This is a genomic window from Nostoc sp. (genome assembly GCF_036917675.1).
Lineage (GTDB): Bacteria > Cyanobacteriota > Cyanobacteriia > Cyanobacteriales > Nostocaceae > Nostoc.
Window position 1 is genome coordinate 57,672 of sequence record NZ_JBALCT010000067.1, and the last position, 115,343, is coordinate 173,014.

The window sequence follows — 115,343 nt, forward strand, 5'->3', positions numbered from 1 at the left end:
ATCGTGTTTTTCGCTCACCGTCATCCCATCAGCCACTACCGCCGATAGCAACGATTCAATACTTCCCAGTGCTGCTAAAGCCAAAGCTGGATTAATCAGTTCCCGAATCAACCTAAAATTATTCCAGTGGGGGATACCGTGGGGCATCGGTAAAGATTGCGGAATGCTGCCAATTGTAGGTACAGCCAGATGAAAATAAGAAGCGATCGCAGTTGCCAACACCAACCCCATTAAAGAACCCGGTATTGTAGAATTGATTCTAGGCCACAAAACGGTGGTTGCAATCACCACCATTGCCAACCCAACAGCAGCCCAGTTTAAAGCTTCTACATGAGTTACACTTTGCCAAAGTCCTGGCAGAAAATGTTCACTACGCGGTAGTTGTAAGCCAAAGAAATTATTTAATTGACCACAAAATATAATCACGGCAATACCATTGGTAAAGCCTGCCGTCACTGGATAGGGAATAAACTTCACTAGCTGTCCAAGTTTGGCAACCCCCAAGGCAATCTGGATAATCCCAGCCATCACCCCAGCAATCCAAACTTTCTCAATGCCGTACTTGCCGACAATTCCCACCAAAATTACAGCCATTGCACCTGTTGGCCCTGTAATCTGGACTGAGGAACCACCAAAAATTGCCGCTACAATTCCCGCTACAATAGCCGTGTAAAGTCCAGCTTTTGGTTCTACTCCACTTGCCACCGCAAAGGCTAAAGCTAAAGGCAAGGCTACCACTGCTGCTGTCAGTCCTCCCGTCAAATCGCCACGCAGTCCACTAAATAAGCTACCCAGACGCTGTGGTTCTTGGAGGATATCAGATATTGCCATATTCCATTTCAACTCTTATAGACAATTTGTTGATAGACAGATAGATGTCATATGATATCCGGGCAATTAAGCATCATACCCGGAACCTCAAAGAGCCTGGAGGGAAAAGCTCCTTTATTATAGACATCTCTGAAAATAGTCAAAATTATATTGTTATTAACTTGTAGCAGCGATCGCAGTCTTGAAGAATCCGCCCGTTTTGGTTTTAGATGAAGCTACCTTGGCGGTGGATAATTAAACCAATTCGCAATTACGTTTTGTAACGGGGATTTAACCCCGACACGCAGCCTCTTGATTTTTTTTGAGTAAATTATTCTTTGGTAGATATTGAGTCGGGGATGTCGGCTCAATACTATATTCGATATCACAAAATTAGACTTATGTAAATACTATTTTGTCAATAGTAATTATAATAACTACCAATATCATTTGTTGTTAATTATTTCCAAAAATAGTATTTACTATAATTTAATACTTGCGATATAAGTTGAGGTTCTGGTAAGTCAATTCAGAAAAAAATCCTGATATCCAAAATTTAAAGCTAATAAGATTTTTTTATAAATCTACTTTAAATTTACTTATCAATCCATTTGAAAATCGCAATGAATTTTTTCACTATTTTATCAGTGTTAGGAGTTCTCATGGCAAAATATCTACTAGCTTCTGCTAGTGGGATGGGATTATTATGTTTAATTGCTGGGTTATCACCTGTGCAAGCCCTTCCCGGTTTAAAAATTGCAGATAAAAATGTAGCTGTTAATCAAGATGATGGCAGCTATCAAAAAAATGATTCTCATCAAAGCGATTTAACAAATAATATCTCCAGTAAATTGCTGATCGCTATAGCTAATGAAACTCAAAAAAACTTACCCTCAGTCAATCAACAGCAAAAAATTCAAGATATAGGAGTAGATTCTGCTGTTAACTTGTGGCAGCCAATCATACCACAACCTGCAAGTTCATCTCCAACCTCATACAAACTTGCACAAGTAACATCCGTATCCCAATTGTCTGATGTACAGCCGACTGATTGGGCTTTTCAGGCACTCCAATCTTTAGTCGAGCGCTATGGTTGTATCGCAGGTTATCCCAATCAAACCTATCGCGGTAATCGGGCGATGACTCGCTATGAATTTGCTGCTGGCTTAAATGCTTGTTTAGACCGAATCAACGAACTGATTGCGACTGCAACTGGTGATTTGGTCAAGAAAGAAGATTTAGCCACGTTGCAGAAATTACAAGAACAATTTGCGGCAGAATTGGCAACATTGCGGGGTCGAGTAGATGCTGTAGAAGCTCGCACAGCAGAACTAGAAGCAAATCGGTTTTCTACTACGACCAAACTCAATGGGGAGGTAATTATTGCTGGTGTTGGTGCTAGCGGTGGCGCTCGTAATCAGAGTGACCCAAACATCATCCTAGTCAATAGAGTGCGGTTAAATCTCACCACTAGCTTTACTGGTAAAGATTCATTAATTACTGGATTGCAAGCCTATAACTTTTTGGGTGGAGCCGATGGACAGGGTAGCCTGCAACAAAGTTTAGGATTAGCTGCGCCGCTTTTAAGTGCAAGTAGCGCTCGTACCAGTTTTGAGCCGCAATTTCCGGGGTTAAATGTCAATACTTTGTCGAGTGTTGGCGCAAACAGTGTTCAGCTTTACAAATTGCTGTATGTCTTTCCCGTCGCTAATAAATTAACCTTGTTTGCGGGAACTGCGGCAGAGACATCAGATGCTTTCCCAGTAATTACGCCTTTTTATGGTGAAGGACAAGAGTCAATTTCTCGTTTTGGCGGCTTGAATCCTGTGCTACGGGTTTCTGGTGGGACTTCGGGTACTGGTTTAGCATCGGCGGCGGGATTTATTTTTAATATTTCGCCAAATTTGGATTTAAGAGCTTTATACGGCAGTGTAAATGCCAATTTACCCGAAAAATCTGCTAGTGAGGCAGTACCAGGAGTTTCTACTACACCTTTGGGAGCAGGTTTATTTAGTGGTAGTAGTATTATTGCCACACAGTTAACCTTCAAGCCAAGTCCTGCTCTGGATATTGGTTTAAACTATGCCCACAGTTATCACGAAATCAATATTTTGGCTACAGGATTAGTTAGTAGTGATATCGGTGCTTTAGCAGGGGTTGCAGTTGGAACACCGCTCACACTCAACTCTGTTGGCGGTACGGTAACATGGCGATTGTCTCCCAAAATAGCATTATCTGGCTACGGTGCAGCAATATTTGTTGATGCTGCTTCAAATAGCGTGAATGCTTCCACCACCTTTACAAGTTGGATGGTGGGAGTTCACTTCAGAGATTTATTCAAGTCAGGAAACACTGCCGGGATTCTTTTTGGTCAGCCCCTTTACCGTACTGATGCTGGTGGTTCTGCTCAACTTACGCCCACAGGCGACAATCGGGCGACTCCTTACCATTTAGAAGCCTATTACCGCCTTCAAGTTAGCGATAATATCAGCATAACCCCTGGTGCGTTTGTTCTCTTTAACCCAGAAGGTAACAGCAACAATGAGACTACGACTGTAGGTGTACTTCGGACTACTTTTACATTTTAAGAGATTGGGAGTAGGCAGTCAAAATCCCCCAAGGAATTGGGGGATTTTGAGATTGGATAGAACCTATCCCACTATTCTAAAAATCCCTACTTCTTTTCGTAAAATATGCTTGAAAACCTGGATTTTTTGTTTTCATTTCTTAATAAGCTTAGGCTTTGTAGCACAAATATTAGGCTCTCCAACAGACTGGCTCCTCAGGACTTTATTCTGTGTTAATATCAACTGCACGAAACCGCAAAAAGCCGTGACTACAGTATTAAAATCTCATCGGGTATCAAGAAGGCGTAAACATTCAACGCATCCTCTCCAGCGCTTGCTTGAGTATGGACACCAGTATGATAAACAAATTTGGCTGGCGACTACTTATTCTATCCTCAATAAATTTTTCGACTTGGCACCACCTGGCTTAATTGGTGTGGCGGTGGATGTCGTAGTCAAGCAGCAGAATTCTATAATTGCCCAGTTAGGGGTACGCGATGTATTTCAACAGCTTTTGATTATTTCCTTCCTGACTGTGATCATTTGGATACTAGAATCTATTTTTGAGTACGCCTACGCTCGACTTTGGCGGAATTTGGCTCAGAATATTCAGCATGACTTGCGTTTGGATGCATATAAACATTTACAAGAGTTGGAATTGGCTTATTTTGAAGAACGCAGCACTGGCGGTTTAATGTCTATCCTCAGTGATGATATTAACCAATTAGAGCGGTTTTTGGATGGAGGAGCGAATGATATTATCCAAGTTTCCGCAACTGTTCTGATTATTGGCGCTGCTTTCTTTATTTTGGCTCCTAGTGTAGCGTGGATGGCTTTGTCACCGATGCCATTTATTCTCTGGGGTTCCTTTGCTTATCAACGATTACTTGCGCCTCGCTACGCTGATGTCCGGGAAAAGGTAGGTTTTCTCAATTCGCGTTTGTCAAACAATATTAGCGGAATTACTACTATTAAAAGTTTCACCGCCGAAACTTATGAAGCATCTCGTTTAGAATTAGATAGTGATGCTTATCGCCGCAGTAACTCTAAAGCAATTACTCTTTCTGCTGCTTTTGTACCGTTAATTCGGATGCTGATTTTGGTGGGTTTCACGGCATTACTGTTGTATGGCGGGATGGCTGTAGTTTCTGAAAAAATGTCTGTAGGTACTTACAGCGTCTTAGTTTTTTTAATCCAGCGCTTGCTGTGGCCTTTAACAAGGTTAGGCGAAACTTTTGACCAATATCAACGCGCAATGGCTTCGACTAATCGAGTCATGAATTTGTTGGATACTCCTATCGCTATTCATACAGGTGATGTGGCATTACCTGTGGATGAAGTGCGCGGTGAAGTCCAATTTAAAAATGTTTATTTTGCCTATAAAGATAGATTTCCAGTTATTAAAAATCTGTCTTTGGATATTCCGGCGGGGAAAACCATCGCAATTGTCGGTTCAACGGGTTCTGGTAAAAGTACTTTAGTCAAACTTTTGTTGCGGTTATACGAGGTGCAAACTGGAAGCATTACTCTTGATGGCATTGACTTGCAAAGTTTGAATTTGCAAGATTTACGTCGTTGCATTGGTTTGGTGAGTCAAGATGTCTTTCTATTTCATGGCACTGTAGCAGAGAATATTGCTTATGGCAGCTTTGAGACTACAGAGCAAGAAATTATCACGGCGGCGAAGGTGGCGGAGGCGCACGAATTTATTATTGAATTGCCCGAAGGTTATGAGACAATTGTGGGGGAAAGAGGACAAAAGTTATCTGGTGGACAAAGACAACGGATTGCGATCGCCCGTGCAGTTCTCAAAAATCCGCCCATTCTGATTTTAGATGAAGCGACCTCAGCAGTGGATAATGAGACAGAAGCGGCAATCCAGCGATCGCTCGAACGGATTACAGTCGATAGAACTACAATTGCGATCGCTCATCGTCTTTCTACTATCCGCAATGCCGATTGCGTTTATGTCATGGAACATGGGAAATTAGTAGAGTCGGGAACCCATGAGGAATTGCTGGAGAAAGATGGGATTTATTCTAGTCTATGGCGTGTACAGTCGGGTTTGAAATAACTTCCGCGCATTGTTTTGTGTCTTCATTACGAATTATTTATGTTCTTTGGTAATAGTCAACCAGAATCAGGTGATAACAAATGGCGTCGCCAGTTGGATAAGTTTGTCAAAGCAAATCAGCAGGAATTGGCGGCGCTGTTTTGGGGATTGTGGTTAGCAAATGGTGACAGTCAGGGTACTGTTGGTATTGATTTACAACCAACGCCACATTTTGTTTATTGTCCGAAAGAGCAGATAGAGAAGTTAAATAATCAAGTTGAAAATCGACTTCAGGAAATTTTGGGAATTGTCGATAATCATCAGCCGGAAGTGGAAGTTGTGATGATTGGGATTGGGAAGGGTGAAATTAAGTTAATTCAGTTTATACCGGAACCAGCACCACCGATTTGTTTTGAGCAAGCTGGGAAGGATGTAGATGGGTTATTGGATGTGTTGGAAGAGAGGATGAGGGAGGAAATTGTTTTTTAACGCAAAGGGACGCTAAGGGAAGCGCAGAGGGACGCAAAGGAAGAGGAAGAACTCTGCGCTTATTGTTTAGTTGATTGCTTTGGAGAAATCTGGGTAAGTTAGATTTTGGGCACAATGCCAGATGATGTTAAATACGGACTCGTAGTGATAAGAACTATTTTTGTATAACTGGTTACTCAGAGTTTTAGTAGCTTTTGCGGCTTTGCCAATCCCTGGTGTAACGGTAACGGCTAGCAGCTGTTTGGGACAATGTGGCAATGGGCCAATGGTGCTGGTATTACCCGATATGCTTTGGTATAGCAGCGTTCAACCCGATGAAGTATCTTTACTGGTAGAAGATCATTTGCTAAGTGGCCAAAGAGTCAAACAGATGCTCTATTATCGGTTTCATCCCCAGAAATAAAGCTAAATTTTCAATATCAAGGTCTGCAATCTTGTTGACTGAAGTGAGGCATCCAATGAATATCCAGCAGTTGCGTCAAGAACTAAAACAAAAGTGGCTGATTTACTACGAGCAAAATATTCCCTGGCTGGGCAAAATACGAATTTGGGGCACTTATGATGGTCTGCGGCGTCCTTTGTCGGGTTTTATTTTGGCAACACTGTCTGTTTTGGAACCCCAGTTTGATGAAATACTTTCTTTTATGCTGGATCTGAATAACGATCCAGATAAAATAGTCGCCGCTTTAGGTCTTAACTTCAATCCTGATGAAGAGTTACGTTTAATAAAATCAGAACATTCTATGACTAGAAGCCAAGCTGAAAGCGAGTCGCCAGATGAGAAGCATTCTGAGGATAAACTTATGTCATCGGTTGTAAGTGCCAGCAAAATTGCGCCTCATTCTCTTGCCAAGACTTTACACTCGAAGTTACCACGCGCCGACCAAATAGTGCCATTTTTTACAGGTAATACTGAGGTATTTGACACATACAGACCTGAGCTGTTAGGTGTATTTGGCACTAAAATTGCTCCAGATACTCCCGTAAAAACTTCACACTCAGCCAAGCTACGCTCCAGTTTATTAAGCGAACAGAAACCAGTACATAGCTGCTTGGCATTTTTTCGTCAGACATCGCACCTTGAACGCCTCCCTTCAGAACGATCGCTGACAATGACCACTGAGGTTAACAGCAAAGCTAAAACTATGTCATCTGTGGCATTAGCTAGCGAGGCTTCTAGCAACGACAAAACACTGCGATTGACATCTGGGCGACTCCCTTTAGGCGCATCGTTGGCCATTACCACCGAGATTAACAGCAACGGTAAACCAGTGCGATCGCTAGCAATTACTACCGAAGTTAAGAGCAACGGCAAACATCCGAATATCCAACTAGAACATGTTAAAAGTAAAGTAGATTTACCAACTACTAATGCCCGTAGTCTAACTTCTTGGGTAGATGAATTTTGTCAAGGTACTAAATGGGACGGGGAAAAGGATATTTTTATTTGAACAATTATAACAATAGATAGAGCGCCAAAAAGCAATTACCACTAGAGACGCGAAGGCATTGCGGCACAAACTGCAATTTTGCGTCTCTACTCTTTTAGAATTACGAATTACAAATTACGGATACTCGTGAGAAACAAACGGGATTTCTAATATTTCCCCCTCAGTTTCTCCCACTTGGACTTTCAAGCCTACGCCACCTGCTTTGGTGCGAATGTAACCTAGTCCAAAATAACCATCAGCAGTTTCTGTATAACTGGTAAGTTTGCCGACCTTTTCATCTCCAACTGCGATCGCACTTCCAATTTCCGCAGGGGCACTGAGACGGATACCCAAAAGGTGTTGTTTTACACCTTTATATGTATTTAACCGAGCAATGGTTTCTTGCCCAATATAACAACCTTTATTAAAAGAAATTGTTTGCCACAAACCAACTTCCAGAGGATTGTAATCATCTGTGAGTTCAGCATCTGGGGCGGGGCGGCCTTGTAAGATTCGCAAGGTATCCCAAGCGCGATCGCTCATCTCTACCGCCCTAGCTTCTAATAATTTGTTCCACACCGTTGCTTTGTCAGTATAGGGGAAAGTTAAGGTGTATCCGGGCGCAGCTAACCCACTACCCACAGCAATCCGCACTCCTTCGGCGGGAGCAATTGTGTATACTTTATGACTAGCGTAAGGTTGGCCGATCAGTTCGCCAATACCCAACTTTTCTAAAACAGCGTCGCTTCCTGGCCCAATCAGGCTGAAGGTATTGGTGTATTTTGTGATATCAGATAATTCCACCTTGTCAGCAAAGAAAATATATTTATCCAGCCATTCCATGAGGTACTGGCGGCGGTTGGGTGAAACTAGCAGGATTACCGCATCTTCTCTAACGTAGGCGGTTACTAAATCAATTGTTCTGGCTGTAGAGGTGACGAAAACCGTATCACAACCTTGTCCTGGCTTGAGTATTTGGAAATTGTTAGTACTTTGGTTGTGCAAGAAATTGAGGCGATCGTCGCCAGAGACTTTGATGCGTCCCCAGGAAGTGCGATCGTATATTGCAACTGTTTCTTTTGCGGCTTGGATAGCTGCTGCGTCTTTATCGTCAATTATAGATGTTGGCATGGTGATCAGAAGTAGGTATCGCTTTTTTTCCAGATTACATTATTTAATGATGAAATTAGCGATCGCTATAGTGGTATCGCGCCTGAATAAACTCAACTCGGTCATCACTTACTACGTAAACAATCCGGTCAGTTTGAGTGATTCGGCGCGACCATACATTTACATCTTGATGTCTCAATCTTTCAGGATTACCTGTCCCTTCAAAGGGATTACGCCTAATCTCTTCAACTAAAGATAAAATGCGGAGTGCAGTTTTTCTATTTGTCTCTACCCAGTATGTAAGGTCTTCCAGAAATCTCCGGTCAAAAACCAGTTTGCGTTCTAAATTCTCCTCTTGAGAAACTTCAGATTGGGGAAGTGCTTTTGGTTCTAAAATATCAGACATTGAATTTATTTACTCCTCTTCGTAGAGCGAGAATTCTTTACGCAACTCGTCTATAGTTTGGGGCATATTAGTCTTAGCCTTAACACGTTGTAAAGCATCTAAAAGACGTGCTGCATTCTCAGGTGATTGGAATAAATATGCTGTCTCTATGATGCTATTAAGTTCCGCAGTCGGAATTACAGATACACTTTCCGCACCTTCACGATTAACAACTACAGGTTCACGAGTGCTAATTGCCTCTTCGTAAATTTTGTCAAAATTATTGCAAGCTTCAGTGTAGTTTGTTTGGTTAGACATTTTTTGTTCCTCAATTTATCTGTTACTTTTTGCGGTAAGTTGACTAGAGAGTTGTTTCGGCTTGAATTTCTAGAATTATAGTTAAAATTTCCTCTTTCGATTCGATGTGCCTTGCTAGAACTTCAGCAGTTGATTCCAGTACCCGCTCAGAAAATAATTTAGCTAAATCTTGCCGCAAACTCTGCCCAATGTAAAACTTGAGTAATGCTTCAAGTGTCATATCTCGATTATCTGCAACTTTTTCGAGCGATCGTAATGCATCTGTTGGTATTTTTATTGATACTGTTTCTGTGGTACGGGGTTTTAAGTGTAGTTCGAGTTCTTCATCATGCTTGTTCATATAACTTTCTTTCTGTGCGAGTAGTTGGACGGGCAGAAATAATGCATCTTTGCCTAATATGTTGTATCTAAAAACGTTCCATCTATTAATGCTTATCCATTAAAATTTTTCCAAAATAACTAAGAAAGTCTTGAAGGACTTCCTTGAAATTAATGGATACCTTCCACATATTCCACTTATCATTAAAACGCTCGTCGTAATTGACTACTAAGTAAGTGCTACCATCACTCAAAGTTTCCGGGTTAAATTCCTCTAAGGTGATGCTGGAGACAGCAATGTATTTGGTTTCGTATTCTTTATAACGAATCATAGTATCCCACATTATTTCAAGTGGAACATCTTTCTTATAATATGTATTTATGCAACAATCGCCCACTGTTTTACCTTCAACTTGCAAGATGTGCCAATAATTAAGATGGAGTGATTCTAAAAAAATATCTTTTTTATTAGGTAATACCCAAAAGCTTTCCTTTGTAAAAAGGCATATCTCTCCTACGGCATTACTATATTCCCAATACTTCAGGTTGAGTAAATGTGGTTCTAAAATATCTAAGGGCATAGAAATAGATAAACGCTCTTTCTGTTTTAATAAAATAAGTTGATAAGGATTACTTCCTTTTTCAGGATTTTTAAGTCGATAGCCTATATATTGCGATTTCTTACTCATCTTAAACTTCTGCTCAAAACCGAGCGCCTCAAGTATATTGATAGCCAAAAACATCAATTCCTCCCCAGATTCTTCAAAAATTTCGTCATGTGACGGAACTAAAGAAGCCACGCGGCTATAGTTTATCTTTTCCGATTCATTGCTAGCTTCATTAGTAATAGCAGGAGAGCAATTACTTACCCACTCAGGTTTGTACTTGAGAAATAGAGCCTTTAACTTGTCCCTTAAAGCAGAATCGCCTGTAAATTCACTTTTAATACCAAAATCCTTATACAGATTTGAGATTTGCTTGCGTACAGTTCCTTCCGCACGTCCTCTAGACTGAGCAATCTCATCATTAGTCTGTCCAGCCAGCAACAACTTCAACACCTCTACCTTACGAGGTGCTTTCCTTAGCTTTTCCAGAGCTTCGTTAAACTGCGGACTATTCATAGTTTTTAGAATACCGCATTTACCTTAATCTGCGTACTTTGCGTATTGCGCGTATTCACATTTATTTTATGGGTGTCCATTGCTTTGCGTATCTGCGTAATGAGCATGATAAACATAGGAGCGTTTGAGTGAACCAATGGAAAATGATTCTAGATTTGTTCAATTAGAAATACCAGGAATACAGCAATTTCTTGTCCAAAAGAAAACTGTCTCAGAAACAACCAAGATGACTTTACAAGCTATCACAGATATTTCGGCTAACAATGCAGACAATCAAATCACATTCCATCAATTAGAAATACCAGGGATGGAAGAATTCATTGTCAAATTGAAAACACAGTCAGAATCTACCAACTCACTTGACTACAGCGAAACTATTACCATAGGCGATCGCATGATTGAAGATTTTGCTGCTTGAAGAAAAAGCGATCGCCTTACCTCATTAACCCACGTTCGCGTAGCTTCCGTAGGAAAGGTGGGTTTCGTTTGTATAGCCCCAGAATTATATTCTGAGGGCATTTTATTTGTTACCCTTCTGGCAATTCAGCAAACGCCTGCTCAACTAACTCCTTTGCCTTAGCATCCAAACGCAGCCAATCGACTTCACCCAATTCATCAATTAAACTAGTATCAATATCAGCAGCTTCCTTGTGTGGCGTGTATTTAATAAAACACACTTGATAACATAGTTCCCACAAATCGATACTAGCTTGTTGCTGTTGACGCTCCAAACGTAGATGATATCCTGGATGGGGCATCGGCAGACGAGCCAGAGTCTCTCTGATTTCATCTGCTTCTTGGGGCGTTGCAGTTTCCATTGCTTGCAACAGCTCAGTCACCAATGCTTTGATTTCATCAGTGGTGCTAGCCGGCCAAATCAGGACATCGTGGTAAGTTCCCGTCCAGGAAGATTCATCAAGCAGCTTGCGGATATTGTCGATAACGCGAATGAAAGCAGGTTGCATGAGGATTTCAGCCTGCTGCCATGCAACTGAGTTTGTTATTTTAGGTGGCATTGGTAGTAAACAGGGACACTAAAAGAAAAATAAATAGTCTGTGTTTATTAAAAAGCTGTGTTTTTAATCTAAATCTTTTCTCAAGATAGCGGATTTCATTGAAGAAAATTTGGAGATATTTATTACCAGCTAGAAAATTAGGTAATAACTCTGGTGAGGGAATATGATCGGTAAGCTACTAGACCATCGTTACCAAGTAATTCGAGTCCTCGCTATGGGAGGATTTGGTCAAACCTATATTGCCCAAGATACTAGGCGTCCCGGCAATCCTATTTGCGTTGTCAAGCACCTTAAACCCGGAACTGACCCCAGAGTTTTTGATACTGCTAAACGCCTATTTAACAGCGAAGCCGAAACCTTAGAAAAACTGGGCAACCATGATCAAATACCCAGGCTGCTAGCGTACTTTGACGAAAATCAAGAATTTTATTTAGTACAAGAATATATTGAAGGACATACCCTAGCTGAAGAACTTATACCTGGTAAGCGCTGGAGTGAAAGCCAAGTAATTCAACTGTTGCAAGAAGTTCTGGAAATTCTCGAATTTGTCCATCGCCAAGGCGTGATTCACCGCGACATCAAACCGGATAATATCATCCGTCGCGCCTCAGATAATAAGTTAGTTTTAGTGGACTTTGGAGCAGTGAAGCAACTGCGTACACAACTGGTAACAGTGGGCGGACAACCCTCTGCTACAGTAGTTATCGGTACTCCTGGCTATATGCCCACTGAACAAGGGCAAGGTAAACCCCGCCCCAACAGTGATATCTATTCACTCGGCATCATTGCTATTCAAGCATTAACAGGATTACAGGCAACAGAATTGCAAGAAGACCCGCAAACAGGGGAAATCATCTGGCGCCATTCAACAACCGTTAACCATCGACTGGCAGCAGTGTTGTCCAAGATGGTACATTATCACTTCAAAGACCGCTACCAAAACGCCACGGAGGCACTGCAAGCATGTAAAGACGCGATTAATCCTGTAGCTGCACTTTCCACACCTCAAGTATCTCGGCTGCAAACTGTTGCAGTTGCACCAGCAAATCCTGTCGCCGCTAAACCTGCCCCTAAAGACTCTAGTAAATCCGACCCATGGCCGATATTAGTTGGCATATTCTTGGCAGGTGGTACGGCTGCCTTGGTCGCAAATGTATATCCAAATGTAAAAAATTTAGCTGCTAATCTTACAGGTAAGGATACCGCCTTAGTAAACAAATGCTCGGCTGTTGTCGTCGGAAATTCTAATATTCGTTCTGAACCTAGTTCGATTAATTCTGATAATGTTTTGCAAACTGTTACTGATAATACCAGTTTCGAGGTAACAGGCAAGCAAACAAAACGGGGTTGGATAGAAGTTCAACTTAAATCTGGTCGTTTGGCTTGGGCATACTCGGATGTGATAAGCAATAATCAAGAATGGGGTTCTTGCCTGCGCGAAAAAGGCATTGCAACTAAGATTGTAGATGATGATACCCTGATTGCAACTCGACCAATTCCCAAGCTAAAACCAAAATCAAGGGATGTAGTAACCCCATTACCCGAAAAGTCGAAGGGAGCAACTGACGATGCGGGGAAATTAGAGCGATCGCAGTCTACTGATAATAGTGCCAATATTATAGAACAAGCTAGACATAAATATGAATCAGGAGATATAGTTGGAGCGATCGCACTTTTGAAATCAATTCCGGCAAACGCTGCTTCTAGTATCCAACAGACAGGTAAAGTAATTGCCCAGTGGCAGCTAGATTGGGCTAAAGCGGAGGCGATATCTAATGAGATAAACAAAGCGCTGGATGATGGGAAATGGGATAAAGTTTTAGATTATAGAAACCATCCAGAAAAGTTGCCTAATACTCAATATTGGCGAAACAGAATCGAACCATTATTTAAACAAGCAGCTGAAAATCTGGCAAAACAGGCACTATCTAAACTAGAAAATCAAGGTAGTCAGAAAAATACCCAACACAAACTTCCCGATACTAAGCAACCTGCCACTACAGAGATTCCTAGTACCACAGAAACTCCGAAAGGCCGCTTTTAATAGTTAGAGACTTCCAAGAAATAAATTATCCATCTTGTGGGGTAGGCATCCTGCCCGCCCTGAATATGGCATGGGTGTCCTCACCCGTCCCACAAGAAAATTTGGGATGTTTTTTTATTTGTCAGTCCCTTACGAGTTAAAAGGGCAGTTATTAACCGCACGCCAGATGCAACAAGAGTGGCTCGCCGCCCAACGCACTGGCTCGTCTACACGAGGCTTTACCCACCGACCTGGGTTTCAAACCCTAAATATAAAAAGCTTTGTTGAATGATTTTAAACCACAAATGCACATAGATAATTCATCTGTGTCCATCTGTGGTTTTATTTACCCTATCCGTGCATTTCGTCGTATTCTGGGGCTTCAACTCGTCTTGCTTCCATCCGCGAAGCAGGTAGAAACTCAGCGCGACGGACTGGAACCAAGGACGGTGTATTTCCTTGGTAAGGGTGAATCACTTGTACAGTACGGGCTGGACGCTGCCGTGGTGAGAATAAAGCCAATACTCCAGCGACGACAACACCACCACCAATAGTGAGAGTTGCGCCTCCCACAGCCCAGAGCATGGGTGAAGACCACCAAGAAGGATTTTGCGGCTGGAATGCTGCTGCTTTTGGTTGGTTATTCTGCTGGGCTAATTGCCACTGCTGTTGAGTATTGAAATTTTGGACTTGGGCTTGGAGTTGTTGAATTTGCAACTTCTGCTGTTCATTGTCGCTTTTAAAACGCTCCAACTGCATCTGCGTGTTTAGCTTCTCTACCTCTAGGTGCTGGTCAGTATTGGGAGTAACTGACTGCTGATTAGGATTGGGATACATTGGTTGCCCATAAGGCCCGTAAGGATACATTTGTGGCTGCATTCCCTGAGGCGCTACTACAGTCCCTGGCATTTGGGAAGCAACAGCAAAGTTAGGTTGTAGGGGGGTATTTGTTCCTTTGAGCAATACGAGAGCCGCCAGCCCAGCTACGGCGACACCGCCAATAAACGCCATACTCTCACTCATCGCCTTTGCTCCTCAATTGCGACGTAACTATAAACATTCGTGACTGACTCACTCTCACACTCATAAATTATGCCTACTTGATTTCACATAATACTCGAACTATAAGCGACTGTATCAGCTAGTTTTTTTACATGATGATATCTGATGTTAATATTCAAGACCATAATGGTCAAATTGTCTACTAAACAAGGATAAAAAACTACAGTGTTATACTTTTTTAATCTACTTTCCCGGTCTAATCAAGAGGAGTATTTGTGCTGGTGTTGTTAGTCGTGATGGCTGCCTTGAGACTTTGGCAAAATTGGGCGATCGCATTTAGTCCCTGCTCTGGGCTATCTTGGGCTAACCGTTTCACAAAAGCGCTACCCACGATCACGGCATCTGCGCCCCATTCCCTTACCTGACGGGCTTGTGCAGCTTCGGAAATCCCAAAGCCTACACCGATAGGTTTATTAGTAACAGCACGAATTTGTTTGAGTAAATCGGACACGCGGTTTTCCAGTTGCGATCGCATCCCTGTAACCCCTGTGACGCTGACTAAATAAATAAATCCTTGGGAAGAGCGAGCGATCGCTTCTATCCGTTCAGCAGAACTGGTGGGAGCGACCAACAAGATTACCTCAATTCCCATTTTATTAGCTGGTTGGAGCAAGCTTGTCGCTTCTTCTAAGGGTAAATCTGGTACTACCAATCCTGCTACCCCAGCCGCAGCAATTGAAGAGAGAAATTTGTCAATTCCCCGGTGCAAAATTGGGTTGTAGTAGGTAAATAGGATAATAGGCGATCGCAATTTGGGAGTAATCCCTTGCAGCATTTCTAGCACCTGCTCCAATTTCGTTCCCCTTTGCAGGGCGCGGGTAGCAGCAGCTTGAATTACTGGCCCATCAGCTAGAGGATCGGAATAGGGTATACCTAGTTCAATTATGTCTGCCCCGCTACAATCCAGAATCTGCAAAGCTTTTGCTGTTGTTTCTAAATCTGGATCGCCAGCAGTGATAAACGGAATCAGAGCGCACTCACGATTGCGCCCAAGGGTTTCAAAGCAATCAGAAATCGCAGTCATTTAGTCAAGTATCAAGAGTCAAATGTAAAGAGTCAAGAGTCAAAATCTAGATTTTGGCTCTTGACTCATCAATGATAACTTTACACCTGAGATTGCTCTTCTTGTTCTATTTGGGCTTGAATTCGTGCTAGTTCTTCGGGAGTAAGCTCATCTAGCCGCTTTTGCAGAAAGTCTTGCTCATACTGTTCCCTCTGCTGATGGTAGGTCATTTTTTGTCCCACCGCCCGGAAAAAATAGGTGGCTAACCAGCCAATTAACCCACTGACTAGTAAGACTTGGCTCCATATACCAGCTTGCTGATTATCCAAACCGACTAGCTGTAATCCTACATATGCCAAGCCGCCGGCAATAAAAACACCCAAGCCAATTCCAATAGCGTCAATCCGTCGCATGAGAGTTATGACCTACCAATCTCGTTAAACTTGAATTTGTCGCCGTTGGGGTCGAAAATTTACAAACGGCGATAGAACCAACAAACCCGGAAAGAAGAAAAACACCAAAAAGTACATCAAGAGACGCTCGATGGAGCTAGCGACATACCAACGCTGCTTCAGATACAGCAAAACAGCGATCGGGATTACCAGAAGGTAAGCTCCAGCCAAAACCAGATACAGCAGGGCTACAATCATAACTTTTAAGTCTTAAGCATCTGTTTTCCATCATAGGCTGAAGAGCCAGACTCAGCGAAGTAAGTCATAAATGCTTTCAACATAACTGCGCCAGAATTCCTCGCCTATGTCCAGATTGACAGATAAAAGATAATATCATGTCATAATGGTATATCCACTAGAAAATAATGGTCTAGTCAGACCAGATCGAAAACTCATCCAGATTGATTAGGAGGAAACAAAAAAGACTTCCAACTGTGCCTCTGGAAAAAATATTTTCAATCTAGTTGGACAAAAGACACAATTGATGGTGGAATAGATGAGGAGGTATTTACTGTCTCCAGAAAATAACTAGTTATACTAGTTGCGAAAGACCAATGGGGGTGTGGCGGAATGGTAGACGCTACGGACTTAGAAAACTGAGCCTTGAAGGAGAAATCCCTCAAGTGGAAGCTCTCAAACTCAGGGAAACCTAAATCTGACAACAGACATGGCAATCCTGAGCCAAGCCGAAAAAAGTCGTGAGTAGTGAGTAAATTAAAACTCCTAATTCCTGTACAGACGGGATTAATCGCGTCAAACGATTCGGAAGGTGCAGAGACCCGACGGGAGCTACCCTAACGTCAAGTCGAGGGTAAAGGGAGAGTCCAATTCTCAAAACCTGAGTTGGTTATTGCCATCAGGTAGCAGTGAAAACTGCGGGAGAATGAAAATCCGTTGATCTTAAACGGTCGTGTGGGTTCAAGTCCCTCCACCCCCACTAAAAATTTAAAATGCTAAAAGACTCCTATTGTGACTTTACCCATAACTTTGCCGCAACGGCAAGCTTATGCTTCCAATAAAGGGTGGCAAGGTTATCGTTCCAAACCAATTTCTATTCGCGCTGCCCTTAAAGCAGCGCGAACTTGTTTGTCACGAAAACATCCTGGTTTAGCCAATAGCCTTGAAATAGATGCCTCACAAAAAACTCACTGAACGGCACGGAAGCCACTTGACTGCTCTGCTGTGGAGGAAGTGCCAACGGCAAATTTATTTGCCGTCAATATTATCCGTGATGAGGATCTTCAATATACCTTTTAATTACATCTGCTGAAACCTGTCCAGCAGTAGAGTAAAAATAACTATTAGTCCATAGGCTAGGCAATTTTAATAATTGTGGAAACTCTTTACGCAACATATAAGATGAGCGACCCTTAAATGCTTTTACTATCTGATTTATAGCAATATCCGGCTGATGCTCCACGAATAAATGTACATGATCGGGAGCGACTTCTAAGGCTAAAACATCCCAGTCTTTCTCCAGTGCAAGCTCATTGATTATTTGTCGAAGACGTTTAGCAATCTCTCCCATTAAAACTCTTTTCCTTCGTTTTGGTATCCAGACTAAATGAACAACAGCATTACCTTTTGAATGATTCCCTAACCTGTACTCTAATGTCATTTTCATGTTGAAGGCTAAAACCTATTGACAAATACAGCTTATCTCAGATACAGTAATTAAGTCAAACATTGCACTATATTCATGCCAATCTCTTATGGCTGCCAGCAAATTTTAATTACCCCACACAGAGAGTTAAAAGCTATCTTAGAATATGTTTGTTCGGTGTCCAATAGTCTTACTAACTGTGGGATTTATTATAGCCGCCAATTATACTTTAAGTCTGGGAAGTTTCCATCATCAGCAGACTTGCATAAACAGTTAGGTACTATCCAAAAAAACAAGCATTATCAAGCTTTGTATTCAGATACAGCGCAGCAAATATTAACAACCGTTGCTGAGTCTTTTAAGTCCTATATTGGACTGTTAAAAGGCATTAATTCGGGTACAGTTACTCAAAAGCCAAGACTACCAAATTACCGTAAACCTGGTGGTTTAGCGCTTGCAACTTTTACTCGACGCTCTATCAAATTGAAAGACGGGATGCTTTGCTTTCCTCTAGGAACCAAAGTAAAAGCTTGGTTTGAAATAGATGCCTTCTATCTCCCAATGCCTTCAAACCTTGATTTTAAAGACATCAGAGAGATTAGGATACTACCGAGATCAGGCATATTCTATGCAGAATTTATTTATGAAGTGTCATTCCTTCTTGTTGATGTTGATAAAAGTAAGGTCTTGGGAATTGACCACGGCATAGATAACTGGTTGACTTGTATATCCAATGCTGGAACATCTTTTATTGTTGACGGGTTACATCTTAAAAGCATTAATCAGTGGTATAACAAATCAGTTGCAAAAATAGCATTGGGTAAACCTCAAGGCTTTTGATCGAATCGACTCGCAGCAATTACAGAGGAACGTAATCGTACAATGCGAGACGCTGTAAACAAAGCTGCAAGAATTGTAATTAACCATTGTGTAGATAATAAAATCGGCACTGTTATTTTTGGATGGAATTATAGGCAAAAAGACAGCGCTAATATGGGCAAGAAAAATAATCAAAAGTTTATTCAAATACCAACAGCTAAACTCAAGGGACGTATCGCCCAATTATGCGAACAATACGGTATTAATTTTATTGAAACCGAAGAAAGCTACACTTCCAAGACATCGTTTCTCGATAATGATGTCCTACCTACAATCGGTGCAAAACCCGATGGGTGGAAAAGTAGTGGGACTCGAATTACTAGAGGTCAATTTAAAACCTCAACTGGAATTAAAATAAATGCAGACTGCAACGGGGCAGTCAACATAATCAGAAAAGTAGCTGCGATATTTAAGTTTGACTTAAGTGGAGTAGGTAGAGGCATTTTAAGTATGCCTAAGAAAGTCTATCTGTGGACTTGTGGCATTTCTCTAAAAAGCTGTCGGCAAAGTCCTCCAGTTGGGTTATGAGGTTGTTTTCTTGATCTGCCCAGTAGAAGGTTTGTTTAAATTCTTGTTTGCGGTTGTTGGCGTAGTAGCGGGTATTGACACCGTTGGAGATGACGAAAATTTGGACATATTGGAATAGTCCATTGTCTGCGCCGTAGGAATGACGTTGGTAGCGGTTGATTTGGTTGAAGGCTTCTTTAAGTTCCAGTCCTCGGCGTTTCAGTTCAATTTGCACCAGGGGCAAGCCGTTAATCAGCAGGGTTACGTCGTAGCGGTTTTTGTAATTGCCTTGCTGGGTGACTTGGTTGGTGACTTGGTATTGGTTTTGACACCAATGTTCGGTGTTGAGGAATTCTAGGTAAAAGGTGGTGCCATCGTCGCAGTTGAGTTCCATTTTGTCGCGGAGGCGTTTGGCACGGTCAAATACGTTGCCTTTGTCGAGGTGGTTGAGGATGCTTTTAAACTCGGTGTTGCTGAGGGTGATACCGTTATGTTTTTCCAGTTGGGTTTTAAGGTTGGCTTTCAGGTCTTCGGCATTGCGAAGGGTGACGGGTTCGTAGCCTAGTCCAGTTAGACGTTCAATCAGCTTTTGTTCAAGTTCGCCTTCGGTTTGGGTCATGGGGAATGGGTGGGATTATAAATGTTTAAGCCTTGGATGAAGCGAAAATCTTTAAGGTTTAAGGTATAGAGGATAATGTTATGGGTTAGGGCAGTGGCAGCAATCAGGGCATCGGGAATTGTGAGTTTATGGCTTAGGGAATATTGCGCCATGAGTTGAATAAATTTCTCTGAGATGGGCTGATCGATAGGGATATTTTGGAGTAGGTCTAGGTGTTGCTGAATACGATTAAGTTCGTTTTTATTAATTGCGCCATAGTACAGTTCGGCTCTAGTGATTACGCTAATGGTTAATTGATGAATGCCAATTTGACGTAATTCTTGAATGATGGCGGTATTATTTTTATAGAATTCAATGAGAATATTGGTATCACATAAAATCATTGATTTTCTTCACCCCATGCGTCTTTGCGGATGGTGTCTAGGGTAATGTTTTTGCCTTCCCACATTCCGGCTAGGGCGAAAAAGTCTTGATCCTGTTGGGGAGGTCTTTCGGGTTGTTGATCTTGTTGTTGGCGATCGGCTTGAAATTCTAGAAATTCCACAAATTCGATCACTTTTTTTTGTTGTTCGGGGGGGAGTTTTTGGATTTTTTGGATTACGGTTTCGAGGGTTAGCATATTTATTGGGCGTTAAGTAATGGGTAGTAGGTAATGCTTTGATTCTATTCCCCATTCCCTGGTTCAAGGGTTAAACCGCGATAGACTTGTTCAATGGGAAAATTGAGGTTAATGCTTTTGAGTTCGATTGTCTCGCCTGCTTTGTAGTTGATAATCAACCAGTCGCCTGCGTCGTTTTTGTGATACAGGTCGATTTCGATCGCAGTGGAACTAACTAATAGGTAATCTTTAAACACGGGGTTATTTTGATACATTCTGAACTTGCCACCGCGATCGTAGGCTTCGGTACTTTTTGAGAGAACTTCAACGATTAAGCAGGGGTAGGTAATATATTGGGTTGTGGTTTTATCGCGATCGTCGCAGGTAACGCTGACATCGGGATAAGTATAATTACTGGTTTCAGCAATATTAACTCTCAGGTCTGAGTTACCTGTTATGCAACTACTAGTGTCTAAATGGGTATCAAACATAGTCGTAAATCGAATTGCAATGCGGCTATGATTAACGCTACGGCCGCCCATTGCATAGACTTGACCGTTGATATATTCATGTTTTTCTAGTTGCTGTTCTTCCCAAGCAAAATATTCTTCTGGGGTTAAGTTTGTGGGTTTGTCTTTGGCTACGATCACGATGGAGTTAGCTCCTGTGTAGCGAAATTGATGTTATTACCTTATTTTATACAAACATTTTTTGTAGTAAGCCTTTTTTGAATTGTTCGGTTTGGTCGATTTGGCGGGATATGGCTTCAATTTTGCGATTAATCGCAGTTAGGAAGTTGGCTATTTTTTCTTGTTCTTCAAGACAAGGAAGCAAAGTTTTACAATTTCCAATTTCTCCTAAATTAATTTTTTTAGGAAAAGCAACGTGGATTGTTCTTTTGTGTAGTTCTTTCTGGAAGTAAACACTTGATATAAAATGAGCTAAAAAAGCTGAAATAGTTATTTTGTTGGCTTTGATAAGGGCAAGGCTTACATAAAATGATGCTCGAACGTCCCAGTCAATTAATCGACAGGTTCCAATATCACCAATTCGAGTCATTAATATATCTTCTTTTTCTAAACAAACTCGCTTTTGTTCTTGTAAAAATATGTCTTCTGAAATAAACTTTGTATCTGTAAAATTGTTAGAAGTTAAATGTTCTACGCTATAAAATGGAACACCTCTTTCTACATAATTTGGTGTCTGATGGGTTCCATCATAGATTTTAGTAATATCGCCTAAATCCTTCTTTTCCCAATCAGGAAACTCCCAGCCGATCGCACCCTTAAAACGAATCTCTTGAGTGAAAAGTTTTTGCATAACGCCGCGCTTGTAGGCTTGCAGCAGTTCCCGTTTGCGGCGGAGTTGGGTTAGTCGCGCATCCACCGCCCCCAAAAAACTAGCGATCTTCTCTTGTTCGGCGATCGAAGGTAAGGGGATTTTGTATTGTTTTACTAATGCTGCTGACAGGTTTTTCTGTGAACCGTCATTTGATAGCAGCTTTAAACTCTCGTATTCCCTAGATAGAAAATGATAGGTAAATTCTGGATTGTAATTATCTTTTAGAGCGATGGCTGCACAAGCCTGATTAGTTGTTGCTTCAATTCGCAAAATAGACACTTGCCCACGAGTTTTTCCCTGTCCATAGATTGCCATCAAAATTGTATTTTTCTCAACAATCTTCGCTGAACAATTTTTTAGACCTTTTCGCGTAATTTTTTCGGCAGTGTCGAATATTTCAGTTTGACTAATCTCACTTGTTGTAACCCAAGGAATATCTCCACCCCAAAAGCTGGGTTCTGTTCTGCTGGGAGTTCCACCCGATGATACTGAAGCAATTTCTTCAATAGTTAAAATTTCCCAATCTCCCTCAAAATCAGGAAACCGCAACACAGGCACATTTTTCTTTAACTTCTTACCCATTACCTAACTTTCCACTGGCAAAGAAAGAACTTTTACTTGGCTGATTTTGGACAACTGCTTATCATTCGTGATCAACACCGCATCACATTCCCAAGCACTAGCAACAATAATGGCATCAGGCATCTTTAGGCTATACTGCCGCCATAATTGAATCGTTTTTTCTGCAATAGTTGTACTTAGATATACCTGAACGAGACCTTGTAGACTTGATCGAATTAAACTTTCTTCTTGTGAAGACAAGCCCTTAAAAGATAAAACTTCAATATTTGTAATGACAGAATAACCGATCGTTCCATTTGGGACTGGTTGAGTTAATTCTTGATTGAACAATGAGATTAAGATATTAGTATCAATGAGATAATCCATCTTCATCCCACTCACTCCTAATTTGCTGTTGCCAAGCTAAAGCATTAACCCCTTGAAAAGCTTTGATTTTTCCTGAGAGTTGGTTAAGGGGATGCTGTGCGCCTTGTGAATGGGGATTAGTCTCACCTTGTTGGCTATGGAGTTTTTGACTGAGATATTGCAAAACCTCTTGTTGTTCTGTATAAGACAATTGTTCAAGTAAACTAAACACTTGATCTTTCGTAATTTGCAAAGTCAGCATAGCCTAAACCTCCATGTTTTATATTAGGTAATCAGTGAGAAGTAATGCTTTTATTCTATTCCCCATTCCCTATTCCCTAAAACGGCGCATCAATCGCCAACTTCTCACAAAACCCCCGAATCAGCCGATCCGTCTCCACCATATCGCGATCAATTTCTCGAATCTCACGCGCCACCGCGTCTAAATTAATTTCCTCCTCCTCCTCAAAGGTATCCACATAACGGGGAATATTTAAATTAAAATCATTCTCGGCAATCTCCGCTAACGGGGCGCGATAACTATACTTCTCCTCCTGCAACCGTTGCCGATAGGTAGAAACAATTTTGTTAACATCCTCATCCCGCAAATAATTCTGATTCTTCGCCTTCTCAAAATAGGCACTCGCATCAATAAATAAAATATCTTCAGGATTTTCCCGACACTTCTTAAACACTAGAATGCAAGTCGGGATACTCGTCCCATAAAAAATATTCGCAGGCAACCCAATCACCGCATCCAACCAATTGCGTTCCTTGATCACATACTGGCGAATGCGCCCCTCTGCCCCGCCGCGAAACAAAACCCCGTGGGGCAACACCACCCCCATAATGCCGTTCTCATCCAGGTGATGCAGCATGTGCTGCACAAAGGCAAAATCCGCCTTAGAAGCTGGAGCCAATGACCCATACTGGCTAAAGCGATCATCTGACTCAAATAGCTTATTGGCGCTCCAATTCGCTGAAAACGGCGGATTGGCCACCACTGCCTCAAACCGCATTCCCTCATGCTGCGGATGCTCCAGCGTATCCTCTTGCCTAAGATCAAAATTCCGATAATGCACCCCATGCAAAATCATGTTCATCCGCGCCAGGTTATAAGTCGTGCGGTTCATCTCTTGCCCGTAAAAATCCCCGACTGATTCCACCTCCCGCGCTACCCGCAGCAGCAAAGATCCCGAACCACAGGTGGGGTCATAAACCGACTTTAGCCGCTCCTTTCCCGTCGTCACAATCTTCGCCAATACCTTAGAAACCTGCTGCGGCGTGTAAAACTCCCCCGCCTTCTTCCCCGCACCACTGGCAAACTGCCCAATCAAATACTCATAGGCATCCCCCAGAACATCGCTCTCGGTGTCTCCCAAGCGAAAATCAATCTTATTTAGATGCACTAAAATCTTGGCAATTAAAGCATTTTTCGCCTTCGGAGTCCGCCCCAACTTCGTCGAATTAAGATCCAGATCCTCAAACAAATGATCAAAATCTTCCTCACTTTCCTTGCCCATTGTGGAGCGTTCAATACTGTTAAGCACCTGGGCGAGATCGTCCAAAATAAAATTAGATGACTCAAAATCCTCATCCGCTAGATTTTCTTCATGGGCTTTTTTCGCTCCTAATGCCCGCTCCGCCAGAGAACTAAACAACTCTGACGGCTTGAGAAAATATCCCAGTGTGGCAATAGATTCCTCTTTAATCGCCTCTAAATATTAGACCTCTTGCAAAAGTCCCTAACACCACACCCTCAGCCTACCCTCAGCCCCTCCTCGCTTGCGGGGAGGGGAGACAAAGCGTAGCTTTGGCGGGGGTGGGGTTCTTATTTTTGATTTATGCAAGAGGTCTATTCTTGCCCATCTTCCGACCCTTCATCAAGCTTCAGAAAATCAATCCCATCCTCAGCCAAAATCTCATTGGCATAAAGATTCTGACGCTCAGACAGGTATTTATAGAAAATAAACCCCAAGCAATAATCCCGAAACTCATCAGCATTCATCTTGCCCCGAAGCAAGTCGGCAATATTCCAAAGCTGGGTTTCTAATTTTTTCTTTTGTCCGTTTTGTCCGTTCGTCATTTATCTCTCGTACTGGGCGATCGCTAGCACCGCCAAGAAGTGGTGTCTAAGGCAAAGTATAGACTAACAGATAAAATGATTCGTTTATACAATGCGTAAGTCCTAAAATGATTAATGCTCTGGAAAAATCCTTCTATGCCACTGGCAGCAAGGCTGGGAAAGATGAGGATAGGTATAGCTATTTCGATCTGATACGCGATCGCGCCATCAATTATATTGTGCTAGATGAGCATGGCAAGTTTATAGTCATTAACCCGCGAGACAAAACGCCGCTAAAGATACTAATGGCTTACCAGGAATCAAAATCTCAACTTTGCGATCGCATTTTTATTCATAGCAAGGCAAAATCCGCAAGTTTGGACTTCTGTTGATCAGAATGAAAACTAAATGACTTTTGGTGCTTCAGCGTCAGTTTTTCTAAAGGAGGCTCACTTTCACTACAGATAGGTAGCCGAAAATTTCTATCCCACACCCCACAGCACAACAACGTCAGTTCACCATCACCCTAAAGGATCTGACTGTTCAATCTCTGTTTTTGTAGGTTGCGTAGACGCTCTTAGCGGCTTGTCGCAAACATCGCTCATATCTGAATCTCTCTATCAAAATTAACTAGCTAGATAGCTGTGTATCTTATCCTTATGTCTTCGTAGAGTACCCAAAGCTTTTTGTTCTATCTGTCGCACTCGTTCTCGACTAATACCCATACGTTGACCAATCTCCACTAAAGAAAGTTCATTTCCATCTGTTAAACCAAAACGTAAAGTTAATATTTCTCGTTGCTGGGGAGTTAATTTTGACAATAAGTTTTGAATATTTTGTTGGAGGAACTTTTGGTCAGCATATAATTCTGGAGAGAGTCCATCATCCTCCAACATATCTTGTAATTCTGTATCTTTTTCTGAGCCAACTCGCAATTCTAGAGAGACAGGTTGACGTGCTAAGAGTAAATAATCTCGAATCTGTTTGGGATCTAAAGATAGTTCTTCGGCGATATCAACTGCGGTAGGAGTACGACCTAATTTTTGAGTTAGTTCGCGTTGAATACGCTTGATTTTATTGAGTTTTTCTGTAACATGAATAGGCAAGCGGATAGTACGTCCTTTTTCGGCGATCGCTCGTGTAATTGCTTGACGAATCCACCAATAGCCATAAGTTGAAAACTTGTACCCTTTAGTAGGGTCAAATTTCTCAACTCCTCGCTCCAAACCTAAACTTCCTTCTTGAATTAAGTCGAGAAAATCTAGGTTATGTCTTTGATATTTTTTAGCAATAGACACCACAAGTCGCAGGTTAGCCTGAATCATTTTCTGCTTGGCTTGATGTCCCTGATGTAGCTGTTGCAGCAGTAATTTTTCACCAATATTTATATTTTCAACCCACTCTTCTTGTGTCGGTTGACGTTTTAATTGAATAGCTAATTTTTCTTTCGCAGCAAGTAAAGCCATCATCTGTTGAACTTGCTTGGCAAAATTAATCTCTTGCTCATAAGTTAATAAAGGTATACGTCCAATCTCGCTAAGATAAGTACGCACTGTATCAGCAGTATATAAAGGTTTTTCATTTTTATTATTTACTTCTACAGACTGATGAGATAGATTATTCATAGTTATTTGAACCTTCAGAAAAACTTGTTGATTTAGAGGTAAAGAAATTTTAATCCGAGAGAATTACGGTGAAATTCATAAATTAAATTAGAACGAAATTCTTAATTTTGATAATTAAGATGCTGAGGTTAATTGTGATTGGAATCGGTTTGTAGTTTGACTTTAAAAGGTAAAAATCAAGAATTTGGGAAGATTTTTCTGGTTGTTGTCACATATAATTATTTTGCCAAAACTAATATTTATTTTTAAGTTAAGAGCTTGATGTGACAGGAGCTTGTCAAAGAATTGAAAAAGTTATGTCTGTCCAAATTTCAGCAGATGTCAAGGAAGTTGAATTATACAACCTAAGTCTTAAAACCAGAGATAAAGCCTGTTTTACTTCAGAATTCTGCTGTAAGTAGCCAGACATGATGTAGACTATGACGCATAAAAGTACTTTTTCCTTCCTTGTGTCTTTTTACAGTTTTATCGTAAGTGAAGTCGCGTTCTGGGAATCTAAGTAACGTGGATTAAATAAAATGCAAACCTTCATCCTATCTCTAGCTTCCCTCTCCAATATATCGGAGAGGGATTGAGGTTGAGGTAAGCCAGGGACATAAATTGTATGTTATTTAATTCTTATTTCTAAGCAAAAAAAATCACCACCTGCGTGTGTTGCTACGGTGTACATACAAGTTATCGAATTACCCAAAACAAAAACCTCACCCTGTCCTGACGGACATCCCTCTCCGTGAGTTCGGAGAGGGACAGGTTTTGCGTAGCATAACTAGGGTGAGGTTTTCTTGAGCTATTCGAGAAACAGTAGACTACGCAAAACTCCAAGGTTAGCTGCAATACTAGTTAACAATGTTACAGCAAGCGGTAAAGCCAAAATAATCGCCAGAGTCCGGTGTACTTGCCAAATGAACGCATTTATCCAAATTCTTCAGTGGAAATTATAGCAGTTTACAACTTGATGAGGTACAGAAGTATTCATCTCAAAGTCAGATTTAAAGCTTGTTTTTTTTACTGTCTTTTGACTCCTGCTGATATGTTAATTAACCTTTAGAAACAGTGGCAATATTTGTGTCAAGTGTTTGTAACCCCTTAAGAGCTTTCGTTTTATCTTTTGCTTTCAGCGCACCCTTCACCTGAGTCGCAGCATCTTCGATCGCATTATAGGTTTTTGAAGATTTAGTTTTGACACCATCCTCAACCTTAGACCAAGAGTTTTCAAACTTATCAAATTCCTGTTGAGCTTTGCCAAAGTTTCCGGCTGACACCGCAGTTTTTGTATTTGAAACTACACTGACCAAAGTATCAAAACCTCCCTGCGTAGCACCAGTAGTTTTGGATACTGTTGTTGCCGCAGTGGTTTTAGTGGCAGCAGGAGTCTGGGTAGCAGATTCTTGAGGGCTGTTGCATCCTACCAATGTCAGTAAGCCAATTACAGTAACGGGGATGATGTAGATTAAGCGTTTCATAATACCTCTGGAATAATAAATCGTCAAGTACTGACGGTATCAGCTACTAGATTAGCAAACCTGTGGTCTAAAACGATGTTTGTAAAGTCTAATTTATCTTAAAATAAAGGGTTTAAATCTCGCGTAGAAAGCCTAAACCTCACCCCAGCCCTCTCCTTAGTAAGGAGAGGGAGCAGAAATCTTGTTTTTCCTATGGTGTATTTGCAAAACTAAGATGCTCCCGAAGAAAATCTTTCTTTTCGGTTATTGTTTGCGTCAGTCCTGAAATTGTTAAGCTCTATAATTTTTGATTGGTTATAAGGTGTTATTTATTACTATTATTTCTGATTAAAAAGTCTTGAAGGCGGTTGACAAATTCTTCTAACTCGGAAATTAAGTCGGTAGTACCCCTACGTTCTTGATAGTAAGCCAATTGTTCTAGTTTGTTACATGCTAGGTACATAGCTGTAGCTCCAATGTTGGTACTAGCACCTTTAAGTTGATGAGTTTCTCGCGCAATTTGTTCAAAGTCATCAGATGCGATCGCTACTTTAATTATTTCTAAACGGGATTTCATATCTTCAAAGCATACTTGCAATAGATTTAATTCAAATTCTCGATCATTTCCCGATATTTGATGTAAGTGTTCCCAATCAATTGCTAGATCAGTGGAAACTGTCTGTTCATAGACAACTGCCTCTTGTTGTGAAATGATCACGTCTGTCCAATGCTCTAGAGTCGCAGCCAATTTTTCTTTAAACACTGGCTTACTCAGATAGTCGTCCATTCCGGCATTGAGACACATTTCTTCGTCTTGTTTCATCGCATTAGCCGTCATCGCAATCACCACAGGACGACGACGCAGGGCAAAGCTGCTTTTTTCCCAACGATGAATTTCTTTTGTGGTTTCTAAACCGTCGAGAATTGGCATTTGGCAATCCATGAGAATCAAATCGTAAGGAATTTTTTCTAATAGCTGCAAAACTTCCTTTCCATTGGCAACGACATCGGCTTTATAGCCCAAACTCTGGAGTTGCTTCAAGGCTACTTTCTGATTCACCAAATTATCTTCAGCTAAGAGAATTCTTAACTTGAATTTAGTAGAGGGGTTAGGAAATGAGGAAGTCAGAATGCCTGAAGTTTGTGTACTCTGAATTTTTTCAGTCGCCTTTAGCTTCCAGTCTCTAGCTCCTTGTTCTGATTCCGGGTGAGTTTCTAAAATAGTTATGATGGTATCGAAGAAGCGTGATGGCTTAATGGGTTTGACCAAATAAGCAGCAAATCCGATTTTGAGCGCCTGCTGTGCTTCATCGCGTTGATTACTAGAGGTGAGCAGAATCAAAGGTATCTCAGCAATTGCCGAATTAGCTTTAATTTGTTCGCCGATTGTCATACCATTTATTTGGGGTATTTGCATATCAACCAAGGCGACATGATATGATTTCCCCTGCTCACTAGCTGAGTGGATAGCTTTGAGAGCAGCAGTAATACTGTCAGCGTGATCTACCTGCATTCCCCAATGAGTAGCTTGATGAGAGATAATTTTGTAATTAGTAGTGTTATTATCCACCACTAACAAGCGGCGATCGCGCAAAAGTCCGCGATCGCATTTTGGCAAAACAGGCTCAACTTGCTTTGTAAAAAGTACCTCAAACCAAAACGTAGATCCTTTCTCCATTTGACTTTCTACCCCAATCACTCCTCCCATCAAGGTTACAAGTTGTTTACAGATGGCTAATCCCAAACCAGTACCACCGTACTTGCGGGTGGTAGAAGCATCCACTTGGGTAAATGGCGTAAAGAGTTTGCGTTGGTCTTCAGGGCTAATGCCAAGACCGGTATCTGTGATGTCAAAATGGATAGTGGCTGTAGTAGAGGAAAGCGATGGTTCTGCCAATGCCAAGGGCGAACGCAATTCGGCTTGCACTAAAACTTCACCAGCGCTGGTGAACTTGATCGCGTTGCTGATTAAATTCATCAGAATTTGCCGCAGCCTACCAGCATCTCCTTTGAGGTGGGTGGGGACGTTGTGATCAATTAGTACGGCAATTTCTAATCCCTTTTTATGGGCTGAGGGGGCTAATAATTCTACCACTTCTTCCACACAAGTAGATAGGTCAAAATCTAGAGTTTCCAGAGCCATCTGTCCAGCCTCTAGTTTGGAAAGATCCAAAATCTCGTTAATTAAACTTAAAAGGTCGTCTCCACTACTACGAATTGTTTCAATAAAATCTCGCTGTTCTGCATCTAAGGAAGTATCTAACACTAAACCTGTCATTCCCAAGACAGCATTCATCGGAGTGCGAATTTCATGACTCATATTCGCCAAAAAGGCACTTTTCGTCTGAGAAGCTAATTCGGCTTGGCGACGGGCAATTTCAAGTTCTTGTCGCTGACGAATTTCTACTGCTAATAGTTGGGCTTGGGCTAAGGCAATACCTACTTGGTCGGCTATTTCCCGCAAAAGACGAGTTTCAAAGCTAGACCAGTGGTGGGAATCGTCAGACTGATGAACTACGAGCAAACCGCGAAGTTCTTCTTTGACCAGAATGGGCACAACCAAATTGACTTTCACTCCAAACTGTTGCATTAATTCCAGATGGCTTTGTTCAACTTCCGGCAAATCTAAGTTAGCCAGCCCGAAAATCTGTCCTTGACGGTACTGCTGTAGATAGTATTGTTGTAGATATTCCGCTTGTAAGTAGTGGGTAGTGATGTTTTGCTCTTTGATTACTGGTAAGCCTGAAACTACTGCTTCAATAACGGTGGGTGCAGACTCATCTGGGAAAATCTGATAGATCAAAACTCGGTCAGTTTTGAGAATCTTTTGGATCTCCTGGACAGTGATTTGGAGAATTTCTTCGATTTGCAAAGATTGGCGAATCTTGAGAGTGATTTCGGTAAATAATTGCGATCGCAAGTTTTGGCGTTGTATTTCCTCTTCAGCCTGCTTACGCTGAATAAACTGCCCCACTTGCTCACCAATCGAATTCATCGTTTTTACCAAATCTTGGTCAGGCGGCTGGATTTCCCGGTTGAAGCAGGTAATGACACCGATAATTTTGTTACCACTGCGGATCGGAAAACCAAAAGCTGCACGTAGTTCTATTTGAGCGCTGATTTTGAAGCGGGAGAAACTGAGTTCTTTAACGACATCAGTGATCCAAATAGGTTCAGAACTAGCCCAAACCTGGCCGGGTAGTCCAATTCCTGGGGGAAATGTGGTTTGCCGATTCAGTGCTTCAAATTCTTGCACCTCAAGGGATGCTTTATGCCACATATCGAGAAAACGCAACACATTTGCTTGCTGATCTACCATCCAAATTTCACCCAAATCCCATCCCAAACTCTCGCAGATTCCTTGCAGGATTTGGCCAGTAGCTTCGGCCGTCGTGGTGGACTCCGCTAAAATGCGGGTTGCAGCATATTGTGCGGTCAGATGCTGTTGTGTACGTTTGCGTAAGCGAAGCTCGTCGGAGACATGGGTGATGTCAATGCCAGTGCTAATAATGTATTCCACTGATCCTTCATAGTCTTTTAAGAAGGTATTCGACCAGGCAATCAGTCGGCGACTGCCATCCTTCATTACCCAATAGTTATTGTACTCATTCAGGACTTGACCAGAACGCAACTGCTCAAAAACTGCTTTGAACGACTCCACCTCTTCAGGAATTAGCAACAAGTTCCAGCAATACCTACCCCTTACCTCATCGAAGGAGTAACCCGTTATTTGCTCACAAGCTTGATTGAAGCGAACAATTTGCCCTTGAGAATCGAAAACTATTACCAATGCGCCGACTGTATCAAGGACTACTGAGATAAAGTTGCGTTCTTGATTTAAGGCTTCTTCTGTCTTCTTCCGCTCAATAACCTCACGATAGATAAAGTAGTAGACTACAGAAAGAACGATAAAACTTAGGCAGATAGCGATCGCAAGTGTCAGAATTGTTTTGCGATCGCCATTTGCTGCGTGTGACTGCTGCTGAAGCCACTCCCTTTCCTCATTTTCCATCTCATTGATGACTTTGCGGATATCATCCATGAGATTTTCTTTATCATTTCTCATTAGTACTTGCAACGCCGCATCTAATCCCTTGTTTTCGCGCAAGTCAATAGTCTGTTTTAGTTCACTAAGTTTAGCGGTTATCAGAGATTCAAGTGTTGCAATCTGCTTTTGTTGATTCGGTTGATCTGCTGTTAAACTCTTCAGCTTGGCAATTTCTTGATTGACGTTTGCAACTGCTGATTGATAAGGTTTTAGATAAATTTTTTCTCCACTAAGGATGTAACTACTTTGTCCAGTTTCGGCATCCTTAATCTGGGACAGTACTTCGTCTAGACTTTTGATTTTTTTATAAGTATTTTTTACTATACTGCGATTATTAGTAGATACTCTTATATTTTCATAAGCAACCACACCAATCACAACTAAAATTACCGACGCCAAACCAAAACCTGCGACAATCTTTTTGAAAAATTGCTTGCGTTCCCCCTGTGTCTGTTTGCCTTTCTTGGTAACAAGTACCAAACTTGCTAAATTTCGGCGCAATTCCAGTTGTTTGATAACTTGACGACCTAATATTCGTAATGCCTCCACTTGTTCTGGAGTAAGTTGCCGTGGTATGTAGTCAATCACACATAGGGTTCCGAGCGCGTATCCTTCAGGATTGATCAGAGGTACACCAGTATAAAACCGAATATTTGGGTCAGATGTTACCAGTGGGTTTGTAGCGAACCCTTCGTCATCTGTTGCATCAGGCACAACAAAAACATCAGGCTGTAAAATAGCATGGGCACAGAATGCGACATCTCGGTGTGTTTCTAGGGCATCCAAGCCGACTTTTGACTTGAACCACTGACGGTTTGTATCAACTAAGCTAATTAAGGCAATAGGAGTCTGACAAATATATGAGGCTAAACGGGTGAGGTCGTCAAAAGCGGCTTCAGATGGCGTGTCAAGAATCTTATACTCCAAAAGCGTCTGGATTCTCTGTGCTTCGTTATCAGGTAATGGTGCTTTCATCTTCAGCCTTATCTATATTCTGGGAACTGGGGATTGGGGAGCAGTAAATAACCAATGCCCTTCAGGAGTGCTATTAGCGGATAGCTAGGGTTTAGCCCGTGCTGAGTTAGGAATCTTACTTCTTCACTCAGAACTCACAACTCGGAACTCGGAACTGTTTTGTCCAATGCCCAATGCCCAGTTCAACAAACTTACTTCAATTAATGACAATAGTTTAGTTAAAAGCGTTAGCGTAATTTTACTGAGTTCGACTTATTAATTAATCGGTCAAATGATTAAATCCCTGCTGTATTTTTTGTGGGCTGGTTTATTTGAAATCGGGGGCGGCTACCTGATCTGGTTGTGGTTGCGCGAAGGTAAGCCGTTCTGGTGGGGCATCTTCGGGGGAATTGCTTTAGTTTTCTATGGGGTGATTGCAACTCTCCAATCGGCAAATTTTGGCAGAGTGTATGCGGCTTACGGTGGCGTATTCATTGCAATGGCAATGCTTTGGGGTTGGAAGGTAGACGGGGTAACTCCAGACCGCTACGATCTAATAGGAGCTTGTTTAGCTTTCCTGAGTGTTTTAATTATCATGTTTGCACCCAGAAATTAAGTAAATTTTCTATATTAAGTAAGTCGAAGTTGGCAAGAAAACTTCAATGCCTGTAAACAAATATAAATTAATGTCGGGTGTGTTAGACGAGAGTATGGCATCATCTATAATTCAAGATTTGGTATTTCTTGTGAATGCGTAAGTTCTAATAACTAAAAATTTGGAATTTTGTAGGGCTTCAATAAAATGGTAATCTTCAAAAAAAGATGGGATGATTCGCTTAATACACCCTTATTTAAATTTTGGCAACTACAATCAGGATTATATTTTTGTTAACATTTCCAAAAAATTCAGGTTAAGTATCTTTCAAGACAAAAATGTGTCAATAAAAGTAATCAAATGTAGTTAAGAATACAAATCGTTAGTCTTAGGAAGAAAAAGAAGTGTTGAAGAAAGTTGTGATGATTGGGGCGATCGCCCTACTGTTTTTGGGAGTACCTCTGATGGGCAATGCTTTCGCCCAAACACCAGTCGCTGCTGTGCCTACTGCTGATACTGGAGATACGGCATTTATGCTGATTTCAGCAGCACTGGTGCTACTAATGACACCAGGATTGGCGTTTTTCTATGGTGGATTTGTGCGATCGCGCAACGTCTTAAACACATTGATGATGAGTTTTGTGTTGATGGCGATCGTGGGAGTTACCTGGGTTCTATGGGGCTATAGTCTTGCGTTTGCGCCAGGTTTACCGTTTATCGGTGGATTGCAATGGTTGGGGTTGAATGGTGTCGGTTTAGAGATAACCGATTATCTCAAAGGCTCAAATCCGGCGGAAGTCGTCTCCTATGCTGGAACGATACCCCACCAAACCTTCATGATCTACCAAGCCATGTTTGCCATTATCACCCCAGCCTTAATTTCTGGGGCGATCGTAGAGCGGATGAGTTTTCGCGCCTATGCGCTGTTTGTCCTACTGTGGTCAACCTTTGTTTACGCTCCCCTCGCCCACATGGTATGGGCGAAAGGTGGATTTTTGGGTTTGTATGGTGGTTTGGGTGCCCTTGACTTTGCCGGTGGCACAGTAGTTCATATTAGTTCCGGTGTTTCAGCCCTGGTAGCTGCGATCGTTATTGGTCCTCGGAAAACCCATCCTGATCGTCTTAGCCCGCCCCATAATGTTCCGTTTATTTTGCTAGGTGCTAGCTTGCTGTGGTTTGGTTGGTTCGGTTTCAACGCTGGGAGTGCTTTATCTGTTGCTGGTGGAACTTCTGGTAACTTAGTCACAAATGTGGCAACAACAGCCTTTGTTGCCACCAATGCGGCGGCGGCGGCGGCGGCTTTAATGTGGCTAATCTTGGAAGCAAGTTTACGGGGTAAACCAACCGCCGTGGGAGCAGCTACCGGAGCCGTTGCTGGTTTGGTGGGCATCACTCCCGCCGCCGGATTTGTCACACCGCTATCAGCGATTTTAATTGGTTTCATCACCGCCTTTGTTTGCTTCTATGCGATCAGCTTCAAGCACAAGCTAGAAATTGACGATGCTTTAGATACCTATCCCGTGCATGGCGTTGGTGGTACAGTGGGGGCAATTTTAACAGCCATCTTTGCGACGACTCAAGTCAACGGCGGAGGTAAGGAAGGAGTACTACGTGGAAATTTTGGTGAATTGGGAATTGAACTAGCAGCAATTGCCGTTGCCTATGCGATCGCAGGTATTGGTACGTGGATTATTCTTAAGGTGATCGATGCTACAGTCGGGCTGCGAGTCAAGGAGGAAGCTGAATTGCAAGGTTTGGATATCAACGAACACGGTGAAGAAGGTTACAATTCCGAGTTTGGCGATCGTCCTACTCAGTAGGGAATTAGAAGAGACGCGATCAATCGCGTCTGTTTGGAGTAGAGACGCGATTAATCGCGTCTGTACAGGAATCAAGATAATTATCCCGATCTCCCTCATCCCCCACTCCCCATTTAAGATTGTGTTATTTGCGATCGCTAGCGTTAAAATTTGATTCAAATAATTGGTAAATTTGGCTAGTCGTGTTTACTTCTTTTAAAACCTTTCCTATCTGGGCATTTTTCTCGCTGTTAACCAACGGCATCCTAATGTTGGCGGTCATTTTGTTAATTTGGCAACAGCAAAGATTGGCCGCTTTTTTTGGGATAATAACATCCCAGGAGCAAATCAACCTGAACAGCGATCGCCAAATTGCTACCCCTGATTTGGGTCGCCGTCACCAACTCACTTACCAAGAGTGGGTAGATATCCTCAAGCAAGAAGCCAAGGTCGCAGCTGACCAACGTCCTCCACATTTAACTATACTGGCGGGAGATTCTCTGAGTTTGTGGTTTCCCCCTGAGTTATTACCCGAAGGTAAAAATTGGCTCAATCAAGGAATTTCTGGCGAAACCAGCAATGGACTTTTGAAAAGATTGAATATATTTGATCGCACCCAGCCAGAGGTGATTTTTGTAATGATTGGCATTAATGACCTAATTAGGGGGATGAGCGACAGGGTAATTTTAGATCATCAGCGCCAAATTATCAGTTACCTACGAAAAGTCCATCCCAGAGCGCAAATTGTTGTCCAATCGATTTTGCCACATGGCGCAGAGGAAGCAAGTTGGAAAGGACGCGAAAAACTGCTGGTTGTTGCCAATAGTCGCATTAGTGACTTAAATCAGCAACTGCAAAGCATATCTACCAAAAAAGGTGCCAAATATCTCGATTTATATCCCCTGTTTACCAACAAGCAAGGTAATCTCCGCCGCGAATTTACTACTGATGGCTTACACTTAAGTCCTGAAGGCTACATAGTTTGGCGTTCTGCATTGCAGATTTATAGCGACATCGAATTAAAATCCCAACGTTAACGTCCTTCGGGGGAAAAAGGCTAAAGCACAAAAAGAAGTAATATCTTTGAATACAACTCCGTATAAATCGCGTATTAGCGCGAGAAAATAAAAAATAGTGGTTTAAGTAGACAAATCTAATGGATACAAAAGCTTTTAAGCGCAGCCTCCAACATTCAGAAAATTACAATCGTAAAGGCTTTGGTCATCAAGCAGAAGTTGCTACCCAGTTGCAATCTGAGTATCAGAGTAACTTGATTCAGGAAATTCGCGATCGCAATTACACCCTACAACGCGGTGATGTGACGATCCGACTAGCACAAGCCTTTGGCTTTTGTTGGGGTGTGGAACGGGCTGTGGCAATGGCCTACGAAACCCGTCAGCACTTCCCCACAGAACACATTTGGATTACTAACGAGATTATCCACAACCCTTCTGTAAACCAGCGGATGCAGGAGATGGAAGTAGAATTCATCCCCATTGAGGCAAATCAAAAAGACTTTTCGGTTGTGGGAACTGGTGATGTAGTCATATTACCCGCTTTTGGGGCTAGCGTTCAAGAAATGCAGATACTTCACGAGAAAGGCTGCAAAATTGTTGATACAACTTGTCCTTGGGTATCTAAAGTTTGGAACACAGTAGAAAAGCACAAAAAAGTCGATTATACTTCCATTATTCACGGTAAATATAAGCATGAAGAAACAGTCGCTACTAGTTCATTTGCTGGCAAGTATTTAATTGTGTTGAACTTGCAAGAAGCAGAATATGTTGCTGACTATATTATCAATGGTGGGAACCGGGAAGAATTTTTGACAAAATTTGCTAAAGCTTGTTCAGCAGGATTCGACCCCGCTCAAGATTTAGAAAGAGTTGGCATTGCCAATCAAACTACGATGCTTAAAGGCGAAACTGAGCAAATTGGTAAGCTTTTTGAGCGGACTATGTTGCAGAAGTATAACCCTACCGAGTTAAATCAGCATTTCCAAAGCTTCAACACTATTTGTGATGCTACCCAAGAACGGCAAGATGCCATGTTGGAGTTAGTGCAACATAATTTAGATTTGATGGTAGTAATTGGTGGGTTTAATTCATCGAATACTACTCAATTGCAACAAATTGCTTTTGAGCGGGGAATTCCTTCTTATCATATTGATACTGTTGAACGCCTTAAATCAGGATATTCCATTGAACATCGGCAATTAAATGGGCAGTTAATAACTACAGGAAACTGGTTGCCAGATGGAGAAATTGTTGTGGGAATTACTTCTGGTGCTTCCACGCCCGATAAGGTGGTAGAAGATGTGATTGAGAAAATTTTTGCTGTGAAAGCAACAGCAGCACTGGTTTAAAAGTTCTCAGATGGACTTGGAAATAAAAAAACATTCAACTACTTTTTGTGGGGTGGGCATCTTGCCCGCCCGCAATTAAAGATGGGCAAGATGCCCACCCGACAAGATTGGATAATTTATTTATTATAAATTCCTCAGTTATCGATTTCACTTTTGGCGAAACACCACACCAATATCAGTAACTATAGCGGTTCTCGAATGGAGGCAATACACTTTGACCTCACTTCCATTCCTCTCTCGTAAAAGGAGAGAGGCTTTGAATTTTACTCCCCAACGCTTACTAAGGAAGGGGCTGGGGGTTAGGTCTGTATTGCGCTCAATTGAAAAGCGCTGTAGTGTTCACTAGTTACTGATGACTGTCCACTGTTTGAAGAATTTGTGAGAAACTTAAACAAATGGCTGTTTATGAGCAAATTGGCAAAGGCTATGATTTGACTCGTCGCGCTGACCCTGACATTGCTGTCCAATTAGCTAAACACCTTCAGGTGAAATTAGATTCTTCATATCTAGATGTGGCGTGTGGCACAGGAAATTACACCCTGGCTTTAACAAAACACGGTGGTGCTTGGCATGGAGTAGACCAGTCAAAACAGATGATTGATGCTGCTATAAATAAGAGTAATGTTGTAGCTTGGCAAGTTGCAGAAGCTGAGAAGTTACCTTATGCTGATGGAAGTTTTTCTGGCGTGTTATGCACGCTAGCAATTCATCATTTTGCTGCACTAAGTCCGGCTTTTCGAGAGATTTATCGTGTCTTGGCGGCTGGTCATTTTGTACTATTTACTGCCACACCGGAGCAAATGAGCAAATATTGGTTAGTCGAATATTTTCCAGAGGCTATACATAAATCTGCTGAAGAGATGCCAACTTTAGAAAAGGTGAGATATGCTCTCAATGATGTCGGTTTTAATTCAGTAAATATCGAACCTTATTCTATTTCCGAAAACTTACAAGACCTATTTTTATATAGTGGAAAACATCGTCCTGAAATATATTTAGACGAGAATGTACGTTCTGGAATTTCTACGTTTGCTTTGTTAGCTTCTGCCGATGAGATCGCCGCAGGGTGTCAAAGGCTAGCAGCAGATATTAACACAGGACGGATCACCGAGATTGTCAAGAAGTATGAAAATAATCAAGGAGATTACTTATTTGTAATCGCCGATAAAGTATAAAAATCAGCTAACCACTGCTCTCTATTTCGATTTTTTTACATTTTGAATGTTTAATCTAATTTATTAATAATTCTGGTGCTACCAATCCTTTTTGGATAGCTAAAACTGCGGCTTGAGTGCGATCGCGTACTTCTAGTTTCTGCAAAATAGCATGGACATGAACCCGCACTGTACCAGGAGCAATGTAGAGAATTTCAGCAATTTCTTGATTGCTTTTCCCAGTTGCTACCAATGCCAAAATTTCTTGCTCCCGCTTCGTTAAGGGATTTTCTAAGGATTCCTCTTTTGTGGGCAACACCGCCACAGAATTGACATCAAAAGCCGCTCTAATTTCTGTTGTTGCTGTTTGATCCCACCAAGAAGCCCCGGCTGCAACCGATCGCACTGCCAATATTAGAGACTCAGCTGGAATACCTTTGAGACAGTAACCTTGCGCCCCGGTAGCAATTAACCGTGAAATCAAGGGTTTTTCCGAACGAGACGTTAAAACGAGAATTGGTAAATTTGGGTGCTTCTGCTTGATTTGGCGACAAGCCTCCATCCCACCAATTCCCGGTAAACCTATATCCAGCAAGACCAAATCCAGGGGATAGCGATTTGCTAATTCTACAGCTTGTTCCCCATCTTCTGCCTCTGCGACAATCTCCAAACTGCTTTCTTGTTGCAACCGCATCCGCAGACCAAGCCGAAATAATTCATCATCTTCAACGAGCAAGATTTTTGTCATTAGTAATTGGGCATTTGTCATTGGTCATTTGTCATTGGTCATTTGTCATTTGTCATTGGTCATTGGTTAATCTGCCTCACTCCTGAGTATCTAATCCCCACTCAGCACTCCCCACTCCCCACTCTCTCAACTCCCTGGTGGTGGATAAGCTGGGAGTCGGAAACCAAATAGTGCGCCTCGTGGTGAGCGATTTTCTGCCCAAATTGTACCCCCATGAGCTACTATAATTTGCCTGGTCAAATAAAGTCCCAGTCCAGATCCTGAGACGTGGCGATCGCTATGTCCTTGATAAAACCTTTCAAATAAGTGGGGTAACTCTTCTTCGGTAATACCGGAACCAGTATCGAGTATTTTTACTACTTGATCGCTAGAATAACCTTCAAATACTACTTCCACTTTACCGCCACGGGGGGTATGATTAATGCCATTACTCAGGAGATTGGTGAAGACTCGCCCAAGTTGCAAAGAATCGCCATTTACCCAGAGAAAGCTCCGAAAATCTGATTCGCCATAGTGCAGAGAAATATAAATCTGACGTGTTCTAGCTAGTTCAGCCAGGGTAGCGATGATCTCCTCCGCCACTGTCACCAAGTTAACAGGTGATATCTCTAGTTTTAACCCTTCGGCATCATTGCGGTAGACATCTAAAAGAGTTTGGACTAATTGCAGTGTACTCCGATGACTACGAGCCATTGTTTGGAGGACTTTTGCTTGCATTGGCGTGATTTCACCAAATTGCTCATTTTGAAAATATTTCAGCGTTTCAATTGCTCCTAATAGGGGTGTTTTTAAATCATGCGTTAGGGTAGAAACAAAATCTTCACGCATGATAGCTAGTTGTTCTTGGGAAAGTAATTGTGCTTGCGTATAAGCGATCGCTTCTTCATTGCGGTGGTTGCGATCGCTTAACCAACCCGTTACCATCAACGCAAATACTGCAATCAACCTATTTGCTAACGTTGGCAGATGAATTATTTCTCGTCCAGGTACAAACAAATTTAACAATGTTAATCCTGTAGCTGCAAGAGTAATCCCCAAAACTGCTCCCCGATTCAATCGAGAGTCTGCTAACAAAATCGTCCCTATATAGAGGTAGCCAAATACGTACTCAGGGGGTGTCAAATATTCCAGCACTATCACGATACCAAAGGCGATCGCGATTAGCCCATATGTTTCTCCACGCTCACTTATAGCTTCTTTCATAGTCAATAATCGACTTAACATCGTCATTTAGGATTAAGCTAAAAAATCGTTATTCTACAATCTTTACAACTATTTAATTCAACAATTATGATCTATCGGTAATCTATAACAACTATCTGGAAAATAGTAATAACTAAAAATATTCAGGAGTGCTGTTAGCGGGGCGTTTAGCCGGTGCTGAATGAAAAGGAGTCAGAAGTCAGAATTCAGAAGCAAAGCAAGGAAAGCTCCGCCGAGGCGTCAGAATACCGCATATCTAAAGTCAGGGGTTTCAAGCAAGCTCTTTAATTCTTTTCTTCTCCTGGACGACTGAAGTCGCTTGCTCTACACCACGATTCATCCACTTTTTCGTTCAGAATTAAATTCTGAATTCTGGCTCCTGAATTCTCCTTCGGTAAAAAGTAATATTTAATTGAGCGCGAAATATATGGGACAAGGTTTTTTGCAAATTGGCTTAACGCTGTGTATCGTCATAGCAATCACTCCGGTATTCGGTAGATACATAGCGCGTGTCTTTTTGGGAGAAAGAACACTGCTTGATTTTTTAATGAACCCCATAGAGCGAAGTATGTTCGTACTAGCGGGTGTTCGGAGAAAAGATCAGATGACGGGTTCGCAATATATCCGGGCTGTACTGTATAGCAACTTCCTTATGGGTATTTCAGTGTATTTACTGATATATTTTCAGAAACTCTTGCCCTGGAATCCTAACGGCTTCGGTGCTACTACATGGGATGTATTGCTGCACACAACCATTTCATTTGTGACGAATACCGACCAGCAACACTATGCTGGTGAGACAACCTTAAGTTATTTTAGCCAGGTAGCGGCTTTAGGCTTTTTGATGTTCACCTCCGCAGCCACAGGATTAGCCGTGGGAATTGCCTTTATTCGCGGGTTGACGGGTAGAAGACTGGGCAACTTTTACGTCGATCTCGTCCGTGGGATTACGCGAATATTGCTGCCGATTTCGATTATTGGAGCGATCGCCTTGCTTGTATCAGGTGTACCACAAACATTAGCTGGGACTATGGATATGAGAACCTTAGACGGTGGGACACAATATCTTGCCAGAGGTCCGGTGGCATCCTTTGAAATGATCAAACTTTTGGGGGAAAACGGTGGTGGCTTTTTTGGCGTAAACTCAGCCCATCCCTTTGAAAATCCCAATGGCGCTTCTAATTTGATAGAAATGATCGCCATGATTTCTATACCAGCAGCCTTGATTTACACCTACGGTATATTTGCCAACAACATCAAACAAGCTTGGCTACTTTTTTGGATGGTGTTTGTGATTTTTGTGGTTCTGGTGGGGGTAACAGCCGTGGGAGAACTGCAAGGTAATCCCCTGGTTAATAATACCTTTGGATTAGAACAGCCCAATTTAGAGGGGAAAGAAGTTCGATTTGGCTGGGCACAAACTGCATTTTGGGCCGTGATGACTACTGCTACTATGTCTGGGGCTGTGAACGGGATGCACGATTCTTTGATGCCGCAAGGAATATTTTCGACTCTCTTCAACTTGTTTATCCGCGTGATCTGGGGTGGCCAGGGAACCGGAACAGCTTACTTATTTATTTACTTAATTCTCACAGTGTTCCTAACTGGACTAATGGCAGGACGCACCCCAGAGTTTTTAGGACGCAAAATTGAAAAGCGGGAAATCATTCTCGCCGGTGTGGTGCTGTTGATTCACCCAATTCTAGTTTTGATTCCCAGTGCGATCGCCTTGGCTTATCCCATCTCCCTGTCTGGAATTAGCAACGCTGGCTATCACGGCATTTCTCAAGTAGTTTATGAATATGCCTCAGCAGCAGCAAATAATGGTTCCGGCTTAGAGGGGTTGAGGGATAACACCCTCTGGTGGAACTTGAGTACTTTAGTTAGCTTAATCGGAGGACGCTACATTCCGATGATTGCCATCCTACTGTTAGCTGATGGGATGTCTCGTAAACAACAAGTACAAGAAACCCCTGGTACCTTGAGAACTGATTCTCTGGTATTTATTAGTATCACGGCTGGAGTCACACTGATTTTGGGAGTGTTAGCTTTCATCCCTGTTCTGGCTTTAGGCCCCATAGCTGAGGGTTTGAAACTAGCATCTGGCAGTTAAAAGTAGAGACGCGATTAATCGCGTCTGTTATGAGTTATGACTTTGGAAGTGAACTACTCAGACTTGCCTACGGCTGAAGTTGATCGCTCCCAATTCATCGGCAATAGCCTTAAAAACTCCGTAGTTTTTTTGGTCTGACATTCCCTCCTCTTGTCAGGAGTCCTGGTTCCCAAGACCCAAATCTTTCTCTTGCGACATATCGTTAAGAGAATACCAAAAAATAAATAAATTATCCGGTTTCGTAGTTTCGTAGAGTATGTTAGCAATAGCGTAACGCCCCATCTGATGAAGGTGAGTTAGTAACGCACCCTACAGGTTGGATCTGTTTTTTATTGTAAGTTCTTAATAACTCCAAACTCCTGTACAGACGCGATTAATTGCGTCTCCTACTTCTTAACTTTTAACTTTATTTATAAATCAAGTGGCAACTAACTTCAAAGCTAGACGCCCAAATTCTCGTTCTGGCGATCGCCGCCAAGCACGTAAAAAGGCCAGGGCAAGTCATAAGTGGCTGTACTTCAGGGCAATTAAAGATGCTTTTGTCAAGCTAAATCCTAAGTATGTAATCAAAAACCCAGTGATGTTTGTGGTTTGGGTAGCGACAATCATCATCTTATTGCTCACAATTGATCCCTATCTATTTGGCCCAGCCCTGCAAAAGAACCCGCAACTGTTCAACGGCTTGTTATCGGGGATTTTATTCTTGACAGTTTGGTTTGCTAATTTTGCCGAAGCACTGGCAGAAGGGCGGGGGAAAGCCCAAGCTAATGCCTTGCGATCAAAGAAATCAGAGGCGATCGCTAAAAAACTTGCCGCCGATGGCACAATTATTGAAGTTTCATCCACCAGCCTGAAACAGGGCGATACCATCTACGTCGTTGCTGGCGATATCATCCCCGCCGATGGCGAAGTAATCATGGGTGTCGCCTCAGTAGATGAATCAGCAATTACTGGAGAATCAGCACCAGTATTAAAAGAATCAGGCTCCGACGTTGCTAGTTCGGTCACTGGTGGAACGCGGATTATCTCAGATGAACTAATTATCTACATTACATCAGACCCAGGCAAAGGTTTCATTGACCGGATGATTGCTTCCTTAGAAGGGGCAGAACGCAGCAAAACACCCAATGAAATTACCATAACAGTATTGCTGACAGTTCTCAGCTTAATGTTTTTGTTCGTCGTGGTAACTCTGCCTCCACTTGCCTACTATGTCAACAGTCCAGTCAGCATCCCAATTTTGATTGCCCTATTAGTGGCGTTAATTCCGACAACCATTGGCGGCTTACTAAGTACCATCGGCATTGCTGGGATGAATCAAGTTGCCCAACTGAACGTCATTGCCACTTCTGGACGAGCAGTTGAAACTTGTGGTGATGTCAACACTTTAGTTCTCGATAAGACAGGTACAATTACCCTCGGCAACCGTTTGGCAGAAGAGTTTATTCCAATCAACGGTCATTCAATGTCGGAAATTGCTAATGTTGCCTGGGCGGCTAGTGTTTTTGATAATACACCAGAAGGTAAATCCATTGTCCGACTGGCAGAAATGTTAGTAGCACGGTTGGATTTTGATTTCAGTCAGGCAGAAGCAGTCGATTTTTCCGCCACAACACTCATGAGTGGCACTAACTTACCTGGTGGATATGAGGCCAGAAAGGGAGCAGTCGGAGCCATTAAAGGATTTGTCCGTTCGCGCAACGGACGCGATACCCCAGAATTGGATGCTGCCTACGAACAAGTTTCTCGCCTGGGAGGTACACCCCTAGCAGTCAGCCTAGATAACGAAATCTATGGGATTGTTTATCTTAAAGATATTGTGAAACCTGGTATCCGCGATCGCTTTGAGCAACTGCGACGGATGGGAGTGCGTAGCATCATGTTGACTGGAGACAACCGAATTACAACTTCTGTCATTGCCAAAGAAGTTGGGGTGGATGACTTCATTGCCGAAGCCACACCAGAAGACAAAATCAGCTTCATTAAAGGCGAACAAGCAGCAGGCAAACTGGTTGCCATGACGGGAGATGGGACTAACGATGCTCCAGCATTAGCCCAAGCTAACGTCGGGGTGGCGATGAATACAGGGACGCAAGCTGCAAAAGAAGCCGCCAACATAGTCGATTTGGACTCCGATCCGACAAAGTTGATCGATATCATTAGCATTGGCAAACAATTGTTAATTACTCGCGGGGCATTGACGACATTTTCCATCGCTAATGATATTGCGAAATACTTTGCAATTATCCCAGTGATATTTGTCGCTGTTAACCTGCAAAGCCTAAATATTATGAATTTGACCAGCCCTAAGTCTGCTGTACTATCGGCGCTGATTTATAATGCTTTAATTATTCCCGCTTTAATTCCCTTGGCATTGAAAGGTGTGCGGTTTAGACCCCTGACAGCTAATCAGCTAGTCCAACGCAATATCTTAATTTATGGCTTAGGTGGGGTGATTGCGCCATTTCTCGCCATTAAGTTGATCGATATACTAATTACAGTTGTGGGCTTGGGTTAAGAAGGCTGGTAAGGAATGTGGATTAAATAAAATGCAAAACCTCATCCTGTCTCACGATCCCTCTCCTTTATAAGGAGAGGGATTGAGGGTGAGGTAAGCCAGGGACATTAAATTGTATGTTATTTAATTCTTATTCCTAAACGAGATTTAGCAGGGGTCTTAAACCCACTTATTCATTTGCCCTTCTCCTGTCAAAGACGCTACGCGAAGCTTGCTTCCCCGTAGGGTACGGCTACGTTAACGGCAGTCCGACTCCAATTTATTCTGAATTCTAACTCCTGAATTCTGTTTAGATAAAAAATTAAAAATAAAATATTAGCAGCAATTGGAAAATTTTTATGGCTATGATTCGAGAAACCATCAGAGCAATTTTCATAACTCTGATGCTTTGGTTGTTGACTGCAATTATCTATCCTCTGATAATCTTGGTAGTGGGTCAAGTTTTTCTGCCCTATCAAGCTAACGGCAGCATCATACGGAATCTAAATAATGAACCAATTGGTTCGGCTTTGATTGGGCAGGTGTTCACATCTGAGCGATATTTTCATCCTCGTCCCAGTACTGTTAGATATAGCCAAGGAAAAAAAGCCAAGCCAACTGGCATATCTGGAGCCAGCAATCTCGCTCCTAGCAATCCAGAGCTACTAAAGCGGATTCTAGAACAGGCAAATCAATTGCGAGACGAAAATCTTCAACCGATCGCTGATCTAGTTTATACTTCTGGCTCCGGTTTAGATCCGCATATTTCCTTCAAAGCAGCACGGCAGCAATTGACGCGGGTTGCTGGTGCGCGGGGAGTAAAAGAAGATGAGATCCTACGTTTAATTAATAAGTATACTGATGACAGATTCTTATGGATTTTTGGCGAACCAGGAGTCAATGTTCTGCGATTGAATTATGCTCTTGACTTGCAAGATATTAATCGTCAGCAAAATCAATAAATGGGTATGGGGCATTGGGCATTGGGCATTGGGCATTGGGCAAAACAGTTCCTCTTTTCCGAGTTAAGAAGTGAGATTCCCCACTCAGCACTCAGCACTCAAAACTCAGCACTGATGAGGGGCATTGGTAAAGTGTCGTTTTCTGATGAAATAGGATTGCTATAGGAACCAAGAATGAAATGTCAGATAATAGTAATACTAGTTCGACTGGCACTGCACCTTTAAATTGTGCAAATTACTCGCTTTATCCGGCACGACGGCGGGGCAAGCATAAAATTTTTATTGGCATGGCTCCTGGAGTAGGCAAAACCTACCGGATGCTGGAAGAGGCACATTCACTCAAACATGAAGGGATTCATGTCGTCGTTGGGCTTTTGGAAACCCACGGGCGCAAGGAAACAGCTGAGAAGGCACAGGGACTGGAGATTTTACCCCGCAAGGAATATCTTCGGGATGAGTTGATGCTAACCGATATGGATACAGATGCTATTTTAAAGCGATCGCCGCAATTAGTCTTAATCGATGAACTTGCCCATACCAACGTCCCTGGTTCCCCACGCGAAAAACGCTACGAGGATGTAGAAGTAGTTTTGGCAGCAGGTATTGATGTCTACTCCACAATGAATGTACAACATTTGGAAAGTCTCAATGACCTAGTAGCACGGATTACTGGGGTTGTAGTCCGTGAGCGAGTTCCTGACAGGATTGTGGATGAAGCAGATGAAGTAGTGTTAATAGATGTCACACCGGAAACTCTGCAAGAACGGTTATTAGAAGGCAAGATTTACGCACCCCAGAAAATCCAACAATCCCTCGATAACTTTTTCCAACGTCGTAACCTGATTGCTTTGCGGGAGTTGGCTTTGCGGGAAGTCGCAGACAACGTGGAAGGAAATGCCATCGCTTCCATTCCCAACGGGCAATCCTGTAATATTCACGAGCGGGTTTTGGTTTGCATATCCACCTATCCCAACTCAGTGCAACTCTTACGTCGAGGCGCGAGGCTGGCTAACTATATGAATGCTCCACTTTATAGTTTGTTCGTTGCCAATCCAGAGCGCTTCCTCACCAAGGAGGAAAGCTTACACATCTACACCTGTGAGAAACTCTGTAAAGAATTTGAAGGTACTTTTCTTCATATTACCAACAGTAATGTAGCCAATGCGATCGCTGAAGTCGCTGAGAAATATCGGATCACTCAAATTGTAATTGGAGAGAGTCAGCGATCGCGCTGGCAAATGTTCCTCAAAGGATCTTTGACGCAAAAATTGGTACGCTTGCTCAAAAATATCGATTTGCATATCATTTCCAGCGAAAAAATGGTTTCACCCAAACAGGGGATCAAATTTCTCCAAAAATCTCACAAGTAAAGCTTCCATGCAGACCATAGGGGATATGATGCTTAAGATGTAGCCGAGCGATCGCTCCTTTAGAGAAATCACTAGCATCCAAAATTACCAAATCTGAGCGGTGATCGGTAGCATCATAAACCAAACCTAATACCCAACCATCATCTTCCTTTTCAGAACCTGGGCGCGGGACAAAAATCGGTTCCCCTACAAAACCACGGGGTGCAGCACTCCAAAGTTGTCTTTCTCCAGACTCTAAATCAATTTTCAGCAATGCTTGTAAGGGAGCATTACCAGTCTCTCCATGAGCCGCAGCTATATATAAATATCGATAAGAGCGTCCCACATTCGCCGGATGTATGCTGGGAAATTCACAACAACGGCCATCAATCAATTCTCGCCGGACTGTCCCATCCTTTAGATTCAGATAAAATCGCCAAAGTTGCCCAGGTGAAAGCGCCTCAAAATCAACTTGTCGAAAATCGCTTTTAGGTTGGACTTTTGATAAATCTTGGTAGCAAATGGAGTCAATCAAAACTTCCTCTCCTAACTCAAAAGCATTAACGTGGTGGAAGACGAAACCCGATTCAGTTTCCAGAATTTTTATCTCTTCTTGCCCTTCTTTGGGGAAGCGGGGAATAATTATAATTTGAGTTGGCTGATTTGGCTTAAATTTGATACATTCTCCCGCCGCACGTATTCCCAAGGCGAAAGGTATGGGATTAAAGGTGACAGGATTTTGAAAGAAGATGCAGTAATTGCGAGTAATCACAAAATCGTGAATGAAAGAGAAACCTGGAACCTTATAAGCGTGCTGTCTGACAATTTCACCCGCTTGGTTTAGCTCAAAAATAGTAATTTTTGTAGATAATCCCGGCTTAATCGAGAAGTTTACCAGGCAAGGTGCGCCCCCATCTTGGTAACAACTATTTTCAAGGCGGGGATGTGCAGCGAAAGCTTCACCTGCTGACAAAACACCATTAAAATATTCATTCCCCAACGTTTCAAGAGTGTAGGGATCGAGGCGATATGCTTCAGAAGCTTCCCACAGGGCTAGCAATTTACCACCCCAATAAATAACATTTGTGTTGGCGATATTTTTGAGTTTTAAGTCAAAGATATTAGCTAACCAACCGCCGGGTTTTTGAGTACCAAAAGTACCGCGATAGAGAATTTTTCCCGCCTTTTGCTCTGCCAAATAGCCTGTTGTGTGGACAAAGCGGTTGCGAAAATGGGCACGGCCATTAGTAAAGGTGATTTTGCTAATCATCCCATCCCCATCAAATGGGTGATGAAGAAGTTGCCCATTCACATCCAGCAAACCGGGGCCATTTCTAAACAGCGTACCTTGTAACTCTCCGGGAATTTGTCCTTCTATATCATCAATCCAATAATCAAACTCTTGGGTGAGAGATTTATATCCTCCTTGCCAGTCTGCACGAGTGTAGGATTTTTCTGTAATTGGGCTTTCTTGACTTTTAAAAATCTGCACTTTGTTTTTTCTTGTTACTTTGGACGAAAATATGTAGCCGCTAAAAACAATTTCTTTGCGACTTTGCTCTGCTAGAATAGTAGGTTGGGTTGAGCGACAGCTAAACCCAACAAAGCTTTGATAATGTTGGGTTTCGTTCCTCAAACGCCAGTTGCTACAACGGGGGAACCCCCGCAACGCACTGGCTCCCCAACCTACGCCAGTTTTAGTTTTTAGCCTTAACCCAAGCGTATTGCGCTAAAAACAATTTCTTTGCAACTTTGCTCCGCTAGTGCGTGAGATTTATTAGACTATTCCACTATTTTCGACTCTGGTTCTCTCAGTACCAACTCAGACATCAAATCAGGCAAAAACGGTTGTTCCCCAGCTTTTGATATTTCAGTTTGTTCCTCGGCAGCAGGTAGCCAGTTGATAAATGGTAGGGGTAACAGCGTACTGAGGTTAGTAATTAGCACCAATAGCCAAAGTGAGTCAAAGTTCGTTGCGGTTATCCCCAGCCAATAGGTGATTAATGCCCCGAATGCATGGGAAACTGTTCCTGCTGAATTAAATATTGACATTAACAAGGCAAATAAGGTTGCTTCCACACCAGAGGGACAAAGCCTTGCTGCTAGAACCATCACTTGCATAAAGGCAATTTTCCCCATCACAGAGAGAATAAGACTATCACCCAAACTAAACCAGTGGTCATCTATACCTAAGAGCCTGTTTGTGTGAGTCACTAACAATAGCATCGTCATCCCCAAAACTGACGAAAGGACGGTACTCCAAGCAAAAATCACGCGAAAAGGGATGCTTTTGAGGAAACGTTGAAAAATCCAAACACCTGCTAAAGAAGCGAAACTTGTTACTAAGTGTACTCGCCCCAAAAATTCTGGTTGAAAGTGGAGTTCGTTGGTAGAGAAGTAGAAAAAGGCTGAGTCCGCATTTGGGGTAGCTTGCCAGATGAAGATAAACGCCGTTGGTAGCCAAATTGATTTTTGGCTAATGGCTTGGCGTAGCTGCCCCAGTTGATGTTTGATTGGTAAAGAGTTGGTGTGATTACTATCTTTAGCATCTTTGCTAACAGGGGACTCAGCAATTAACCAAGCTACGCCTGAAACGATCAGAGGGAATAAGGCGGTAATTGCAAAGACAGTACGGGTAGTAAAATATTGGAGTAGCAGACCGCTAAAGTATGCTGTTATTAAACCTCCGATCGCAGAAGCACCCCAACATAGAGATTGTAATGAACCGGCTTTCGCTTGAGATTCGCCTCTAGCTCGTTCCACAACCAGCGAGTCAACTATCACGTCACTCATGGCCACAGAGAGAGAACTAAGAGCGATCGCTAAGGTCGCTGCCCAGCTAGTATGAACTATTGTGGCCAGACTCACCCAAGAAATAGATCCCAGTATCCCTGATAAAATCAAGTAAGGACGCCGACGATAGCCAAATATCGGCAAGCCATCAGAGATAAAGCCAAACACCGGCTTGATCATCCAAGGTAGAAAGACAATTCCCAATAGCGCCGACACCTGGACTGGACTTAGCAGCAGTTCATCTTTGAGGAAAAAGCTAACGGCTAGACGCGATAACCCTAAAATTCCTTGGACAAAGTAAACGGTGAGAATTGCAATTAATTCTGCATTGGGTTCATTGCCCAAGAAGATTTTTTGTGTTAATGAGTCTTTGACCTTGGACAAGCCAGATGATTGAAGCACCATTCGATAAAGCTTTTTGAACTTTTATTTACTTTTCTATCATATCGATTCTGAGAATGTGGGTTTTCTGTAAGCTTTTTCCTTTTATTACAATCCCAACTCTTCTGGAAAATCCAGCATGATGTTTAGGTTTTGGATTGCGGCTCCTGATGCGCCTTTGCCCAAGTTGTCCAGACGAGCAACTAGCAACACTTCTTTGGTAGTGTCATTGGCGAATACAAAAACCTGAACAATATTGGTGCCGTTGATTGCGATTGCATCCAGAAATATTCCGTCTCGCAGCAGAGTAGAATCTTGGTATGGAGCAACCTGCACGAATTTTTCACTTTGGTAGTAGTTAGCGATCGCTTGATAAATCACCTCACCTGATGGGGGATTATCCAAAATCCCTAGCGGCAAAGGGACCTGCACCAGCATCCCCTGCTCAAAATCTCCCACTGCTGGTACGAACAGAGGCGGTGATGCTAACCCCGAAAAGTAATGCATTTCCTTAACGTGTTTATGCCCAAACTGCAACCCATAGACGCCATAAGGGTATAGCGACTCTGCCCCAGCTTGCTGCTCGTGGAACGTATGGTACTGTTTGATCAGATTCTTTCCGCCACCAGAGTAACCTGACACTGCATTAACGGTGATGGGAAAGTTGCTTTTCAGAAGTCCCTTGGCAATCAACGGACGGATACAGGCTAAAAATCCTGTAGGATAACAGCCTGGATTGCTGACAAACTGGGCGCTGGCGATTTTCTCTCGCTGTCCTGGATTTAGTTCAGGAAAGCCATATACCCAGCCTTTAGCTGTGCGATGGGCACTACTAGCATCAAGGATCTTCACCGTACTACTACTGACTAAGCTAACAGCTTCGCGGGCTGCGTCATCAGGCAGGCAGAGAATCACAACATCGACAGCATTGATTAGTTTGGTTCGCTCAGTTGCATCCCGACGTTTAGATGCCTCAATGCTAACTAACTCGATGTCATCGCGTTGGTTGAGGCGTGAGTAAATTTGTAAGCCTGTGGTTCCCGATTCCCCATCAATGAAAATCTTCGGTTTAGTAGTCATGCGCTTCTTATATATGAGTGATATTTTGACTGATTAATACTTACTTGACCTCTAATAAATGAATTATAAAAGTCAATAGACATCTCCAAAAAGAGAGTTAGTCTAGCTTTTGCCCTGAGCGTTTGATAATCGAGGCTATTTTTTCATCAATATCTTTATGCAGCAAGGGTTTCACCAATGACGTACCTTTGCCCTAGTATTCTGGCTTAGTACAACATTTCATTAATTCGTAGCCAATTCTCTGCGTGCCTCTGCGCTTTCCTCTGCGTTCCTTTGCGTTTAAATTTCAACCCTCAATTCGCCAGGATTTTACGCAAAGCTGTACTTAGTTTTTTTCAAAAATCGAATCACATTACCATCGCAGAGGTAAAAATTTAATTAAATTTTTTTGTGTTGCTCACGACATCTAAAAAATAATGAGTATGTTATCTTACTGAACGAGGTCATAAATGATCTAACTTTCAGCAATTAACCTAAGTGTGAATACAGGCATTGCGGTGTAGGCAGCCAGAGGATTTCTGGATTCTTCCTGAGCAAGACTATACCAAAATTCCTGGTGAGTTCTCACTAAAAACTAGCTTACAGCTATTTTCAGGTAAATAGACCACACAGTAAGGGTACAGCAATGCTGTGCCCCTACGACAGATGTGGTTCAAAGGCGAGTGCGTTTTTGTCAGGAGAAGGGCAGGGGGAGCATCTTAGTTTTGCAAATATACCAAGATTCTTGCTCCCTCTCCAAAGCATCGGAGAGGGTTGGGGTGAGGTTTTACAAGGCTTTTTACACTCATTGAGATGCTCCCCAAGGATAGGCTCTTCGATTTATTTCGGGTTCGTGACTGAGCAAATTTTTGTAGGAGTTAAGTGAACAAGATGAATCTGTGCAAACAACGTCAAAACAAGAATAGAGTATTAATTTTAACTTCCCTGGCTGTGTTGGCGTCTCCATTAGTATTGCCCTTGCAACAAGCATTTGCAGGAACATTAACGACCGTTGTAAATTTCAACGGTACTAATGGAGCGACCCCAAAAGCAGGCGTGTTTGCAGGGAGCGATGGCAATCTTTATGGAACCACTTCCGCAGGTGGTTCGCAAAGTAAAGGAACAGCATTCAAATTAACTGGTTCTACTTTGAGTACTCTGACCACACTAGTTAACTTCACTGGAGCCAATGGAACTAACCCAGTTGCGAGATTATTCCAGGCAAGTGATGGCAATCTATATGGTGCAACCTTTACAGGCGGTACAAATAACCTCGGTACGTTGTTTCAGTTGAAAAAAACAACTTTTACAACCCTGACAAATCTTTGGAATTTCAATGGCACTAATGGAGCCAATCCAACAGGTAGATTGATTTCAGGTAGCGATCGCAACTTGTGGGGGATAACTTCTGCCGGTGGGGTCAACAGTAAAGGAACTGTATTTAAGATTCCTCTGACTGGTGGTGTCCCTACTGTCGTAGTTAACTTCAACGGTACTAATGGCGCAACTCCATTGGCAAGGTTGCAATTAGCTAGTGACGGAAACTACTATGGTACCGCCTCAGCAGGTGGAGCAACTAATAAAGGTGTGGCATTCAAGTTAACTCCCGCAGGACTAATAACTTCATATAGCTTTAGTGGTGCTAATGGGCAAAGTCCCCAGGCTGGATTAATTGAATCTAGTGGATTTATCTATGGCACGACTTCTGTTGGTGGAGCCAGTAATAAAGGAGCTATATTCAAGGTTCCGCTCGGTGGCGGTACACCGGTTTTAGTTGCCAGTTTCAATGGCAGCAATGGAGCTAACCCCACAGCTGCACTCACAAAAGGAAAGGACGGTAACTACTATGGTACAACCTCTACAGGTGGTGCAAATAATAAAGGAGGCATCTATCGATTGGCTGGAGGAACCATCACTTTGTTATTTAGTTTTAATGGCACGAATGGGGCAACTCCGCAGTCCACGTTAATTCAACTTGCTAATGGTGCATTTTACGGTACCGCCTCTACTGGTGGCGCTTCTGGACAAGGTACAGTGTTTAAATTTATACCATAGTCTCAAGGACGAGCTATGTGCAAAATAAATAGTAGAACGTAGATTTTTCCACTTTCAGATAGTCACCGAATTTTAAATTTTGGATTTTGGTGAAGCAGCGCGTTCTTGGGGGTTTCCCCCATGAGTGACTGCACCAAGCCGTAGGGATTGAAGATTCAAAATCCAAAATTTAAACAGGTCTGAGAAAAAGCAAATTTAAACGCGAGAATAATTCTATTATCCAAACATCGTAAATTAAATGACAGAGAGCTAATGACTTGATTGTTCTTTTCAATCTAAAATCTAAAATCTAAAATCCAAAATTGATTAACGCTTACTGACTATTTGAAAGTGGAAACCCTTCAGCTCGTTTTTGGCGAAGGGCTACTCCTCCCAAGCGAGAGTGCGTTTCACTGCCTTTTGCCAAGTCGCAAAGTTGGACAAGGGGAAATTGTTCTTCGGCTCAAACACACGTTCAATTTCTCGTTGCTGCACCAGTGCTTCATAGCTCTGCCAAAATCCTCCAGCCAAACCTGCTGCAAATGCTGCACCCTGAACGGTCGTATCGCGCATTATCGGACGTTCAACTGAAATACCTAGCACATCAGCCTGGAACTGCATCAAAAAATTATTCTCGCAAGCCCCACCATCTACCGTTAATCGCCCAACTGGAGTAGCGTTAGATGCATTAATTGCTTGCACCACCTCCAGAACTTGATAAGCGATCGCTTCCAAGACGGCGCGAACTAGATGCTCTGGTTGTACACTGGCGGTAATGCCGAAAAAGGCTCCCCTAGCGCTCATATCCCAGTAGGGAGCGCCCAATCCACTAAATGCAGGCACAAAATAGACTCCGCCATTATCTTTTACCTGATTGGCCATGGCTTCAGTTTCAGCAGCAGTTTTAATCAGCTTCAGGCGATCGCGCAACCATTGAATACAAGCACCACTGGTAAACATACTGCCTTCAAGAGCATAGGCTACATCTAAAGTCCCCCTTGAATTCGCTTGAGTCCATGCCACTGTCGAAATTAGTTGATGTGGGGAGCGCACAATTTGATTACCTGTGTGAGCTACCAAAAAGCTACCAGTACCGTAAGTACATTTCATCAAACCGGGGCGATCGCAGCCATGACCGAATAGAGCAGCTTGTTGATCTCCCAAGATGGCAGTAATGGGAATTTCAGCGCCCAACAAAGTAGCATCAGTGACTCCAAATACTCCTAAACTCGGCTGAATCTGGGGCAAAATCTGAGCCGGAATTTGAAACAGATCCAGTAAAATCTCATCCCACTCACAGGTATTGAGATTCATCAACATTGTCCGGCTGGCGTTGCTGTGGTCAGTAGCATGGACTTTCCCACCTGTGAGGTTCCACAGCACCCAGGTATCAATTGTTCCTGCCAAGACATTGTTCAGGTCAATATCAGTAAAATTATCTAATAGCCACCTGAGCTTGGTAGCAGAAAAGTAGGCATCGATAATTAATCCGGTGCGATCGTAAATATATTGAGCGTAGCCTTGCTGTTGTAACTGGTGACAAAGGGGAGCAGTGCGGCGATCTTGCCAGACGATCGCTCTATGGAGTGGTTTACCAGTCGTTTTGTCCCAAATCAAGCAGGTTTCACGCTGCACGGTTAGTCCCAAGGCGGCGATCGCTGATGGAGAAATTTGGGCATTCTTAATGGCGGTTTGCATCACCCAACAGGTATCTTGCCAGATTTGTTGAGGGTCATGCTCTAACCATCCAGGCTGAGGATAATACTGAGTTAGTTCTTTGTATGCCTGTCCAACAATCTTGCCGTGTGCGTTAAACACAAACGCGCGGTTGCCTGTCGTACCTAAGTCTAGCGCTAAGATGTAGCCCGATGAGCGAGTTTTGTTGTCAAGTGTGTGCATAGCCGATTTGAGATGCTGCGATTGCGATTTTAGCAATACATGTCAAATCAGATATACATTATTTTGTGTACATTTTGAATTGAGCGATCGCCTAGCGCCTATGCAGAACAAGAGAGGCGTTTAGAAACTGCACGCTAGTTTGTTGAAAAACGCTATATCTATAAAAACCCAACAGGCGTGGTTATTTTGCAATTGCGTAGCTTACAGAAATACCCGGTAAGCGTAGAGCTTCAGTCCCTTTAGGGCTGAGATATCAGCGACTCGCGTAACTTTAGTCACCTAACTCCTTGATTGGTCGCGGTATATCTGATATGATGAGGAGTGTAAAAAATTTAGTATAACTAAGCAACGTAAAAACCTGACTAAATTGGTTGGGTGCGTAGTCATACCTAACGGTATTGCAGTTTAGGAAAGCTAAATTTTGTGAAAAATGAAATGCAAAAATCGAGTACGGTAGGGCATCCCGGAATTAACGCTTTAGAAGAATCGACCTCTATTTTTGTTGGAGTAATCCTGCTTAAACAAGTCGGCTCATTGATTAAAGAATCTCAGCGTCTTTAGACGCTGAGAGTGTCAAAATACGTTTATTAGGAAAACTCCTAGAAATCAAAACTTTTCATAACTCGTCTGCGTAGCCGCCTCAATTAGGAATTAGCAACTCTCACAAGTTGTTTTTACTTCCTCTGAGCTACCAACTTGCTGTTACAGTTTCTGTAACAGTCCTATTTTTCTATTGGAGCAAGTGCAATAGTTAATCATTGACACAGTATCTGCCTCAACCATGAGCACAGATCGGGAATCTTTGGCAAGTGAGGTAGCAGAATGAATAAGCAGAAATTTAGTGATGCGAAAGAAAATTTCATGCAAAGACGCTATGGTGTGAGTCTGGGCAGACGTTATGCTCTGGCAGCTGCAAGTGTTGTTCTATTGAGTGTATTAGGGTGTTCTCAAATCGATAGTAATAAAAGCGCCCTGGCTCAATCTAGTTTACCTCAGCCAGAAACTCCATTGCAAAAAAAAACACTCAAGACTGATGCAAAAATCGTTGAGTCTAGCAATAAGTTTGGCTTCAAACTGTTTTCAGAAGTTCTGAAAAATGATCAGGCTGGGAAGAATGTTTTTATCTCGCCTTCGAGTGTGGCGATCGCTCTAGCTATGACCTACAATGGCGCGAGCGGCACGACTCAACTAGCGATCGCAAAAACCCTGGAATTACAGGGGCTAAATCTGCAAGAAATCAACTCTTCTTACAAGGCGGCATTAAAGCAGCTTTTAGATAATTCCGATCCAAATGTACAACTGAAGATTGCTAACTCACTTTGGGCAAATAAAAATGTTAGCTTTCGACCAGACTTCCTCCAGAGAACGCAGGATTTCTATCAAGCTAAGGTCAGCAATTTAAATTTTCAAGATGCCGCAGCGCCTAGTATTATCAACAACTGGGTAAAAGAGAATACTAATGGCAAAATCGAGCAGATAATTGCAAAAATTGAACCAAGCGACGTGTTGTTTCTGATCAATGCCATATATTTCAAAGGAAAATGGAGTAAAGAGTTTGACAAAAGTCAAACTGCTCAATACCCTTTTTACAGCACACCTGGTAAGCCAAAACAACACCCGATGATGTCACAGGACGGTGACTATAGATACTATGAAAGCCAACAATTTCAGGCAGTTAGTTTACCTTACGGCAAAGATGGTAAATTCAGTTTTTATATATTTCTGCCCAAACAGAACTCTAACCTCAAAGCCTTCTATCAAAACTTAAATGTTGAGAACTGGGAAAAATGGATGACTCAGTTCAGTAAGCAAGAAGGGTTTATTCGTTTACCCCGCTTCAAAACAGATTACGAGGTTACACTCAATAATGCCTTGAAAACTTTAGGGATGGCAGAAGCTTTCAGCGACAAAGCCAATTTTTCCGGCATGACTAAAAGTCTTAATCTTAATATTAGCGAAGTTAAGCATAAAACTTTTGTTGAAGTAAACGAAGAAGGCACCGAAGCGGCTGCGGTTACTTCAGTGGGAATAGTAGCAACAGCTTTGAGAGAAGAACCAGAACCATTCCGAATGATTGTTGATCGTCCCTTCTTCTGTGCCATTAGAGATAATCAGACGGGAAGGGTTTTGTTTATGGGTTCAATCCTCGATCCGCAGTAAAAAATACCAAATTCTTTTATGTTGAATTTGGTAGACGATCGAAAGGTGTCTTCCCGTAGAGTGTTTTGAATTGAATTCTAGGGTAATGTCGCTTCAGAAATGCTCAGAGTGTTTTTAGCGTCAGTTTTTGGGGACTCGTTTGCAGCAACGGGTGCAGTTATCTCCCCAGTGGCGCTGTCGTTTGTCTGGCTACCAGGACGCAGGGCGCTTAAAGCAGTCTTAATCACAACAGCTGTGGGTACTGCCACAATTACACCCAACAGTCCGCCAATTCTTGCCCCTGTCAAGACTGATATTAAAATCCAAACTGGATTTAAACCAGTAAAGCTGCCTAAAATTCGGGGGGCAATTAAGTTTTCGAGAATTTGCTGTACAATTACTGCTGCTATCAACACTCTCACACCCATTGAGAAATCTTGCAACGCTACCAATAGTGTAGTCAGGGCGATGCCTACAGAACCACCAAACGGGACGAGAGCCATCAGTCCAATAGTTAGACCGAATAGCAGCCCAAATGGTACTTTCAGCCACAAAAAGATCGGAATGAGGGCTGAGGCCATACAGGTAGACAAAATCAGTTGGGTGATGAAGAAATTTTGGAAGCTGAGACGGACTGTTTTGGAGAAAGGATCTCGAAATTTAGCAGGTAGCCATTCCACTAAACTTTGCCAGAGTTCAGCCCCATGCTGTAAAAGATAGAAAGTCAAAACTATCGTCAACAGAATATCTAGCAGACTAGTGACTGTGATCACAGCCAGATTTAAAACTTGTCCAGCGATCGCTTGCAATTGTCCCTTGACGCGATCGTTGATTTGCACTACCAGAGCATCAAGGTTGATTGGTAAGCTAAAAGTCTCAGCTTTTTCGTTTAAGATCATTAACTGAGAGCGTCCAGAGTCGATCAACTCTGGCAAACGAGCCACCAGTTGTTGAGCTTGGGTAAGTGCCAGAGGAAAAAGTGTAACACCCAACGCCAATAAAATCGATAAAGCCAAGAGAAATACTAAGATAGCAACTTGCTCTCGCCTAGCACCATGATGCTCCATCCAGCTCACGGGGTAATTGAGCAGAAATGCTAGCACTGAGGCTGCGACTAAAATGACTATGAGAGAATGGAAATAATCAAAAAATACCGAAAGTGCCCAACCATTGAGAACTAGCATCGGAGCGAATAGCGCGATCGCCCCGATTCGCGCTATTGGTGTGAATGTTTGCCACCAGTCGAGTAGCTTGCGTGTCTGCATTTTGAAATGATTGCGGGATAGAACTAAATTAAATCTTTCCTTACAGCTTATTATCTCTAACTATATGAATCTCATTCATCCTTCTAGTTTAGGAGTTAGACTAACCCTAATGGATAATTTTGAATCGAAAGATGAATGGGGAGTTAGGAGTTAGGAGTTATAAGAATTCTTCCCCAATGCCCAATTCCCAATCCCCAATGCCCAATCCCCAATGCCCAATCCCCAATTCCCAATCCCCAAAACACAGTTGCTTTTATATTTGATTCCGATCATCGGCTTTTTTCCGTCCTTGTGGACTCTCTATCGGGGCCAGGGTAGTCGGGAACAACTTGCTATTAGTCGTCTGTCTATCACTTTGGCGCTTACTTGGCTGTTGGCATATCTATTATTAGCTACCGGAGCAGCAACTTCAGATTTTTTGATGCTGCGTCTATTTATCCTCAATAGCTTTTTCACATCAGGTTACTTTTTAGTGAGTATCTGGTTGATTTTGCGACTGATGCAGGGCAAATCTGGGCGCTTACCAGGGTTTAGTACTTTAGCAGAACGAGTGCTAGGCAAATATTTATCTTAATTTTTTCGGGTGAGAATTTGCCAGTATTTTTACTTATTTTCTCAAAATTACAGTTGATTTATCCATAATATCTAGTCAAATCCAGTTTATTATTGCCATACTTCAGTAAAACATCTCCAGGTTGCCCCAAAATAAAGATAAATGCTGCTATAAGTGTTGTGGTTGACACTAGATTAAAAAAGTTAGCACTGATAATTAAGAGTTAGCTATTATGGGTTGATTTGCCAGCATCTTTTTAGTCTGCAAATTTACCGAATTTGATTAGTCAGTAAGTGTGAGGAAGTCTGTGACCATTCAAAGAAGTTCGGCGGAAGAAAACCAGTCGGGAAAAGCCTCAAAGCCCAGTAAGAAAATTTCCCAGAACTCGAAATCGGGACGTTGGCTGTGGTTTTGGGTAGGTATGAGTGGTATTGCGATGGTGTCAGCAACCGCAGGGGCGCTTTTGGCGGTGTCTTTAACCAGTACGCCTTTGCAACAAGCCCAGCTAAGTCCAAAGGATGAGGCGGTGTTTGATGGCGATCGCATTTCTGGAGGTGTGCTGCGATTTTCAGAATTAACTCGCCCGGTGAATCTCTTAGTTTTGGGGATGAGCGTACTTCCCCCGGATATCCAAAACCCTCCCCCAGAAACCAAAAACCTCAAATACCAGCCCCAGCTAAACTCCTTTGAAGGTCTTTCGGATGTGATGCTCTTGCTCAAATTTGATCCGGAGACCAAAAAAATAACTATGCTCTCCATTCCCAGAGATACCCGCACAGAAATAGAGGGGTATGGGGTAAAAAAAATTAATGCTGCCAATGTTGACGGTGGTCCAGCTTTGACTGCCAAAACCGTCAGTAATCTCTTAGGTGGGGCGGGAATTGATCGCTATGTCCGAATTAACGTTCTGGGAGTTGCCAAGCTGATCGATGTTTTGGGTGGCGTTACAGTCTACGTCCCCAAAAATATGAAGTACCAAGATGATTCTCAGCATTTGTACATCAATTTGAAAGCGGGTAAGCAGCATCTTAACGGCGATCAGACTCTGCAATTGCTGCGTTTTCGCCATGACGAACTCGGTGATATTGGTCGGATTCAACGGCAGCAAATGGTCATGCGTGCTTTGATGGATCAAACACTCAACCCAACTACTCTGACTCAATTACCTAAAGTTATGGATGTAGTCAAAGACCACATCGATACCAATTTGACGGTTGAAGAGTTAGTGGCGCTAATGGGTTTTGGGGTGCGGACAAATCGCTCTAATATGCAAATGTTAATGCTGCCAGGTCGCTTTAGCGAGAAAGGCGAGTTTGATGCTAGCTATTGGTTGCCCAACAAAAAGGGTATTGCGAAACTGATGGCTCAACACTTTGGTTTGGAGTCAGAACAGGAACACCTGGCGACTACAACTGACCCCCGCTCTTTGCGTGTAGCAATTCAAGATAGTACAGGTGGCGATCGCTCTAACCTCCGACCATTAATTAGAGCCTTGGAAAAATCTGGATATAGCAACATCTATGTAGCCAAAGCATGGGGGGAACCTCTAGATGTAACTCACATTGTCGCCCAACAAGGAGATGGTGACAGTGCCGAATCAATTCGCAACACTTTGGGATTTGGAGAAGTGCGTGTAGAAAGTACTGGCAATCTTGGCTCAGATATCAGTATCCAAGTAGGTCAGGATTGGTTGCAACAAAAATCTATTTTAGAGCAGTCTACTAAATAATTCGTAATGACGCTCTCTACGAGACGCTCTTGCTAGCTTGCTTCGACCTAGGAGTACGCAGACTCGCTTTTCGCGTCGTTATTAACGTAATTCGTAATTAATTACGAATTATGTTGACACTCTGAAAGTACTGAACTGTTTACACAGCGAATTTAATTTTGAATTTTGAATTTTGAATTTTGAATTGCTAATAACTGGCTGAGTTCTTGGAGTTTAGCTGCTACTGCACCATTGGTTAATAATTCTTCTGCCTTAGCTAAACCCTTTGACATATCTGAACAAATACCACTTCGCCAAAGGTAAAATCCACCATTCCACAAGGCTGTTTGCATTAGTTCGCCTGGTTTACCTGCCAAAACCTCCCGAATATTCGCCACCAGTTCTTCAGTAGTTCCAAGGGGTACGTTCTTGGTAGTAAAGCCGTAATCACGCGGTACGAGGTGCAATCGTTCTACCTGTTGGGATGCTACGGATGAAGATAAGCTGATAATCGCAGTGCGATCGCGCGGTAAGTCGCAACTACCTTCTAATCCTTTGACTAGTGTAAATTTTGTTACTCCCCGCAGCCCCAGAGCTATCTGAAACATCCCTTCTGTTGGCGGATGAACAAACCCAGCAATTACGTGAGCATCCCCAGCATAAGGACACCAGATTAGCTCCATTGTGGCCAAGGGCGGACGTTTGCCGAGTTGGTCGCGGTACTCCCAAATACTTTTAGTTAAGGGAAAATGCTGAGGTTGATAAATAAAGCCGATTCCGGTTTGCTCAAACACCTGCTGGGTTTTTGCTAGTGCTAGGGTAGTCCAATCGACTCCTAAACCCTGCCAAATATCTATTAAGGGTAATCCATACTTAGTTGGTAGGCGATCGCCACCGTGCATTATCACTGGTTGTCCAACTGCGGCGAGTAGTAAAGTTGTTACCGGGCTAATTGGTGCTGTGCGTGTTCTACCATCATAGGGGATGCCAAGAGCGATCGCTGGTCGCCCAGAGACGATTGGTTGCAGTTTTGGCCCCAGTTCCTCATAGGCATCCAACATTCCCGCTAACTCTTCCCCCGTAGGACGCTTGATTCGATGAGCAATCAGAAACGCTCCGATTTGGGCTGGTGTAGCTTCACCCAATAGCATCATTTTTGTAGCGGTGGCTGCTTGGGCGCGAGTTAAATTCTCGGCTGTGTGGTTTCCGCTACCTACTTTTTGCAGGAATTCCCTAAATACATTGCTCATTTGTCCATTGTCCTCTCTGAAAATAACTAATGACACTTAAAGTAAACCAAAAAGTTTTCCCAAAGAGGGATGCCTCCGGTGGGCATAGGTGTCAACTTAACGTGAAATGGGCGGTTATAAACCCCGTCTAGACAAACAAAACCCACCGATCTGGGTTCCAGACAAGGGGATTTTGCCCCTTGTTTCCTTAGTCCGCCTCCGCGGACTTCGTTTGTGTAGCCGCTCCATTCGCTTGGGCTTAAGTTGACACCAATGTGCGGTGGGCTACGCCTATACTAATTGAATTTACTTAGTTTAAAGTGCTATATAGTACTTACTATCTAATTACTTGTTATACTGCTCTGAAAGGGTTCAAAAAATGAAATGCTCAAAGTAGTACACCACAAGTTAATCACGGTGTAATCAGATTTTCAGCCTCTTGAGATCCATTTGCCGACAGCATCAGAAGATAAGCAATAATCGACTAACATCTAGATTCAGGAGTTGCTGCATGACACAAAAAACAAACGACACAGCCAACAAACACTTAAGTTCAGGTGCTAACAAACTCAAAGAGAAAGCTTCTCGAAATCATGTACTCACGGCTCCATTACCAGACCCGATTGCAAAAAATATTGAAGCGATTACTTCACTTCATACCCAGGAAATTCGAGATATTCCCGCCCACCAGCGGATACTAGAAGCGATCGCTACATTCTTTGGGCGATCGATATTTCTGTATAGTTTACTACTCATACTAGCTATCTGGATTTTTAGCAGTTTTTTTGATCGCTTTTTGCCATTCAACCTGCCCTTGTTTAGCTGGTCAGATCAAGGCTTAGACGCAGCTGCATTGGTGATTTCAACCGGAGTGCTGGTGCGACAAACTCGCCAAGAAAACTTTGCCGAACAGCGAGCGCAACTGATGCTACAGCTTAACCTACTTTCCGAGCAAAAAATTGCCAAGATTATTGCTCTATTAGAAGAACTGCGTACCGATTTGCCTGATGTGATAAATCGGCATGATTCAGAAGCTCAATTGATGCAGGAAGCTGCTGACCCGATTGCGGTATTAGAAGCACTCCAGAAAAACCTAGCTGAAGAGCTGTCATCCACAGAAGAAAACAATATGAGTTGATCGCAGTTTTTAGTGGACTTTTCTTCTATTTAGAAACATCAAACAAAACTTAAAGTATAATTTTTGTGTCGGCAATAACAATTCATCGTAATATTTGAGTAGAGGGATACAGATGGCTCAACTGAATGGTGTAATGATGCAGTACTTCCATTGGTATATCCCTCCAGATGGCAATCTTTGGAATGAGTTTAAAGAGAAAGTCAAAGAGTTAGCTGATGCAGGTGTTACATCTGTTTGGTTACCCCCAGCTTACAAAGGAACAGGGGGTGGCTTCGATGTCGGCTACGGGGTCTACGATATGTATGATCTAGGTGAGTTTGACCAGAAAGGCTCGGTTCGGACAAAGTACGGCACAAAAGACGAGTATATCGCTGCTGTCAAGGCTGCAAAAGATGCTGGTATTCGAGTGTATGCTGATGTTGTCCTCAACCACAAGTTAGGTGCAGACCTAGAAGAAGAGGTGGAAGCAACGCCCTATAGTCCAGACGATCGCAACCAGGCGATCGGTGAGATGCAAAAGATTAAAGTCTGGACTCACTTTACCTTTCCAGGTCGCCAAGGCAAATACTCCGATATGGAATGGCACTGGTGGCACTTTGACGCAGTTGATTACAACGTTTACAACGAAGGTGAGAACGCAGTTTATCTGTTTAAAGATAAACATTTTGACGACAACGTTGACCTGGAAAAAGGCGCTTTCGATTATCTCATGGGATGCGATCTGGATATGGAGAGTCCAGAAGTTCGCGAGGAGTTGAATCGCTGGGGTGAGTGGTTTGTAGAAACCACTAATATAGATGGCTTTCGTTTTGATGCCGTTAAACACGTGAGAGCTGGCTTTTTCCCAGAATGGCTGATTCACTGTCGCCAAAAGGCAGGTCGCGATCTCTTTGCCGTCGGTGAATATTGGTCTTATGAAGTTGAAGCGCTCCACCATTTCCTTAACATCACCGGTGGCAATGTGATGTTATTCGATGCGCCATTGCACTATAACTTTAGCCTTGCCAGCACACAAGGCAATGACTACGACATGCGGCAGATATTTGATAACACCTTGGTGCAACAGCAACCTGCTTTAGCTGTCACCTTAGTTGACAATCATGATTCTCAACCCTTGCAGTCGTTGGAGTCTGTAGTAGAAAGCTGGTTTAAACCGTTGGCTTATGCGTTGATCCTACTGCGAAGTGAGGGTTACCCCTGTATCTTCTATGCGGATTACTATGGTGCTAATTACAAGGATAAAGGCCCAGATGGCAACGAGTATGAGATTTGGCTCGATAGTCATCAATGGATAATTGATAAATTTTTACACGCTCGTCAAACCTATGCCTATGGCGACCAATACGATTATTTCGATCACGCTAATACAATCGGCTGGACACGCAAAGGAGATGAAGAACATCCTGGCGGTATGGCGGTTGTTCTGAGTAATGGGGGAGAGGGGACTAAGTGGATGGAAGTTGGGCAACCCAACAGCACTTACATTGACATCACTGAACATATTAGTGAACCCGTCACAACGAATGATGAGGGTTGGGCTGATTTTCGATGCAGTGCTGGTTCGGTTTCTGTGTGGGTTCCACAGTCGTAGTCGGGGTTTTAGTAGCATTTATGCAGAAAGTTACGCGCTTAACAAACTTTGCCAAAAAGAAAACTTAGGCAGTACTTTCTGAATAAGCCACAACCCTTTTCTTCCGTTATAAAGCAATTAGATATTGCCTAAATTGCCTCATTTTAGGCAATGTTTAATAACTACTCTTCAGAATCATCAGGGTTTTGAGCGTTTCTATGATGGGGCATCAGCTTCTGTTTTAGGCAATGAATAACTGTCTCAAAGAAACAGACCATTAGCAGCAATGGCGTACCCGCCCGCTTTATAGCGATCGCTCTTCTCTTAAAAACTTTTTGGTTTACTGACTTAAGAGGCCGATCGCTGCTGATCAATTTGTAATGGGATATTTTCGCGCACGAGTTGCCAAAAGTGCTTGATAGGGGGAATTTGCAGCCCGTCTTGAGTTGTTACCATCACTACCCGACGAGTTAAACTGGAACCATCTGCTAAACCACTAGTACTATTGCTGGCTAGGGTGCGAATCGCCAGGGTAGGGTCAAGACGAGCTTCCACTAATGCTGATTGAGGTAGCAAAGCTATCAGTTGTCCTTGACGCACGATCCCCCGGAAGGCGTCTAGGGTATTTACCTCTAAAACCGCCTGGAGTTTAGCTTCCATTCGCTCAAATCTATCTTGTATTAAACGCTGCATCCCATAACCATCTTTAAAAACCACTTGGGGATAACGAATTAGCTCCGACCAAGGGACGCATTCATATTGGGCTAGTGGATGATTGGCTGCGGTTAGAACTTCTATAGGTTCATCATAAAGTACTTCTACCACCATTTCTCTGCCAGTGGTTAAAAAGCGATTATTCATCACAATTGCTAAATCCACCAATCCATCTTTGAGGACTTTCAGGGCGCGATCACTTCCCAATGAAGTCACCCGCAATTGCACATCTGGATAATCATCACAAAACTTTTGCAACACTGGTGGTAAGTAAGATCCACATAGAGAGTGAATCACAGCAATGCAAAGTTCTGGCTGCTTTCCGGCGATTAAATCAGCTAATTCTTCTGTAGCTGTCTGCCATTCTTGGCAAATTTTGCGGACACGGGGTAGTAAAGATTCACCTCCCAGTGTCAATTTTGCATGACTAGTTCTGTGAAACAGTTTTACACCCAAATGTGCTTCCAATGCCTGGATTTGGCGACTAATCGTAGATTGGGTAACACCAGATATTCGCGCTGCTTGTTGAAAGCTGCCGGTTTGTGCGATCGCTAGAAAGGCTTGCAAGTGCTCTAAGCGCATCTCTATGTAGCCTGAATTACATTTATCTCTTTTATTAAGTTAACGGTTTTTTATCCATAATTTAGTATAGTTTGTTACATTAATTTTTCTCTTATTTACATTCTTGTTTTCGTATGATTTCATCTCGAACGTTTTTTTAATCCCCCCATGAACGGTTACATAATAAGCCAACCCCAAGAGTTTTTTTGTCAGTATGAATTGAAGTTGGCACAAATGACAGCTGTAGGACTCCTAGAGTGTTGTAAATACTATCTAGAGCGAGGAGAACGTGTTACTTCATCAGGATCGCTATAAGCCCGGACTTTTTCCCGATTACGAGCCAGACCTGCTAAACCGGCTAAACCAAGCAAACCTAGCCAACCCCAATCGAAACCGCGATCGCTAGTTCTTTGGGAAGCTGCGATGCCTGTATTTCTGTTAGTATCTGTAGTTCCACTGCCTGTGGAATCAGTGCCTGTAGTTCCACTGCCTGTGGAATCAGTGCCTGTAGTTCCACTGCCTGTAGTTCCACTGCCTGTGGAATCAGTGCCTGTAGTTCCACCGCCTGTGGAATCAGTGCCTGTACCTGTCGAATCAGTGCCAGTACCTGTAGTACCAGTACCTGTAGTGCCAGTACCACTGCCTGTAGTGCCACTGCCAGTACCTGTAGTACCAGTACCACTGCCTGTAGTGCCACTGCCAGTACCTGTAGTACCAGTACCACTGCCTGTACCTGTAGTGCCAGTACCTGTAGTACCACTGCCTGTACCTGTACCTGTAGTACCACTGCCTGTACCTGTCATGCCACTGCCTGTACCTGTCGTGCCACTGCCTGTACCTGTACCTGAGCCACTGCCTGTACCTGAGCTACTGCCTGTACCTGAGCTACTGCCTGTACCTGAGCTACTGCCTGTACCTGAGCCACTACCACCACCACTGCCACTGCCGGAGCCTCCACCTTGCGCCGAAACAGAAGGAGGTAAGGACACAGAAGCGAAACTTATGGCAAAAACAGTAGCTAAAATAGTTTTAGATAAATCAAAAGGCTTCATGCTTATGGTTCCTGTTGTGTTCTAGATTTTTGTGGTTTATTGATTTTCAAAACTGATATTGTCTACTCAATCCACTGGTAAATTAGGGTAATTTTGATAAGGCAGATTGAGCAGTCTTTCACCTAGTTTATTTGGGAAAAACTGAAAGCATTTGAAGCTCCCACAACAACTTACTATTCGTTAGAGTCAACGAATTCATAATCAGTAATAGACCTATTATGAATTTTTTGATTACTCTATATTCAGGATAATTGCTAATTTTTTGCCTGACTTCTACCATAAGTATAAAACAACTTATATCGCAGGAATTAATTTGGCCTTAAAGTCAGTCTATAAGCGTGAAGAGAATAAAACATTTTTGAGCTTGCAATTAGATAAGCATACCTCAAAATAAACACAATCTTTACACTGGGGGTTTTACCCTAGATTGGCACACCTACAAGAGGGTTGACAAAACATTCACAAGGATATTTATGTGTATGATATTTTTTGAATATTAAAGTATAAAGCTACTTATTGCAGACAAAAAACAAAATATTTAGGCATAAGATTTCTTGCCAAGAACGATGTTTGAGTAACTTATTCAGATACGTTAACTAAGTAGGCAAGAATAGATCAAACTATGTTATGCAATCATTTGGATATAAATAAACGAAAAATTTTAAGCAGCCAGATGTTATCAGACGTTGAGACTCTATTGAAAATACTCTACAATCTTATTTCATCTGAGAACTTATAACTTCATACTTCAGGTGGGTCTTACTTTAGACTTAAGGAATATTTTTATTGCCAGTTACTTTGTTATCTGATTTCACTGCTTATATTCTCCATATTGGGTATTTATTATCAATGCGTAAGTCCTACAATTTACCACTCAGCTAAAGCGATCGCTATTCCTTGTTGCAAATCTGGTGTCAGTGTAGCGTTATTTGCTAACTGCTGTAACTTTTGATGTGCGGCTTCCCCATCCAGATTTTTCAGTGCAGCGATCGCATGTAGTCTCACCGATGCATTAGAATCGGCTAGCAGTGAAATCAATGGTTCAATAGCTTGCATTTTGCCTAACTGTCCTAAAGACAGGGCGATCGCACTTTTAACGTTAGCAATCTCGGTAACTGGATGTTGCGTTAGCGAAGCTCGCCGAAGGCATCGCAGTATTTGCAGTAAAATTTCTACGGCTGGTGTAGTTAACTGCGGCTTTTGGACTCGCCCCAAAACTCTAACAATTTCTTGCCAAAGTGTCTCGGATATGATTTGGTTAAATGCTGTTTGTAAATATTCCAAACTGGATGGTGTCTCCATCCAACTTAAAGCGCGAATGGTTTCTAATTGAAGCTTTATCGGTGTATGGGGTGATATTAGCAAATCAAATAATTGCTGGGCTGCGTCATCACAACCCATCCGAGAAAGGGAGACTACGGCTGCACAACAAACTTCAAGGTTAAAGTCGTGCAGCTTTGGTTGCAGTCTCGTCACTAAATCTAATCCTTGGCGTAAGTCGGGGCGAAAACCTAAACCAAGCACTGCTGCACGCCTAACTGTGGCAGCTACATCATCCAGAGCGTTCAACAATACTGGCGGTACACGTTTGTCATGAAAACTGCTGAGGGCTTCAATTGCGGCGGCGCGAATTGCTGCTTGTGGATCTTGTATTACACTTAACAGGGGCGTGATGGTTTCTGGTTGGCGAATACAATAGAGCGATCGCACTGCTAAAAGCCGTGTATCTTCATCTAATAGAAGTTCAGAGAGGGCAGCGATCGCAACAGTACCCATTTGCCCCAATGCTCTAGCTGCGATCGCTTTGAGTTCTTCATCCTCATCGGTTTTCAACAATTCAATCAAGCGTGCGATCGCTTCTGGGTGCTGGAATTCGCCCAAAGTCCGTGCTGCATACCAGCGTAATTCTTCGTCTGCGTCTTCATCTTCTAATATGTCAATGAGTGGTGGGATGGCAATATTTCCCAAGTGAGTCAACACCTTGGTAATTTCCCAGCGTTGTTGAAAATCCTCCATTTCTAAGATTGAAAGTGCTAATCTCAGCAGATATTCTCGATTTTTAATTATCTCTGGATGTTCCGAGTCTACCCCTAAGATTAATTGTTGCAAATATTGAATTAGCGATGAGCAATCAGCTGCATCATATGCTGCCTGGGCTTGCACCAAAAGCTGGTTGATGTTACTCACAATATCCGGCTTTAATTATCAATCTTCTGCCTCCTGCCCTTCGGGTTTGCCACTTGCTTTATGCCGGTGAAACCGTCCACCGCAGTGGCCAACCTCCTGTCTCCACTAGGTTGCTTTAACTACAACTGAATTACCCTCAATTTTGGCGGCATAAGTTTTCAGCGGATTTGTCGCTGGGCCTTTTTGCACCTTACCATCAGCCCCAAATTCTGAACCATGACAGGGACAAGCGAATTTTTTCGCCTTAGCTTGCCATGCTACGGTGCAACCTGCGTGAGTACATGTAGGGTTAACAGCTGTCAGATTTGCGGCTTTAGATGTACCGATTACCAACACAGGCCCGACGGGTGAATTTTTCGCCAGCAATTGACCTGTTTTATCTAAGTCTGCCGAAGTGCCCACTGTTTGCCAATCCTTGGATGCTGCTGTAGTCGTCTGGGAAGAACAGGCTGCGATCGCTACAGGTAGGGAACTCGCTATCCAACCCAAACCTACCCAATTAATAAAATCACGACGTTTCATAGCTGGTGAAATAATATCTAAGTTTTAGCTAACATCTGTCATCTGAAATACCCTTCATTAGGCGTTTCGCGTCGCTTATTGAGTAGGGTAAGAACTTCTCAACTAGGCTTTATATAATCGTTGTCCATAGACATCCAGTCCAAACGCATCTTAATTGGAGCGGAAAATGAGGTATAGATTAAGATTAACACTGCTCTAGATTTGTACCATAGCAGTGTTAATCTTGTACAGCCTCTCTAACCCTAGCTAACAACAGTCAAATCGGTGAGGTGCGCCTTCTGACTTGAGGGTGCTCAACAATGTGGAGTAAATAATAAGGTATTCAATCCACCATTGTTGAGTTAAGTTCCTAATCAAAACCGAGGCAGTTAAACCTAGACTCTTTGTCGGAGTTAGCCTTACTCCTGATCAACTTTTTCAATATCATCAGGTGTACCAGTGGCAGAAATTTTTGATGGGCCAGATTTACCTGCACCCGAGTTGCCTCCAGAAGCCCCAGCACCGCCTGAATGTTTAGAATCCGTGTTGCCTTGTTCTTCCTGAAGCTGTTCAAGGCGGTTTTTTTCTTGAGCTTTATCTTTTTGGTCAGCCATATCTTAAAAACATTTTTCGCTACGGGATCGCTCTTAACTCTATCATTTTCCTTATTCTGGCGACACCAAAGGCAAATGCTCTTAATTGGGGTAAGTAATATCATGTCCGGGTAATTCGTTGTGATTCCCATAATCATTGCACCCCTCCCCGCCGGAGGGGAGGGGAGACAAACCATAGCTTTGGCGGGGTGGGGTTCTTCGGGTTTAATAAGCAATCAAGCGGGCATGATATAAGTGGGTCAAAATAAAACCTCACCCTGCCTCCGGCTTCCCTCTCCTTAGTAAGGAGAGGGATTGAGGGTGAGGTTTTATCTTATAGCAGTCGCAAAAGCCGTTAGGACAAGTTGGCGGTAGACGCGTTCAACAGGATACATTGTGAATTTATCGTTGTCCTAACCATCTTGGCGGTTGCTATATATTTAATTGTGCCTTCCTACTTAATCAGGGCGCTCATGTTGCCCACCCCACAAGATATTGAGAAATTTTAATATGCAAATTTAGATGTGTTTTAGCTTACGCCGATGAATTCATACAGGACTGAACCTAATTCACCATTCGCCACTATTACCTAAAATTTGTACATCAGGTGTTTGATTCTGGAGAAGGCCAGTGGACGATTACTGCTGCACTCTACCAACAATTAAGCTCCAGAGATGAAGGTGAGTTTGCAGATAAACTGCTGTCTGCAATGCGCTATAGTTTGGTGGACATCTTGAAGAACATGCGGAGATTTTATCATGACGGCTGCCACCACGCCCCAGGTTCCTGTTGAAGCCTCAATCCATCAAGTAGAACCCTGCGTGATCGTTATCTTTGGAGCAGCGGGAGATTTAACCAAGCGTCTGCTGCTTCCCGCCCTCTACAACCTCAAACAAAGCGATTTGCTGCCGCCGGAATTTGCGATCGTTGGAGTCGCACACAGTCCAATCAGCCAGGATGATTTTCGCAGCAAACTCGCCCAAGACATTCATGAGTTCGCAACGGTTCCCGTAGACGATCAAATATGGCAACCGCTTGAGCAGCGACTCTACTATCTTGCTGGTGAGTTTCAAGAAGCTGATACTTACCATCAGTTGCAAGACTTACTGACTCAAGTCGATCAAGACTGTGGCACTCAGGGAAACTATTTGTTCTATCTGGCAACTGCCTCTGACTTCTTTTACGACATCATTAGGCAGCTGGGCGCGGCAGGATTGGTGCGTGAAGACAACAATCAATGGCGGCGAGTCATCATCGAGAAACCGTTTGGGCACGATTTGGACTCGGCTCGTGCCCTCAACAAATCCATTGCTGCTGTCCTTCAGGAAAAACAGATATACCGCATTGATCACTACCTGGGAAAAGAGACTGTACAAAACATTCTGGTGTTTCGGTTTGGTAATGGCTTGTTTGAACCAATTTGGAATCGTGAACATATTGATCACGTACAGATTACCGTAGCCGAAACGGTTGGAGTCGAAGGCAGAGGCAATTTCTATGAAGGCACAGGCGCATTGCGGGACATGGTACAAAACCATCTGTTTCAACTGCTGGCAATGACGGCGATGGAACCGCCAATTTCGTTTTCAGCCGATGAGGTGCGTGATGAAAAGTCAAAACTATTGAAGTCGATCATTCCGCTCACTGCTGAAACTGTGCAAACTCATACTGTAAGAGGACAGTATGATGCGGGAACGGTGAAGGATACTCAAGTGCCTGCTTATCGCTCAGAGCCACGAGTTGCGTCCGACTCTACCACTGAAACTTATGCTGCTTTAAAGCTGAATATCGACAACTGGCGCTGGGCAGGGGTGCCGTTTTATCTGCGAACCGGCAAGCGTATGGCTCAACGCGTGACGGAAATTGTAATTCAGTTTAAGCAAGTACCCTCACTATTGTTTCGCCAAACGTCGATTGAGCGCCTCACGCCTAATTTCTTAACCATCCGTATTCAACCAGAGGAAGGAATTCACCTCCAATTTGGTGCAAAGGTGCCTGGCCCTGCCATGAAAATGGATGCGGTGGAAATGGAGTTTTGCTACACTGACCACTTTGGCAAAATCCCAAGTACCGGCTATGAAACCTTGCTGTACGATTGCATGATCGGTGATGCCACTTTGTTTCAGCGCGCAGACAATGTAGAACTGGGCTGGAGCGTCGTCAGCCCAATTCTGGAGGACTGGGCAAGCACTTCACCTGAAAACTTTCCCAACTACACAGCAGGCTCATGGGGACCATTGGCAGCAGATGATTTGTTGGTGCGCGATGGTAGGCAGTGGCTCCCGAATTGACCGATGATTCTTGCCGGAGATATTGGTGGCATCCATACTTGCTTGGTTTTCTTTGAAGTGCAAGGGATGTCCCATTGGTTCTCTCTCATTTACCCTGGCTTATTGATGACTTTGATGCAAAAAATGCATAGTTTTCATCCATTTTCAGCAATTTTGCTAAAAAACCGTAACAATTTATACGATTTTAACATAAATTTCCCTTTAACTTATGAGTATCGAAATTGTTACATGAACAGTATCTAAAGCTGCTTAACAAATTTTCTAGATGTAAATAGCAACAAGTTTTCTTTAACTAATCACGGATTGGGAGTTTCGCTTTGGAATGCTCTTAAGTAAAAATAATCATCTGTAAGTAAATATTAAGTTTTTATTCCCTAACCTCGTAAATACAACACCTGATGGAACTACGGGTTGATTGATGTTGGGCAATTATCACCATATTCAGTAATTTGGAACCAGAGTCAGCCTCATGACAGACACAGCAACTACCACTACCAGCCTCAATAAGTTCGAGAAATTCAAAGCGCAAAAAGATGGACTCGCCATCAAGGGTGAGATGGAGAAATTTGCCGCCCTCGGCTGGGAAGCAATGGACGAAATCGATCGCGATCATCGGCTCAAATGGGTGGGTGTGTTTTTTCGCCCAGTTACCCCAGGTAAGTTTATGATGCGGTTGCGGATGCCTAACGGTATTCTCAGCAGCAGTCAGATGCGTATTTTAGCCCAAGTGGTGCAGCGTTACGGAGATGATGGCAACGCTGATATTACTACCAGACAGAATATTCAATTACGGGGAATCAGAATTGAAGATTTACCAGATATCTTTAATAGATTTGACGCAGTTGGTTTAACCACTGTGCAGTCAGGGATGGATAACATCCGCAATATCACAGGTGATCCCGTGGCGGGGTTGGATGCAGATGAGTTGTACGACACACGAGAGTTGGTACAGCAAATTCAAGATATGCTCACCAACAAAGGAGAAGGGAACCCAGAGTTTAGCAACCTACCACGGAAGTTTAACATTGCGATCGCAGGGGGAAGAGACAATTCAGTTCACGCTGAAATCAACGATTTAGCTTTTGTTCCAGCATTTCAGGAGGGGACAGGGCAAGAATTTTCCCAATCACCAATATTCGGGTTTAACGTTTTAGTGGGTGGCTTTTTCTCAGCTAAACGTTGTGAAGCGGCAATTCCTCTGAATGCTTGGGTGGTTCCAGAAGATGTGGTAGCTGTATGTAGAGCAGTTTTGGAAGTTTATCGTGATCATGGGTTGCGTGCCAATCGGCAAAAATCCCGCTTAATGTGGCTAATTGATGAATGGGGTTTAGAAAAGTTTCGAGCAGAAGTTGAAAACAGTCTGAGTAAATCATTATTACCCGCAGCAGCAAAAGACGAAATCGACTGGGAAAAACGCGACCACATTGGTGTATATAAACAAAAACAACCGAGATTAAATTACGTAGGCTTGCACATTCCTGTCGGGCGACTGTATGCTGAAGATATGTTTGAAATCGCACGTCTAGCGGAAGTTTACGGCAGTGGTGAAATCCGCTTCACAGTTGAACAAAACATCGTCATTCCCAACATTTCTGACTCACGTTTAGCAACATTTTTAACAGAGCCTTTGCTGGAAAGGTTTTCCATTGATCCAGGTTTGCTGACGCGATCGCTAGTTTCCTGTACAGGCGCACAATTTTGCAACTTTGCCCTCATCGAAACCAAAAACCGTGCCCTGGCAATGATTAAAGCCTTAGAAGAAGAGTTAACCTTCACCAAGCCAGTGCGAATTCACTGGACTGGTTGCCCCAATTCCTGTGGACAGCCCCAAGTTGCAGACATCGGCTTGATGGGAACTAAGACTCGCAAAAATGGCAAAACCTTGGAAGCCGTTGACATATATATGGGCGGCAAAGTTGGCAAAGATGCCCATTTGGGAACTTGCGTTATTAAAAGCATACCATGCGAAGACTTGCAGCCAGTATTGCAAGATTTACTAATCAAAAACTTTGGGGCAAAACTCAAGGAAGAAGCCTTACTAGTTAGCAACTGTTAAGGCATTGGGCATTGGGCATTGGTGCAACTTCCGAGTTCAAAGGCTGAACTTCCGAGTTCTTCTCTGTGTTTTATTCAATTAGAAAGATTGGAATGCTTAAAAAATTATTTTCATTCAGCGATCGCTACCGCATCTTACATCAGACTTGGCTAGCTTTCTTTCTCACCTTTGTTTGTTGGTTTAACTTTGCTCCCTTCGCTACAACCATTGGCAGAGAGCTACATTTAGCACCTGAGCAAATCAAAACTTTAGCTATCTGTAACCTCGCCCTCACAATTCCCGCACGGCTAATTATTGGGATGCTTCTGGATCGTTTTGGCCCCAGAATCACCTATTCAATGCTGTTGATGTTTGCGGTTGTTCCTTGTTTAGCGACGGCACTAGCCCAAGATTTTAATCAATTAGTCATCAGTCGTTTGCTGATGGGAATTGTCGGCTCTGGGTTTGTTGTCGGTATCCGCATGGTGGCGGAATGGTTTGAACCAAAGGAAATGGGCATTGCTCAAGGCATTTATGGCGGCTGGGGTAACTTTGGAGCTTTTGGCGCAGAGTTTGCCTTACCGATGTTTGCAGTTTCTACTAGCTTTTTCGCTGGTGGTGCTTCTAACTGGCGTTTTGCGATCGCACTTACAGGGATCATTGCAGCCATCTACGGCGTTATTTATTACAACAGCGTTCAAGATACGCCCACTGGCAAAGTATACAAGAAACCTCAGAAAAATGGTTCTCTAGAAGTGACCAGTATTAAAAGCTTCTGGGCGATGATTGTCTCAAATTTTGGTTTGATTTTCGCTCTAGGTTTATTAGCTTGGCGTTTGCAACAAAAGAACATTCACTTCCTAACTTTGAGCCAAATGTATCTGACTTTGTTGCTATTAGCAGGATTATTTGCTTACCAAAGTTACAAAGCTTGGGAGGTAAACCGAGAACTTCTCATTGGCAAGAAAACTTATGCTCCATCTGAACGCTTCCAGTTTGGTCAAGTAGCTTTACTCGAATTCACTTACATAACTAGCTTTGGCAGCGAATTAGCAGTTGTTTCTATGCTCCCGGCATTCTTTGAAAAAACCTTTGCTTTAGAGCATGTTATAGCTGGGATGATTGCTGCTACTTATCCCTTCTTAAATTTGATTTCTCGTCCCAGTGGTGGCTTAATCTCTGATAAATTTGGCTCCCGTAAGTGGACAATGACAATTATCAGTGCTGGCATTGGTGTTAGTTATTTAATGGCACATTTTATTAGTAGTAACTGGCCGATTCCGCTAGCGATCGCAGTTACAATGTTTGCCGCCTACTTTGCCCAAGCTGGCTGCGGTGCAACCTACAGCATCGTACCTCTAATTAAGAAAGAAGCCACTGGACAAATTGCTGGTAATGTGGGAGCTTACGGTAATTTTGGCGGCGTGGTTTACCTGACGATTTTTAGTTTAACCGACGCATCTACACTATTTAGCACAATGGGTTTAGCTGCTTTAGTCTGCGCTTTCATGTGTGCCTTCTTGCTCAAAGAACCAAAAGGCTCTTTTGCCGCTGCTTATGAAGGCGAAGCAGGAGAAACCGCAACTCAAAACACTATTTTCTTAACGGAAGAATAGAATTGGTGTTAACTTCAGCTAAAAGTCCTTTAAAACCTCGTTGGAAATGCAAATCAATTGCGGCTGTGCCGCAAGTCAGAGGCAGAGCCTCTCATTAGGCATTCCCAGTCAGAGACTGGGAACGAGACACGAGACAAACATCATATGTCCCCGCTTGCCTACATATCTTTTGACCTGCAATGCCAATGTATCGACCTGCATTGTTAATGCGAAACTTACAATGCCAATGTATCGACCTGCATTGTTAATGCAAAACTTACAATGCTAATGTATCGACCTGCATTGTTAATGCGAAACTTACAATGCTAATGTATCAACCTGCATTGTTAATGCGAGACTTACAATGCCAATGCATCAACCTGTAGAAATTAACCTACCTACGCAGTAGTAAGTTGGGTTGAAGAAGTAACTCAACAATTATTGATGTCTTTATCTAGAATTGGCGTGCAACACAGGAATTTCTCAAACTGTCGCTACATCTGAGGTTGCATAATCAAAATAACAAAATGGTACAATCGGCATGAGTGAATTTACCAAAACCCTTTGTCCTTACTGTGGTGTTGGCTGTGGTTTAGAAGTTTCACCTCCAGCCCAACATGGCAAAGCAACTAATCGAGATAGCCAAGGAAATCCAATTTGGCGAGTCCGGGGCGATAAAGCCCATCCATCTAGTCAAGGAATGGTTTGCGTTAAAGGTGCGACGATCGCAGAATCTTTAGATAAAAATAGATTACATTACCCAATGGTGCGAGACTCTTTAGATCAAGAGTTTCGCCGGGTTAGTTGGGATGAAGCTTTTGATCTCATCACCAAGCGCATTCAAACCGTGCGTTTCACCCAAGGGACAGAAGCTTTATGTATGTACGGTTCCGGTCAGTTTCATACTGAGGATTATTACATAGCCCAGAAACTCATGAAAGGCTGTCTGGGTACTAATAATTTTGATGCCAACTCACGCTTATGTATGTCTAGTGCTGTAGCTGGCTACATTCAAAGCTTTGGCTCAGATGGTCCGCCCTGCTGTTACGAAGACCTAGAGTTAACTGACTGTGCATTTTTAATTGGCACTAATACGGCTGAATGTCACCCCATCGTTTTTAACCGACTGGAAAAATATCACAAAAAGAATCGCAAAGTCAAAATGATTGTGGTTGACCCCCGTCGCACACCAACCGCAGAAGCTGCTGACTTGCATTTAGCGATTCGTCCCGGTACAGACATCGACTTGTTGAACGGTATCGCTCACTTGTTGATGCGCTGGAACTACATTGATACCATGTTCATGGATGAATGCACCATCAACTTTCCCACTTATGCTGAAGTGATTCGCCATTATTCCCCAGAAATAGTAGCTCGTCAATGTGGAATCAGCATTGAAGATTTAGAAACAGCAGCTCGCTATTGGGGGAAATCTGAGCGGGTACTGTCTTTGTGGTCAATGGGTGTGAATCAATCGTCAGAAGGGACAGCTAAGGTAAGAACTATCATTAACCTGCACCTGATGACTGGACAGATTGGCAAACCTGGGGCTGGTCCTTTTTCCCTCACTGGTCAGCCAAACGCGATGGGAGGACGGGAAGCCGGGGGTTTGGCGAATTTATTACCGGGATATCGGGCGGTGAAAAATCCTCAGCACCGCGCAGAAGTTGAGGAATTTTGGGGACTCAAAGCAGGACAAATTTCGCCCAATCCCGGTTTGACTGCTTGGGACATGATTACTGGCTTGGAAAATGGGGCTGTAGAGTTACTGTGGATTGCAGCTACTAATCCAGCTGTGAGTATGCCAGATTTAGAGCGAACTAAGAAGGCGTTATTGCGATCGCCTTTTACTATTTACCAAGATGCTTATTATCCTACAGAAACCTCTGCCTACGCTCACGTTTTGTTACCAGCAGCCCAGTGGGGTGAAAAAACTGGTGTGATGACAAATTCCGAACGAGTGGTAACTCTGTGTTCAGCATTTCGCCAACCGCCAAGAGAAGCTAAAGCAGATTGGGAAATTTTCGCCGAGGTTGGACGGAGATTAGGTTTTGAAAAAGAGTTCGCCTTTGCTAACTCTGCTGAAGTTTATGCTGAGTTTGTCAAACTAACTAAAACTCGCCCTTGCGATATGAGAGGTATCAGTCACGCGCAATTACAAGCAGAAGGGCCGACTCAATGGCCCCATCCTGAAGAGAATCCTAATTGTACAGACGCGATTAATCGCGTCTCTCCCAAACGCCTCTACACCGATTTACGCTTCCACACCCCTGACGGACGCGCTCGATTTGGGGCATATTACTCAAAGGGACTAGCAGAACCACCAGACCCGGATTATCCTTTTGTGCTAACTAATGGACGACTTTACGGACACTGGCATACGCAGACACGCACCGGGCAAATTGAAAAAATTTGTAAAATGCATCCAGAACCGTTTATTGAGATTCATCCCCGTGATGCTGCTAAGTTAGGTATTGTAGATAATCAATGTGTGGAAGTGCGATCGCGTCGGGGTAAAGCTAAGTTTCCTGCTAAAGTCACAAAAGCGATCGCGCCTGGTACAGTTTTTGTCCCGATGCACTGGGGTTCGCTATGGGCAGACAATGCCGAAGCTAATGCCCTGACTCATCCAGAATCTTGCCCCGATTCGCTGCAACCAGAATTAAAAGCCTGTGCAGTGCAGCTAATACCAATTGCTGTGGAAGTTACAATCAAAAATTATCAACTCCAGTCCTCACAATGGGAAGCCTCTAAAGTGGTAATTTCTAACCAGTAATAGCTAATTTCGTCAATAATCAATAGTCAATAGTTATAATAATTTTTCACGACCTTCAACCCAACCTACCAATTATCCTTAACTCAACCGTATTGGTATAAATTATTAATTTTGAATTTTGAATTTGGAGCGAAGCAACGTGACAGATTTCTTTGAATTTGAAGCAGACTTTGTTGATTCTTTGCGTTGCATCCCCATGCAGGTGCGTTGCAAATTAGATACCTGTGGGATCAAGCTAAAATTGTCTGATTGGAATCAAATGACTAAAGCAGAGCATCAAGCTTTAGTCGAATTAGCTTGCACTACAGAAACGGAAATTCAGTTTTACCACGACCATATCCAGCAGATAATTATACAACGCACGGGTATACCAGCGACAAAATTGCCCATCGAGCCTCATCCTGCATGGCTAGACTCTGCCACTGTACCAGCCAGCCTTCAGGAAAAAGCTCAAGAAATAGGTGTAACCCTAACACAACAACATTGGGCAGCTTTAACGCCCTTACAGCGTTTTGCCTTGATTAAACTCAGCCACCCAGGACATGAAAACAAAAACTTTAAAAGTGCGATCGCAGAATTTCATCTGCTTTAATTATTCAATAGCCATTAATAGAATAAATCTGTAGAGTGCATTACCCTTTGTTAACTTACTACCATTAAATAATACATCAAACTAAATTCAATACTGTAATGTGTCAAAAATGCTCACCCCCATTGGCTAGCAGAATTCCTCACACTACTTGGAACTAAGTACAGAATTTCATCAGTTCATAGCGAATTAAAATTGGCAAAACTCAGCGCCCCTCTGCGACGGCAGTCGCTCATGGGGGAAACCCCCAAGACTGCGCTGCCTTCCCTTTGCGTTCAAAAAAGCTACGAATTTCAAAAATGCTGTACTAAGATCGAAGACTCAGAACTAGCTACAGTCGTTTGAGGCAAGATACCGTAAATCTTGTGGTTCGATCTTCGGTGCAGTTTCTTTCCCTACTCCAAAGGAGATTAGTCAATTACAAGTGGCAAAAACAACTGATAACAGGAAACTGAAGATTATATAGTTTTATTAAAAAACTATATGCAATAAAAACTACTATTTTTTGATCAATTGCCGTGGGTTTAATTTGCAACTACGATGTCAACAGTATACCACCGATAGAAGCTGATTTATCAGCGTAACAAGGCATCTTTAGGACAAACTCTCAGTAGATTGAATAGTGATTCACATCAAGTGAAACAATTTAAAATTTTGCATCTGGAAATTTTAAATTTCTTAGCAGTAAGTGAAGCTATAGTGGATTTAGCAATGCTGCTGTTAATGTGGCTAAGGTTAGTCCTGCTGCCAAATTATGTGAAGAATTAGTTTAGAAACGCACTTCTTATCGATGACAGGGAAAAACGCAAGACATAATGCATTTCTGCGGCTAGTGTCTGGTAATGGGGCAGCTTTTGGATCAGAATCTCGCTACTCGCTGCCCCCCAGTAAAGAAATGGTAATTGGACGCGACCCCAGCTGCCAAGTTGTCTTGGATGCCATGATATACCGAATGGTATCTCGTCGTCATGCGGTGGTTCGTCCCCTTTCTCTATCCCCAGATAGTAAATTCAGCTGGGTGCTGTGTGATTTGAATAGTGCTAATGGCACTTATTTGAATGGACAACGCTTGTATGAATGTCAGGAATTGCACCCAGGCGATCGCATTTCTCTAGGTGCTGATGGACCACAATACGTTTTTGAGTACGAGTTTACCTCACTCACCCCGGCCACGACAGTTAACCAAATTATACCATTACCTTCGGCAACAAACTACCACAACCACACGCAATTAAAGCAGCCAGATTCTGTTAGCTTCACACAGCTTTTTCCGATTATTTCCACTGGTAAAGATTTAACTCGTAAAGCTTACCTCATACCGGGAATACTGACCGTAATCTTTGTAGTGTTAATGTTTGCTACAGTCGGTCAGCCCCAGGCTAATCAAGTTATTGTAGCAACTTACATCGCCTTCGCTGCCTACTATTTTGTTTACCAACTTTGCGGTAAACAGAAGCCTTGGTGGGTGCTAATGGCTGCGGCATTGGGTACGATGCTGATTTTGCTCAGTCCGTTGTTGGATGTATTTATCTTCGTGTTTCGCACCGTCCTGCCTGGAAACTTGCCCTCACCCCAAGAATCTATCACCTTCACAGAGTTGCTGGTGCGGATGTTTTTTGGCGCTGGCTTGATGGAGGAATTACTCAAGGCATTGCCTGTATTAGGGGCTTTTGCTATTGGTAGAGTGTTGTCTTCACCTTGGCGGGAACGTATTGGGGTCTGGGAACCTTTAGATGGTATTCTCCTGGGAACAGCTTCTGCTGTGGGCTTCACTCTCTTGGAAACTCTCGGACAATATGTGCCAGATATTACTCAAAATGTCTCGCTACAGGTGGGTACAGGCGCTGCTGGTCAACTGGCGGGTTTACAACTCCTAATTCCGCGAATTTTAGGCTCTGTAGCCGGACACATGGCTTATAGTGGCTACCTGGGTTATTTTATCGGGTTGGCTGTCCTCAAACCCAGTAGAAGTTGGCAAATTCTCTCTATTGGTTATCTTAGTGCCTCTGCGCTCCACGCTCTGTGGAATGCTACAGGATCAATCAATGCTTTGCTGTTGGTAGTTGTTGGGGTGTTATCTTACGCCTTTTTGATGGCGGCAATTCTCAAGGCACGGGCGCTGTCACCGACGCGATCGCAAAATTTTGCTACTCGATTTCTTGGCCCAAAATAAGAGAGGACTTACGCACTGTACAAATTAATCGCGATCTGAAATTAACCAGAATAGATTGTTTCAGGCTTTTCTTAATTATCCTTTGATAGTAAATAGACCATGCTGTAGAGGTACAGCAATGCCCATACGTGTCAACTTAACGTAAAAGCCAGTCTAGACAAAGCTTTGATAGATTTCCTCGTTCCCAGTCTCTGACTGGGAATGCCTATATGAGGCTCCGCCTCTTGAAAAGCGGCAGAGCCGCCATGAGCAAAATTTTCAGCCTCTGGCTGGAAACGAGATTTGAAAAGACTTTAAGCTTAAGTTGACACCAATGAGCAATGCTGTGCCCTGACGAAAGATGTGGTTTTTAAACTTCCCGATATTTGGCATTTCTTGTCAATGCGTAAGTCCTATAAGAGATGAAATAAATTCAAAATTCTTGCATTTAAGAAAAAGAAAGTATTTATCTCTTGGGATAGATGAACTACTTTGAAAATCAGCGTATTGTAAATTTATTCTGGGATAACTATATCTACAAAGATAAAGAGCATTCAACTTGTTGCGAAAGTCTTGATTTTAGACTCTTTCTTTGCTGCTGTGGGTAAGGCAACCACCATCTTTGCGAGATAAGCCTCTGAACGATCTCGTGCAAAGCGCGGACTACGGCAACTACAGCGCATGATGAAAATTCTCGCTTTTTCTACTCCCTACTCCCCATTCCCCATTCCCTACTCCCCATTCCCATTCATATTTCAGACTGAGACTTGTTAAGTTGAGTGAAAGCATAGGAAGCGATCGCTAAACTAACTTTTGCTTTATCTACTTCTGATAAAGCTGTCCACTCGCTATTTTTAAGATTACTGAGCGCAGATATGGGGTTTTGCGATTCGCTACTTCGCATGGCGTAAGCAAAAGGACGAGCCAAAACTAAAAGATCCTCAGTTCCCCAAGTTGGTAGTACTGTCTGAACGCACTCAACCAGTTGCTCACTGATTAATTGGCGAGCAGCAAATATCTCAGCTGCTTTGGTGGCGATGGCGTTGAGCAATTCTTGGGGGACATACGAAAAAAAAGCAGTATGTAATGTTTCTTGAAGATTAAGTACTACTGACTGTTGTAGGTTCTGATTATAGTCTGGTGTAGAAGTAATACCAGACCAAAGTGTGTCTAGATGGTTGTAAAAATCAGGCGATCGCCCGATCACTTCTTCGTCAACCAAATCTTCCATTCCAAACTGGTGTTCCAGTTCCTGAAAATAAGCTTCTGATTCTTCATCGGCTGGATTCCAGGGATAGGTAGCATCCTCTGGTTCCAGTAACGCTTCTAAAAACTCTAAATCTTCTTGAGATGGCAAAGAGGGGAAAGTGTCTGAACCGTTTATTTTTTTAGCCATTTTTTATTGCCTCAAGATTATTTGGTCGTATTGACAGCTACAATTCCTCAGAGGAGATTTCCGCAAAAACAGTTGATTTTTATCCCGGAAAAACAGACTTTAAAAGCTGATGGTCAACATCAAAATTCTGGCAATAGCTCTGTTAGGAGTCCTCAATAATAAACTCCCAGGTTTCACCTCTAGTACTTCCAAACTTTAACTGCATTCCCGATTTCAAAGGGACTTCCTCTCGGAGGATTTGTTGCCAACCGTTAGGGCCTAAAAACCAGGTTGTCCCGTAGGTGGAAAAATCTTGCAAGTAATAAGTTCGCATCAGTGTAGCATCAGTAAGAGTATTGCGACAGAAGATTTCGGCGTGGCGTTTGGATACAGATGGTTCGGGGATGACAATATCATTGTCTTTCGTGCGACCGATGCGGGTGACTCCATGACGCAACAACCAGATTTTACCTTTTGGGGTTAGCGATCGCAACGAAGCAGTCGCAAGCGAGAAACCGACATCAGGAATGGCTGTGTCTGGTAGTTCGGTAATACCTTCATCTAGGTTCTTAATCAGTTCGCCATTAAAATCTGGATGCAGATAGAGAACAGGCAAAGTCCAAGCAGGTTGATTAAATTTATACAGTGTTAATAACTCTTGCCTAGCCAGTGCTACAGCTTCATCAATTGGTTTGTGCGATCGCAAAGCTTCGGTAAAGGCTTGAATAAAACTGTGGCTTTCGTGGTCAGCGATTTCATCGCGCATCCCCAAAACCGCAGGTACACCATGACGAATCAGTACTTCTGCTAAACTGCTAGCAGGTATCGCTTGATGATTGCTAGCAGCTGGTTGTGCGCCCCAACAGGCGTTGAAAACCGCTAGTTTCACACCTGTACGGGTCAATACTTGGGCTAATTCTATCCCATTCAAGGGCATCTCTGGTCGCAAAAACAGTAACCCCCCATCGGGTCCTGGCAAACCATGTCCAGCGTAAAAGAAAACATTGTATGCTTTGGTTTCTAACTGATCAATCAATTCCTGTGGAGTTGGTTGTAGAAGTTGATTCACTATACAAGGTGCATATCTTTGGGAATTTCCACTTACAGGTGTATCTGCAAGAGTTTGCTGTAAGATCGCAGCTTCTTGTTCCAGTTCCAGGTTTTGATCATGGCCTAAAACCAGCAGAATAGTTAAAGCCTTGTCAGTTCGCAAATACGGTAAGGCATCAACTTCAGTGCTGGTGCGACTAAATAGCAAATCTGGGGAGAGAGACATCGCCGATTGACCAGGCTCACCCTGCATAATTTCCCAAGGGAAAGCGATGAGATCAGGGTCACGAATTTCTAGTCGAAACCGCAAACGTGTATGCTCACCCATAGCAATACCGCGACTGCGTTCTAGACTACTAAGAATTTGCCCGTCGAATACCCAGCGCCATAAATTCATGCCCAAGTATTGCATCAGACGACTGCTATAGGGGCTAGTGGTTTCACCTGAAGGGGGTAAAATCCGATCTATGGGCAATGGGTTGGCCTTTTGAGATGTTGAGTTTGGGGAAATATCGAGGCGACCATGACCAGCAAACATCTGTTGCCATTCTTGCCAAACTTGAGTGAGTTCAGCAGGCAATATACAGTCACGTAAAACGTAGCCACTGGGATAAGGAGCTTTGACCACCCAAATGGCGAAGTTGTCAGTGCCAGTGTTTAGGAGACGGGCGATCGCCAAATTCAGGGATGGCATGGATTCATTAAAATAAAAACTAAAAACAAATTATTTAAAATAAGAATTCTCCAAAGTGAAAATTTTCTACTTTTTTACTCTGATTGTTACCTGTTATTATTCCAGGTTTTTACAAGTTTATCGAGTATTTAACTAAGTTGGACTGGTGTCAGTTGGTTCACTAACTGGCGGTTGCGTCACAGTTCTACATGGATTTGGGACGTCTGATTGTAAAACAGAGACGGCAAAACGGTTCAGTTGGGAGAAGTCCAGCAATACTGTTTCCGGCAAAGGTTTGGAATTTTGTGGAACCGAGGTAATTACTGCTGGATTATTAGTATTAGCTGGAGTTTGTGTACTTTTATTGGCACAGACTCGCATAGATGCCGAAAAACCCCCAGAAGCAGGTTTGGGATTTAGTCTTTTCTGAACAACTTCTAAAAAAGTCCCACGGGGAAGCGATTGGTTGTTTCCCAAGGAGATTTCCTTGTTAGTTTTAATTACCCAACCAGGAGAAAGGTTAGCAAGCGATCGCGGTGTGGGTGTCTCTTCGATGCTAGGCTTTGGAGTTAGTATGGGATTAGCAATAATTGGAAATGAGACTGATGGCGATCGCAGTTGTTTGACGAAGAATCCTAAAGCACCTGCTGCTACCACAAATATTAATGGAACTATCCACTGTAGCGGTAAACTGGAAGTTTTGACAGGCTCAGTGTCGGGAATGACCTGAGTTTTGTTGTTTGGGCTATCTAAAAGTGTCGTATCTGTCGCTCTGGAAGTCAAATCCACAGTTTTGGCAGAATAACTCTTTGGAATGACTGCTGCGATCGTAATTTCTGGTTCCCAATATTGAACTTGATAATGGACTAAAGCGACGGTGACATTATCGTGCCCATTTTTAGTATTAGCAATTTCGACTAATCTATCCGCAACATTTGCTATATTTGTTTCCCCAAGCAGAATTGGCAAGATTTCTGTTTCCCAGTACTCCTCCACCCGATCAAAATCACTCAAACCATCGGATGTGAGTAGAAAAACAGCATCTTCATCAAGCATAAACCGTGTTGATGTGGGATGCAATGAAGTGCTAGGCCCCATACCCAAAGCCTGAACCAGAGAGCCAGCAGCACTCTGTTGCACAGCCTCACGATAAATAGCATAACCTAGCCGCACCTCGCGGCAGGCGACATCATCATCGAGGGTAACTTGATAACAGCCGTGGCGTGTAATCCAGTAGGCACGACTATCGCCAACGTGGGTAATGTACATTTCGTGAGCAACAGGCAATGCCATGACTAATGTCGTCCCCATACGCTGACGCCCTTGGCGATTTTCACTATCATTGCGCTGACTAATTTTGTCATTGGCAATGGACACTGCCTTTTCTAAGTCATCGAGCAGCAGTGAGGGATCTATGTGGTCGTAGGGAACTTTTGTTAGTTGCTGTACCTGCTGCTGGATCGTTTCAATGGCTAAATTTGAGGCGACATTGCCGCCCTCGTGGCCACCGATACCATCACAGACAATTGCTAAAGCTGTTGGTTGGGGTGGTTTGCTCACCATAGTGCCACTGGGGGGGCTACAGGCATCTTCATTACGTTGGCGAGTTGGCCCAGTGTCGGTTTTGGTGATAATTTTGATTGTGGGTGTTTGCGATCGCCCTAATTGTGCTAGTCCTTGATCTAAAACTGTGATTAATTGATCGGTTGAATTCATCTGTCCCTGAATTAAGGAAAGGCTAACCTGATCAACAAATTCAGTGATAGCTGGTTTGGCATCACTGACCAATTGCTGCCAAAATTCACCTAATTGGGGCAATTCTGGTGATGTTGCGATATCTAACCGCAATTCCAACAACCGGACTAATGAGCCTTCTACCCGTAATACATAGGAGTCAAGTAAGCTAGAAGCGACACCCTCACTCACCAGAGGTTGCCACAGATGAGCTATTTGCCATAACCAATTGAGTTGGCGCATCGATGTTGCATCCCGCCAAGCGGTGGTTAACTCGCTGCATAAATGCACTTGTTGGATTGTGTCATCTACTAATAGTGGCGGTTTTTCTAAGAGTAATATTTCTCCAGGGGAGGGACCGTCAGCGACAAAAAGCACTCCATATACCTGCGGTACGTGTAAGCGGTAGGGAATGAGTCTCAGGTAAGCTTTTAGAGGCTGGAAATTATCTAACTCAGGCGTTAGCGCTAATAAACCAGGCTTGGTATCTAAAAGAACAAATTTATCAAGGACTAAATAGCGATCGGCTAATATTTCTCCAGGGCTACCCACACTCGGGCCATCTACCACAGCCCAGAGATAATTTTTGGGTAGGGGCGTGGAACATCGCTGGCAAAACTTGTGGGTCAGGGGGTTGGCAGCCTGACAATTTTCATTTGGACAGTAGAGCGTTGCCGCGTCATTTTCCATAGTTTTCGCACCGATCAGCGATTGGCAATTTCTTTAACAGCATTAGTAGGGACAATCTAGACCGCTCATCTTTCTGAAACTTGACATACCCAGACTTTAGATGATGATTTTAGCTGGCGGATATCAGCAGGTGCTAATACTTAACTTATCCAAATAATACGCTCCCAAGTCAACCCTACAGCCTCATCATAGCTTCTGTTGCCCTGTGACTCTCCACCAATAAAGCAACTAACTCCAACCCTGTCCCCAAAGCATAACCCAAGCATGACTATGTTATTTGCTTTTGCTGACTTACCCCATCATTAAGAGGCAGATAATGTTGGTATTTATTTAGTTTATAAGTAAGATAGCAATAATTAACTTTAATTAAGAATTAAGATAATTAAATATACTTTTGGCAACAGTACCTGATGAATGAAGTGGTTCAGCTGACTTTTCACGGTATATCGAAAATCTCTCCTACAAGGCTACAGTGTACACACAAGTCATCGAATTCTCAAAAATCTTGAAAAACCTCACCCTGTCCTGACGGACATCCCTCTCCGTAAGTTCGGAGAGGGACAGGTTTTGCCTAGCAAAAGCTTTCTGGAGTTTTCTTTGGGCTTTACCACATCACCTGAATTGTCAGAAGGGTTCAGCGAGCTCGCTACCAACTATTGAGCTTATTGTTTGTCGTCAATTGCTACTTGGGGGACTCCCATGCTGTAGTTGGTAACACGGGCAGAGAGATTGTAGCTGAGTTCGCCGAGTTGCAGGAGCGATCGCAAATAATGCTCTAAGTCTGACCCCACACGGCGCAAGTTATAGTCTGTGAGGTCTACGCCACTAGATGCTTCTACTAGTTCATCAAATTTTCGGTAAACCTTTTGCAGCACATCTTCATTCCAGTTAAATTCGTTATCTGGGTCAATATCTAACGTTAAGACCTGTTCACTGGGAACCAGTTCGCCATCCCGGTCAATTTCACCTGCAAAAATGCGGACATGCCGGGTTGTAGACTTGAGCAGCATCGGGTTATCCATAAAAGGGTGCAAGATTTGGGTGGATTACACTGAAATTATTGTAGACGGTATATCTGAGCTTGAATGCTCTCAATTTACCGAAGAAGAATAAAGGCGCCAGTCGCCAGAATTCAGAATTGAATTCTGAACAAAAAAGTGGATGAATCCTGGTAAGCGAGCAAGCGACTTTAGTCGTCCAGGAGAAGAAAAGCATTCCTTGCTTGAAACCCCTGACTTAACTGCTGGGGTATTCTGACCCTTCGACAAGCTCAGGGCATCGCTCCTGACTTCTGACTTCTGACTCCTTTTCATCAGCTTTGAACGCAGTTTTAAAAGAGTATATTGAATGGGCATAAGTAAAAATATCATCTCTACTGATTAACTTGCTACCTCTATTAGGAGTTGAAGACAAAGCTAGCTGTTAGTACTGACAGTAGTCCAATTATTTTTCTGCAAAAATTACTGTTAGAGTGTTTTTATTTGGCGCATATAAACAAGTCTAAGCGGTGTGCTAATCTTACGTACTGCTAATATTTTTTTACTCATCAAGCCCAAAACACAGTAGGCTCAGGCGTTTGGCAGGAATAATTTGATCTGTGTACATTTTTTGATGGAGAACAAAAATTTTTAGCTTAATAATTATGCTCAGAAATTTCTTCTGAATTTACTGCTGAAAAAAACGCACATCTAGTAATTTTACGGAATCGGGCTACATCGACCTCTGGCTTTAATAAATTTAAAAAACTTAAGCGGTTTTACTTACGTATAAACACCAAAATTGAAGTAACAAGTAAACTCGCTATTGACGTTAACATAAAGTTGATGTAAAAACCTTTAAAAAGGTCGAACAACTTCTTACAGAAACTTTATTGTGTAGAATCTTAAAAACTGAATAATGGTTATGGTTTACCATAAGCTATATCTGGCACAGGAACATCAAAATCTAGATTGAAAATAAAGCACAGGAGAGTGAAATAGAATACAAAGGTGATTGATGAAGAAAAATTCTTAATTCAAGCACTTTGGATTCAAAAAAGATATAAAGAATTTTGCTGGACATCTACCTCCTTACCCTCATACCACCAAGTAAAGGAATCTCAATAGCTATGAACTCCAAAGCATTACCACGCCAAATAAATAATCTCGAAGTAGGTGTTTATGAGTGCGAAATACATCTCAAATTCCGGTTAATTGAGGAAAAGAGTCTATTGAGCGATCGCGAACAATTGTTACAGGTGCTACTTGATGCTTTGACCGAAGGTTCTGACGACTTTCTAGAGACGCTGCAAGCGTCCGTTAAAGCCCAGGAAGTGTCTGAGTTTAAAGCCTCACCTCAAATGCGACGCCAGCTAATGCGCTTGCGTAATGCTGCTGAGAATCCCCAAACTTAAAGGTGTAATTTGAATATTGAAAAAACGTGAATTGGGCATCAAATCAAGTCTTGATCTTATACACCCGTTGCAATAGAAACTAAGCACTAAGTAGAATTCATCAAATAATGTGATTTCTACTTTGTAAAAGTCTTATTTAGCAACACAAAATCCCAAGAACAGTTTCCTCCATTAAAAACTTTGTAGCAAAGGTTACTGGTAGAATCTCAGAGCAAATTCAGCCGGGTGCATTTTACCGAGTTTTTATCAAAACATTGTAGGAATAACAAAACCCTGTGTCTTTACAGATGGGGAATTTGGACAACAGCGCAAATCAAATGAAAACCTAAAAAACCAAAGTAAAAATAAAGAAGAGGAGTAAAGGGCAAACGTTATCTAGAACCCTTGTAAAAACCTAGCAGTGCTACGTCTCTAACCCCATGCCCCATGCCCCATGCCCAATGCCCCATGCCCAATGCCCCATGCCCAATGCCCCATGCCCAATACCCCATGCCTATTTAGCAAGTCCGTGTTCTAGAGCAAAACGAACCAACTCAGTACGGCTACTAGTGCCAGTTTTACTAAATAAACGGCTGACGTACTTTTCTACATTGCGGACGCTGGTTTCCAAGCGACGGGCGATTTCTTTGTTCATCAACCCTTCAGCAACCAAATTTAGAACACTTTGTTCTCTGGGAGTCAAATCAATTTTGAAAGGGGCTGGCGATTGGGAAATGGCATTTCTTTGAGTTAACAATGCCTTAATTTGGGCAATCTGATTAGCTAGTTCAGCAATATCAGGGGTTTCAGCGTCATCTCCGGTACTTGCAGACCTAGCGGCGCGGCGGGCTAGCAAATTTTCGACTATAGCCACCAGTTCATCGGGATCAAAGGGTTTGGGTAGATAGGCATCAACACCAGCATGATAGCCTTGGATGCGATCGCCTGTCATACCTTTAGCAGTTAAAAATACTACCGGGAGTGCTTGGAAGCGGGGGTCTTCCCGCAGTTGCTTCAGGAACTGATAGCCGTCCACCTGGGGCATCATCACATCGGAAATCACTAAGTCAGGTGTATTCATCTGCATCCATTCCCAACCTTCAAGGGCGTTACTGGCGACTTGAACGCTGAAACCGCTCTCTTGCAAATAGTCTTTCACGGCTTCCCGTATACCTGGTTCATCATCCACCAGTAACAATTGTGCTGACATTTAAAATTTCCTTGAGTTTTGCTCTTTCCAATTTAGCGAAAGTTGACAGTCATTGAACAAAAGGTATTGGGGAATATAGGACTTATATTTAATTTTTGAAATACACGTAGGGTGCGTTAGCCTTTGGCTAACGCACCACTTCAGATTTTAGCTGCCGTACTCTCGGCGTATAGTTTTGAAAGTGAAACCCATGCTCATAGATACTTTACAGCCGCAGTTAAGGAAGGTTGGACTCCAATCTGGTAGCAGGTTAACCATAATAGTGATAATCAAGACAGGAGAAGCTGCAAGATGACTGCTATTACCCTGAACTTAGAACCATTAATCAATCTCACTTTTGAGCAGTTTTATCAGCTATGTCAAGTCAACCTTGATGCTAAACTAGAGCGCACCGCATTAGGAGAATTAGTAGTTAGGGCACCGACTGGTGGAGAAACTGGTAGCCGAAACCGCAGACTAATATCATGTCCCGGTAATTAGTTATGATTCCCACAGTCATTGCACCCCTCTCCTTAATCCCCGCTCTTCGAGAGGGGAGGGGAGACAAAGCGTAGCTTTGGCGGGGTGGGGTTCTTGAAGTTTAATTAAGTAATCAAGCGGACATGATAGAACTCAACGCTTGGGAACTTGGACAGGTTTTGTCTTGGATTTACAGGGGATTCTCTGATAAATTTCAATTTTTTGAAATAATCCTTACCAGTGAGGATTTTGTATAATTAATGCCTCTGCTGCCGAGCTATTTAATGGAAGTGAGAAAAAATATCCCTGGCCATATTCACAGCTCAACTTTCTTAGAAGTGCTAGTTGCTCTTTTGTCTCTACTCCTTCAGCAAGCACATTCACACCGAGCTTGTGTGCCAATGTGAGAATTATCTCAATAATTTCTAAATTCATACTACTAGCGCCGATTGAGCTGATGAAAGAATGGTCAATCTTCAACACACTAATCGGAAAGTTATAAAGACGACCTAATGAGGAGTAACCTGTACCAAAGTCATCAATTGATAACTCAATGCCCATCTCTCGAAGTTGTAAGAGTGTGGCAGTTGCCTTATCGCCATTTTCTACAATTGCGTTTTCAGTAATTTCTAGCACTAGAGTGCCAGCATCAAGACCAGTTGAGTGCAAAATTTTTTCAATCTGCTCAATCAAATCCGGTTGGGAAAATTGCTTGAGAGAGAGATTGACACTGATTTTCTCTAGTAAGTTAAAATGATGGCACACCCGCCAAGCTTGCATCTGGCGACAGGCTTCATGCAACATCCAGTTGCCAATGGAGAAAATTAGTCCAGTTTCTTCTGCTAGAGGAATAAAATCTGCTGGATTAAGTAGACCATGTTCTGGATGCTGCCAACGCAACAAAGCTTCAAAACCTAAAATAGAGCCATTTGTGAGTGAAACAATCGGTTGGTAATAAACTCGAAACTCAACGCGTTCAATTGCTCGGCGCAAATCGGACTCTAACTGCAATCTCGCCAGAACATTAGCATACATATCTGAGTTAAATAGCTCATAACGCGCTCTGCCTAGCAGCTTCGCTCGGTACATTGCTGTATCAGCATCCCTCAAAAGGTCTTCTGGGTTTTCATAGCCTACTGTCGAACTCAAGGCGATACCAATACTTGCCGTTATGAACACTTCTTGTTCGCCAAGCTCAAAGGGTAACCCTAGTTCCTTTTGAATCCGTTCAGCGACTATGATGACGTCTGATACATCTTGGATTCCCTCAAGCAGGATTGTAAATTCGTCTCCCCCAAGGCGTGCGGCTGTATCTATGGAGCGTACACATAGTTCTAACCTCCTTGCAGTCATAACCAGTAATTGGTCGCCATTTAAGTGTCCAAGACTGTCATTGATCAGTTTAAATCGATCAAGGTCGATAAACATTACAGCAAATAGATAATCTGAATGCCGTTTTGAATAATTGAGCGCATGTATTAGGCGGTTGATAAATGCAGCGCGGTTTGAAAGACCCGTCAGTGCATCATGAAAGGCAAGGTGCAGCAGTTGTGATTCGGCTCGTTTACGCTCTGTAATTTCAGTCAGCAATTCCTCTGTCCGTTCCGCCACCCGTATTTCTAATTCATTGTAAGCTCGGTGCAACATTTCTTCAGCTTGTTTGCGTTCACTAATGTTGCACAGCAGCCAACGCCAGCCAAGCTGCTTCCCTTCAAGGTCGTATACCGCAGACGCTTTCACACTAGCAGGGAAAGGCGTTCCTCTCCGTGGTTGTAGGTTAATTTCCCAGTTCAGTAGCGGCTGCAAATTGTTCATCTGAGAGCTAAAGGACTGGTGGTCTTGTTGAGCAATAAAGAGAATTAATGGTTTACCTACTAGATACTTTTGCTGGACACTGAGCAAGGTTGCTGCTGCATGGTTAGCCTCTTGGATTGTCCCGGCGGTATCAGTTACTAAGTAACCATCTGGAGCGAACTCAAACAAATCTTGGTAACGTTGCCGCTCTTTCTCTACTGCCGCTCGTGTTACCTCTAACTCCTCGGAGGCTGTCAATAGTTCTTCCATTGCAATGTTGAGTTGCTCGAAAGCCTCTGTTATGATCTCCTGTTCTGAGTTTGGCTTAGTTCCATTGGATTGCAATAATCCCTGTACCTGTGACCGCAATTTCTCTACCTGTTGGCTAAATCCATCGACGTTCATGTTGCTTAACTTACAGAACTATCGAGCGTAATTGTAAATGAAAAGGGCAATGCAAGCAAAAATAAATGCCGAAGTATTCTAGTGCTTACTACATACTCTTCATTACTAGCGTAAATGATCAATTATCTTAGCATTCTCTGGCAGCTTGGTGTCTCGTTGCCCAGCAGCACGCGCTCTAGCAGTCAACAAACCAATGGGAGTATTTAATAAATCTACAAGGGTAGCTTTACCCGCGATGCCTGGGTCGGGCTGCGCCAAGGCATTTTTAATATCCCTTGGTACTTCCTTCAATAACCAACGTACCAAACGATAGCCGTATTCTTTGGGTGTCATCTCTGGCATCAAATCGACACCGTGCAGTTCGTGGAGATAGCGATTTGAGCGCCCATAGCGCCGCCATTGACTTTGCAGTTCTTGAAGTGTAGCACGGTGGCGGTGCCCAACGATCGCATTCGGGGCAAATTCCAAACGCCCGATGTTTTCCCCCAAAATCCGCCAGCAAATGTCGGCATCGCCACCAGTGGTAAGATAGGGACGAAATAAACCCGCTTTTTCTAAGGCGGAGCGGCGAATCGCCAAATTAGCCGTTTGACCATAGGGACGAAAGGAATGTCCAAGGCTATGCTTTGGCGACAAAGTTTCTTGACGCTCTGCGTGTTGTTCTAGCAGAGTTGTGCCTGGTAGTGCCAAAATTTCACCAGCGACAATTACCACTTCTTTGTTGACAAAAGGCTCAATTAATGCTTCTAACCATTGTGGTTGTGGGCGACAATCAGCATCGGTAAAAACTATAATTTCACCCTTAGCGGCGCGAATCCCAGTATTCCGAGCAGCATAGGAGCTTTGAATTTGGTTTTCGCTCAAAGGGTGAATTGTATCTGGGCAATTTTCGGCAGATGTTTTGATAATGGTGAGAGTGCGATCGCTACTATTATTGTCCACTAACAAGTATTCTGCCTGGTCTTTTGGGTAGGTTTGAGACAACAGACAATTGAGCAAATCTGGTAAATCCGCCTCACCGTTATAAATAGGAACAACCACCGACACCATTGGTAATAAGCTGGTGGCGGTGGTTGCATCAACTGGCTGATGATTCATAAATCTGAGATTTTGGAGATGGGATTACTAGCTAGTATTCCCAAATCAAAATCCTCGAACGATGAGAAGGAGTCATAAATCAGAATTCAGGAGTCAGAATTGATTAGTGAGGGATTGGGACTCACCACTTTTTTATCGACCAGTAAATCTGAAATTTAGCTGTGTGGTTAAACGCATTTATTCACCTGCTGGTCTGACTCAAATTCATTCTGAATTCTGACGCCTCGGCGGAGCGTCTTTGGCTTTGCTCCTGATTCCTGAATTCTGTTCTTATAACTCCAAAAATCTGGATTTGGGAATATTAGTATCTAAAATTTCAGGTTATCGGCGCGGCTCATGGGTCGAGTGGGCTGATTTGCTGGCGGCTGGGCAAAGTTGTTATTGGATAAAATTGCGATCGCCCGGGCATATTGTGGATCACTCTTAGTTCCGATTAAATCTGGATTAGAAGCCAACTGACGCTCTTGTGCCTCTGTCAAGTCTAGCTTGATATCTGGCGTAATCCCTTTGTGGTTAATATCCGTTCCCGCAGGGGTGTAGTAATGGGCAATGGTGACAGCCAAGCCGGAACCATCTGCGAGTTCATGAACTGACTGTACTAATGCCTTACCAAAGGTTTGACCACCTACGACTACCGCCCGCTTATTATCCTTAAGTGCCCCTGTGAGGATTTCGCTAGCACTAGCGGAATTACCATCCACTAAGACCGCCAAAGGACGATTTGTGAGAGCAGTACGATTGGCTTTACTTTCCTCACTGCTGCCCACACGGTCTATTGTCTTGACAATGCCGCCGTTATCATACCACATCCGGGCAATTTCAATGCTCGCCTGCAATAATCCGCCAGGATTTCCCCGCAAATCCAAGACATAAGAATCAACTTTTTTGCTGTTCAAATCACGGATGGCTCGTTGCATTTGGTCTGCGGCGTGGGCGCTAAATTCGCGTAAACGGATATAGCCAACGCGGCGATTCCCTTCTTGTCTGAGGGTATAACGGACTGTAGGTACTTCAATACTTGCTCTGGTCAGCTTGACATCAAAAGCATTTTGCCCTTTCCGTGCCAGCCGTAGCTTGATGGGAGTACCCGCTTTGCCGCGAATTAGCTTAGATGCATCATCCACTTTCATCTTGAGAGTGGGTTTGCCGTCAATTGCTAAAATTTCATCGCCTGCTTTGAGTCCCGCTTTCAGTGCTGGAGAATTTTCTATGGCTTCGACAACAGTGAGGCGCTGAGTTTTTTGGTTGACTTCCATCCGAATGCCAATGCCAGAGACTTCCCCAGATGTTTGGCTAGTCAGGGCTTCAAACTGTTTGGGGTCCATGAACCGCGTGTAAGGATCTCCCAACTTTTGTAAAGCTTCGCGGATGGCAGTATAAGCTTCTTCACGAGAAGAATAGTCTCTGTTTAACAGGCTTTGTCTGGTTGCTTGCCAATCTTGTTGATTAAATTTAGCATCAACATATTCATGATTCACCACTTGCCACACTTGGTCAACTATCTGTTTTGGGCTGTCTTGTAGGGCTAGAGCGGCACGGACACCACGAGTCCAAGCGGGACCGAACACAGAGATAGCAGCAGTAGTGGCGATCGCTCCACCAATCAAGGCTACTTGGAGCGGAGAGTAACTTTTCGCAGATTGGTTCATGTATATCAGTTGGAATAATTGTGTTGTTGACAGTTTAACAATCAGGCTTTCCAGAAAATTTTAAGTTTTTATACCCCAAACTAAGCTATGCTCCCTTCATCATTTTTATCGTTGAATGATGCCGAAAATACTGCATTATTAACAACCATTTCTCAGTTTGTTAGACTTCTTCCAAAGGCTATACTGAATATGTGACACTTTGATCAGCGTCATGTTTGCACTTCTTGATTACTTTTATAAGATAGCACTTTGATCACTCAATTGCAGCACCGTTAGACAGCCATTAAATCATGTTTTCTTACCTAAGTCATGAAACGTAAACTTACCATCAAATCATTAATTTCTATTAAAAAAAAATTTAATAATCTGTGGCAGTTGTTACAAAAACTAACTGGTGGATTCTACCTTGTCCTGGGTGTTTGGCTGATTTTCACTACTATAACCTTAGTTTTTGCTTATTTGCAGCCAGTAGATGCCTTCTTTGTACTCGGTGGCAGTATTCGTCGAGAAATTTATGTTGCCCAACAAGCAAAACAATACCCGCAAACCCCAATTTTAATTTCTCATGGTTCCCCAGACCCCTGTATACGGTTAATTTTTCAGCCGCAATTAGTAGGGTTAGAAAACGTTTGGTTAGAAAAGTGTGCGAATTCTACCTTTGAAAATTTCTATTATGGTATCCCGATTCTGCGGCGTTGGGGAGTGCATAAAGTCATGTTGATTACCTCGCCAAGTCACTTACCCAGAGCCAAATGGATGGCACAAATTCTTTTAGGCGCTCATGGTATTTGGGTAGAGACAGAGATTGTTCAGGAGTTGGGTGTTCCTGGTAATCGTGAATCTTGGGCTAAAACTGGATTAGATTTAACACGCAGCCTATTTTGGGCGATTTTAAGTCAAATTATTCAACCGCAATGCTCAAATGTGACAAGACTTACTGAAGTAGATATGCAAGCTTGGCAGCATCAAGGTTTTCATTGTGAACACCAAGGGGAGCCACTGCGGTCTTGGGGTCTCCCCAAGTAGAGCAAGTGGCGTGGGTTGGCCTTTTCCTTTAAGTTACTAGAAGTTAATTTCTTCGCATCTTTTTGCGCCTGTTTTGTGTAAATCAACCTCCAACTCGCTGCTTCGGGGTTTGGAACTGCTTCCCCAGACGCTCGCGGACTCACCAATCCAACTTCCCATCACATTCTTGGATCGAGGTTGCTAGTCCTTCTTTTATAGATTCTCGCATTCAAGGGACAGATAATAAGTAAAGAGTCTCCTGAATTGCAGACCAATCTTTTTCTGCAAGCAGAATCGCATTACCGCGATCGCCTGGAATGATCACAGGTTTACCCTCCTCTGCAACTTGGTCGATGATCTCTTACAAATTATTTTGAGCGTCGTTGACGGGAAGCGAAGACATCATACTTTTTTGGCTCAGGATAACTTTAATTTAAAGTACTCGCATAGCATTTGGATTAATGACCAATATCGAATTTGCTTTCTATGGACAGTCCAAAACGAAGTAGCGATCGCCTGGAAAATTAAGCGATATATTTGCATAGAATAATCGTAATTAGGTGTAAGTTAAGAAAATTTCACTGTCATATTTACTTTATAAAAAGCAAAGTTCCCAAGCTTGCAGCATCAAAATAGCATCTCTATACAAAGACAAATCCACCTGATGAACTTCATCATCAAGGCTAGTGAGAAAATCAAAGTCATTCAAGACAGTATGCGTATATTGCGAAAGTGCGATCGCTTTTAGAAGCGACTGAAGGCGTAGCGCAGGTATTGGATGACGAAGGTAAGCAAATGAGAGGGAAAAGGAATTTTTACCTCGTTCCCAGTCTGAGACTGGGAATGCCCCTCATTGAGGCTCCGTCTCTCTGACTCGCGGTAGAGCCATAATTGAAGTGCATTTCCAGGCAGTGGCTGGAAACGAGGTTTTAAAAGGGTTTTGGCTTAAATTGAAAAAGAGGCAAGGGAGCAGAGGGGATAGAAAAGAATGGGGATTCGACCCCACAGCCACAAGAACCACTTATAAGAAGTGGGGAACTCAAACCCATGTTCCGATGCAGCTTTACAGCAGGAGTCACGGGTCATTTCCCCACGCTCCCTGCCCTCATCCAAGAGCCTCTTCGTTGACACCACTGCACAGATGTGCGCCCCTACATATCTCAAAAATACAAAACAAATTTGTTGTAATTCATAGTCATATTGAGTATGCTTTATATATAAACTCATTATGACTATGAATTATCTGGTCTATCAGTCGCCATCCGTCTATCTACTGAGTAAAATATACTGTGGGCAATCTGAGTAACTTAATGGAGAGCTTCTTTACCAATGACTGAACACCAAAACTTGACAACTGCTGACGGTATTCCTGTTGCCGATAACCAGAATTCACTCACAGTTGGATCGCGTGGTCCTGTATTAATACAGGATTTCCACCTCTTAGAAAAGCTGGCTCATTTCAACAGAGAACGTATTCCTGAAAGAGTTGTCCATGCTAAAGGTGCGGCTGCTTTCGGTACTTTTACTGTTACCAATGACATCAGCCGCTACAGTAAAGCTAAACTTTTTTCGGAGATTGGCAAGAAAACGGAATTCCTACTGCGCTGTTCGACAGTCGGGGGAGAAAAGGGTTCGGCAGATGCCGAGCGTGACCCTAGAGGTTTTTCACTGAAGTTTTATACTGAGGAGGGGAACTGGGATCTTGTAGGTAATAATACCCCTGTTTTCTTCATCCGTGACCCGCTTAAGTTTCCTGATTTTATCCATACCCAAAAGCGCAATCCCCAAACCAATCGCAAAGACCATAATGCAAGGTGGGATTTTTGGTCACTCAGTCCAGAATCGCTCCACCAGGTGACGATTCTGTTTTCAGATCGGGGAATTCCCAAAACCTATCGACACATGGATGGCTTTGGTAGCCACACCTTCAGTTTGATTAATGCTCAGGGCGATCGCTTCTGGTGCAAATTTCACTTTAAGACTCTGCAAGGGCATCAAACCTTGACGGAGGAAGAATCGGCGAAGATAAAAGGAGAAGATCCCGATCATGCGACTCATGATCTGTTTGAAGCGATCGCTCAAAAAGACTATCCCAAGTGGCGGATGTGTATTCAGGTGATGACAGACGAGCAAGCGTCAAAACATCGAGATAATCCCTTTGACTTGACGAAAGTTTGGAAGCAAGGAGAATATCCCCTAATCGAAGTTGGAATATTAGAGCTAAATCGGAACCCTGAGAATTATTTCGCGGAAGTTGAGCAAGCTGCTTTTAGTCCTAGTGCGGTGGTTCCTGGGGTTAGTTTTTCTCCAGACAAGGTTCTGCAAGCTCGCCTGTTTTCTTACCCAGATGCTCAACGGTATCGCTTGGGTGGAAACTATCAGCAACTACCTGTCAACCAGCCTAAATGTCCAGTGATGCATAATCAGCGAGATGGCTTCATGGCGTTGGGGAACAACGGCGGTAGCGCTCCTAACTATGAACCCAATAGTGCTGAGGGTACGCCCAAAGAAAATCCAGCCTATGCAGAGCCACCTATCCATTTGGGTGATGTTGCCGTTGATCGTTACAATCATCGTGAAGGAAACGATGATTACACCCAAGCAGGTGATCTGTATCGGTTACAGACTCCTGAACAGCAGGAGCGTCTGGCAAAAAATATTGTCGGTAGTCTCTCTCAAGCAAGGCAAGACATCCAAATGCGCCAACTTTGCCACTTTTTTCGGGCAGATGTTTCCTATGGTGGTCGTGTAGCTAAGGGCTTAGGCATTTCAATTGATCCCTCAATGTTTTCTCCTACTGCTCAACTTGTAGGTAACTGGTAGTCTTATCCAATTTTGTGGGGTGGGCATCTTGCCCGCCTTAAAGCAAATTCATTTGATTAACTTACAAAAACAATCGAGGTAATTAAACATGAAATTAACAGCAACCGAAAAAGGCTTATTAATCCCTAAAGAACTATTAGGAGAAAACCAAGAATTTGAGATTATTCAAGAAAATGAAAAAATTATTATTACTACCATCAAACAAACATCTTCTATTTGGGATTTAGGTTCAAATCCTGTGGAATGTGATGTAAAAGATGGTGCAATTAACCACGATCGCTATCTCTATAACCCATAAGAAGTATCTACTTTTTAGATACCAGCTATATTTTAGCTCTGGAAATTAAAAATGAAGATGCTCATCAAAAAGTATTACAAAATTGGGCTATTTTAATAAAGTCTAAACCTGTTTTAATGACAACAACATACATTTTTGATGAAGTTGTTACTTTTTTTAATAGTCGAAACCTTCATTATAAAGCAGTTGAAGTTGGTAATCGGTTATTGGAAAGTCCTGATATAGAATTAATCGAAATCGATCGAACTCTATTTAATCAGGGATGGGAATATTTTCAAAAGCATAAAGATAAATCGTATTCTCTCACTGATTGTTTATCATTCATCGTTATGCAACAACGAGAGATTGTTACAGCTTTAACCTTAGATAATCATTTTTATCAAGCTGGATTTCAAATTTTACCATCATAAATGAGTTCAGAGGCTCGTTAACGGAGATAAAAGCCTCGTTGACGGAGCTAAAAGACTCGTTGACGGAGCTAAAAGGCTCGTTGACGGAGATAAAAGCCTCGTTAACGGAGATAAAAGACTCGTTGACGGAGATAAAAGACTCGTTGACGGAGATAAAAGACTCGTTGACGGAGATAAAAGACTCGTTAACGGAGTTCAGAGGCTCATTGAGTAGATAAACAAAAATATTTACAGTCATTGCGATCGCAACATTCACAGAGCATATCCTAGAGAAGTACTTCTAGGCATTGCGATCGCATTATTTTGCTTCACTGCATTTGCGATCGCATTGTGTAATTAATTATCTTGCCTACTTATTAGACTGGGATTTGAATCCCAGGCGGGTAATGCAGCCGATGTAGATTACCTAAATTACTGAAACCAACGGGAGACAAAAGCAACCATTCTCCTGAATCAAGACTGATGATTCCGCCGCAAGTCTTCCAGATTTTCACGAATGGTTATTGTATTGGGATGATTTGCCCCCAACCGTTTTTCAGCGATCGCCAAAGCTTGGATGTACAAAGGTTCGGCTTCGCTGTACCTTCCCTGTGATTTATAGAGGAATGCCAAATTGTTCAAGCTTTGTGCCACATCGGGGTGTTCATCCCCCAGCAGGCGTTTTCTCATGGACAAAGCTTCAATTAACAAAGGTTCGGCTTCGCTGTACCTTCCCTGTGATTTGTAGAGTGCTGCCAAATTGTTCAGGCTAGTTGCCACCCAAGGGTGTTCATCCCCCAGCAGGCGTTTTCTCATGGACAAAGCTTGGATTAACAAAGGTTCGGCATCGCTGTACCTTCCCTGTGAATTGTAGAGGAATGCCAAATTGTTCAAGCTAGTTGCCACCCAAGGGTGTTCATCCCCCAGCAGGCGTTTATACATCGCCAAAGCTTGGATGTACAAAGGTTCGGCATCGCTGTACCTTCCCTGTGAATAGTAGAGGAGTGCCAAATTGTTCAGGCTACTTGCCACATCGGGGTGTTCATCCCCCAGCAGGCGTTTTCTCATGGACAAAGCTTGGATGTACAAAGGTTCGGCATCGCTGTACCTTCCCTGTGAATAGTAGAGGAATGCCAAATTGTTCAGGCTAGCTGCCACAGAGGGGTTTTTATCCCCCAGCAGGCGTTTATACATCGCCAAAGCTTGGATGTACAATGGTTCGGCATCGCTGTACCTTCCCTGTGAATAGTAGAGGAGTGCCAAATTGTTCAGGCTACTTGCCACATCGGGGTGTTCATCCCCCAGCAGGCGTTTTCTCATGGACAAAGCTTGGATGTACAAAGGTTCGGCATCGCTGTACCTTCCCTGTGAATAGTAGAGGAATGCCAAATTGTTCAGGCTAGCTGCCACAAAGGGGTGTTCATCCCCAAAACGTTTTCTAGCACCTGATAAACTTTGTTCATTCCACGGTAAGGCTTGCTCGTAGGCTCCTTGTCCTTCGTAGAATCTACTTAAGCCCACAAAAGGCCAGATGAAATTATCATCGCTTAACCAAGCTTGGTAAACTGTGGCAGCTTCTGCAAGGTGTGGGATAGTCAGGGTTGCTTGAGCAATTTCTATCAGAGTGGGTGTTTTAGGAATATCTTTTGCTACGGCTACCATCGCTTGACAATAGCCGCGCTTGAGTTCGTCAGCTTCCGCTAACTCTTCTAACTTCTGCCATAATAATTCCCGAATGCGATCGTGAACTTGGTACGTGTCATCTGCCAATTCTTGCAGTAGATAACGCTCAACTAAAACAGCGCAGTTAGCTTTAAAGTCAAATTCCAAATCGCTATAACTTGCTGCTGATTCTACCAAAGACCAAGGAATAGGAGCCAAAGCAAACAAACTCAGCAAACAAGCTAATTCTTGTGCTTCTGGTTCTAAGCACTCCCAATTCAACTCAAAAGCTGCTGCTACACCAGACTCGCCTACTGATGCTTGCTTTTGTAGCTGTGCGAGGATGTCTGCTAGCATGATTCGCTCCCTGGCTCTTGCCGCAGTCCTGCTATTAGGTAAAGTCCAACAGGTACATAATTCACAAATTGGCAAAGTCCCTTAGCAAATTCTAATTCCTTCTCAACCCTATCTTTTCCCAGTAGGGTTGTTAATAATTCTAAGGCTGCATCTGCTGACAATTTACCTAGCGGCAGTGATGGATATGTTAACCCTGTGTTTTGACGAGTGGTAATTAACACCTTAAACCGAGAACCTTTGAGTGGTAGGTAGGGTTGAATTTGCTTCCAGTCTTTGACATCATCAAATACCAATAAAACCTTGCCAGCTTGCCAATTCCGCCAGCAATAAGCAACTTGACCTGCTAGGCTTAATCCCTCCGGTCGATTAAAGTTAGGTAAATTCACAATTCCAAACTCTACTAACTGGGTTCCCAAATCAATACCTTGGGGATTTAACCAACAACACCCGCCAGAATAATCTTCCAAATATTGCCATGAGTATTGAATAACTAACTCTGTTTTACCCACTCCACCTTGCCCAGTCACATCGGTAATAGCCACAACATCATTTGCTTGCAATAGCTGACGCAATTGTTCTATTTGCTTATCCCTCCCGACAAATTTACGAGCTTCACTCTGTCGGATATTATGCGGGATATCAAAGGGGTTGAAATGAGATTTTTCGATATCTCCATCCCAACTACGGGAATAAAAATAAGTTGGCAGTTGTTTTTTATCTAAACTGGTAAATCCCTGCTTAACTGCCTCAGTAACTTCCCTCATATCCGGCGGAAAAGTCCCATTAGCTGCTCCTAAAGCCTCTCTCACCGCTTGAGAAAAGTATCCTGTTCTATTTTCAGAATTTACCTTAGCTGTCTCTCCTTCCCGCGTAGCCAGTAACACAAATTGTTGACTATCTTTCCTTGGCAGTCCACTCAAAAAAGCTTTCCCACCTAAGTTAGTTGGTCTTTCCTTCGACTCTAAAACATAATTGGCACAGGCATCAATAATACAAATATGATTACGAATCTGAAATTTATCGGAACCCAACAAAACTAATAAAGAATTCAAATCTAAATTTTGCCAATTCTGTTTATTTGCATCAGCACAAATCAACCGACGCTCTCGTTCTGAGGTAATCAAACCATGTCCCGCCCAAAAAATGTAGAGTAAATCCCCCGACTTGTGAGATAAAAAGTTAGTCACAATGTCGGAGATATTTTGCTCTGTTGCGAACTCTACAGTTAACCCACATTCCCCAATTAACTGATGATTTTCTTCCAGTGCTGATAAACATAACCGGATATTCTCCTTCGGTACACCGCGCCTATGCAGCCAATGAGCGAATTTCAGCGCGTCATCGGCTGGCCCCCCACCCGTCACATTCCAAGCAGATTCGTGGTACTTTTCAATACCCACAATTAACCCAAATGTCCGCTCAGGTTTAGCCGTCAACTGCATAATGACCTAGCCTCTGACGTTATGGGGAAAATGACCTAACCCCCCAGCCCCCTTCCCTACAAGGGAATGGGGAGCCAAACTCCCCTCTCCGCTTCGGAGAGGGGTTGGGGGAGAGGTTCTTCTACGATTACTGAATTGGTTTTCTAGATACCGTAAAAAGTAAACCATTATGGCAACTTCGGAATAATCGCCTCCCAGGTTTTAGCATTTGTCCAATAAGCACCGTGGGAACGGGGAAATGGTTGTCTGCTATCCACTCGCACATCCTGCACTCGCTCAGGGAAAATATTCTTACCAACGTAACTGAGAAAATCCCGTAAATCGTAGATATTTAACCATTCCGGGAAATGCTCTGGCAATAACTGCCCATATTCTAAGCTGTAGAGGGCGTTAATCTCATATAAAAATGGTGCTTGAGAACCAACTGTTACCAATAATTCCACCTGAGACAACTGCTGCTGCACTAGCAAATCTACACAAGCGATACCTCCCAAGCTATGGGCGAGTAAAACCACTGGCGGTTCTGCTTGGGCAATTTGTTGCTGGATAAACGCCCTGATTTTTTCACCCCGCGTCTGATACAACAAAATATCACCAGGCATAGGCGAAATTTTATCAGTTAGTTCAAGGCGGTTTCCTCTGACATAATTCGTTCCCATTGGTAACGCTAACTCAAGAAGTGGCTTTAATAACCAGCCACCCAATCCTAACTCCGCCTCTGTCAAAGCCAGAGTCAGCAATTCCACAACATTATCCCGCAATTGGGCATCGGTGAGTATGGGAGGAAATTTTTCTTGCTGTTCGCTAAGAAACATTGCTTGAGCCGCGATCGCTCTAGCTATTGGTGCATAATATTCACTCAAATCAGATTCGGAAACTCTGAGCAATGCCTGATCGTACGGTTCACTGCGAATCACAGCCTCTCGTGCTTGCTCAAATATCTCTGCAATTCCCGCCTCTTGCAACTTAGCTTGCAGTTGAGATGCTGGAGTGAAACTCGCCACACGAGATTGTAAAATATCCCCTGATTCTTCCCCAAAAGGATTTCCTGACTCAATAGGTTTCAAAGACAACAGCCGCAATTCATACAAAGGGTCGCGGTATAATTGCTGCCACAACAAAATATCTGGGTCTTCTTCTGACTCAGATAAAGCCAGTGTCGCATCTTCCAAGGGTACTGATGCCCGATTATCATTGAATTTTGCACCTAATGCACCCCAAAGGCAGCGAGCAACTTTGATATCAGGACGTTGGGCGTGAATCTTTTGCTCAATTATCTCAAAGGTTTCGTTGTATTCTCGTTCTCTAATGCCAGTGCCATGTACAAATATTACAGTAGTCATTGTGATAAGGCAGGTTATGCCTACGCAAAGCTTTTCTCTGTATTATTCCTCACTACTTTCTCTGACACAAGTTGATTTCATTGACTTTGTTTATTAAAAACTTCTAAAATCTGTCGGCAAATCTGTTTGAGCTTCTCCCCAATTTCGCCAGAAGGCGAAGATGCGCCGACAATACTCCAGCTTTCTACCGTAGAAAGTCGCCAAGCTTCGCCGCGATGATCAAATCCAGCTACCTCTACACCGATCGCACGGCGGGAATTATTGATGGGATCTTGATAAAATCGGATTTGAATTAAAATACTACGACTTCGCCAAGATTTGCTAATACCAGGAAAGTGAAAGCCAATATCTATAGAATCTGGATCGACTAACTCTCTAGTTTCTGGGTCATTCTTCCAGGGTTTGAGATCAGATTTGGCATCAGGAAACTCGAATTTGAACAAATTAACCACCGTAGCAATGTTGCTGGCGAGTTCAAGGTTCGTTGCCTGTTCAGCTGCGTTCACTAAAAAACACTCCTATATTGCGTCGGCATCTTCGGGGATGTGAAGACAGAAAAACCGCCATAAGGCTTATATTATGGTGTTTCAGCTTATCAAGACCTTTGAGATTTAGCAATTTTAAATCATACTTCCCTAACAATCCTGATGACAAACAGATGCCAAAAATCGCTTCTGTTGGGACTGGCTAACACTTATTAAGTAATCATACTTAATAATTACTCAAATGCAGATGAAACTCTCCCCAGATAAGATAAATTATTTAGAGTGAATGGTGCAATATCTCAGTAGAATCCCCAGGCGCAGACAGAATTGCCACTGTGGCAATTAAAGTTTTACGAAGTTATAAGGGTTTGATGTGCTACTGAAAAGTGTACTTTCCTGAAACCGTACAGTGTGGCTTATCTACACCTGAGAAGATTCAGGAAGTTAAAAATTTTTTAGAGTCTCACAATTAATAAAGTGAAATTGCAATAAAAACCCCTGGCTAACTACCAGGGGTAATGCAAGTCAGTACTTTTTCGCATGGAATGTATCTTCCTCAAATACCATAGCAACCGTTTAATTTAGAGATATGCCATTTTGCCAAACAAATAAAGCCCTACCGTATTTGTTAGATCAGAGCAAAAACAAACTTTTGCAAGAACTCTAGGTAAAATACATAAGCTTTACCTTTTTCTTCAACATCATGGGCAACACTTTTGGACATCTATTTCGGATAACTACTTTTGGCGAGTCTCACGGCGGCGGTGTGGGAGTTGTGATTGATGGTTGTCCTCCACAACTAGAAATTTCGGCAGAAGAAATTCAAGCAGAACTAGATAGAAGGCGTCCTGGACAAAGTAAAATTACCACCCCTCGCAAAGAAGCGGATACCTGCGAGATTTTATCAGGAGTATTTGAAGGCAAAACACTAGGAACGCCGATCGCAATTTTGGTACGAAATCAAGACACTCGTCCCCAAGATTACGACGAGATGGCACACAAATATCGCCCTTCTCACGCCGATGCAACTTATGATGCAAAATATGGCATTCGCAATTGGCAAGGTGGGGGTAGGTCGTCAGCGCGTGAGACAATTGGAAGAGTAGCAGCAGGTGCGATCGCTAAAAAAATTCTCCGTCAAGTTGCCAATGTCGAAATTATCGCTTACGTCAAGCGGATCAAAGACTTGGAAGGTGTAGTTGATCCAAACACTGTCACCTTAGAACAAGTGGAAAGCAATATTGTCCGTTGTCCCGATGCTGAATGCTGCGATCGCATGATTGAATTAATTGAGCAAACAGGTAGACAAGGTGATTCTATCGGCGGTGTCGTCGAATGTGTGGCGCGAAATGTGCCCAAAGGTTTGGGCGAACCAGTATTTGATAAATTGGAAGCTGATATCGCTAAGGGTGTCATGTCTCTCCCTGCTAGCAAAGGCTTTGAAATTGGTTCCGGTTTTGGGGGAACGCTGCTAACGGGAATTGAGCATAACGACGAATTTTATATTGATCAAAATGGTGAAATCCGCACACTTACAAACCGTTCTGGTGGTATTCAAGGGGGGATTTCCAACGGAGAAAATATCATTTTGCGAGTTGCATTTAAGCCGACAGCAACAATTAGAAAAGAGCAGAAGACTGTAACTCGTGAGGGCGAAGAAACCCTATTAGCAGCCAAAGGACGCCATGATCCTTGTGTGTTACCGCGTGCAGTTCCAATGGTTGAAGCAATGGTGGCGTTGGTGCTGTGTGACCATTTGTTACGACATCATGGGCAGTGTCAGGTCTTGTAGGCACTACACTTTTATTTACAAAAAATATTTATTTTCCTGGGGTGGGTATCTTACTCGCCCTCTCAAAAAATATTTAGACTACTCTTTTAACTACCCACACTGACTTGGACGTGCCTTGTCTAGTGTCGGCTTCTGCACTCATAGGCGAGTGCAGAAGCTTAGACTTTCTTTCGTCCGAGCTTTTCTTCAAGGTTTCGATACGAGAGGGAACATCGCATATACCAGCGCATAGACAGTAGAATAATCTTGCATATTAAGTATCGCCATTTGAATAGTTACCTCCGGCTGATTAACGGGGTATCTTTGGCTGCTGAATTATCTGCTTTCTGCACTTTTACCAGACCAGCACTGGTTTTTGCAACACAACCGTATTTTCAAGCCCATCTGCAAAATATAGGTTGTTTAACCAGATATGTTCTTAAGACTTGTGCTAGCAACTTATCGAGGTAGAACATGGCTAAGATATTACGCCCTTCCCAGAAATGTTTGAGGAAAAGCCTTTTTAAATACATTGAGATTGGCTTGAGCTTATTGTTATTGATGCCGACAACAGCCTTAGCTGATGGGAACAATAATTCTAATGATCCCCCACCTCAGACTACGGGAACTTCAGGTGGCTCTAGAGGATGCGAAACTCAGTCCGAGACATCTTCAAGTCGCATTCCAGCCCTGATTTTGCTTGCACCTTCCCAAATTTATGGGCAAACTTTGGCAACCCGTCCTACATTCGCTTGGTTTATCAGCAATTCTGCCTCCTGGCAAATGGAGTTTCGGCTTTATGAATATGACCAAGCTAGCAAACAATCTAAGTTAGTAAAAGAGATTAAAGACGAAAACTTTAAAAGTTCACCAGGAATTATGATGCTATCTCTGTCCAGTCCAGAATTGTTAGTTGGTGGAAGATATCTTTGGCAAGTCGAATTAGTCTGCGACCCTAATCGCCCGTCAGGGAATCCATTTGCTACAGCTGCGATGAAAGTAGTTACAGTTAAACCAGATTTGGAAAAGCAACTCTCTCAAAGTAATGATGTTTTAACTAAGGCAAATCTCTTGAACCAAGCTGATTTATGGTATAACACTTTAAAAATTGCTTTAATTTCAAAGGATCAGCCGGATCTGAGAGAATTAAAGATATCTCTCCTAGAACAAGTAGCAAATGGATCTGAAACAGGATTGAAAGAACAAATTCAAGTAGAACTTACAAAAAGCGCAATTCATCAATTGCAGCGCTAGTATAAACGTTTGAATTTCAACCAAAAAGCACTTAAAAATTTCGCTTCTACCGCTCCCCTTATGCTGTGGAATTAAAATTCAGGTTTTATAGGGAAACTTTAAAATCTGAAAACCCAGTCACTCTAAAGAACACACTTTATCAGACCAGTTTATTTATTATTAGAGTCCATAAAAGGAGCGATAGAGGCAAAATTTCAAATTGAAAACAGTGATTAACTAATAATTAGGAATTATTTTAAAGCCAGTTACCAATGAGAATGAATGGTGCCCAGTATCCAGGGTGACTTTCGAGTTGCTGCTGATGCGTTTTTAGCCAAGCTATTTGAGTCGTCTGTAAAGCTTTGGCCTTACTTAGTCCACTGTGCCAACTTTGATAAAATTTGGCTATCAGTTGCGCGGTTGCGGCATCGTCAATTTTCCATAGAGAGGCCATAGCACTTTGAGATCCAGCTTGGATGGCGATTCCAGCTAGACCTAAAGTTTCACGATCGCTACCTACTGCTGTTTCACAAGCTGTCAAGGTCAGTAACTCTATGGGATGATTGCGATCGCGACTATTGCTAATTAATTGATAAAGGTCGGTTATTGTCAATTTTTCATTATAAGTCTCAGCTCGGCGAGATTTTTGATGATTTACTTCCACTTTTTTACCAGTTACCAAGAACGTTTCTCTATTATCAATACCAAATTTGCCGTGTGTTGCGATGTGAATTACTGGGTAAGTATTTTTTTCTAACTCTTGTTGTAAGCGCTCAGGTGTAAAGTCTTGATCTAGTAAGCCTTTGCTTTTAGGTAAACTCGTTGTAACGGTTTTAAGCTCTAATTTAACTTGACTAAGTGGCTCAAAAAATTCTGCACCTGCATCAGTTTCAACGGTAGCTGCCTGTGTCAAGCCGAAAGCCAATATTCGTAATTCTTGAGGGTTATAGCGGATTGGATTGGTTAAAGTCAGTGCTGGGGCAGTGGCGATCGCATACTTTTGAATCAAGAATTGCTTGCCGTCAAACAGCGCCCCCATCGGGATACTCCGAAGAATTCCATCTTGAATAAAAACTAAAGTTTCGATTTTCTCTGTTTCTAAATCTTTGATAAAAGGACGAATGAACCAGCCATAAACTTGTTGGGCTTTGGCTTGATAACTGTTTTCCAAATCGGAGCGCTTTTCTAGTTTAACTCGTAGATCATTGATTGTATCTTTGACTTCCTGACTCTTAGCAGGTACCCAAAAAAGTCGTGATTTAAATTTCTTATGATCATCAGCCAAGGTAAGAATGATCGCTAGGCGCTCTTTCAAGATAATCGAACTCAAGACAGCAGTATTTTTCCCGATTAATGGCACTGGTTGCTGAATCTGTGCTAAAGCACAATCATTACCTAAATAATTTTGTAGTTCTGCTAGTCTTAATTCATCTATTCCAAGAAGGACAAATTCCAAATTCTGTTGAATATCAGATTCTTGAACAAAATGCTCACTTTGCTCTAGGCGTAACTCCAGCAACTCGCGGTAAACTGGTTCAACATTGTCTCGAAAGTCAAATTGAAAATCTCGCTGTTCTAAGGTAAGGTCGCTGCGGATAGTTTTGAGGCTGTCAATAGATTGTTCATAAAAATTAATCGCTTCTTTCACCCGACCTGTGGCTCTAGATAGGCGTGCCGCCTGCCAAGCCCACAAGTAAAGGCTCTCGTTTGCGACAGTGCCAATAAGCGCTTGTTGAGTCAAATTTATCGCTTGTTGATAATCTTGGAGACATTCATAAACGTGTCCTAACCTGCCTTTAGCAAAAGATTCTGCCTCTGGTTCCTGTATTTTTTGAGTGATTGCCACAGCTTTGTTGAGTAGTTCAACAGACTTGGGTAACAATTCTGACTTTAAGCATTGAGTTGCTGGGTCAGTACTAACCGACTTGACCTTCTGGCTGACGAGTTGTAAAAGATTAGCGAGTTGAATTGCCGCGTAGGCTTTATCGTGAGAATCGGGCACCTGTTCTAGGACAACGATCGCTTGCTGTAATGTATTGTTAACTATGGCTTTATCCTGACGATGTTGGCGGTAATAAAGCCTAACTAGACCTAGTAGCGATCGCAGTTCGTTTACTCTGTCCTTCTGGCTACGAGCTAGATTCAAACTTTGCTCAAAATATTGTGCAGCTTGGTTATCATCACTAACCATGTCTTGCTGGAATTTTTGGGCTGCTTTGCGATCGTTTACCTCACTAGCAAATTCAGCACGACGCTCATTGCGCTTTGCCAGACTAGCGTAGGTATTGGCTAAACCATTTAAGCTAGACGTTATATAAGTTTGATTATTGATGCGCTTGGCGATTTCATCGCTGCGTTCAAAATCTTGAATAGCTTCTTCGTACTCGCCTTGGAGACGATGAGCATTTCCCAGACTACCCCAAGCAGCTACTTCGCCCAGATCATCTGAGTGGTGGCGGGCAATTTTTAAGGCGCTATCCTGAGTACATGGCAGATTGATTTGATTTTGACCGCACAAAATGGCAACTGCGCGTCGGTGCTGTCCTAAGCTACTGTAGAGTTGAGCTTGTTGTGTCAGCATCCGTCCGACTTTTATCGGCTCGTTTGTTTGACGATAGTAGGCAATAACTTGCTTTAATTGCGCGATCGCTTCAGGTATTTGACCTACTTGTTGGTATGCTCTGGCAAGGTATGTGCGGACATTTATTTCCTCAACAGAATTATTTTCGCCTTCTCTCTCAGAGGAGAGAGCTTTTTGCCAAGACTTGATTGCTCCTTGAATATCGCCAGCTTCATATAGCTCTAGTCCTTGCTGCGCTAGCTGTGTTAAAGCCGACGATTTAGCTGTTGCTATCTCTGCGATTCCCTTATGCCCAATTGTTAGAAAAGGATGCGCTAACCACAAACATAAGGTTAGCGTTGTCAGGAAGAGAACTGCCCAAATGCGACGAACACGGTATGGCAAGCGTTGCATAATGGCACAAAGTAATATTTTGATTAATCAGCGATCGCTTTAGGCAATGCCCAGTCTCGATATTGCGATCGCATAACTAAGTACAGTATTTCACAAATTCGTTAGAAATTACGCCAGAAATAAATTTCTTGGTGGCAAATGGGGCTTGATAGTGTAAATTATTTGTCATCTGTCTGTAATCTGCTGTTGTTGAAGTCAGGACTTATATGCATTTACTGAAAGTATCAATTTTGACAGTATTAGTCACAACATTTTCATTTGTTCAACAAAGCCGTGCTGACACCATCGCCCTACCAATTAAGACACAGGTGAACGAAGTAGCACAGTGGTTCACTGGTTTTTTTGATAATGCCCAACAGGTTACTAATAGCCCTTCTGTGCCATTAATTACTATTTCAAATTGTATGTTATGGGAATCCGGTTTGATTTATGAACAAAATTAGGTATGTAGTATGTAGGTTGTGTTAGAACGAAGTTCGTAACGCACCATTATCAAGGGTTTGGTGCCGTACTCTCCGTGCTAACACACCCTACGTATCTACGTATCTTTTCAAGAATCAAATAGGAGTCCTATATTTAATTCTTATTCCTAAGTTACATCAGTGCGGGCAAAGAAAATTTTCCAATTGTCTGGATACAAAAATCGTTGTCGCCAAGTTTTTGCTACAGTCCAAGTCAACTCGCAAACAGTGCCTTGGGGAGAGTGAGGAAATCGTCGAAACTTACCTCTCAATTTTCGGGCTAAATCTTGAGCTTGATCTGTTCCTCGCCCGCCACTTTGATAGTTAGATTTAGATATAATTCCAACTCCATTATCAATTATTTGTAGAGAATATTCCCTCGAGTTTCGCGTACAAATAACATCAAGACGGGTAGCTCTTTGGGAATGTTTGCCCACATTACATAAAGCTTCTTGCAAAAATAAGTACAAGCCTCGCTTTTGATCTGCATTTAAGTAGCAATCTTCTAGTGGCTCAAAATTGGGAGGAATAAAACTTTGGATTGTTTCAAATCCTTGGAAGTTTCTTCTTAAGGTACTGTCGTAAATATGATAAAGTAACTCAGCAATTGGAGTTTGCAGATCGAGAATCTCATTTCCTTCTAAATAGAGACTGTCATGACGACTAAGCATTTCTTGACTGAGATAATCAGGGATACTTCGTAACTCCCGATTCAGTTGTTCAAGTTGCGATCGCAATTTCCCTGTTTCTATGTCTTCTTCGCCAAGACTCCTTAAAATTACAGCCAGAGTTTGCAGAGGGCCATTATGGATTGTCTCAAAAGAACGCTTAAGAGTTAGACTGCGTTGTTCGAGTAATGTTCTTAAATCTCGATCGAAAAAAGATGTTGTCAGTCCTGCGCTTGCTAGAGCTAAGAAGGTTGGTGCTAAAGGAATCCACCAACCCACAACTAGGAGAATATAACAAATTCCCACAAGTGCGATGCTAGCTAACCCCAGGCTCAACAATGTTTTTATCGGAGATTGCAGAATTAAACCGAGAATTATGCCAAGTAAACCCCAAGCTAAAATCCATAAATATTCCCAAAATTTTGACCACACTTTTAACAGTGGTCGTCCGTCTAAAACATTACTAATAATTTGGCTCGTGGTATGGGCATGAATCTCTACACCATAAATCGATTGAAACTGATTAGCAGAATTTTCAATTCCTAAATCTCTAGTATAAAGTGTACGTTTGACTGCTGAAGTGGTAAATTTATCTTTAATACTGGAGGCAGTCATGCCGACAATCACGACGCGATCGCGAATCCAATTGGGATCAATTTTTTTAGTGAGAACATCTCTCAAAGATAAGGTGCGAAAAGGTTCGGGATGAGAGCGAAAGTTTAGTAATATCTGAAAGCCATTAGCATCAGTTCCCACATATCCACCAGAATTGGGGAGAAAGCGGACTAGCCGACTCGAACCAAATTGGATAGGGTCGTAAGAACGACTGCCATGATGAAATATAATTCCTTGTTCGCGCAAATAGAATTGTGCTAAACGCAGAGGTAAGGAGTATTTAAGCTTTCCCGTGTGAGTCTTGGCTGCCAACAAGTTACGTCGTAGCTTGCCATCAGGGTCAACTATTAGATCTGCAAAGCCAACTCGTTCGGGAGGTAACTCAGGTGGTAGCTTAACATTAAAAGTTCGTTTCTGATTTAATGCAACTTCAATTCCAATGATATTTGTATTTTCTCTCAAGGCAAGTGCCAAGTCTGCACGATCTGAATTACTATTTTTGTCCTTAAAAAGATCCAGACCGATGACTCTAGGTTTGTAAGTATGTAGAATACTCAACATTTTAGCAATGTCTTTATCTGGTATGGGATAGCTTCCTACATAGTTAATATCCTCTTCATCAATGCCTACAATTACCACCCGTGGATCGATGGCTTCATTAGGCCGCATCCGGAGCAATTGATCGAATATAAGCCACTCTTGCGATTGCAATAATCCTGTTGAGCGAACCAGGGCGATCAATATGATTATTGAAAGTCCTGGCAGTACTACTTCTCGCCAGACTTGAAGTTGGTGGTGAACTTTTTTCCAAAAATTACCTTTTATAGGAAGTGCAAACTTCATCAATTAATCAATCCGATTTTTCTAGCTGCGATCTCAATTTGAATTCTCAACTCTTTACCAGGTTCGTCATAGACACCTAGAGAATCTTGCAGTCTAATCCAG

At 42.8% G+C, this 115,343-nt stretch carries 96 protein-coding genes and 2 pseudogenes (2 of these 98 cut by a window edge); 44 read left to right on the forward strand and 54 right to left on the reverse strand.

The features are described from left to right. Positions 1-831, reverse strand: partial view of a SulP family inorganic anion transporter gene (locus V7K31_RS25695; protein ID WP_335097986.1) — the 5' portion only. It extends 852 nt beyond the left edge of the window; the window shows 831 of its 1,683 coding nt (coding positions 1-831); it begins with the start codon at positions 829-831; the stop codon falls past the left edge of the window. 641 nt (positions 832-1,472) lie between these two features. On the opposite strand from V7K31_RS25695, the gene V7K31_RS25700 reads away from it, so the two are divergent. From V7K31_RS25700 to ccmS, 3 genes are all read left to right on the forward strand, one after another. Then, positions 1,473-3,398, forward strand: a complete 1,926-nt coding sequence (locus tag V7K31_RS25700) for an iron uptake porin (RefSeq protein ID WP_335098299.1) — start codon at positions 1,473-1,475, stop codon at positions 3,396-3,398. A 244-nt stretch (positions 3,399-3,642) separates the two neighbouring features. Then, entirely contained in the window at positions 3,643-5,451 is a 1,809-nt protein-coding gene (locus tag V7K31_RS25705; RefSeq protein WP_335097988.1) for an ABC transporter ATP-binding protein, read from the forward strand. A 39-nt stretch (positions 5,452-5,490) separates the two neighbouring features. Continuing rightward, positions 5,491-5,919, forward strand: coding sequence for a beta-carboxysome assembly chaperone CcmS (gene ccmS, locus V7K31_RS25710; RefSeq protein ID WP_335097990.1), 429 nt, complete (start codon positions 5,491-5,493; stop codon positions 5,917-5,919). 66 nt (positions 5,920-5,985) lie between these two features. Here ccmS and V7K31_RS31975 read toward each other — a convergent pair whose 3' ends face one another. Continuing rightward, a complete protein-coding gene (locus V7K31_RS31975; RefSeq protein ID WP_442941377.1) occupies positions 5,986-6,177 on the reverse strand; it encodes a hypothetical protein in 192 nt (63 codons plus the stop codon). Here V7K31_RS31975 and V7K31_RS25715 point away from each other — a divergent pair. Together V7K31_RS25715 and V7K31_RS25720 are read left to right on the forward strand one after the other, a co-directional pair. Then, positions 6,098-6,322 (forward strand): annotated as a pseudogene (locus tag V7K31_RS25715) ((2Fe-2S) ferredoxin domain-containing protein); the annotation flags it as partial. The gene V7K31_RS31975 and the pseudogene V7K31_RS25715 sit on opposite strands and share 80 nt — an antisense overlap. A 55-nt stretch (positions 6,323-6,377) precedes the next feature. After that, positions 6,378-7,370: a DUF5331 domain-containing protein gene (locus tag V7K31_RS25720; RefSeq protein ID WP_335097992.1), complete on the forward strand. Its 993-nt coding sequence runs from the start codon at positions 6,378-6,380 to the stop codon at positions 7,368-7,370. Positions 7,371-7,484: 114 nt separating this feature from the next. Here the strand turns inward: V7K31_RS25720 and ygfZ are convergent, their stop codons facing one another. The 5 genes from ygfZ to V7K31_RS25745 all read right to left on the reverse strand — a co-directional run bounded on the left by ygfZ (position 7,485) and on the right by V7K31_RS25745 (position 10,601). Then, the gene (gene ygfZ / locus V7K31_RS25725) at positions 7,485-8,480 is read right to left on the reverse strand and encodes a CAF17-like 4Fe-4S cluster assembly/insertion protein YgfZ (RefSeq protein WP_335097994.1); all 996 of its coding nucleotides are present in this window, start codon (positions 8,478-8,480) and stop codon (positions 7,485-7,487) included. A gap of 55 nt (positions 8,481-8,535) precedes the next feature. Further along, a complete protein-coding gene (locus tag V7K31_RS25730) occupies positions 8,536-8,865 on the reverse strand; it encodes a Txe/YoeB family addiction module toxin (protein ID WP_335097995.1) in 330 nt (109 codons plus the stop codon). A 9-nt stretch (positions 8,866-8,874) separates the two neighbouring features. Further along, positions 8,875-9,162, reverse strand: coding sequence for a type II toxin-antitoxin system Phd/YefM family antitoxin (locus V7K31_RS25735; protein WP_335097998.1), 288 nt, complete (start codon positions 9,160-9,162; stop codon positions 8,875-8,877). A gap of 43 nt (positions 9,163-9,205) precedes the next feature. Then, positions 9,206-9,502, reverse strand: coding sequence for a hypothetical protein (locus V7K31_RS25740; protein ID WP_335098001.1), 297 nt, complete (start codon positions 9,500-9,502; stop codon positions 9,206-9,208). Positions 9,503-9,587: 85 nt separating this feature from the next. Then, positions 9,588-10,601 (reverse strand): helix-turn-helix domain-containing protein, encoded by a 1,014-nt coding sequence (locus tag V7K31_RS25745; RefSeq protein ID WP_335098004.1) that lies wholly within the window; start codon positions 10,599-10,601, stop codon positions 9,588-9,590. Between the two features lie 136 nt (positions 10,602-10,737). On the opposite strand from V7K31_RS25745, the gene V7K31_RS25750 reads away from it, so the two are divergent. Further along, positions 10,738-11,019, forward strand: a complete 282-nt coding sequence (locus tag V7K31_RS25750) for a hypothetical protein (RefSeq protein ID WP_335098007.1) — start codon at positions 10,738-10,740, stop codon at positions 11,017-11,019. A gap of 109 nt (positions 11,020-11,128) precedes the next feature. Here V7K31_RS25750 and V7K31_RS25755 read toward each other — a convergent pair whose 3' ends face one another. Then, positions 11,129-11,617: a hypothetical protein gene (locus tag V7K31_RS25755; RefSeq protein ID WP_335098010.1), complete on the reverse strand. Its 489-nt coding sequence runs from the start codon at positions 11,615-11,617 to the stop codon at positions 11,129-11,131. A 163-nt stretch (positions 11,618-11,780) separates the two neighbouring features. Between V7K31_RS25755 and V7K31_RS25760 the strand changes: the two genes are divergently transcribed. Both V7K31_RS25760 and V7K31_RS25765 read left to right on the forward strand, forming a co-directional pair. Next, complete coding sequence (locus V7K31_RS25760) at positions 11,781-13,661, forward strand: serine/threonine protein kinase (RefSeq protein WP_335098012.1); 1,881 nt, start codon at positions 11,781-11,783, stop codon at positions 13,659-13,661. A 70-nt stretch (positions 13,662-13,731) separates the two neighbouring features. Continuing rightward, on the forward strand, positions 13,732-13,932 hold the full coding sequence (locus V7K31_RS25765) for a hypothetical protein (protein WP_335098014.1): 201 nt from the start codon (positions 13,732-13,734) through the stop codon (positions 13,930-13,932). A gap of 59 nt (positions 13,933-13,991) precedes the next feature. Here the strand turns inward: V7K31_RS25765 and V7K31_RS25770 are convergent, their stop codons facing one another. From V7K31_RS25770 to ndhL, 4 genes are all read right to left on the reverse strand, one after another. Further along, a complete protein-coding gene (locus V7K31_RS25770) occupies positions 13,992-14,663 on the reverse strand; it encodes a heterocyst differentiation related protein (protein ID WP_335098016.1) in 672 nt (223 codons plus the stop codon). 235 nt (positions 14,664-14,898) lie between these two features. After that, complete coding sequence (trpA, locus tag V7K31_RS25775) at positions 14,899-15,726, reverse strand: tryptophan synthase subunit alpha (RefSeq protein WP_335098019.1); 828 nt, start codon at positions 15,724-15,726, stop codon at positions 14,899-14,901. A gap of 80 nt (positions 15,727-15,806) precedes the next feature. Then, positions 15,807-16,118, reverse strand: coding sequence for a DUF3007 family protein (locus V7K31_RS25780; protein WP_335098021.1), 312 nt, complete (start codon positions 16,116-16,118; stop codon positions 15,807-15,809). A 24-nt stretch (positions 16,119-16,142) separates the two neighbouring features. Further along, entirely contained in the window at positions 16,143-16,355 is a 213-nt protein-coding gene (gene ndhL, locus V7K31_RS25785) for an NAD(P)H-quinone oxidoreductase subunit L (protein ID WP_094327754.1), read from the reverse strand. A 771-nt stretch (positions 16,356-17,126) separates the two neighbouring features. Here ndhL and V7K31_RS25790 point away from each other — a divergent pair. After that, positions 17,127-17,309, forward strand: coding sequence for a hypothetical protein (locus V7K31_RS25790; protein WP_335098024.1), 183 nt, complete (start codon positions 17,127-17,129; stop codon positions 17,307-17,309). 70 nt (positions 17,310-17,379) lie between these two features. Here V7K31_RS25790 and tnpA read toward each other — a convergent pair whose 3' ends face one another. Then, positions 17,380-17,775, reverse strand: a complete 396-nt coding sequence (gene tnpA, locus V7K31_RS25795; RefSeq protein WP_335098027.1) for an IS200/IS605 family transposase — start codon at positions 17,773-17,775, stop codon at positions 17,380-17,382. An 81-nt stretch (positions 17,776-17,856) separates the two neighbouring features. Here tnpA and V7K31_RS25800 point away from each other — a divergent pair, with 81 nt between their 5' ends. Both V7K31_RS25800 and V7K31_RS25805 read left to right on the forward strand, forming a co-directional pair. Beyond that, complete coding sequence (locus V7K31_RS25800; protein ID WP_335098030.1) at positions 17,857-18,600, forward strand: RNA-guided endonuclease InsQ/TnpB family protein; 744 nt, start codon at positions 17,857-17,859, stop codon at positions 18,598-18,600. A 42-nt stretch (positions 18,601-18,642) separates the two neighbouring features. Next, positions 18,643-19,167, forward strand: a complete 525-nt coding sequence (locus tag V7K31_RS25805; RefSeq protein ID WP_335098033.1) for an IS200/IS605 family accessory protein TnpB-related protein — start codon at positions 18,643-18,645, stop codon at positions 19,165-19,167. Here the strand turns inward: V7K31_RS25805 and V7K31_RS25810 are convergent. The 9 genes from V7K31_RS25810 to V7K31_RS25850 form a co-directional block, all read right to left on the reverse strand. Next, entirely contained in the window at positions 19,094-19,765 is a 672-nt protein-coding gene (locus V7K31_RS25810; RefSeq protein WP_335098035.1) for a type I restriction endonuclease, read from the reverse strand. The genes V7K31_RS25805 and V7K31_RS25810 overlap by 74 nt on opposite strands. Further along, positions 19,762-20,148, reverse strand: coding sequence for a type II toxin-antitoxin system VapC family toxin (locus V7K31_RS25815; protein WP_335098037.1), 387 nt, complete (start codon positions 20,146-20,148; stop codon positions 19,762-19,764). Before V7K31_RS25815 ends, V7K31_RS25810 begins: the two co-directional genes overlap by 4 nt. After that, on the reverse strand, positions 20,145-20,384 hold the full coding sequence (locus V7K31_RS25820) for a DUF2281 domain-containing protein (RefSeq protein ID WP_335098040.1): 240 nt from the start codon (positions 20,382-20,384) through the stop codon (positions 20,145-20,147). Before V7K31_RS25820 ends, V7K31_RS25815 begins: the two co-directional genes overlap by 4 nt. Positions 20,385-20,428: 44 nt before the next feature. After that, on the reverse strand, positions 20,429-21,013 hold the full coding sequence (locus V7K31_RS25825; RefSeq protein ID WP_335098042.1) for a Uma2 family endonuclease: 585 nt from the start codon (positions 21,011-21,013) through the stop codon (positions 20,429-20,431). 46 nt (positions 21,014-21,059) lie between these two features. Continuing rightward, positions 21,060-22,286, reverse strand: a complete 1,227-nt coding sequence (locus tag V7K31_RS25830; protein ID WP_335098044.1) for a restriction endonuclease subunit S — start codon at positions 22,284-22,286, stop codon at positions 21,060-21,062. A gap of 3 nt (positions 22,287-22,289) precedes the next feature. After that, a complete protein-coding gene (locus tag V7K31_RS25835) occupies positions 22,290-22,658 on the reverse strand; it encodes a type II toxin-antitoxin system VapC family toxin (RefSeq protein ID WP_335098047.1) in 369 nt (122 codons plus the stop codon). Beyond that, positions 22,636-22,893 carry a hypothetical protein gene (locus tag V7K31_RS25840; RefSeq protein WP_335098050.1) on the reverse strand — a complete coding sequence of 86 codons (258 nt, stop codon included), beginning with the start codon at positions 22,891-22,893 and terminating at the stop codon, positions 22,636-22,638. The genes V7K31_RS25835 and V7K31_RS25840 overlap by 23 nt, the downstream gene beginning before the upstream one ends. A gap of 76 nt (positions 22,894-22,969) precedes the next feature. Then, positions 22,970-24,343, reverse strand: coding sequence for a type I restriction-modification system subunit M (locus tag V7K31_RS25845; RefSeq protein WP_335098301.1), 1,374 nt, complete (start codon positions 24,341-24,343; stop codon positions 22,970-22,972). Between the two features lie 143 nt (positions 24,344-24,486). Continuing rightward, complete coding sequence (locus V7K31_RS25850) at positions 24,487-24,717, reverse strand: type I restriction-modification system subunit M N-terminal domain-containing protein (RefSeq protein WP_335098052.1); 231 nt, start codon at positions 24,715-24,717, stop codon at positions 24,487-24,489. A 107-nt stretch (positions 24,718-24,824) separates the two neighbouring features. Here V7K31_RS25850 and V7K31_RS25855 point away from each other — a divergent pair, with 107 nt between their 5' ends. After that, positions 24,825-25,088 (forward strand): hypothetical protein, encoded by a 264-nt coding sequence (locus V7K31_RS25855; RefSeq protein WP_335098054.1) that lies wholly within the window; start codon positions 24,825-24,827, stop codon positions 25,086-25,088. A gap of 234 nt (positions 25,089-25,322) precedes the next feature. On the opposite strand, the gene V7K31_RS25860 is transcribed toward V7K31_RS25855, so the two are convergent. From V7K31_RS25860 to V7K31_RS25870, 3 genes are all read right to left on the reverse strand, one after another. After that, on the reverse strand, positions 25,323-26,321 hold the full coding sequence (locus V7K31_RS25860; RefSeq protein WP_335098056.1) for an RNA polymerase sigma factor, RpoD/SigA family: 999 nt from the start codon (positions 26,319-26,321) through the stop codon (positions 25,323-25,325). A gap of 1,037 nt (positions 26,322-27,358) precedes the next feature. After that, positions 27,359-27,784, reverse strand: coding sequence for a DUF4363 family protein (locus V7K31_RS25865; RefSeq protein WP_335098058.1), 426 nt, complete (start codon positions 27,782-27,784; stop codon positions 27,359-27,361). A 304-nt stretch (positions 27,785-28,088) separates the two neighbouring features. Beyond that, a complete protein-coding gene (locus V7K31_RS25870) occupies positions 28,089-32,786 on the reverse strand; it encodes a GAF domain-containing protein (protein WP_335098060.1) in 4,698 nt (1,565 codons plus the stop codon). Between the two features lie 271 nt (positions 32,787-33,057). On the opposite strand from V7K31_RS25870, the gene V7K31_RS25875 reads away from it, so the two are divergent. The 5 genes from V7K31_RS25875 to V7K31_RS25895 all read left to right on the forward strand — a co-directional run bounded on the left by V7K31_RS25875 (position 33,058) and on the right by V7K31_RS25895 (position 38,699). Then, a complete protein-coding gene (locus V7K31_RS25875) occupies positions 33,058-33,381 on the forward strand; it encodes a YnfA family protein (RefSeq protein WP_335098062.1) in 324 nt (107 codons plus the stop codon). 401 nt (positions 33,382-33,782) lie between these two features. Continuing rightward, on the forward strand, positions 33,783-35,180 hold the full coding sequence (locus V7K31_RS25880) for an ammonium transporter (RefSeq protein WP_442941384.1): 1,398 nt from the start codon (positions 33,783-33,785) through the stop codon (positions 35,178-35,180). A 182-nt stretch (positions 35,181-35,362) separates the two neighbouring features. Next, positions 35,363-36,196 (forward strand): SGNH/GDSL hydrolase family protein, encoded by an 834-nt coding sequence (locus V7K31_RS25885; RefSeq protein WP_335098068.1) that lies wholly within the window; start codon positions 35,363-35,365, stop codon positions 36,194-36,196. 119 nt (positions 36,197-36,315) lie between these two features. Further along, entirely contained in the window at positions 36,316-37,524 is a 1,209-nt protein-coding gene (locus V7K31_RS25890; RefSeq protein WP_335098070.1) for a 4-hydroxy-3-methylbut-2-enyl diphosphate reductase, read from the forward strand. Between the two features lie 395 nt (positions 37,525-37,919). After that, positions 37,920-38,699: a class I SAM-dependent methyltransferase gene (locus tag V7K31_RS25895; protein ID WP_335098072.1), complete on the forward strand. Its 780-nt coding sequence runs from the start codon at positions 37,920-37,922 to the stop codon at positions 38,697-38,699. Between the two features lie 55 nt (positions 38,700-38,754). Here the strand turns inward: V7K31_RS25895 and V7K31_RS25900 are convergent, their stop codons facing one another. Both V7K31_RS25900 and V7K31_RS25905 read right to left on the reverse strand, forming a co-directional pair. After that, positions 38,755-39,426, reverse strand: coding sequence for a response regulator transcription factor (locus V7K31_RS25900; RefSeq protein ID WP_335098303.1), 672 nt, complete (start codon positions 39,424-39,426; stop codon positions 38,755-38,757). Positions 39,427-39,552: 126 nt separating this feature from the next. Next, positions 39,553-40,650: a sensor histidine kinase gene (locus V7K31_RS25905; protein ID WP_335098075.1), complete on the reverse strand. Its 1,098-nt coding sequence runs from the start codon at positions 40,648-40,650 to the stop codon at positions 39,553-39,555. A gap of 406 nt (positions 40,651-41,056) precedes the next feature. Between V7K31_RS25905 and kdpA the strand changes: the two genes are divergently transcribed. From kdpA to V7K31_RS25930, 5 genes are all read left to right on the forward strand, one after another. Then, the gene (kdpA, locus tag V7K31_RS25910; protein ID WP_335098077.1) at positions 41,057-42,742 is read left to right on the forward strand and encodes a potassium-transporting ATPase subunit KdpA; all 1,686 of its coding nucleotides are present in this window, start codon (positions 41,057-41,059) and stop codon (positions 42,740-42,742) included. A gap of 412 nt (positions 42,743-43,154) precedes the next feature. Continuing rightward, entirely contained in the window at positions 43,155-45,260 is a 2,106-nt protein-coding gene (kdpB, locus tag V7K31_RS25915; protein WP_335098306.1) for a potassium-transporting ATPase subunit KdpB, read from the forward strand. A gap of 338 nt (positions 45,261-45,598) precedes the next feature. Beyond that, positions 45,599-46,201 carry a K(+)-transporting ATPase subunit C gene (gene kdpC, locus V7K31_RS25920; RefSeq protein WP_335098079.1) on the forward strand — a complete coding sequence of 201 codons (603 nt, stop codon included), beginning with the start codon at positions 45,599-45,601 and terminating at the stop codon, positions 46,199-46,201. Between the two features lie 6 nt (positions 46,202-46,207). Beyond that, positions 46,208-46,366 carry a hypothetical protein gene (locus V7K31_RS25925; RefSeq protein ID WP_335098081.1) on the forward strand — a complete coding sequence of 53 codons (159 nt, stop codon included), beginning with the start codon at positions 46,208-46,210 and terminating at the stop codon, positions 46,364-46,366. Positions 46,367-46,380: 14 nt separating this feature from the next. Then, positions 46,381-47,571, forward strand: coding sequence for a universal stress protein (locus V7K31_RS25930; protein ID WP_335098084.1), 1,191 nt, complete (start codon positions 46,381-46,383; stop codon positions 47,569-47,571). Here the strand turns inward: V7K31_RS25930 and V7K31_RS25935 are convergent. From V7K31_RS25935 to argC, 3 genes are all read right to left on the reverse strand, one after another. Further along, the gene (locus V7K31_RS25935; protein ID WP_335098087.1) at positions 47,543-49,042 is read right to left on the reverse strand and encodes a carotenoid oxygenase family protein; all 1,500 of its coding nucleotides are present in this window, start codon (positions 49,040-49,042) and stop codon (positions 47,543-47,545) included. The two genes, V7K31_RS25930 and V7K31_RS25935, sit on opposite strands and share 29 nt — an antisense overlap. 290 nt (positions 49,043-49,332) lie before the next feature. Further along, a complete protein-coding gene (locus V7K31_RS25940; protein WP_335098089.1) occupies positions 49,333-50,748 on the reverse strand; it encodes a folate/biopterin family MFS transporter in 1,416 nt (471 codons plus the stop codon). Positions 50,749-50,832: 84 nt separating this feature from the next. Next, positions 50,833-51,804 (reverse strand): N-acetyl-gamma-glutamyl-phosphate reductase, encoded by a 972-nt coding sequence (argC, locus tag V7K31_RS25945; protein WP_335098091.1) that lies wholly within the window; start codon positions 51,802-51,804, stop codon positions 50,833-50,835. An 870-nt stretch (positions 51,805-52,674) separates the two neighbouring features. Between argC and V7K31_RS25950 the strand changes: the two genes are divergently transcribed. After that, complete coding sequence (locus V7K31_RS25950) at positions 52,675-53,838, forward strand: choice-of-anchor tandem repeat GloVer-containing protein (protein ID WP_335098094.1); 1,164 nt, start codon at positions 52,675-52,677, stop codon at positions 53,836-53,838. A 363-nt stretch (positions 53,839-54,201) separates the two neighbouring features. On the opposite strand, the gene glpK is transcribed toward V7K31_RS25950, so the two are convergent. Beyond that, on the reverse strand, positions 54,202-55,716 hold the full coding sequence (gene glpK / locus V7K31_RS25955) for a glycerol kinase GlpK (RefSeq protein ID WP_335098096.1): 1,515 nt from the start codon (positions 55,714-55,716) through the stop codon (positions 54,202-54,204). 822 nt (positions 55,717-56,538) lie between these two features. On the opposite strand from glpK, the gene V7K31_RS25960 reads away from it, so the two are divergent. Beyond that, positions 56,539-57,876 (forward strand): serpin family protein, encoded by a 1,338-nt coding sequence (locus tag V7K31_RS25960; RefSeq protein ID WP_335098098.1) that lies wholly within the window; start codon positions 56,539-56,541, stop codon positions 57,874-57,876. 77 nt (positions 57,877-57,953) lie between these two features. Here the strand turns inward: V7K31_RS25960 and V7K31_RS25965 are convergent, their stop codons facing one another. Beyond that, positions 57,954-59,120: an AI-2E family transporter gene (locus V7K31_RS25965; RefSeq protein WP_335098101.1), complete on the reverse strand. Its 1,167-nt coding sequence runs from the start codon at positions 59,118-59,120 to the stop codon at positions 57,954-57,956. A gap of 211 nt (positions 59,121-59,331) precedes the next feature. Here V7K31_RS25965 and V7K31_RS25970 point away from each other — a divergent pair, with 211 nt between their 5' ends. Next, positions 59,332-59,694, forward strand: a complete 363-nt coding sequence (locus V7K31_RS25970; RefSeq protein ID WP_335098104.1) for a hypothetical protein — start codon at positions 59,332-59,334, stop codon at positions 59,692-59,694. Between the two features lie 286 nt (positions 59,695-59,980). Further along, positions 59,981-61,402: an LCP family protein gene (locus tag V7K31_RS25975; RefSeq protein WP_335098106.1), complete on the forward strand. Its 1,422-nt coding sequence runs from the start codon at positions 59,981-59,983 to the stop codon at positions 61,400-61,402. A 152-nt stretch (positions 61,403-61,554) separates the two neighbouring features. Here the strand turns inward: V7K31_RS25975 and V7K31_RS25980 are convergent, their stop codons facing one another. Continuing rightward, the gene (locus V7K31_RS25980; protein ID WP_335098108.1) at positions 61,555-62,631 is read right to left on the reverse strand and encodes an anthranilate phosphoribosyltransferase family protein; all 1,077 of its coding nucleotides are present in this window, start codon (positions 62,629-62,631) and stop codon (positions 61,555-61,557) included. Positions 62,632-63,121: 490 nt separating this feature from the next. Between V7K31_RS25980 and V7K31_RS25985 the strand changes: the two genes are divergently transcribed. Both V7K31_RS25985 and V7K31_RS25990 read left to right on the forward strand, forming a co-directional pair. Continuing rightward, complete coding sequence (locus tag V7K31_RS25985; RefSeq protein WP_335098110.1) at positions 63,122-63,748, forward strand: DUF1003 domain-containing protein; 627 nt, start codon at positions 63,122-63,124, stop codon at positions 63,746-63,748. A 112-nt stretch (positions 63,749-63,860) separates the two neighbouring features. Next, on the forward strand, positions 63,861-65,339 hold the full coding sequence (locus V7K31_RS25990; RefSeq protein WP_335098112.1) for an alpha-amylase: 1,479 nt from the start codon (positions 63,861-63,863) through the stop codon (positions 65,337-65,339). A gap of 327 nt (positions 65,340-65,666) precedes the next feature. Here the strand turns inward: V7K31_RS25990 and V7K31_RS25995 are convergent, their stop codons facing one another. From V7K31_RS25995 to V7K31_RS26015, 5 genes are all read right to left on the reverse strand, one after another. Next, entirely contained in the window at positions 65,667-66,614 is a 948-nt protein-coding gene (locus V7K31_RS25995; protein WP_335098114.1) for a LysR family transcriptional regulator, read from the reverse strand. Positions 66,615-66,862: 248 nt separating this feature from the next. Beyond that, positions 66,863-67,645, reverse strand: coding sequence for a WGxxGxxG-CTERM domain-containing protein (locus tag V7K31_RS26000; protein WP_335098116.1), 783 nt, complete (start codon positions 67,643-67,645; stop codon positions 66,863-66,865). An 867-nt stretch (positions 67,646-68,512) separates the two neighbouring features. Beyond that, positions 68,513-69,835 carry a HEAT repeat domain-containing protein gene (locus V7K31_RS26005; RefSeq protein WP_335098308.1) on the reverse strand — a complete coding sequence of 441 codons (1,323 nt, stop codon included), beginning with the start codon at positions 69,833-69,835 and terminating at the stop codon, positions 68,513-68,515. A 102-nt stretch (positions 69,836-69,937) separates the two neighbouring features. Next, a complete protein-coding gene (locus V7K31_RS26010; RefSeq protein WP_335098119.1) occupies positions 69,938-70,354 on the reverse strand; it encodes a QcrA and Rieske domain-containing protein in 417 nt (138 codons plus the stop codon). 398 nt (positions 70,355-70,752) lie between these two features. Next, a complete protein-coding gene (locus V7K31_RS26015; RefSeq protein WP_334951613.1) occupies positions 70,753-70,947 on the reverse strand; it encodes a hypothetical protein in 195 nt (64 codons plus the stop codon). A gap of 737 nt (positions 70,948-71,684) precedes the next feature. Between V7K31_RS26015 and zwf the strand changes: the two genes are divergently transcribed. The 6 genes from zwf to V7K31_RS26045 all read left to right on the forward strand — a co-directional run bounded on the left by zwf (position 71,685) and on the right by V7K31_RS26045 (position 82,385). Continuing rightward, positions 71,685-73,217, forward strand: a complete 1,533-nt coding sequence (zwf, locus tag V7K31_RS26020; RefSeq protein WP_335098122.1) for a glucose-6-phosphate dehydrogenase — start codon at positions 71,685-71,687, stop codon at positions 73,215-73,217. Positions 73,218-73,686: 469 nt separating this feature from the next. Next, the gene (locus tag V7K31_RS26025) at positions 73,687-75,273 is read left to right on the forward strand and encodes a ferredoxin--nitrite reductase (protein WP_335098124.1); all 1,587 of its coding nucleotides are present in this window, start codon (positions 73,687-73,689) and stop codon (positions 75,271-75,273) included. A gap of 92 nt (positions 75,274-75,365) precedes the next feature. Continuing rightward, positions 75,366-76,868, forward strand: coding sequence for a NarK family nitrate/nitrite MFS transporter (locus tag V7K31_RS26030; protein WP_335098126.1), 1,503 nt, complete (start codon positions 75,366-75,368; stop codon positions 76,866-76,868). A gap of 520 nt (positions 76,869-77,388) precedes the next feature. Further along, a complete protein-coding gene (locus tag V7K31_RS26035; RefSeq protein WP_335098128.1) occupies positions 77,389-79,623 on the forward strand; it encodes a molybdopterin oxidoreductase family protein in 2,235 nt (744 codons plus the stop codon). A 139-nt stretch (positions 79,624-79,762) separates the two neighbouring features. Further along, on the forward strand, positions 79,763-80,215 hold the full coding sequence (locus tag V7K31_RS26040; RefSeq protein ID WP_335098129.1) for a nitrate reductase associated protein: 453 nt from the start codon (positions 79,763-79,765) through the stop codon (positions 80,213-80,215). Positions 80,216-81,002: 787 nt separating this feature from the next. Beyond that, positions 81,003-82,385, forward strand: a complete 1,383-nt coding sequence (locus V7K31_RS26045; protein ID WP_335098130.1) for a PrsW family glutamic-type intramembrane protease — start codon at positions 81,003-81,005, stop codon at positions 82,383-82,385. Positions 82,386-83,112: 727 nt separating this feature from the next. Here V7K31_RS26045 and V7K31_RS26050 read toward each other — a convergent pair. The 4 genes from V7K31_RS26050 to V7K31_RS26065 form a co-directional block, all read right to left on the reverse strand. Further along, positions 83,113-83,760 (reverse strand): hypothetical protein, encoded by a 648-nt coding sequence (locus V7K31_RS26050; RefSeq protein ID WP_335098131.1) that lies wholly within the window; start codon positions 83,758-83,760, stop codon positions 83,113-83,115. A gap of 142 nt (positions 83,761-83,902) precedes the next feature. Then, entirely contained in the window at positions 83,903-85,483 is a 1,581-nt protein-coding gene (locus V7K31_RS26055; RefSeq protein ID WP_335098133.1) for a CHAT domain-containing protein, read from the reverse strand. Between the two features lie 132 nt (positions 85,484-85,615). Continuing rightward, positions 85,616-87,886, reverse strand: coding sequence for a protein phosphatase 2C domain-containing protein (locus V7K31_RS26060; protein WP_335098135.1), 2,271 nt, complete (start codon positions 87,884-87,886; stop codon positions 85,616-85,618). Between the two features lie 662 nt (positions 87,887-88,548). Continuing rightward, positions 88,549-88,908 (reverse strand): NAD(P)H-quinone oxidoreductase subunit M, encoded by a 360-nt coding sequence (locus V7K31_RS26065; RefSeq protein ID WP_334833890.1) that lies wholly within the window; start codon positions 88,906-88,908, stop codon positions 88,549-88,551. Positions 88,909-89,993: 1,085 nt separating this feature from the next. On the opposite strand from V7K31_RS26065, the gene V7K31_RS26070 reads away from it, so the two are divergent. Next, on the forward strand, positions 89,994-90,278 hold the full coding sequence (locus tag V7K31_RS26070; protein ID WP_069070488.1) for an Npun_R1517 family heterocyst differentiation transcriptional regulator: 285 nt from the start codon (positions 89,994-89,996) through the stop codon (positions 90,276-90,278). A gap of 493 nt (positions 90,279-90,771) precedes the next feature. On the opposite strand, the gene V7K31_RS26075 is transcribed toward V7K31_RS26070, so the two are convergent. After that, positions 90,772-91,467 carry a response regulator transcription factor gene (locus V7K31_RS26075; RefSeq protein ID WP_335098138.1) on the reverse strand — a complete coding sequence of 232 codons (696 nt, stop codon included), beginning with the start codon at positions 91,465-91,467 and terminating at the stop codon, positions 90,772-90,774. Between the two features lie 291 nt (positions 91,468-91,758). Between V7K31_RS26075 and V7K31_RS26080 the strand changes: the two genes are divergently transcribed. After that, entirely contained in the window at positions 91,759-91,947 is a 189-nt protein-coding gene (locus V7K31_RS26080) for a hypothetical protein (RefSeq protein ID WP_442941382.1), read from the forward strand. A 213-nt stretch (positions 91,948-92,160) separates the two neighbouring features. Here V7K31_RS26080 and V7K31_RS26085 read toward each other — a convergent pair whose 3' ends face one another. The 3 genes from V7K31_RS26085 to ctpB form a co-directional block, all read right to left on the reverse strand. Beyond that, the gene (locus V7K31_RS26085; protein ID WP_335098141.1) at positions 92,161-94,125 is read right to left on the reverse strand and encodes a putative bifunctional diguanylate cyclase/phosphodiesterase; all 1,965 of its coding nucleotides are present in this window, start codon (positions 94,123-94,125) and stop codon (positions 92,161-92,163) included. Positions 94,126-94,230: 105 nt separating this feature from the next. After that, on the reverse strand, positions 94,231-95,223 hold the full coding sequence (locus tag V7K31_RS26090) for a glycosyltransferase (protein ID WP_335098143.1): 993 nt from the start codon (positions 95,221-95,223) through the stop codon (positions 94,231-94,233). A gap of 308 nt (positions 95,224-95,531) precedes the next feature. Further along, complete coding sequence (gene ctpB, locus V7K31_RS26095) at positions 95,532-96,872, reverse strand: carboxyl-terminal processing protease CtpB (RefSeq protein ID WP_334942270.1); 1,341 nt, start codon at positions 96,870-96,872, stop codon at positions 95,532-95,534. 309 nt (positions 96,873-97,181) lie between these two features. On the opposite strand from ctpB, the gene V7K31_RS26100 reads away from it, so the two are divergent. After that, positions 97,182-97,898 carry a YdcF family protein gene (locus tag V7K31_RS26100; RefSeq protein ID WP_335098145.1) on the forward strand — a complete coding sequence of 239 codons (717 nt, stop codon included), beginning with the start codon at positions 97,182-97,184 and terminating at the stop codon, positions 97,896-97,898. A gap of 208 nt (positions 97,899-98,106) precedes the next feature. On the opposite strand, the gene V7K31_RS26105 is transcribed toward V7K31_RS26100, so the two are convergent. After that, on the reverse strand, positions 98,107-98,235 hold the full coding sequence (locus V7K31_RS26105) for a type II toxin-antitoxin system Phd/YefM family antitoxin (RefSeq protein ID WP_335098310.1): 129 nt from the start codon (positions 98,233-98,235) through the stop codon (positions 98,107-98,109). A gap of 971 nt (positions 98,236-99,206) precedes the next feature. Between V7K31_RS26105 and V7K31_RS26110 the strand changes: the two genes are divergently transcribed. The 4 genes and pseudogenes from V7K31_RS26110 to V7K31_RS31980 form a co-directional block, all read left to right on the forward strand. Then, a complete protein-coding gene (locus V7K31_RS26110) occupies positions 99,207-100,700 on the forward strand; it encodes a catalase (RefSeq protein WP_335098147.1) in 1,494 nt (497 codons plus the stop codon). 88 nt (positions 100,701-100,788) lie between these two features. Continuing rightward, positions 100,789-100,998, forward strand: a complete 210-nt coding sequence (locus V7K31_RS26115) for a hypothetical protein (RefSeq protein WP_335098150.1) — start codon at positions 100,789-100,791, stop codon at positions 100,996-100,998. Between the two features lie 5 nt (positions 100,999-101,003). Further along, positions 101,004-101,408, forward strand: coding sequence for a type II toxin-antitoxin system VapC family toxin (locus tag V7K31_RS26120; protein ID WP_335098312.1), 405 nt, complete (start codon positions 101,004-101,006; stop codon positions 101,406-101,408). A gap of 70 nt (positions 101,409-101,478) precedes the next feature. Next, a pseudogene (locus tag V7K31_RS31980) lies at positions 101,479-101,622 on the forward strand (hypothetical protein); the annotation flags it as partial. A gap of 239 nt (positions 101,623-101,861) precedes the next feature. On the opposite strand, the gene V7K31_RS26125 reads toward V7K31_RS31980, so the two are convergent. The 4 genes from V7K31_RS26125 to V7K31_RS26140 form a co-directional block, all read right to left on the reverse strand. Then, positions 101,862-103,406: a tetratricopeptide repeat protein gene (locus V7K31_RS26125; RefSeq protein WP_335098152.1), complete on the reverse strand. Its 1,545-nt coding sequence runs from the start codon at positions 103,404-103,406 to the stop codon at positions 101,862-101,864. Next, entirely contained in the window at positions 103,400-104,848 is a 1,449-nt protein-coding gene (locus tag V7K31_RS26130; protein ID WP_335098154.1) for an ATP-binding protein, read from the reverse strand. Before V7K31_RS26130 ends, V7K31_RS26125 begins: the two co-directional genes overlap by 7 nt. A 167-nt stretch (positions 104,849-105,015) precedes the next feature. Beyond that, positions 105,016-106,191 (reverse strand): hypothetical protein, encoded by a 1,176-nt coding sequence (locus tag V7K31_RS26135; RefSeq protein WP_335098156.1) that lies wholly within the window; start codon positions 106,189-106,191, stop codon positions 105,016-105,018. Positions 106,192-106,268: 77 nt separating this feature from the next. Then, positions 106,269-106,697, reverse strand: a complete 429-nt coding sequence (locus V7K31_RS26140) for a hypothetical protein (RefSeq protein ID WP_335098158.1) — start codon at positions 106,695-106,697, stop codon at positions 106,269-106,271. Between the two features lie 682 nt (positions 106,698-107,379). On the opposite strand from V7K31_RS26140, the gene aroC reads away from it, so the two are divergent. Together aroC and V7K31_RS26150 are read left to right on the forward strand one after the other, a co-directional pair. After that, positions 107,380-108,468: a chorismate synthase gene (gene aroC / locus V7K31_RS26145; protein WP_334944638.1), complete on the forward strand. Its 1,089-nt coding sequence runs from the start codon at positions 107,380-107,382 to the stop codon at positions 108,466-108,468. A gap of 453 nt (positions 108,469-108,921) precedes the next feature. Further along, a complete protein-coding gene (locus tag V7K31_RS26150; protein ID WP_335098160.1) occupies positions 108,922-109,701 on the forward strand; it encodes a DUF928 domain-containing protein in 780 nt (259 codons plus the stop codon). 235 nt (positions 109,702-109,936) lie between these two features. On the opposite strand, the gene V7K31_RS26155 is transcribed toward V7K31_RS26150, so the two are convergent. Next, positions 109,937-112,654 carry a CHAT domain-containing protein gene (locus tag V7K31_RS26155; protein ID WP_335098163.1) on the reverse strand — a complete coding sequence of 906 codons (2,718 nt, stop codon included), beginning with the start codon at positions 112,652-112,654 and terminating at the stop codon, positions 109,937-109,939. A gap of 206 nt (positions 112,655-112,860) precedes the next feature. Between V7K31_RS26155 and V7K31_RS26160 the strand changes: the two genes are divergently transcribed. Then, a complete protein-coding gene (locus V7K31_RS26160) occupies positions 112,861-113,097 on the forward strand; it encodes a hypothetical protein (RefSeq protein WP_335098166.1) in 237 nt (78 codons plus the stop codon). A 146-nt stretch (positions 113,098-113,243) separates the two neighbouring features. On the opposite strand, the gene V7K31_RS26165 is transcribed toward V7K31_RS26160, so the two are convergent. Further along, positions 113,244-115,241, reverse strand: coding sequence for a CHASE2 domain-containing protein (locus tag V7K31_RS26165; RefSeq protein ID WP_335098168.1), 1,998 nt, complete (start codon positions 115,239-115,241; stop codon positions 113,244-113,246). Further along, on the reverse strand, positions 115,241-115,343 hold the 3' portion of the coding sequence (locus V7K31_RS26170) for a response regulator transcription factor (protein WP_335098172.1). The gene runs 566 nt beyond the window's last position; the window shows 103 of its 669 coding nt (coding positions 567-669); the start codon falls outside the window, past its right edge; the stop codon is at positions 115,241-115,243. Before V7K31_RS26170 ends, V7K31_RS26165 begins: the two co-directional genes overlap by 1 nt.

Coding starts and splice junctions, on each gene's coding strand:
- ygfZ (WP_335097994.1), bottom strand. CDS start 8,480: ATGCCAACATCTATAATTGACGATAAAGACGCAGCAGCTATCCAAGCC.
- V7K31_RS25755 (WP_335098010.1), bottom strand. CDS start 11,617: ATGCCACCTAAAATAACAAACTCAGTTGCATGGCAGCAGGCTGAAATC.
- V7K31_RS26150 (WP_335098160.1), top strand. CDS start 108,922: ATGGCTAAGATATTACGCCCTTCCCAGAAATGTTTGAGGAAAAGCCTT.
- kdpA (WP_335098077.1), top strand. CDS start 41,057: ATGGGACAAGGTTTTTTGCAAATTGGCTTAACGCTGTGTATCGTCATA.
- V7K31_RS25965 (WP_335098101.1), bottom strand. CDS start 59,120: ATGCAGACACGCAAGCTACTCGACTGGTGGCAAACATTCACACCAATA.
- V7K31_RS25875 (WP_335098062.1), top strand. CDS start 33,058: ATGATTAAATCCCTGCTGTATTTTTTGTGGGCTGGTTTATTTGAAATC.
- V7K31_RS26130 (WP_335098154.1), bottom strand. CDS start 104,848: ATGCAGTTGACGGCTAAACCTGAGCGGACATTTGGGTTAATTGTGGGT.
- V7K31_RS25855 (WP_335098054.1), top strand. CDS start 24,825: ATGATTAATGCTCTGGAAAAATCCTTCTATGCCACTGGCAGCAAGGCT.
- V7K31_RS25960 (WP_335098098.1), top strand. CDS start 56,539: ATGAATAAGCAGAAATTTAGTGATGCGAAAGAAAATTTCATGCAAAGA.
- V7K31_RS25895 (WP_335098072.1), top strand. CDS start 37,920: ATGGCTGTTTATGAGCAAATTGGCAAAGGCTATGATTTGACTCGTCGC.
- V7K31_RS25990 (WP_335098112.1), top strand. CDS start 63,861: ATGGCTCAACTGAATGGTGTAATGATGCAGTACTTCCATTGGTATATC.
- V7K31_RS25930 (WP_335098084.1), top strand. CDS start 46,381: ATGTCAGATAATAGTAATACTAGTTCGACTGGCACTGCACCTTTAAAT.
- V7K31_RS26165 (WP_335098168.1), bottom strand. CDS start 115,241: ATGAAGTTTGCACTTCCTATAAAAGGTAATTTTTGGAAAAAAGTTCAC.
- V7K31_RS26035 (WP_335098128.1), top strand. CDS start 77,389: ATGAGTGAATTTACCAAAACCCTTTGTCCTTACTGTGGTGTTGGCTGT.
- V7K31_RS26065 (WP_334833890.1), bottom strand. CDS start 88,908: ATGGATAACCCGATGCTGCTCAAGTCTACAACCCGGCATGTCCGCATT.
- V7K31_RS26135 (WP_335098156.1), bottom strand. CDS start 106,191: ATGACTACTGTAATATTTGTACATGGCACTGGCATTAGAGAACGAGAA.
- V7K31_RS25700 (WP_335098299.1), top strand. CDS start 1,473: ATGGCAAAATATCTACTAGCTTCTGCTAGTGGGATGGGATTATTATGT.
- trpA (WP_335098019.1), bottom strand. CDS start 15,726: ATGACTGCGATTTCTGATTGCTTTGAAACCCTTGGGCGCAATCGTGAG.
- ctpB (WP_334942270.1), bottom strand. CDS start 96,872: ATGAACCAATCTGCGAAAAGTTACTCTCCGCTCCAAGTAGCCTTGATT.
- argC (WP_335098091.1), bottom strand. CDS start 51,804: ATGACTACTAAACCGAAGATTTTCATTGATGGGGAATCGGGAACCACA.
- V7K31_RS25745 (WP_335098004.1), bottom strand. CDS start 10,601: ATGAATAGTCCGCAGTTTAACGAAGCTCTGGAAAAGCTAAGGAAAGCA.
- V7K31_RS26060 (WP_335098135.1), bottom strand. CDS start 87,886: ATGGAAAATGACGCGGCAACGCTCTACTGTCCAAATGAAAATTGTCAG.
- zwf (WP_335098122.1), top strand. CDS start 71,685: ATGACGGCTGCCACCACGCCCCAGGTTCCTGTTGAAGCCTCAATCCAT.
- V7K31_RS25750 (WP_335098007.1), top strand. CDS start 10,738: ATGGAAAATGATTCTAGATTTGTTCAATTAGAAATACCAGGAATACAG.
- V7K31_RS25900 (WP_335098303.1), bottom strand. CDS start 39,426: ATGACAAAAATCTTGCTCGTTGAAGATGATGAATTATTTCGGCTTGGT.
- V7K31_RS26030 (WP_335098126.1), top strand. CDS start 75,366: ATGCTTAAAAAATTATTTTCATTCAGCGATCGCTACCGCATCTTACAT.
- V7K31_RS25870 (WP_335098060.1), bottom strand. CDS start 32,786: ATGAAAGCACCATTACCTGATAACGAAGCACAGAGAATCCAGACGCTT.
- V7K31_RS25925 (WP_335098081.1), top strand. CDS start 46,208: ATGGGGCATTGGGCATTGGGCATTGGGCATTGGGCAAAACAGTTCCTC.
- V7K31_RS26110 (WP_335098147.1), top strand. CDS start 99,207: ATGACTGAACACCAAAACTTGACAACTGCTGACGGTATTCCTGTTGCC.
- V7K31_RS25815 (WP_335098037.1), bottom strand. CDS start 20,148: ATGATTTTATGTGATACCAATATTCTCATTGAATTCTATAAAAATAAT.
- V7K31_RS25800 (WP_335098030.1), top strand. CDS start 17,857: ATGCCAATCTCTTATGGCTGCCAGCAAATTTTAATTACCCCACACAGA.
- V7K31_RS26080 (WP_442941382.1), top strand. CDS start 91,759: ATGACTGCTATTACCCTGAACTTAGAACCATTAATCAATCTCACTTTT.
- V7K31_RS25890 (WP_335098070.1), top strand. CDS start 36,316: ATGGATACAAAAGCTTTTAAGCGCAGCCTCCAACATTCAGAAAATTAC.
- V7K31_RS25830 (WP_335098044.1), bottom strand. CDS start 22,286: ATGGGTAAGAAGTTAAAGAAAAATGTGCCTGTGTTGCGGTTTCCTGAT.
- V7K31_RS25970 (WP_335098104.1), top strand. CDS start 59,332: ATGCCCAATCCCCAATTCCCAATCCCCAAAACACAGTTGCTTTTATAT.
- V7K31_RS26160 (WP_335098166.1), top strand. CDS start 112,861: ATGCATTTACTGAAAGTATCAATTTTGACAGTATTAGTCACAACATTT.
- V7K31_RS26045 (WP_335098130.1), top strand. CDS start 81,003: ATGACAGGGAAAAACGCAAGACATAATGCATTTCTGCGGCTAGTGTCT.
- V7K31_RS25740 (WP_335098001.1), bottom strand. CDS start 9,502: ATGAACAAGCATGATGAAGAACTCGAACTACACTTAAAACCCCGTACC.
- aroC (WP_334944638.1), top strand. CDS start 107,380: ATGGGCAACACTTTTGGACATCTATTTCGGATAACTACTTTTGGCGAG.
- V7K31_RS26050 (WP_335098131.1), bottom strand. CDS start 83,760: ATGGCTAAAAAAATAAACGGTTCAGACACTTTCCCCTCTTTGCCATCT.
- V7K31_RS26155 (WP_335098163.1), bottom strand. CDS start 112,654: ATGCAACGCTTGCCATACCGTGTTCGTCGCATTTGGGCAGTTCTCTTC.
- V7K31_RS25860 (WP_335098056.1), bottom strand. CDS start 26,321: ATGAATAATCTATCTCATCAGTCTGTAGAAGTAAATAATAAAAATGAA.
- glpK (WP_335098096.1), bottom strand. CDS start 55,716: ATGCACACACTTGACAACAAAACTCGCTCATCGGGCTACATCTTAGCG.
- V7K31_RS25880 (WP_442941384.1), top strand. CDS start 33,783: ATGATTGGGGCGATCGCCCTACTGTTTTTGGGAGTACCTCTGATGGGC.
- V7K31_RS26125 (WP_335098152.1), bottom strand. CDS start 103,406: ATGCTAGCAGACATCCTCGCACAGCTACAAAAGCAAGCATCAGTAGGC.
- V7K31_RS25820 (WP_335098040.1), bottom strand. CDS start 20,384: ATGCTAACCCTCGAAACCGTAATCCAAAAAATCCAAAAACTCCCCCCC.
- V7K31_RS26025 (WP_335098124.1), top strand. CDS start 73,687: ATGACAGACACAGCAACTACCACTACCAGCCTCAATAAGTTCGAGAAA.
- V7K31_RS25780 (WP_335098021.1), bottom strand. CDS start 16,118: ATGCGACGGATTGACGCTATTGGAATTGGCTTGGGTGTTTTTATTGCC.
- V7K31_RS25980 (WP_335098108.1), bottom strand. CDS start 62,631: ATGAGCAATGTATTTAGGGAATTCCTGCAAAAAGTAGGTAGCGGAAAC.
- V7K31_RS25905 (WP_335098075.1), bottom strand. CDS start 40,650: ATGTTAAGTCGATTATTGACTATGAAAGAAGCTATAAGTGAGCGTGGA.
- V7K31_RS25810 (WP_335098035.1), bottom strand. CDS start 19,765: ATGACCCAAACCGAAGGCGAACTTGAACAAAAGCTGATTGAACGTCTA.
- V7K31_RS25735 (WP_335097998.1), bottom strand. CDS start 9,162: ATGTCTAACCAAACAAACTACACTGAAGCTTGCAATAATTTTGACAAA.
- V7K31_RS26090 (WP_335098143.1), bottom strand. CDS start 95,223: ATGAATCATCAGCCAGTTGATGCAACCACCGCCACCAGCTTATTACCA.
- V7K31_RS25840 (WP_335098050.1), bottom strand. CDS start 22,893: ATGCTGACTTTGCAAATTACGAAAGATCAAGTGTTTAGTTTACTTGAA.
- V7K31_RS25760 (WP_335098012.1), top strand. CDS start 11,781: ATGATCGGTAAGCTACTAGACCATCGTTACCAAGTAATTCGAGTCCTC.
- V7K31_RS26070 (WP_069070488.1), top strand. CDS start 89,994: ATGAACTCCAAAGCATTACCACGCCAAATAAATAATCTCGAAGTAGGT.
- V7K31_RS25720 (WP_335097992.1), top strand. CDS start 6,378: ATGAATATCCAGCAGTTGCGTCAAGAACTAAAACAAAAGTGGCTGATT.
- V7K31_RS26115 (WP_335098150.1), top strand. CDS start 100,789: ATGAAATTAACAGCAACCGAAAAAGGCTTATTAATCCCTAAAGAACTA.
- tnpA (WP_335098027.1), bottom strand. CDS start 17,775: ATGACATTAGAGTACAGGTTAGGGAATCATTCAAAAGGTAATGCTGTT.
- V7K31_RS25770 (WP_335098016.1), bottom strand. CDS start 14,663: ATGAGTGAGAGTATGGCGTTTATTGGCGGTGTCGCCGTAGCTGGGCTG.
- V7K31_RS25985 (WP_335098110.1), top strand. CDS start 63,122: ATGACACAAAAAACAAACGACACAGCCAACAAACACTTAAGTTCAGGT.
- V7K31_RS26075 (WP_335098138.1), bottom strand. CDS start 91,467: ATGTCAGCACAATTGTTACTGGTGGATGATGAACCAGGTATACGGGAA.
- V7K31_RS25805 (WP_335098033.1), top strand. CDS start 18,643: ATGCGAGACGCTGTAAACAAAGCTGCAAGAATTGTAATTAACCATTGT.
- V7K31_RS25995 (WP_335098114.1), bottom strand. CDS start 66,614: ATGCGCTTAGAGCACTTGCAAGCCTTTCTAGCGATCGCACAAACCGGC.
- V7K31_RS26100 (WP_335098145.1), top strand. CDS start 97,182: ATGAAACGTAAACTTACCATCAAATCATTAATTTCTATTAAAAAAAAA.
- V7K31_RS26015 (WP_334951613.1), bottom strand. CDS start 70,947: ATGGCTGACCAAAAAGATAAAGCTCAAGAAAAAAACCGCCTTGAACAG.
- V7K31_RS25835 (WP_335098047.1), bottom strand. CDS start 22,658: ATGAAGATGGATTATCTCATTGATACTAATATCTTAATCTCATTGTTC.
- V7K31_RS25850 (WP_335098052.1), bottom strand. CDS start 24,717: ATGACGAACGGACAAAACGGACAAAAGAAAAAATTAGAAACCCAGCTT.
- ndhL (WP_094327754.1), bottom strand. CDS start 16,355: ATGATTGTAGCCCTGCTGTATCTGGTTTTGGCTGGAGCTTACCTTCTG.
- V7K31_RS25865 (WP_335098058.1), bottom strand. CDS start 27,784: ATGAAACGCTTAATCTACATCATCCCCGTTACTGTAATTGGCTTACTG.
- V7K31_RS26055 (WP_335098133.1), bottom strand. CDS start 85,483: ATGCCATCCCTGAATTTGGCGATCGCCCGTCTCCTAAACACTGGCACT.
- kdpC (WP_335098079.1), top strand. CDS start 45,599: ATGGCTATGATTCGAGAAACCATCAGAGCAATTTTCATAACTCTGATG.
- V7K31_RS25765 (WP_335098014.1), top strand. CDS start 13,732: ATGGGTGTCCTCACCCGTCCCACAAGAAAATTTGGGATGTTTTTTTAT.
- ccmS (WP_335097990.1), top strand. CDS start 5,491: ATGTTCTTTGGTAATAGTCAACCAGAATCAGGTGATAACAAATGGCGT.
- V7K31_RS26010 (WP_335098119.1), bottom strand. CDS start 70,354: ATGAAACGTCGTGATTTTATTAATTGGGTAGGTTTGGGTTGGATAGCG.
- V7K31_RS26085 (WP_335098141.1), bottom strand. CDS start 94,125: ATGAACGTCGATGGATTTAGCCAACAGGTAGAGAAATTGCGGTCACAG.
- V7K31_RS26000 (WP_335098116.1), bottom strand. CDS start 67,645: ATGAAGCCTTTTGATTTATCTAAAACTATTTTAGCTACTGTTTTTGCC.
- V7K31_RS25940 (WP_335098089.1), bottom strand. CDS start 50,748: ATGGTGCTTCAATCATCTGGCTTGTCCAAGGTCAAAGACTCATTAACA.
- V7K31_RS25950 (WP_335098094.1), top strand. CDS start 52,675: ATGAATCTGTGCAAACAACGTCAAAACAAGAATAGAGTATTAATTTTA.
- V7K31_RS25730 (WP_335097995.1), bottom strand. CDS start 8,865: ATGTCTGATATTTTAGAACCAAAAGCACTTCCCCAATCTGAAGTTTCT.